Raw genomic sequence first — 115,343 nt, 5'->3', positions numbered from 1 at the left:
ATACTATCGAGGTTTCTAGCCACAATGCAGGAACGGCCTATGTCGCCATTAACAACTATAGAAATAACGATTTCAAAAACTATGTATACAAAACTGTTGACGGTGGTAAAAACTGGACTTCAATTACAGGAAATCTACCAGCAGATCGTGTAGCGAGAACTTTAAGAGAGGATCCTAAAAACCCAAGCTTACTTTATTTGGGAACTGAATTAGGCCTTTTCATTAGTAACAATGGTGGTAAAAACTGGATTGAGCTGAAGAACAATATGCCAACTTTACCTTTCAATGATTTAGTTATTCACCCAAGAGACAATGATTTGGTTTTGGCTACGCACGGGCGTGGCGTTTGGATTTTAGATAACCTTAACTCAATTCAAGAACTCACTACTTCTGTAGCCAACCAAGATGCTGCCCTTTTCAGCATTGATAAAGGTGTAATGATTAATTATACAAGCGAAGGTGCTCATGTGGGTGATATGTTCTTTAGAGGTGAGAACCCAGTTCGAGGAGCAATCATTGACTACTACTTAAAAACTCCAGTAAAGGAGAGCGAAATTTCATTGACGATTCACGATACGCATGGCAATTTGATCAAAACTTTGGATCCTGACACTGTTGCAGGTATTCAGCGCGAAGTATGGGACATGAATTATGAAAGCTTTGCCCCTGCTTCTACCGCAAATACAGGCGGAGGAGGCCGTAGAGGATTCGGCTTAAATGGACCAAAAGTAATTCCTGGTAATTATGTGGCTAAGCTAACCGTAAAAGGAAAATCCTACACTCAAACTTTTGTAGTGGAAGATGACCCAAGGTTGAATATCGATATTGCTGATAGAAAAGCGTGGACAGCCAAGTTGATGGAAATTGGTGAGTTTTCTTTGAAAGCGACAGAAGCCATGGGCGAACTTGCTGGATTGCAAAGACACCTAAGTCAGTTAGACAGAAAAAAGGTGAAGTATGATGAAGCAGCTGCTAAAGAAATCAGAAATGTAGCCGGCTTATATACTGAATTGATGAGCCGTGTGAGAGGCGTTTACTTTGGCGCTTCGGGCTGGATTGGCCAGATCACTGGCGATCAGCAAGCACAATTCGATTACCTGCAGGAAATGCTTATTAAGTTAGAACCGAAGAAAAAAGCAGTATTGAATGATACTGTTAAAAAGCTCAATAAGAGTTTAAGTAAGGAAAATAGATATACAGGTCAATAATTTTATTGCATATGAAAATCAAAGCTTTAATAGCGTTCTTGGCCATTACCACATCGGTAATGGCGCAGGATCGAAAAATTGATGTAGAATCCAAAGTGGTTACCAACCATGAGGTGACCATTAAAGGAAAACGTGTACCCTACTCGGCCACTGTGGGTACCCAGCCCGTTTGGGATAATAACGGTGACCCAATTGCGACCTTATTTTACACTTATTACGAAAGAACAGATGTAAAAGACAAAGACAGTCGTCCGTTGGTAATTTCATTCAATGGTGGCCCTGGCTCTGCCTCGGTATGGATGCACTTGGCTTATACGGGGCCGCGTATTCTTAAAATTGATGATGAAGGTTACCCTATTCAGCCTTACGGAGTTAAGGACAATCCTAATTCCATTTTAGATGTAGCGGATATCGTTTTTGTAAACCCTGTGAACACGGGCTACTCCAGAATCACAGACCCGAAAGCCAATAGATCGACTTTCTTCGGTGTAAGACAAGATATAGCCTATTTATCTGAATGGGTAAACACTTTTGTAACACGTGCCAACCGCTGGAGTTCACCCAAGTATTTGATTGGGGAAAGTTACGGAACTACTCGTGTTGGCGGAATGGCCTATGAACTACAAAACAATCAATGGATGTACCTAAATGGTGTTATTTTGGTTTCTCCAACCGATATGGGAATCGACCGAAGTGGCCCAGTAGAAGCTGCCAATCGCTTGCCTTACTTTGCCGCTACCGCTTGGTACCATAAGCAACTTCCTTCTGATTTACAGAGCAAGGATTTGCTGGAAGTATTGGATGAAGTTGAAAGCTATGCCATAAACAAGTTTATTCCTGTATTGGCCAAGGGGGCTTGGGCTACGGAATCAGAAAAGAACGATGCCATTAAAATGTTTGCTCGTTATTCTGGTTTAGATGAAGAAATCATAAGACAGCATAATCTTGATGTTCCTTATAACTTCTTTTGGAAGGACTTACTCCGTCATGAAGGACATACCGTTGGTCGTTTGGATTCGCGCTACAAAGGAATTGATAGAATGGACGCAGGTATGGGGCCCGATTTCAATGCTGAACTTACATCTTGGTTGCATTCATTTACACCTGCCATTAACCAATATTTCATGAATGAGTTGGGTTACAAAACTGACATCAAATACAACATGTTCGGGCCTGTTAACCCTTGGGATCGCTCAGGTGATAATTCTGCAGAAAGCTTACGCAAGGCAATGGCTATGAATCCTTACTTAAAAGTAATGACACAAAGTGGCTACTACGATGGCGCTACAACTTACTTTAATGCCAAATACAACATGTGGCAGACCGACCCAAGTGGTAAACTAAAAGACAGAATGAGCTTTAAAGGTTACCGCAGTGGTCATATGATGTATTTGAGGGCTGAAGATTTAGCTCAATCGAACGAAGACATTAGAGAGTTTATTAAGAATTCAATACCACCAGCAGGTACTCCTGCAAAATATTAATAGTGCTTTAACTAAAAATATAAAACAGGCCAATCTAAAAATGGCCTGTTTTTTTATACCCGTAAGTACCGGTTTTCTAAACTTCTATCTTGTGACAAACCACAGCTAAGAATAGCCTTCACCTCTTAAAAACTATTGAAATTTAATAACCTAGCCCAAACATCTCTAAGATTAATAATCTCACTATATTCAAAATTATATTAATATAGTATTAATAGTGACCCAAAACACATGCAACACCATAAGATAAACCTCTCTTATGCAAATAAGATGAAGGTCATTGCACTAGTGATTATCTCAATTGCACTACTGGTTATCCTAGGCTGGTACATTGAGAATCCTACGCTATTAAAAGTAGTTGACTTTGGGCCGACCATGAAGTTCAATACAGCATTATCATTCGTATTGTGTGGATTAATAATTCTATCTCTCTCATCGCCTACTACCAATAGAAAGGCCCTTTTGCCATACTCACTGGTCATTTTGATTATTAGTGGAATAACACTTGTTGAATACATTTTTAACGACTTAGATATTATCGACAACCTGATTATTCAAGATCAATTATCGATAAAATCTCCTGGAAGGATGTCAATTGCCACCTGCATAAACTTTATTCTTTTCAGCATTTCCAGTTGGTTAATCACTTCAACCAAGTCAAGAACCAAAAAGCTAGGTACCTCATTAATTGTTTTCACTCTTTTTCTCGCTCTTCTTTCGATCATCTCATTTTTACTATATATCCCAATTACAAACAGGTTCTATTTTATAGACACCATGGCGATTCACACATCTATTCTATTTTTATTGTTAGGGATTGCCTGCTCGCTAAAAAATCCAAACACTGGTTTTATTGCGTTTAGAAATAGTGACAAAATTGGTGATAAGATGATCAAAATGATTCTGCCATTTGTCCTTACCGTACCTGTGGTATTAAGCCTCATTTTTTCATTGCTGAACAATGAGCGTATTATCAGCATTGACCTTGGTTTAGCTGTATTCTCTGTAATCTTGATTTTTATTGGCTCTGTACTGATTACTGTTTATGGTAAGAACCTTAACCGTATTGAAGAACAGAAACGGCTTTTACAAAAATCTTTCGATGAAGTGAATAAAGAGTTACTAGATTATAAATATGCCATTGACCAAGTAATGTCTGTGACAATTGCATCTCCTACACAAAAAATTCTTTATGTAAACGACATGTTCTGTGAAACCTCTGGTTATTCTAGAACTGAAATTCTTGAAGAGGGCTACCGATTGGTTCAAACAGATCATCATCCGCCTGAATTTTATGAAGGTATGGGAAAGACTGCTTCCAAGGGGCAAGTTTGGAAGGGTGAGTTATTGAACAAATCCAAATCAGGTAAAACACGATGGTCTCACTTAACCATTGTTCCTTTTAGAAATTCAGAAGGTGAAATTTACCAACACCTTACTTTTGAGAAAGACATAACTTTAGAAAAGAAAGCTGAAGAACTTAATCGACAGTATGTCAATGAATTGAAAAACAGAAACAAAGAGCTACAGGAATTTTCTTACATCGCATCGCACGATTTGCAAGAACCATTAAGAACAATTACGAACTACTCAGGCCTATTCTCTAAAATGTATAAAAGCACTTTAGATAAGCAGGGAGTTGAGATTCTTCAGTTTATTGAATCTGCTGCCACACGAATGCAGGCACTTATTCATGATATTCTTGATTACAGTAGAATTGGGAAAGAAAAGACAAAAACCGAATTAAATACTAAAACCATAGTAACGCATGTAATTGAGGATTTATCGACCTTAATTAATGAAGCAAATGCTCAGATAAAAGTTGGAAATCTTCCAACAGTATATGGTGCTGAAACTGAAATAAGAATTGTCTTTCAAAACTTAATCAATAATGCTATTAAATTTAAAAAGATAGATGAAACTCCTTATATTCAAATTGGGTATCAAGAAGAAGAACTTAACCATAAGTTCTTTGTTACTGATAACGGAATAGGCATCGCCCCCCATTACAAAGACAAAATTTTTCAAATTTTTCAAAGACTACATAAGCAGTCAGAATATACAGGAACAGGTATTGGATTGGCCCATTGTAAAAAGATAATTGAAAGACATAAAGGGGAAATATGGTTTGAGCCTAATGACCAGCAGGGTACTACATTTTATTTCACTATTAAGAAAAAGCAGGTATGAAAAAGAAATTAAGGGCTATACTACTAATTGATGACAACCCTGCTGATAATTTGTATCATAGAATGGTAATCGAAGCAGAGAATGTTACTGATTCGATAATTATTGTAGAAGACGGAATTGAGGCGCTAGAGTATCTTACCAACTGCTCTAAAGAAAATCAACCTGATTTGATTTTTCTTGATATCAATATGCCCAGAATGAACGGTTGGGAATTTTTGGATGAATACGAAAAGCTAGAGCCACAACATAAAGGTCACTGTATTATGATGATGCTGAGCACTTCAGATGCTGTAGAAGACAAACTAAAAGCTACTAAGTATAAATACATTAGAGGTTATAGTTCTAAACCATTAACAGCTAAAATGCTACGAGAAGTTATCGAGGATAACTTTGCGGATTATCTGTAATTATTGACCTCTTTTTAATTCCAATGCACTATGATACCTGCCGGCACATCTACTAAAAATCTAAAACAGGCTCCGTTTTCAGGCATAACTTGCGCTAATTGCCAAAGTGAGAACAATATCATATCTGTATCTGCTTCATACCTTCACATAATTTGGATCCCCCTCTTTCCATACAGAAAAACAATGGGTATTGTGTGTTCTAACTGTAAACACGTAGTAAGAATTTATGAAACTTCAGAGGAAGTAAGAGAAATGGCAAAGCAGCTTAAAGCTACAGTTAAACCGCCTTGGTATCTGTTTTTAGGTTCAATTATACTCACTCTAATAATCGGACTCCTTGTTGTTCAGAGTACATCAAGGAAAAATAAATATAGTGCATACCTAGAAAACCCTCAGGTGAATGATATTTATGCCTTACGTAATGCTTACGAGACTCCTGAAAATAAATATGAATTATGGAAGGTGATAAATGTAAAAGAAGACTCAATAGACATGTCGGTTTCGATTTTCAAATACCGGTATATTCCTAACCAACTAAAACCAGAAGATCTATTTTTTGACAATTACATTACATATCATAAAAACACTATGCTTGAGTTTCTGAAAAATGGCACAATTGCAAAAGTATCACGAGGAATGACCATAGTTAAAGGTAACAGTACAGAGTCCATCCCTGATTCTACCAATATAGATGGCGATTATTCTAAATAATCTTTAATCAATTATTGACCACCCCATTCATAAAATCGACTTTGGGATTGATTGGGTTGCCCGCCATTCGCCTGAGCGTAACCACCTGACCAATGTGCCACAGAGCATCTTCCAATGGACCATTCAGTCCATTCCAAAAAGGCATTTTTTGCCCACTCCCATTTACAGATTGAGACACCAAGTTGTAACGTTCAAAATCTTCATCGTTACTCATTTTTAATAAGGCGCTACTGGTTTGGATAAAGGAAAGCACTTTAGCTCTCTTCTCTTCGAAACTAAGCTCATTATTTTCAATTGGAAAAGTAGTGGGCTGCTCCATTACCGCATTGGTAAACATTAACACCAAGGTGTAAATATGGTCAATTGTTTCACCAATTGTTCTGGACTCCTCTCCTGCTCCAAACTCTAAATTTTCCTCAGTAAGCCCTTGTGTAGCCCAATAAAACCGAAAACCCAATCCATCGGACATACGTCCCATTAATGTACCTGAAGTATAAACCTTTGCGGCAGGAGGTATTTCTCTAAAGGGAAGAATATCTTGGGCATTCGCTAAGCCTGCAAACGATATTAGAAAAAGGATGAAGAAAATACTTTTACGATTGGCCATGATTCAAAATTATTCAATAATACGGCTAAGATAAGAAGAATGAATAACCATTACTTTTCCTCAAAGGATAAGTAAATATTCAACCCAACTTTTTACCTTTCATTAGTCATATGCAAGTCATCCAAACCCAACAGTTATCAATACCGCAAAAAGAAAGTATAATGGCCTTATGGAATGCTGAATATCCGGCCTCATTAAGCTACACTACCATAGCTGAATTTGACGAGTTCCTTAACAAAATAGAGCAACTGAAGCATTACATTCTTTGCGACCTTTATCAAGAGATCATAGGTTGGCTTTGTGTTTTTATTCGGAATGAAGAGACATGGTTTTCAGTTATTTTGGATAGTGATTTTCAAAAACAAGGGTTAGGAAAACAGCTCCTCAACTTAGCCAAACACGACTTTAAAACACTTAATGGTTGGGTTATAGACAATAACACCAGTAAAAAATTAGATGGATCATTGTACCCCACCCCACTGCTCTTCTATCTAAAAAATGACTTTAATGTACTCAGTGAGGTTCGCTTAGAAACCGAAAAAATTTCAGCAGTAAAGATTCGATGGGAACGTATACCGTAGATTAGAAAAAATAAAGTCTAGGCTTACCTTTCGGGGCGCCTAGACTTTCAAACTAAAGTGTTGAGTTTTTTATCTTACTTTTTTAAAAGCTCGCCTAAAATATCTTCGACCTTATAATATTGAAAAGTGCGATTATCCGACATAGCAACAAAGATTCCATGTTTAAAGGTATCGTTAAAGGCTACATTGCTAATTTCAGATCCATCACTTTCGTTTGTTGAAACCTTGATGGTTTTCAATAGCTCATGCTGATGTGGGTTGTCGGCAGTTCCTTCTCTCGAAAAGATTTGAAACTGATTAGCCTGCTGATCTGACACCAGAATAAATCCTTTACCATTACCAGCGTCAAAAATGGAAATACCTTCGTTATCATCTAAAAAAGTCGATTTTCCGAACAAGGCCAATTCCTTATTTCCCATTTCAGGATCTGCGTAATACTTCTTCACCCCTACGTTTTCATCTGAATAGTACACAAAACCTAATTCGTTATCTACGGCAATAGCTTCGATTTCTTTAACACCACTAAAATACCCGAATTTTCTCACCAAAGTTGCTTTTACCGTACCTTCAGCAGTTCCTTCTAATAAATATTGCCATAAATAAGTGCCATCTACAGGGCCCGTTTTTCTACCCATAATCGCAAAAATTGCTCCATCCGATGGTCTTTTGTAAAGCGCTACCCCCATTAAATCACGGAATTCAGCACCTTCTTCACCTTCAAAAACTGGAATTCCTCCATTATCAATAGGTTTCATTTCTGGTAACGCAAATACACGCATATTATGGGTAAATCTTTCACCAGTTACAGCTATATCAACCGTGTCGTTACCTATAACCAAACCATATTCGATATCGACATTATTAGGTCTTTTTAAACCTCTTACAGTTCTTTCTTCAATCACCTTTCCGTTTAAATCGAAGGCATATAATGCGCCATCAACATCCTTATCCGTACCAATAATCATACTTTGAGCAGGATCATTTGGGTTAACCCAAATAGCAGGGTCATCGGTATCGTGAAGTGTCGCTTCTGTGGTTACAACTGGCTTGATAATATCTGTATCTAAAGCCGTTTTCTCTTTTGCACCTCCGCAAGCCACCATAGTCAGGCTAACTGCAAGCGCAATATTTAGGGTTATTTTCTTCATAAATAAAGTTTGAAAAGGAGTAGTCATTTTGTACTAGTCGAAAAATCAGCAAACCCTGACCTCGATGCATCGAGATCAGGGTCACAGGTTTATCTCAAATACTTTTACTTAATTATTAAACAAATCGAATTTTACACCAGCGTTAAACCTAACATTGTAATATTCAGCTTGCATGGTTCTAGAGCTAATGCCTTGGTAATAGCGCAATGGCTGATTAGTTAAGTTCTTTACTTCAAAGAAGAATCTCCAATTATTACTGAAGGCATAAGAACCATTTACATCTACAAATGTCTGCTTGTCGTAGTATCTGTCATCGAAACTCTCGCCACCAAGTTCATCAATATAGTCGCTGGCATAGTTTAGAGAAGCTCTTAACACCATTTTCTCAGTTTCGTAAGAAAGAGACGCATTGAACATGTTATTGGCAGTACCCGGAAGTTCTAAATCATCGGCTTCCCTACCTTGAATACCAGTAGTATTAGAGCCAGTGTAAGTATAGTTCAAATACAGCCCTAGACCTTTCCATATTTGTCTTTGGAAAGAAACTTCAAGACCATAAATTTCTGCTGTACCTCCATTTTTTGAAGTAGTAAACTGCAAATCATTTCCATATACGGGATCGTTGTAACCCTCTACCCTTTGAGGATAAATGAAGTTATCGAGGTTTTTGTAAAACACCCCACCTGAAACAATTCCAATATTATCGAAATAGTTTTCGTACATCAGGTCAAAGTTCATTGAAGTAGTAGCTTTCAATTCTGGGTTACCTTTTTCTAGTTCCTCGTCTTCGGCACTGAACTGCACATAAGGAACAAGATCATAATAGTTTGGTCTAGCAATGGTATTGGTAAAGGCAAATCTTAGGATTGAAAAATCAGAAAAATTGTAATTGAAGTGAACGCCAGGCATAAGGTTGGTGTAGCTCTGAGAATCCTCTACTTCACCAAGTCCTTCTTCCTCATCAATATCATATACATACCCCTTATAGTCGATGCTGGTAGACTCTAGCCTTAAACCAAAAATGGCAGAAAACTCATTTGTAAACTGAATATCCGACATGGCATAAGCCGCATAAATGTTCTCAGTAGCACTGTAATTACCCGCTAAATACTCTTCCAAAATATCTTCAGAATCGAATTGACCAGAATTTAGATTTAGGCCACCCAAAAATTTTGGCGTTGCGAATACACCTGCTGTAAACTGACTTCCTGGCAAGAAACCAGAGTCAGAATAATCATTGTTTGGTATATCGCCAATTGTTGCACCAAAAGCATTTTCATCTGTTGGTTCGTAAGCAAAGAAATTATTATCTCTTTCCTTTTTCTTGATTCTGGCTCTACCTCCAAATTTTAAAATTCCATTTTCAGATATTGGAAGGGCAAAGTCTAACTTACCATTTATGTCTCTATCGAAAGTGTATCCGTTCTGTTCTGAAAGCTCATTAAAGCCAATCCCTGCATTATCAGCTGGGTTTGCTAATATGGCAAGTGGAAATTCTGGATTGCTTAAATCTACATTTACACTTTGATTTTTAGACCTGTAACTTAAGTATCTTTCGTTTGGTCTTTCTTCAGAAGCTTTTGCATAGGTAGCAGACCAAGTCATTTTCAGTCTGTCAAGTTGGTGCTCTCCTTTCAAGGATAGGTTTCTATTTCTTTGGTCTTCAAGTCTACGGTTATCTACCCTATCGTTTCCAATTCCACCTTTGGTTTGGAACTCTACTCGGGCAGCAGAAACATTATATTTATTATTACCAAGGCTAGTAAAATCACCATCATTGAACGCATCTTCCAATTCACTTACACGCATTCTAAAACGGTTTTCCCAGTCATCTCTCCAATTGTAGGTTCCTGAAAGGAAAATCTTGTTATTCTTATTGATTTGGTAATCCAAAGCAAGGTTGGCACTTCTTCTAACCCTTTGTACTCTGTATTCTCTAATGTCGAATTCATCAATATATGCATTACCATCATCTCCGGTTACCCAAACCGCTTCAATATCATCTGATCCAAAGTTGTGATTATTATAAGAAGCTGAAAAAACCGCTCCTAATTTCCCATTTGCAAAACGATCTGCTGCAATCAACGAGCCTGTCCAAATGGCTTTATCAGAAAGAAAATTGTAGCCTGAAGCTAAAGTTCCTGAAAGTCTTTGTCCGGTAGGTTCAGAACGAGTAACTAAATTTACAGAGCCTCCAATGGCATCAGCATCCATATTTGGTAACACTGCTTTGTTTACCTGAATGGTTTGAATCATATCTGAAGGAATTAAATCTAACTGAACGTTTCGGTTATCACCTTCGGCAGAGGGAATTCTTTCACCATTAAGTGTTACCGAGTTCAACTGTGGTGCAAGGCCTCTAATAATAATGTTCCTAGCTTCACCTTGGTCATTTTGAATAGTTATACCTGGGATTCTCTTTAATGCATCACCAATATTAGCATCAGGAAATCGACCTACTTGATCGGCAGAGACTACATTAGTGATGTTGGCATTTGTACGCTGCTGATTCAATGCTTTGGCCTGACCTTTTAATCTATCGCCTACTACCATTACTTCTCCGGTTTGAGTGTAACCTGGCTCCATAGTAATATTACCCAAAGTAGTTTGGCCAGCCACCACGGTAATCGATTGTTCTACTTTTTTATAACCTACATAAGAAACCGTTATGTTATGATCTCCCGCAGGTATTTCAATTATAGTATAGTTACCGTTAACATCTGTAACGCTTCCTTTATTTATAGTTGGAATAAAAACTGTGGCTCCAGGTAACCCTAAGCCAATTTCGTCAGTCACTTTACCACTAATGATTCCGTTTTGCGCAATGGCAACACTGGAAAACAAAAATGCTAATAGTAATGTGTGTAAAAGTTTTTTCATAGATAGATTAGGTTAAAAATTTGCTGTGCCAAATCTGATCAATGAAGAAAAACTAGTCGTTTCGTAAAGGTTAAGAAAAAGGCAAGAGCCGCCCTTCTAATGTTAAGAATATAAGAGCAGTGTACGGTGGAAAGCACAAATAAAACCCGAAACGGGCTCAATATTAAGTTTGTATAAGGCCTTATTTAATGGAAAATTATGCCAACATTAACACTTTGTTAGTAGATTAATTTTCAGGCTTTTCAGTGACAGTACCTCATTCCTGCCGAAGCGCTTCGACAGGATTAATTTTACTAGCCTTTATTCCTGGATAAATCAATGCCAATGCGGCAAGTGAGGCCATCAAAATTACAGTAATGACTATGTGTTCTACACCAAGTGATATTCTGTATTGATAACCCGCTAGCCATTCGTCTGAAAGATAAAATGATAAGGGTACGGAAACCAAAATGGATGCAAGGCAAACCCAAGCAATTGGCTTTCCTATTTGTGCTAAAATTTGTTTCATGCCAGCTCCAATCGCCTTTCTTATGCCTATTTCTTTACGCTTCTGATCAGCATAAAAATAAGTCAAGCCAAAAATGCCCATGGCTGAAACAAAGACCAAAAGTAAAGTAGCCCATTGATAGAATGCTCCTTTCTGATAATCCTGTCGGTAAGCATTGTCTATGGAGTTTTCTAATAAGTTATAAGTTAGTAGATAGCCAGGAAAAAACTCATCCCATTTAGCCTCAAGCTCATTAGTTAGACGATCGTCATTCGATTCGGTTCTTAAAGTGAGGTTAAAGTAACCACCAAGTTCATTGGTCAAAAGCACCATAGGCTCTATCACTTGATGCATGGTTGCAAAATGGTAGTCGGCTACCACTCCGCCAATGGTATACTCCATCGTGGTATCGCGCATGGAATACATCATTTTTTGTCCCAACACTTCATCATTGGATGAAAAACCTAGTGCCTTAACAGCCTTTTCGTTTAGTAATAGTTTTCTTCCCTTTTCATCAACATTCTGCCCTACCAAAACGAGTATTTGATTGGTTTCTACAAAATCTGCATCTATGAGATTTACATTGAGCAAATGATTCTCAACTGCTGTATCCTTTCTAATTGAGAAGTTGGCCTTACTTTGCCACCCAAAAACTGGAGCGGTTGAAAGACTCGTTTTCTTCACTCCTGCAATTCCTTCAAAAGCTGTTTTAATTGTTCTTGCCTGATCGTAACCAGAAACTTGGTTTAGTGAAATCGTCATCAGGTCATCTTGCTCATAACCCAAATCCAATGTTTCCATATAGGTCAGTTGATTCGATATTACGATAGCACTGAAAATAAAGAAACCAGCCAAAGTAAACTGAAGGCCAATAAGAAACGTACGAATGTTGCTTTGCCCCTTGGTTTTATAATTTGAAACAACAGAATAACTGTTCCAACGACTCATTAACAATGAAGCAGCCACGGTAATCATCCAGAAAATCGAAAATAGCCCCGCCATCAACCACCAAAGATTATCAGCCGAGAACCAACCATTGGCCAAGGTTAGGTTTGTGTATTGCTCTAACTCACTTAAAGCCAGCGAAATCATTATCCCACTCAATGCAAAGGCAGGTAAAAGCACAATCATCGATTCAAATGCCTGCTGCTTAATTTTCGAAGCCCAAGTAATTCCCAATACTTGCTTGATAGAAAGCTCTTTTGACCTTTGAATAACCAAGGCCGTTTGCATATTAAAGAAATTAATAAGCGTTGAAATGATGATAAATACAGCCAAAATTGCCATAATCCAAAGTGTATTCTTGTCATGCTTTTCGCCTATATCAAACTCCAACCCTCGATGGTAATGCATACCAGAATAGACTTCGGCCTCATGTACTACAATATCAAGCAGGTCTCCTATGTTTTCCTTATAGAATTCATTTAGTTTTTCATTCAACTCTTCAGTACCAATACTTCCGTCTGTCACCAGAAAAGTATTCAGCCCAGGCACAATAGAACCATAATTCCTATTGCTAAAAGGTTCAATAATCGTAAAATTGGCCAAGATGTTAGGTCGGAATGATACATTAGTAGGATAATCTTTAAAAATCCCCACAACTGTCAGACCCTTTGTTCCATAATTCCCTTGGGAAGAAATTACTTTATTGATTGGATCTGTTCCACCAAATAACCTTTCGCGGGTGCTCTCATTGATCAAAATGTCGCTTTGTTCTTTAGGATATTGCCCAGCAACCAACTCGGTAGTAAAAGAAGTATAATATCCACTGTCCACAAAAGCGGTATTTTCATTGCTGAAAATCTTATCGCCTAAAGTCAATGTTAAGGTCTGATAGCGCAGTCTCACACGGTCTGTGATTTCAGGAATTACCTCTGACAGATTATCCCCACTCATTATAGAAGTCGAAGCAAAATGTCGATTTCCATCTCGCATGTTCAAACCTGTCGATAATCTGTAAATTTCATCCCCTCGCTGATGATAACCATCATAGGAAACATCATGAAGCAAAATTGAAGAAAGCAAAATGGCTCCAGTAAGGCCTACGGCAAAGCCCAAAAAGTTGATTAAACTGGGAATTTTGAATCGAGATACGGAACGAAGGGCAAAACGAAAGTGAGTAGACATCATAGCAATCAGATTTAAAACTAAAGTATTAGGTTTAAATCAGAAAACCAACTATCAAATTAGTTTTAAATGAAGTTTCATCTTGAACACTCTTAGAAGCTATTAAAATAGTCGACAATTTGGCTTGCGCTAATTCGCTTTAATACAATGCGTTTATCCTTATCGAGCAAATAAAGCGTTGGGTATGACTGAATATTATAATCTCGTACAATATTCAAGGCACCATCGACATTCATTAAGTTTACCCAGTTATCTTTGGTTTTAGTCATAAGTACACCTTTCCAAGCGGTTTGATCACCTTCCCTAAAAACGGTGACTACTTTAAAGGAGGGTAATACGGCTTGATCCATTTTAGAAAGCTCTTCCAATACTTTTTCGCACGGAATACAATCGGTTTGCATAAAGGCAAGTATGGTATACTCAGCCGACTGAGCATAAAGTGATTGTTTTGTACCGTTTACATCTGGCAACTCAAAATTGACCGCTAGTTTTCCGCAAAGGTTATTTCTTAAGTTATCTGCACTGGTTTTTAACTTGGTCAGGCTCTCTTCATCCATCCAAACAGCCTTCCCTGCCAAATAGTAATTATCTACCAAATGCAAATAGACTTCATCTTGACAAATCACTTTTGTCTTTGCGTATTTATTTAAAAGCGTGATTAATGTGTATTTAAAATATTCATCGTTAGCACTCGCCTTTTCCAACAAATAATCAGTAGCTGCAATTAGTGAGTCTGGTTGCTGCAAGGTAAGTTGGTCTGTATAGGCCATCAATTTGGGATGAAAGACAGGCGAATACAACAAATCACTTTGCGAAAAATCAATATTATCGAAGTAATGCTTTCTGTATTCGTAAAATTTAAAGGCATTGATTTCATCATCCGATAGACCTTCAGGCGCTTCTTTAGGCACATAATCTATAGATGCACTTATCAGTTTGGCCATGAAACTACCAGAGTATTTTTCTACAAACTCCTTTTGTCTTACTTGCCCTTTTTGGTTCATATCCTTGCGCATAGTGGCTTTTTGCTCATCGTTTAATTGAGCATTGTCCTCTATTTTCTGCAAATCCATTTGCCTTTGGTTATTGTATTTTAGGTACTCATAAAGTTTGGCATTTTCCTCAGATGCAATCACTTCCATCGCGCCAATTACATCATCCTTATTAGTTTTCATTATTACCCTAGGCTCTTTGGCAACGAACTCAAAGTAATTGTTATCGGGGAAAACCAACATGCACAAACCCACATGAAGCGTATCGATTTTAAAGTTCACCAAACCGCCTTCTTGAGAAAGTGACTCCTGCTTGATGTATTGTTTATCGCCTAAATAATACGCCAAACGCATATTTTCACCAGCAGGCAAACCCTCGATGGTAAAAGTATAATCTGCATTGTAAATTTCTTGGGCTGAAGTTTTAGAAGTAATTCCAAATACAAAGACTAGAATAAGGAGTTTTAAAATACGCATGCCGAAAGATAATTGATTTTAGGTTTTGAAGGGAATTGAACTGGAGATAATATGGGTCGCTCCTACGGAGCTTGCTGGTTAATTTATGTTTATAAGTCTACAAACGGGTCGTCCCACTGGGACTTGTTAGCCACCTCGTCCACGAACCCCAGCGGGGTGCACTGATTGTAAAAACTTGTTCCCAAGATTAATCAAGCCCCAACGGGGCGACCATACTGTCACCCTCCCCTTCCCCTTTTGCACAACTGCTGAAATTCACAATATTCACAACGGTTTAGGTCATCGGTTTGGGCGAATGGAACTGATGGATTGTAAATTTCACGCACTAGGTTTTGAAGCTTTTCTTCAAACATAGCAATGGCATCAGCAGGAATAGCTTGGCCATCTCGGAGCCACTGTGTGCCTTCGCTCAACTTACGCATACTCGTAATGCCGACTTTTACAGGGAGGTCAAAATGACCTTTGGTGAGCACCGCATAGAGGTAGCCTTGGAAACCAGATTTGTATTTTGGATCATCGAAGTACTTATCGATATAAGACTGAGGATCTTTATACATCAGCGTTTTGCTTACAAACTCTACCTTACCCGTTTTATAATCTGTAATGCGTAGCTCTTTGGCCTTTTCATCCATTCGGTCTATCGTACCGCTGACCCTGGCTTTGCCAATTCCATCAATAGCGACAAGGGTTTCAAATTCTTCTGCTTCCAAACCAATCACTTTGAAAGGAGCTTCTTGGGCATCTAAATCCAGTACTTTTTGAATCATCTGCTCCATCACCTGTTTGGTAACCAAATCTCTACCCGACAGTTGTTGATTTTCTTGAATGATCTTGTTTCGTTCTAAAGAGTCAATCAGCTGCTTTTCGACCAAGCCCTTGAGCAAACGAATTTGCTCCGCGCCAATTTCTCTGTTTAGCCAAGGTTTGTATAAAAACTCCAATACCTCATGCACTACAATTCCAAGATTTCGTGCATCAATGTCTTCATCCAAATCATCCAATTCTCTAAAACTGGCTACGTTTTTTAGGTAGAACTTTAGCGGACAGGTAATGTAATTGGTAAGCGAGGTGGGCGACAAGAACTTACCCTCCTCTGTGCCCTGCAAAAAGCGACTCAGTAGTTTATTTACTTCTGGCCCTTTTGGAATTGAAATCTCATTCGAATTGATGGCTTTCGGAACAAGCCCTTCATATGATTTCTCTAGAATCGTATAATGTTCAAGCTTCTTGTAGCGCTTTAGCTGCTGTAGAATAAAGCGGCTCCTCTCTCCTGTCGAATCGCCTTGCGTAGTATTATCATAAACAAAATGCACCTCTTCTGCCCGCTGTAACAATCGCTTGAAGTGATAAGCATAAATGGCATCTTGCTCTTCGAAAGTGGGCAACTGAAACACCTTTCTCAAGCCGTAGGGAATGTAAGAATTGGAATTTCTGGCGGTCGGAAGTTTTCCTTCGTTAGCCGAAACCACAATAATATGTTTGAAGTCCAAGGTTCTGGTTTCCAGGAAACCCATCACCTGAACACCTTGCACTGGCTCACCCTCAAAAGGTATTTTAACCGCTCTAAAATGCTCTTGAATAATTTTCTTGATCAACCTTAAGGAAAAGGTCTCTTTCTGCCTTAGGTAGTCGTTCAGCTGATTGAGCGACTTCAGGAAAAAATAGATAAACTCACGATCTGTCAGTCCGCTGTCTTTCTCTTTAAAATCATAGAATGCGACTGTAAGGTAAGTCTTTAAGGCATTCGCAATGTTCTCCCATTCTTTCCCCGCTTTGAGCAAGGCTTGCAACTGACTCGACTTCACTTTGTCCAGCAATTCGTTCAAGCCAATTTTAGTTTTCTTTTCCCGAACAAACCATTCGCTCAATTGCTGATAAATACCTTCGTGAAAAAGCGCGGTGTAGGCGTTGGAAAGAAAAGGTCGAAGGTCATAAGTATGAAAAACCAAACCCTGGTCGGTGGTTTGTGCCTTTCGCATCAATTCCAAATAGCACAGCACAAAATCGAAAACGATGGTTGACTTCATTGGATAGCCCATCGTCACGTTGACCTTATGGTCGTGCAATGGCATGGCGTAAAGGAAGGGCACCAACAGCTTTTCATCGGCCAACACAATAGCAGTTTCTTCTGGTTTCGCGCCTTGATGAATGAGTTCTCCAGCCAACTTTGCGGCCAAATGCGCCTGCGCCATATTTTGAGGCACAGCATGCACATGCACAGTTTTCGGCTCGCTTAAAGAATCAGCATCGAACCAAATGCTGTCAGGCCATTTGATTCTATATTCCCGCATAAAATCACCTGCCTCTTCTTTCTTCTCTAACATAAAGTAGTTATCGGTATCCCAATAGAGTTGGGCACGCTTGGCTTTTACCAAGGCATCAAAAATCACTTCTTCGGACTTTGAAAGGGCATTGAAACCGCAAAAATGATAATAATCGAAAGGATGCTCAAAGTGGTCTTGACTGAGTACCGAAGCTAAATTTCGGTACAGCATCCCACCATAAGCTTTTTCTTCTTTCAGTAATTCACCTTGAAAATCTTCATACACCGCACCAACCTCTTTCCAGATTTTCAAAAACTCAGTGAGCAGTTTCGTCTTATCTTGCTTTTCCGTCAGGGTTCTAAAACGGGCAATGATCTCTCTGAATTCGTCATTATAGCCGAAAACATGGTCAATTTCTTTAATGTTCTGTAAGTCCGAATATATCTGTTTGGCGTTGGCCAAGTAGCGATCTATCTCGTCATAATCTTTCAGAATCACCTTTCCCCATGCATAGAAAGCATCGAATTCTAAATCCTGATCTCGCTTTTGGTAAATTTTAAAAAGGTGAAAAAGCAGCGTGAGTTCGTCCGTAATGGACAAGCCTGTCATACGTTGCACGAAATCTTCAATACTGAAAATTGTAGGCAGCATAAAGTCATGATGACCGTATTTTTGAAGTAAAGCGCGCTTAAAGAAAACGCCTCCACGTTTGGTAGGAAAAACAAAGCAATGGCCTTTCAACTGTTGCAAGTCGCTTTCCTGAATTTGCTCTACTATAAGGTGGTGGAAGGTTTTCATATGTTGATCGACTTCGTACTAAGGTTATTTATAGTAGGTGATTTTTCTTTTGAACACACTATCCTTTATCATAAAAATATATTTATCGCCCCTCTTCTCAGCCAAATAAACGGTAATGGTAGTCCAGTTTCCATTATCATCATACTTATATTTTCTTAAGGTATACATTTGGTCTGAGCCTTTAACGTTTCTAGGGAAAGCAACCACATTGTCATGATCATCATAGGTAAACTCTGGATTCTTTAATCTTTGATCAACTGTATAATCAACCTCTGAAATGACATCTCCAAACTCATTTAATGCCTTAATATAAACTCTGTTGTTGCTGTAATCATAGCGAGCCTCTTCAATACCAATTAACTCTTCGCCCCGATACTTTTTTAATTGTATTGGATGCCCATTCTCGTTATTGTTCAAAGTAATTTGTCTAGTTACAACTGAATCAGAGTCATAATAAACCATTGCGATTAAATGGCCTTCTTTGGAATAGCGATACGAATTAAACTCAGTTGAGAAACCGTCATCTGATTTCGCAGTGCTTTTTCTGTAAGCCTTCTGCCCATTTTCATATCCAAACATGACCTCTAAGTATTTCCCTTCTTTCTTGGAATACCTTTTCTCAACCAACAACTGTTGATTTTCATTATACTCCAACACCCTCGACTGTTTTATGATCCTTGAAATACGATAAAAAGTCCTACTCTCATCTATTAATTTGACTTTACCCTTATTGGGCGTTTCATCAGCAAAACGTAAAACTGAATATATACTTTGTTGAGCTTCAGCATAAAACTGTAAAAGCAAAAATGACAAACATATAATCCACCTCATGTTATCACCTCCTTCACTATTACTGGTTCAACATAGATTAAATGACCGGAGACCTGCTCAAAACCAAGGGCTTTCATGGCGTTCATATAACGTTTCACTTGTTCATGATGGGCTGGGCTTTCCTTTTCCTTTTTATAGTCGATAATCACTGCCTCTTTTCCTTTAATCAGTAGCCGGTCTGGTTTATGGGCTTTGCCTTCGAACCAAATTTCTCTTTCATTGAAAACCTCATAGTCATCAGAAAACCAGACACTGATTTTTGGATCCTCAAAAAGCTTGAGGATTCGATCTTTCACTAGCGCTATTGCATTATGGTCTAATTCTCCAGCTTGTAAAAACTGCCTTAAAACCATTTCTAAATCTTCCTTTACCCGAATGGCAGAAAGTACTTCGTGCACCTGATTTCCTAAACTTATGTTCTGCGCTTCTTCGGTTTCTTGCAGCATAAAAAAGCGTTCTGAATCATTGCGGATGGTCAGTTGATTGAGGAAGGAAACTTGAGGATAAATGCCAATCGCTACGGATGCATCTATTTCTTCTCCGCTCCCGATGTTTTGACCATCAGTACCCAAACTGAACTGCGTGTAAGTAGATTCTTCTTGAGAAAGCAATCCAATTTCAGGAAGTAAATCCAGTAGAAACTCATGGATTCTAGTACTACCAGCCTTCTTTGGCATTGGTGCTGCTAAATAAAGTTTCTCTCTGGGCCGAGTAAAAGCCACATAGGTTTTATTGAGAATATCAAGCGCACTTTCTGTTGCTTCGGTATAATAATCTTCTTGAAAATGAGATTTAAGCAATGTGCTTTTACTGAAATCTAGCGGAATGTACTGAAGCGATTGGTACTGCTCAGGTATATTCTTCGTCCAAAACTGATGTGTGTTAGCATTGGGCAAAATATCCCAATTGGTAAAGGGAATAAACACAATAGGCGATTCCAGTCCCTTAGATTTATGAATCGTCAGAATTCTTATGGCATTGGTTTTCTCACTTGTGGCTACCGTTTGATTATCTCCTTCCTTATCCCACCATTCTAAAAAAGTATTGATGGAATTGGCGCCTCGCTGTGACTGCTCAAGAATAACATCCAAAAGCTGTTGCAAGTACACATCTGCCTTCTTTTCGATGTCGAACATGAGCAATAACTCACTCACCAAGTCAAAAAGTGCATACTGCTTTATTTCGTATTGTCTGTTCAGAAATTCTTGAGGAAAACCTGCTTCTTCCAAAGTCATTCGTTCTCCTTTTCCGCGCAGCATTACAGCTTGCTCTGGAATATCGTTCAACCTGAAGAAAAGACTGATGAGGTTGAGCATGAGCACTTCATCCTTACCCGATTGTAAATAGCGGAGTAATTCCAGCACAAATAAAACCGATTCGCTCTGTTGAAGCTTGAGCGATTCACCATTGATAAAGGGAATTTTCTCGCTTAGAAAAGCAGTGGCAATATCTGAAATTTCCTTGTTACGATTCACCAAAATAAGCATATCGCTCAGTGAAAAGCCCTTTTCTTTGTTCTCTCTAATTTGAATTAGAAGGTCCTTAACAGATTGTGTCTGCCATTTTTCATCTTCTTCATCGGAAGAAGAATAATAACGCATTTGCACGTAGCCGCCTTCTCCTCCTTGAATTTGTTGCTCGTGGTTTTCATAGGCTTGGGTAAACAAAGATGTGTCATGCAGTACTTCGTTTTTACCGAAAGCTTCTGGCAGTTTTCCAAACAAGTTATTATTGAAGTTGACAATACTACTCAAACTTCGCCAGTTGTCATTCAGCACCTGATCGGCTTCTTTAGGATAAAAAGCACCTAGCTCTTCCTTCACTTGTGAAAGTAACAAACGCATATTCCCGCCTCTGAAACGATAAATGGACTGCTTTACATCCCCTACAATCAGCACTTCATTATCTTCTGAAAGGGCGTTGATGATCAAAGGTTTTAGGTTGCTCCACTGAAAATTGGAAGTATCCTGAAACTCATCGATCATAATATGCTTGTAAAAACTACCGAGCTTTTCGAAAATGAAAGGCGCATCGGCTTGCTCCAGAATATCTTTGAGAATGATATTCGTATCCGAAATAAGCATTACGTTGTGCTCATCGCGGTATTCTTTTAAATACTTATTCAACTCTTCTAGTAAACCAAAAGCATACACATTTTTTAGAATAGCTTTCGCGGAGTTATAATCACTTTCGTTGTCTTCAATAAAATCAACAATACCTTGACAAATCTCTCCAAACCTACCCGACACCAATTGATCTATTTCTGCTTTCTTATCTGACTTTTGAGCGTACCAATTGCTATCACCATTTACGGTTTTAATAAAAGTAGAAGTGAGTTTGTAATCCTTATTGGTAAGCTTCACAAATGTATTGGCCACACTTCGTGCTTGGCCGCCACTAAAATCTGCTGCTTGTAACCCATACTGAGAAATTAAATCTAAAGCTTCATTTCCATACTTTTTTAGTTGTACTTCAAAAGACTTAATATCTGACCTAAGTGATTCAATGATCTTTTTCAGTTCATCGAAACTAAGGTTTAGCCCGCTGAAACCATCTTGGAAAGATTCTCTGAAAAGGTTACCGCCAAGCTTTTCAATCTGCTGATCTACGTTCCATGATTTATCGCTTTCAATTTGCTCTTTGGCATATTGAGTAAGCCATTGGCGCACTTCCTTATTGTCGTCCAAGCTTTTGAAAAGCTCATTCATGGCTTCTTGCAAGGCCATGGAGGTATTCATTTCTACTTCATAACTGAGAGGCAAATCCAATTCTCTTGCAAAAGACTTGAGTACCCTAGAAAAGAAGCTGTCGATGGTGGACACTTCAAAACGACCGTAATTATGAATGATGAGGTCATAGGCTTCTTCGGCCCTTTGTTGAATGTTAAGCGGGGTTAATTCTGCAGCAAGCTCGGTGGCTAATATTTTGAACAGCTGCGTTTCCTTGCCCGCTCCCATTTCTTCCAAAGCCTTGAGAATACGGGTTTTCATTTCTTCCGTAGCCTTGTTGGTGAAGGTGATGGCCAAGATATGTTTAAAGTCTTGTGGCCTTTTAATCAGCAACTTGACATATTCCTTTACGAGTGTAAAGGTTTTACCCGAACCTGCGGAAGATTTATAAACCGTTAATGCCAAAATAATAAGTTTTCAGTCCAATGCTGAAATTAAAGAAAGGCATTGATTTGTGAAGGAAGTCTAGCGAAAAACTTTCAGTGTACCTATTACGAGATTTATTGAACGTGAATGCTTTTTGTTTTTTCATAAATGAATTTACACTTGGTCAAAGACAATTTAATAAACTAACAAGGTCAAAACTTCTACAACCGTAACGTCAATTTTTCCACAGAAAGCTACTTATACATGTCAAAAGATGAGCTTATAAAGACATTTCCGCTTATGCATGCTATTTGCAAGGTCACAGAACAAATCAAACCTATATATTATGACACTACTACAAGTTATACTCGCTATCATTTTACCCCCCGTTGCCGTGGCATTCGACAGAGGGATTTCAAGTGCCTTTTGGATTAACCTCATTCTGACGATTTTAGGTATAGTGCCAGGAATTCTTCATGCATTTTACGTTTTATCAAGACCTAAATAAGCAAGGTTGAATACATTAGAAAAATTGGCCCGATTCGGAATAGCTTCAAAGGGCTTTGTATACCTATTGATTGGTGGGTTAACTGCCATGACTGCTTTTGGAATTGGAGGAGTTAAAGCAGGAAGTACCGAAGCTTTTCAATACATTTCAAGTAATGTTATTGGTAAAGTAATATTGAGTCTGACAGCAATAGGCTTGTTCATTTACCTTATTTGGACGAGCACAGTTGCAATTAAAAATCCAGAAGAAATAGACAAAGATGCTCAAGGTTGGTCAACTCGATTTAGCTATCTATCCAGTGGTGTATTCTACGGAATGCTAGGATTTACAGCCGCAAAACTGGTTATTTTTCCATTAAGCGATTCAGGAGACAGTCAATTATTTACGCCCTTATTGAATAGTAAATTCGGTGTGATTTTTCTCTATTTTATGTCCGTTGTTTTTCTAATCAAGACTATATTTCAAATCTACTTAGTTGCATCAGGAATCTACAAGAAAAAAATCAATACATCTGATATTGAAAGTAAGAGGCAAAAAACCGTTTTAATAAAAGCAGGAATCATTGGTTTTGCAGCTAGGGCTCTCGTATTCGCAGTAATCACCTTTCTTACATTAAAAGGAGCTATCTCCGCTAACCCCGATGAAGTAGACGGTACTAACGAAGCTTTCCACTTTTTGGAAGAGACCTTCGGTACCATTATACTTGCTGTAATTGCCTTTGGAATGATTGCTTTCGGGTTTTTTGTATTATTAAAAGCAAAGTACAGAAGAATTACGCTTGATTAATTTCATTCCACTTGAACTTCAATAAAAAACTTTTACAGTTCCCCTTCTGGTTTCTTCAAAACTGACCCCATTCACTGATCCAGCATAGAAAATCAAATAGCTATACTGCCCATCTTGAACCTTACTACCCTTAAAGGTACCATCCCAGCCTATGGCAATATCTTCTGTAGAAAAAATAATCTCGCCCCATTTATTGAAAATCTGCATAGTGTACTGAAGATTGCAGTCGTTAATTGGCTTAAAAACTCGATTAACTGCTTGCACACTATTTGGCGAAAAAGCATTTGGCAAGAAGATTTTAGGAAAGCGCTCCTGCACGTCAAAATCCATTTCTGTCTCACAACCACTGGCATCTACAATGGTCAAAGAATAAGCCCCTTGTGAGAAGTCGCTTCCCTCTTGCGAATCAATATTTGGTTTGTTGCTCCAGAAGAACTGGTAATCTGGCGTTCCTCCTTTGGCTTCAATATAAGTCTTCCCATTTGAAGCCTGAGGGCATATTTCCTCATTTAGGAATGACTCCAAGAAAGGCTCTAAGGCGGGAGGTTCGACAATCGTATAAGTTCTTGAAACCTGACAGCCGTTGGCATCGGTAACCGTAACGGCATAACCACCTGCTGGTAAATTCGTGATTACAGGATCACTGTAGGTTTTATCAAAATTCACTCCGACTACTTTTATCGAGTATTTTCCTTGTGCATTCGGTGTTCCACCTGTAATGTTTAAAGCGATACTTCCATTGGTTTCCGAAAAGCACCTTACCGGTAAAACAGACTCATCGGTAACCGTTAAAGGAGTCGGTTCTGTAATGGTATATGTTTGAGTAATTTCACAACCCACAGCATCAGTAATGGTGGCTTCATAATTACCAGCAGCAAGTCCAGAAATCGAAAGGCCTGTCATTCCATTATCCCAAGTAGCGGTATAGTTACCTGGCTTTCCGCCAGTTACCGTGAGGTCAATCGCTCCATTTTTTAATCCAAAGCAGGAAATGTTAGTGATATTGGCTACGGGCTTAATTTCTGAATACACAATAACCGGTAAATAATCAGAGTAACCATCGCAATCGGCAACCAAAGGGTTGGATTCTAAAAACCTGACCTTACCATTTCCAACTCCATTCCATTTGATCTTTACTTCATTCCCCGTGTTAATACCATTAATAAAAGTTCCTCCGACTACTTCCCAAGTATATACAGAACCATTGGTTTGCGGTGTAGAATAAGTAACCTCTTGAAATTCTGTAAAACAAACTTCTGATTTGCCTGTAGGTAATGGTGGAGCAAGTTCCTTATTAATTTTCACAGGAATTTCCAGCGTATCACCTATACAGCCTAAAGCATTTTTCGGTACTACTTTCAAGAAGGCATTATCATTAGGAGCTCCCCATGACACTTGAATTTGATCCGTTCCTTGGCCACTAGTGATTTGACCATCGGCCGAAATAATCCATTCGTAGGTATTTTCATCTGCACCTACCACAGAATAATCAATCAAATCAACATCCGGGCAAACCGATTGTGGCCCTACGATTTCAGTGGCCTCCACTTCCAATATGGTGACCTGTTTTGTAAAAACTTCTGAATTACCACAGCTGCCTTCACCGTTGGAAGCAATTACTCTGATTACATAATCGCCAGGAGTGGTATAAGTATGGTTTACTTCTTCACCAGTAGCCATTGCGCCATCATCAAAATGCCAATCGAAAACTGTATAAAGAGGATCTTCTCCCGGTATGGTTTCAAACTGAATTTTAAAATCAATATCTGAATTTAAACAGCCTTCATTTGAAATAATGTTAAGGTTGGCATCGGCCAATAAAAGTTGAGCATTGAGGTTTTCAAGGCTGGCGCCAGCCGAATAGCCGAATGACTCTGCATTTCCATAACCATACACATAGGCAATTACACCTTCAGGGGCTGTAAGTCTATGATTTCCTTGAGCAATATTCAACGATGCATAAGCCGCATCACCTTCGGTTTTAAACTGGCTTGTAATGTCCACACCATCCAAAAACACATCTTTCACGGCATCGCTCGCTGTAATTAAGGTCAGGTAATATTTAGCAATATTCTGAACAACAAAGGCATTAAAAGTAACGGATTTAATCCTTTGCTCTAATGGACTCACAATGATCATAAACGGGTCGGAAGGCACTCCATCACAATCTTGACTACGGCTAAACTGAGCCACAGTAATGGGCTTATCTGCCGAAATGGTTCTCACCCCCTCAAGTGCCTTATAAATCTTCACTTCCCCCGCATTTAAAATCAAAGTTTGTGACATTTTTGAGATTGAAATTCTCGTATCATTCTCAGCAGCAATAATTTTTACATAATCTCCTCCCTGACGCGTTTCATACGGAACAAAAAGAAAGTTCTTTCCCCAGGTGGAAACAGGAAACATTTGTTCTAGCAAGTGATCTCTAGCAGGCCCGCAACCTCCAACATTAGTAAACACATTACCCCCAAAAACGGCTATATTCTTACAATCAGAGCTATTTTGGCTCACCGTACGTACATAAGAGCCACTTAAATCCTCATCTGATTTCACCAAATAGGTTTCGCCAGCATTTAATTCAATCGTTTGGGGAATTCCTTTTAACCAACCATTGTAAGTAGTGCCAGTTGGGGTAATTTCAATTTGCGTTCCATCTTCCGAGGCCACCACAAGAAACTCTGATTCTCTCGAGCTTTCTACTATATCCCCAGGAGGTTCCATATGCGCCACCACATAATATTCATTCCCTAAAGCAGGTGTAGGCAATATAACAGCAGCATCCGCACTGAACTGCCTCTTATTTAATGCATATAGCGAAATGGGACTATCGGAAGTAACATGAATGCCAAAACCGTGCTTACCCTCATCTGTTGGCATAAGATTTAATGGAAGTACTACTTTCTTTGATACTCCAGGATCAACAGTTACTGTGACATTAAAGACATCGAGTGGTGTTTGTATTGTTACTGAAGTAGATTTTTCTGCACTGATATAAATCTCTATTGACTCCGCATTCGCGTTATCCATAAACCCAAACCAGAAATCTCTACCCTCAGTAGTAACTTGAGCATTTACCGATAGGGCAATACATAGCAGTCCAAAAAAAGATAGAATTAGCCTCCTCAACGTAGTCTTGTCAATATATAGTAGTTAGTCAAACTTGTCTCAATATGAGTATTTTCATCAACTAAAAGAAGTTTTAGATCAACCGATTGTCCGCTCATTTGACTTATGTTTTGAAAAAAGGTTTTAAGCTAAATCAAATTATAGTTACGATTTGAATTTGCATCTTGACTATTTAATCAATTGTTTTGAGCAAAATTTAGAAAATGGAACTCAAAGCTAAACTCCTCGAAATATTCCCAACCCAACAAGTATCTGCCTCTTTCAGAAAAAGAGAGTTTGTTGTAGAATATGCTGAAAACCCACAATACCCTGAGTATGTGAAGTTTGAAGCCATTCAAGATAAATGTGATCTTTTAGACAGTTTCAAACCCAACCAAACGGTGAACGTAAGTTTCAACCTCAAAGGAAGAAAATGGACAGATGCTCAAGGTCAGGTAAAATATTTCAATTCTTTACAAGCTTGGAGAATTACTCCTGAATCTGCTGGGCAAAGTGCAGCGCCTCAAGCCAACGGAAATACACCTCCTCCACCATCTGCAAGCGATGAGCCAGATTGGTTAAACAGCGATAGTTCAGACGACTTACCATTCTAAGATGAAATACGATGTGATTGTTATTGGTGGTGGCATTGTAGGTTTAGCAACAGCCTATCAAACCTTAAAGAAAAAGCCTAACCTTAAGCTCCTTCTTCTTGAAAAAGAAGGTACCTTAGCAGCACATCAAACTGGAAATAACAGCGGTGTAATTCACTCTGGCTTGTACTACAAGCCCGGAAGTTTAAAAGCCACAAACTGCATTAATGGCTACCATATGCTGATTGATTTTTGCGATCAAGAAGGCATTCCTTACGAACTATGTGGGAAAATTGTGGTAGCCACTGATGACTTTCAAAAACCACTATTAGAAAACCTATATCAGCGAGGTTTACAAAACGGCTTAGACAAAATTTCGAAAATTTCTATCGAAGAAATGAATGAAATTGAACCGCATGTAAAAGGAATCGCAGCCCTCAATGTTCCCTATACGGGCATTGTAGATTACAAACTGGTAGCCGAAAAGTACGGAGAGAAAATCAAGGAACTGGGCGGTGAAATCAGATTAAACACCAAGGTAACTGGCATTTCTGATCAAGGTCAATATTCGAATGTATCTACCGATGACAGCTCATTTGAGGCCAAGCTTGTAATCAACTGTTGCGGTCTGTATTCTGATAAAATCGCGAGAAAAACTTCTGAAGATGTAGACTTGAAAATCATTCCTTTTAGGGGTGAGTATTTCAAACTGAAACCAGAAAAAGAGTATTTGGTAAAGCATTTGATTTACCCCGTTCCCGATCCCAACTTCCCTTTCTTAGGCGTTCATTTCACAAGAATGATGAAAGGCGGAATTGAAGCGGGGCCGAATGCCGTGTTGGCTTTCAGACGCGAAGGCTACAAAAAATCGCAAATTCATTTGGGCGAATTGGCCGAGTCATTAATGTGGCCAGGCTTCCAAAAAGTAGCCATGAAGTACTGGAAAACGGGTTTTGGCGAAATGTACCGCTCTTTCAGTAAAGCCGCATTCACCAAGGCTCTGCAGAAGCTAATTCCAGAAATTCAGTCTGATGATTTGATTGATGGCGGTGCGGGTGTTCGTGCTCAGGCTTGCGACAGGACTGGAGGTTTATTAGATGACTTCTCCATTATCGAAACCAAACAGGCCATCAATGTATGTAATGCCCCTTCGCCTGCGGCAACTTCGTCTTTATCTATTGGTAATTCCATTTCAGACTTGGCTTTAAAGCGTTTTGATTGAGTAGATTGAAGACTAAAAATGAACTGGTTCACCGATAATCAAATCTTTGGCTGAACTACACCAACTAAACTCAATTCGCATTACTTTTGTGTCAAAGCAAAAAATCCGATATGAGTACTCCTGCTGTTAAATTCAATACCCAAGACAGACCCGAATTTGTTACTGAACTTAGAAAAAACGTAAACGGATATTTTAAAGAAAACAACATTTCTAAGCAGGCCAACACTACCATGAAAGTAAAAACGGCTTTCATGATTTGCTTATACTTCATTCCACTAGCTATACTTTTATCAGGCACAGTAAACACTTTTTGGCCAATGATGGGCATTTGGTTTTTAATGAGTATGGGCATGTCGGGCATTGGCTTATCGGTAATGCACGATGCCAATCACGGAGCCTATTCCAACAAAAAAACCGTAAATCAATTTTTCGGTTTCTTGGTCAACTTTTTAGGTGCGTACCATATCAACTGGAAAATTCAACACAACGTACTCCACCATTCTTTCACTAATGTAGAAGGTTATGATGAAGACTTTGAGAATCCGGTCATGCGTTTATCACCGAGCCAACCGCGCAAAAAAGGCTATAAATTTCAGGCATTTTACGCTCCCTTTGTTTACGGATTGCTGACATTGAATTGGCTTTTCAGTAAAGATTTTAAACAACTCATTGATTATAACAAAAAGAACTTATTAGTAGGTCAAGGCCTTACGCTGAGAAAAGCAATTTGGCGCTTGAGCTTCTACAAAGTGGGATACATTTTACTTACGGTAGTTTTGCCCATCCTCATTGTCGATTTGCCTTGGTGGCAAGTGTTGCTCGGTTTCTTAATGATGCAGTTTATCTCTGGCCTTATTCTAGCACTTATTTTCCAGCCTGCCCATGTGATTGAAGAGACAGATTTCTTTACCCCAAATGCAGAAGGCAGCATGGAAAACAACTGGGCGATTCACCAGTTGAGAACTACCGCTAATTTTGCCAATGGCAGCCGTTGGTTTTCTTGGTATGTAGGCGGATTGAATTATCAAATCGAACATCACCTTTTCCCAAATATCTGTCACGTTCATTACCGAAACATTTCCAAAATTGTAAAGCAAACAGCCGAGAAATACGACATTCCTTACTATCAACACAAAACTTTTTATCATGCCTTAAAAAGCCACTTTAGCTTGCTGCATGATTTAGGTACAGGAAAGTATGATCAGAAGTTAGCGAAGGCGTAATTCTTAAAGTTTTTAACTACCTTTTCTTAAAATCAAGATGATTTAAATGGAGTAGTTAATATGAAAAAAGCAATCCTACTTATTTTGCTATTTGTATCCACGGGGCTTTCGGCACAAGAGCAAATTCTACAAGGGAAGATCGTTGATGAAAACCAGTCAGCCCTAGCCTATGTAAACATTGGGTTAATCGGTACCACAGTAGGAACGGTATCAAACAGCGAAGGGCTTTTTAAACTTACAATTAAAGACCTTAGTCAATTGATAAATTCAACGCTTCGAGTATCTAGCATTGGTTATGAAACTCAGGAATTTGCCTTGAATAGTGTTGTAAAAGATGGCGAATTGATGATCGTAATGAAAGCCTCAACGCAACAGTTGAACGATGTAATAATCACCCCGTCAGATACAAAAGTATACACCGAAGGAAGGGATAAAACCAATACGGCTAGACAAGTAAATTTCTCTATTTCGACAGCACAAAATCAAAATCTAGGTTCCGAAATTGGTAGAAAGTTTGAGCTATCGAACCGAAAAGATAACTACCTAAAAAATTTCAAATTCTACATCAAATACAATGATTTTGACCAAGTTAAATTCAGAATCAACATTTATACTCTTGAAGATGGTGTACCTAGCGAGTACCTTAACAGCCAAAATCTGATTATTGAAATTACGGACAAGAAAACCGGCTGGATTGAAGTAGACTTATCGGAGCTTAACCTAGTAGTGAGGGGTGATATTGCCATTGGCGCAGAATGGATTGAGCATTCTAAAAACGGGAGACGACTTTCTCTACCGATGATCGTTCCTTCAATTGGTTCAACTCATTTCTATAAATACGGAAGCCAAAGCGACTGGAAGAAGTTTTCAAGCTTGTCTTCGGCCATGCTACTGACTTACGAGAAATAATTTCACCGACAATCCATGCCGATTATCACAATCAAAACCATAATTAACGCTCCCGCACAACGTTGTTTTGATTTATCAAGAAGTATTGATCTTCATCAAATTTCTACGATTGAAACTAAGGAAAGAGCAATAGCAGGCAAAACTTCAGGCTTGATTGGCTTGAATGAAACGGTAACTTGGCAGGCAAAACACTTTGGCATTACACAAAAGTTAACTTCAAAAATAACGGCTTTCGATAGCCCATCTTATTTTGTAGATGAAATGGTTAGCGGAGCATTTAAAGCCTTTAGACATGAGCATTTTTTTGAAATGATCCATGATCAAACTGAAATGACAGATCGATTTGATTACACTTCTCCGCTGGGGATTATCGGAAAGCTCTTCGACAATATTGTTTTAGAGAAGTATATGTTCAGCCTTCTTTATAAAAGAAATCAAGTGATCAAGGAATTTGCAGAATCTAATAAATGGAAAAAGGTTCTTTCTGTTTAGCCCTTCTCTTCATTCAAAAACTCAAGAGCCCTAAGTTCTGAATAAGTAAACTCACTCTTAGCGAGAATAAAGCCTACATGCCCTCCCCTTTTTGGGGTTTCTAGATACAGGTTTGGCATTTCTTCTGCCAACTGGTATGGGTAGCAATCTCCTTCTAATAATGGGTCGTTAAGGGCATTGATAAGTAAAATAGGCACTTCAATATTTTTAATGAACGGATAAGGATCGCAAAATTCATAAAACTCTTTCGCGTCCTTAAAACCATGAATGGGGCCAGAATAAAGGTTATCAAACTCCTTAAGCGTTTTTACAGTATCCATTCGGCTTACATCAATTTCAGGAAATTGTATGGCCTTCTTCTTTATCTTCTCTCTAAGCTTTACCAGGAATTTCTGTTCATACACCTTATTCACCCTAAGGTTTAAAGTAGCCGCACTTTCAATAAGAGAACATGGTGCACTAATGGCCACCGCCCCTTTCACGTTTTTCGGCAATGGAAAATCTGACTCCCCCAAATAACGGAGTGTTTGGCCACCTCCCATACTGATACCAACAAGGCCGATTTGATCGTAGTCGTACTTTTGATTGGCATGCTCAATTACGCTGCGTAAATCATAGCTGGCAGCATGGTGATAAAGGATTTTCTGGCGGTTCATTTCACCACTACAGGTTCTGTTGTTCCAAGCCAGAATGTCCCATCCATTCTGACCAAAAAGTTTCGCCAATCCAGTTACGTAATGTCTTCCAGAATCTCCTTCTAGTCCGTGGCTCACCACCAACAAACGATTATTCCCTTTTCGAATCCAGTCGATATCTAAAAAATCATCGTCTGGGGTTTCAATCCGTTCTCTTTCGTAAGTCACTCCTGTCACCTTTCTTCTTATGCTTGGAATAATGGTTTCAAAATGGCCATTAAGGTAAAAGAATGGTGGGCCTTGGTATTTCGAAGGAAGTATGGGCATGTGGTTTTTCTGATTATTTATAATCGATCGTGCAGATAACTCAGGAGACAAATATCTGCATTCCTAAACAAAAAGCCTTAACGCACTGATTCTAATTATATATAAAAACTAATGCGTTAAGAAGTAACATATTGTTAATCTTGAATTTACCACCAGGATACAGTCAAACTTTACCTTTAGACCAATAAATAATCTCATCATATTTATTGGGTGTTTGTAAAAAAGGTCTGGTTTTCCACAGACTTTTTTTATGCAAAAAAGCCTGTTCAAAAGATGGCTAAGTCCTAACTTGCAGCCATTAATTAGAACATATGCACGTAGCGATAGCAGGAAATATAGGGTCGGGTAAAACCACTTTAGCCCAGAAATTAGGAAAGGATTACAATTGGAATGTTGAACTGGAGTCGGTTGAAGACAATCCCTATCTCAAGGATTTTTATGAAGACATGAGCCGTTGGTCTTTTCACCTTCAGGTTTACTTTTTAAACAGTCGTTTTAAGCAAATTGCTGCCATTCAAGAATCTGTAAAAGGCACGATTCAAGACAGAACCATTTACGAAGACGCGCATATTTTCGCTGCCAACCTAAAACAGTCGGGCTTTATTAGCGACAGAGATTACCAAAATTATTTGGAACTGTTTAAGTCAATGATCAAGTATGTGCAACCGCCAGATTTATTGATTTACCTCAAAGCAGACATCCCAAAACTTGTGGGCAATATTCAGAAGCGAGGAAGAGATTACGAAGAGTTGATTAGAATTGAGTATTTAAAAAACCTCAATTCGCACTATGAAAACTGGATTGGCAACTATGATATGGGTAAACTCCTGATTATTGATGTGAACAATCTTGACTTCGTTAACAAAGTAGAAGATTACTCTCTGATTGTAGAAAAAGTAAATCTGGAGATCAATGGATTATTTAGTTAAAACACAGTAGCACAGGTTATTAAAAAAATCACTACATTAGTCGAGTATTCGCTATTGAAACTCTACTTTTTAATTGAAACTTATACAGTCCTGGTATTCTACTGGGACATTTTTTTTGTTCTAACCCCAATACAACAAGATTAAACCAAATAGCCCACTGCTAAAATAGCCATACCAATAACGGCCATCATTAACATTGGTCGCCACACAAATTTGAGCCACACGTTATAGGGCACATTCACCATGCTCAATGAGGGAAGAATAATTCCAGCCGGTGTAATGAACATCATAAGCCCAAAACCAAACACATAAGCATTTACGATTTCTTCCGTAGGAACGCCCACCACATTGGCCAAAGCGCCCATAATGGGCATACTCACCAAGGCCAAGCCAGAAGATGAAGAAATGAAAAAGGCCAAGACAAAGAACACCAACATCAGCACAGGCAAAAACACCAAGCCATCTACCCCACTCACCATGTTGGAAGCATAATTCAGGATGGTTCCCGAAATCTGGCCATCATTCATTACAATAGTAATACCGCGTGCTACACCAATGATCAACGCTACTCCCAATAAGTCTTTCGCACCAGCAATAAAGGCATTCACAAAAGCATTTTCACCCAAACGGATGATGAGACCTAAGAACAAGGCACTGACCAAAAACAGAGCTGTCATCTCTTCGAACCACCAACCCAAGCTAGAAACACCATACACCATTATCACGAAGGTTAGGCCAAAAAGCACTAAGAGCAATTGAGTTTTCAAGTTGAGTTTTTCTGTCTGTTCGGTTTTCTTCAATGCCGAAAATGGCTGTTTGATATCCATGTTATATAGGAGCGACTGTTTCGGGTCTTTCTTCACTTTTTCAGCATATCGCAACACATAAGTAATCACCACAATGCCTCCTAAAATAAACATCGTCAATCGGCTGTAAATACCCAATGTCCAACTTACGCCTGCGGCATCGGAAGCTATTATCGTTTCAAAAGGATTGATCATTGCGCCCATAAGGCCAATACAAGAACCTCCGTATAATGCTCCAACAGGTACAATTAGGTCATAACCAGCAGCCAGAAAAATGGGGACTAGAATAGGATAAAAAGCGATGGTTTCTTCCTGCATTCCAAAGGTGGTTCCGCCTATGGCGACTAAAATCATAACCGCTACAATCAGCCACTTTTCTCGGCCTTTCATTTTTTCTGAAAGCGAAGCCAAACCTCGATCGAAAGCACCAGAAGCAGTAAAAACACCAATAAACCCTCCGATAATCAATACAAACAGAATAATATCAATCGACTCGTAAATACCTTTGATTGGAGCATATACAATGGCCATTAACCCTTGTGGGCTCGATTCCATTTCAGCGTAAGTATTTGGAATAGAAACAGGTTTTCTGATTTTTCCTTCCTCAAATTTAGAAAGCTCCATTTTCAGGTTTAAGCTATCTAAAACCGATTGACTTGCCTTTAAAGAAACGGTGTTCTCTTTGCCTTCAATAAGAAAATTGCCTGCATCATAACTTAAGGTGGAAAAGCTTCCGGCCGGCATTAAAAAAGTGGCTATAGCACTTAATATGATAATGATATACAGTACCGTAAACGGATTGGGGAACTTGAATTTCTTCATAAGACAAGATTAAAAGCTTTAAGTTAAGGAATTTGAAGGATTCATCTCAGCCTAAATAATCGAGTTCTATTCAAGTTAAAATCTTGGCAAAGGCAAGCGTTTCATTATTTCGCTTTCGTTACATTTGCAAAATGGACGGAACCAACAGAGCGAACATAAAGCCGGGTATTGAGGTAAACATTGTGCTTAAACAAGACCAAAGGAGTGGAAAATTAACCCAAGGTGTTGTGAAAGATATTTTGACAAAATCTCCGAAACATACCCACGGTATTAAAGTGCGTTTAGAAGACGGCCAAGTAGGGCGCGTTAAAGAAATACTCGAATGAAAACTGGGTCTGCAATTATTAGAAAGTGTGAAGCACAAGACTTAACACAACTGACCCAGTTTGCACTCAAAACCTTTAAAGACACTTTTGAAAAAGACAACGACCCCAAAGATTTCAATGCCTACATTGAAAAGGCCATAACAGAAGAAAAACTAGGTCAAGAAATGGCCAATGAAGGCTCTAGCTTCTACTTTTTAGAACTTGATAGTCGAGTGATTGGCTATATAAAACTGAACTTCGCTCCTTTCCAGTCAGACATTAATGACCCCAAAAGTTTAGAGTTAGAACGAGCTTATGTGGATATGAAATTCCATGGCCAAGGTTACGGTAAAATGCTTTTCGACTTTATCGTTCAACAGGCTAAGTCACATCAAATTGAATACATCTGGTTAGGTGTTTGGGAGAGAAACGCAAAAGCCATTGCTTTTTATGAACAACTGGGATTTTACAAATTTGCAGAGCATCCCTTTAAATTGGGTACAGCCAAGCAAAAGGATCATTTAATGCGCTGCGACTTGCCTTTGTCTTAAATCTTGGTTAATCTGTACGAGCAAGTCTAAACCTAGAATTTAAATGATGAAAGCCCTACTCTGCCACGAATTTGGTTCTACAGAAAACCTAAAGCTCACCACTACCGAAAGCCCAAAACCACAAAAAGGTCAGTTGGTCATTTCTGTAAAGGCATGTGGTGTTAACTTCCCCGACAGCCTCATTATACAAAATAAATATCAGTTTAAACCTGAATTACCTTTTGCTCCTGGAGGCGAAGTAGCGGGCATTGTAAAAGAGATTGGTGAAGGAATTGACCATTTGAAAGTGGGCGACCGTGTTTTCTCGCTTACAGGTTGGGGAGGTTTTGCGGAAGAAGTTTTGGCAGATGGCTATAAAACCCTGCCCATTCCCGAAGGAATGGACTTTATCACTGCAGCAACAACCATGTACACCTGTGGCACTTCACTTCACGCCTTAAAACAAAGGGCTCAATTAAAAGAAGGCGAAACACTTTTGGTTTTGGGGGCAGCAGGCGGTGTAGGTTTGGCAGCCGTCCAAATCGGGAAGTTGATGGGCGCTAAAGTGATTGCCGCAGCTTCAACAGACGAAAAGCTGGCCTTATGTAAAGAAAAGGGAGCAGATGAAGTCATCAATTACAGCACTGAAGACCTTCGAGAAAGAATAAAGGCACTGACCGACAACCGAGGTGTAGATGTAGTTTACGACCCCGTAGGCGATCGTTTTTCAGAGCCTTCAGTACGTTCATTGGCATGGCAAGGTCGTTATTTAGTTGTAGGTTTTGCAGGAGGTGCACCGGCTTCTATTCCTTTGAATTTACCTCTGCTAAAAGGCGCATCTATTGTAGGCGTATTTTGGGGAGCCTTTGCTCAGAAACAGCCAAAAGACAGCATGACCAATTTTCAACAGATTCTCGCTTGGATCAAAAGTGGCCAGCTCAATCAGCATATTCACCACCAATATCCACTGAGTGAAGGCACTCAAGCCATTCAAGACTTGATGGAAAGAAAAGTAATGGGTAAGAATGTGGTTGTGATTGATTAAAATACTTTGCTAGAAGATTTTCGGCCTTACTAATTGCTAATTAAGATATCCCTATTTTTGCAAAAATATTTTCTTCATGGATAACTTTGAATCGCTTAACCTTTCTACTCCGCTTCGGAACGCCATTGATGATCTAAATTTTGAAAAGCCTACCCCTATTCAGGCAGAAGCCTTTCCTGTAGTACTATCTGGAAAAGACTTGGTGGGAATTGCGCAAACAGGCACGGGAAAAACCTTTGCTTACATGCTTCCTTCCCTGCGCGACCTGAAGTTTTCTAAACAAACTACACCGCGCATTTTGGTGGTTGTTCCAACTCGTGAATTGGTGTTACAGGTAGTGGAACAAACCAAGTTATTGGCCAAATACATGAATGTTCGTGTTTTGGGAGTTTATGGTGGAGTGAATATCAAAACGCATATGGCTGAAGCGCTCGAAGGATGCGATATCCTAGTAGCCACGCCTGGCCGACTGTATGATTTGGTGTTAAGCAAAGCACTTTCCTTAAAAAGTATTAACAAATTAATTATAGATGAGGTGGATGTAATGCTCGATTTGGGCTTTAGATTTCAGCTTCAGAATATTTTCGATTTACTTCCAGAAAGAAGGCAGAACATTATGTTTTCGGCCACTATGACGGACGAAGTAGATGCGTTAATTAATGATTATTTCATTACCCCCGCTAAAATCTCAATAGCTGTAAGCGGAACCCCACTCGATAATATAGCCCAACAATGTTATCCCGTACTTAACTTTTATACCAAAGCCAACCTTCTGAAATATCTGTTAGAAGATACAGCTGAGTTTAAAAAAGTATTGGTTTTTGTGGCGAATAAAAAGGAAGCCGACAGGCTTTATGAGTTATTAGAAGAAACTTTCATGTCGAAAGTTGGGGTAATCCACTCTAACAAATCACAGAACTACCGAATCAGATCTATCGAAGATTTTGATCAGGGTAACACCCGGATTTTAGTAGCTACGGATGTAATTGCCCGTGGGTTAGATTTAGAGCAGATCACCCATGTCATCAACTTCGACACCCCTAATTTTCCTGAAAACTACATGCACAGAATTGGTAGAACCGGTCGTGCCGAACACCAGGGAAAGAGTATTCTTTTTTATACTGAAAAAGAAGAAGCCGACAAAGAGGCTATTGAATTGTTAATGGGTTATGAAATTCCTACGCTTCCTTTTCCAGAAGAAGTGCCAATAACCAGAAAGTTAACTCCTGAAGAACAGCCGGTGGTAATTGAAGTCCATAAAAACCACAAGCAATCTAAGCATGTACCAGGCCCTGCTTTCCACGAAAAAAAGGAAAAGAACCAAAAGGAAAATCAAGGCGGATCTTATAAAAGAAAAATTGAGGCGAAATATAAAAAGCCTAGAACCCGAGGCGATAAAAATCAAATCAAAAAGAATAAGAGAAGGTAGGCCCTGCTAACTGTATTCTTAACTGTTGCAAATTCCTGACATTAAAACAGTACATTGAAGAAAATTCAGAAACTATGGCCAAATCTCAGGACGCAAAAAAGTCTACAAAAAAGGAGGCATTGAAAACGCCAAAAGAAAAGAAAGAAGCAAAAAGAGAAAAGAAGGGGAAAAAGAGCTACGATTAAATTCGAATCAATTTTTATTACGTTAGCAACAACATCGTTTTCATTTCTAGTTATTAGGCATAAAAAAAACCGGAGTCTCCTCCGGTTTTTTTATTTATGTAATGTCAGTAGAAATGGCCTAGTTGGTTATAATGCCACCTTTAGCACTGTCTACTGTAATTTTCGGAGTACCTTTTCCAGATACAATCCAACGCAAGGTAACAGTACTGTTGCCAGGGATGTTTTCCAACACCATTTTAGCTGGATCGACTTTTTGTTCTGTACTAAGCCCTAAATCTAAGTCTTGAACAATCATACCTACTTGAACATCAACACCTGAAATGGTTACATAATCAGGTCTTTCAATTTTATACTTCAAATCCTGCGAAGCATGAGTCGGCATCATTCTATCGTTTTTGATTACAGCGGTGATCTCTCTCAATCCTCCACCTAAATCTTTTTCAGTCACTTTATCTATGCTCAATAGTGGCATATGATGCGCATGATATAAAGCAAAAGACATGTTTCTATGAAGTTCTTCTTCTAACAAGAATCCAGGGGTAGCTCTACCAAAGTTTTTCTTGAAGCCACCAATCTCTACCTCGCCATAAGTTGGATGGTTATAAGGAGCCCAAGGAGTAAAAGCATCACCTGCTAATAATTCTTTATCAAAATCATAGCCCTCATCTCTTCCGCCACGCTCATTTTTATAGTAAGCAAAGCTAGTGAAGATCTCATTAGTGAAAGTATAAATACCTCTGCTTCCGTAGAACCAATCTAACTCTCCACCAAATACAGAGTATAAATCTTTGTAAACAGTTAAGTAACGGTAGCCCGGCAGCATTTTCTGTCCTTTCATACCAATAGCATCGTAAATTCTAAGGTCAGCACGGTTGTACGTAGCAAGGTCTTCTTCAGCACCAGGGCCTCTTAAAATCATACCTCCCGAATTGTGGAAACTTTGCGCACCAGCAATATTAGGATGAGCCATTACGAAATCAGCTACGGCACGGTTTTCTGGAGCACTGAATGGGTATTTTAAGGCACCACGCTGAATATAATCAGGTTGCCATTTCCAAGCCCAGTCTCTGTTTGGATCATAAACCCCAGGACGATCTTCGTTCACTCTGCCGTCACCATCATTGTCGATTCCTTCAGAACCTAACATTTCATAACGCTGAGCAGTAGTAATGTCATCTGGACCAATTTGGATCATTTTACGTGGATCAAGTGGGTCAACGATAAAATCGCCATACTCGCTTTTTCTACGCATGCTCGTAACAGAGCCATCACCGTCCAGATCATCGAGACCATCTTCGTCCACTAAACCATCACGGTCATCATCCAAAGGCATCATACCCGAACGAGGAGAACTGCCGGTGTTCGCTTGTTGCATATAATGATTCCTTGCATCTGGGTTGATGGTAGGAACAATGTAAAAAATACGATTATCAAGCATGTCGGTAATGTAGTCTACATCACCATAGTTTTCCGTTAAGTACCAAGCAGTATAAATAGAAATTTCAGCTCCTTGAATTTCATTAGAGTGAATGTTTCCATCAATATAATATCCAGGCTTTCTGTCTGCGATTCCTTTTTTGAAGTTCGTAATCTGAAGCATCCAAAGATCACGTCCTTCATAAGATTTACCTATCGAAATACGCTTCACCAAATCTGGATGGGCTGCGGCAATCTTCTTCGAAATTTCAGCTAGTCCTTCGGCTGTATAATAGCGATTAAAGGCAATGTCAACTTTAGGGTTGTGAGGTGAACCTGCAGCCCTAAAAATTTGATCATCATTCTGTGCAAAACTGGTTACTGGTAGCGTTAAACCTACCATGATTAAACCAGCGAATAAGTTTGATATATATCTTTTCATCGGTTTTATTATTTAAGGTTTACACTTACGTTGTCAGTACCTGCATGAGGAGCGCCAGCTTCGATTTGAACTGATCCTTTTCCTTTTACAAGCCAAGTAAATTGTTGCGATCCATCACCATCAAGGTTATTAATGGTCATAATTCTACGGCCAGAAATCACTTCTTGATCTTTACCTAATTTCACTTCAACTCTTATTGGCATTAACCAACGAGAGCGGGTTCCCATTTGTGTATGGGTTGGTAAGGTACCTGCATTATAAACATCTACCGTTATTCTTGTCATTCCTTTACCAACGGCTTCAGACTTAAGGTTCACCAACTTAACATCGGCCTGCATTCCTACTAATTCAACAATAAAATCATTGTTCTTTTTAGAAGCATCTGCCACCATTGACATTGGAGGGTTGTTCATTTTAAATGGCGCAATCCCCCCTACTTCTACTTTTTGATTTGGAAAATCAGGATGACTGATTTCTTTCCAATCAACAAAATAGTTGTTTAGATTTTCTTGTGCTGCCCATCTCAAGAAATTCACCTCTTGATTTTTGTCTTTATTAGCAACTGCTCCTTCTTCATCTTTGGCTGCAGACGCCCACCATCCCGGTGTTCCTAAACTCAATCTTCCGAAGTGGAAATAAGCCCACTGTAAGAAATCACCGCCTTGCTCTCCAGAAGCAGGTGCGTTTTTCATACCTGTAGTTTTATTATAAGCATCTGAAATGAATTTATTCAAATCAGCATCTTCGCTTAAGATACTGGTAACGACTCTTTTAGATGCTCCAGCACGGTTAAACCTCCAAGGGCTTGAAAGGTTATTACCAGGACCAAATGTGAAAACACCATAAAGATTCCACTTAGTGTAAAGTAAGTCTAACAAGGCTCTGTTTTCTTTTTCAGATACAGAGTGTTCTCCTGCACCCGCTACAAAATATGGATACTCATAAGTTAAATTTTTTCTGAAATGAATTCCGCCTTCGCCATCTTCATTAAAGCTACCGTCTTTGTCATTGTCCATCCCTTCGGTAAATATTTTGTACTTACCTTTTTCACCTTCGGCTTTGTTAGCCTTGATCATCACTCGGCTATCCGCAGGGTGAGTAACCCAGTCACCTGTTGCATCTTCAACACGCATCCAAGTAATAATACCGTCTCCGTTTAAATCTTCAAATGGATCTTCATTTAATTTCCCATCACGATCGTCATCGGTTTGCTTTGCGTTACCACTTCTTTCGTATTTCAAGCTTGCGAAATACTGTTCGGTAGCATCAGGACTCATGTTTGGAAAAACATAAAAAGTAGTGTGATCAAGCACACTCGAATGGTCTTTCACAATACCTTCAGCAAAGCGAACGGCCATTTCTACTCCAAGAATATGAGCGCCTTCTACCCCACCAACAACGGCCATAGCTGGTTTGCTATCTACATCGCCTTTGCCTAGGGTCAGCATCCAAATATCTTTGCCTCCATCGGTTTTTGTGATTGATTCTAATTTTACATCGGGTGAAGACCCGGCCAACTGCTTCAGTCTTTGTGCAAGCTGATTAGCGTTGTTGTAGTCTTGGGCTTGTAGCGAAACACTAAATAAAAATAGTGCCCCCAATACCCATTTTTTGACTTTCTGGTTCATAGGCTAATTAATAGTTTGTTCAATTAAACCATGAGTTTACGGAAAAAATAGGGTTCAAAAAATCGTGGATTACTAAAGACATTCAATTCCTCTGTTGAATGGTATTTGATCGGGTTAGGTGGGAAATGCTAAAGTGGGAGAGTTAAAGTGAATTATAAAGCCCAATTCGTTAACACCACATTAGTTAACACCACATTAGTTAAAAACAGAAAACCGAAGTCTCCCCCGGTTTTCTGTTTCTGGCAATTTGGTTCAAAAACCTTCTATCTGAAAATCATTAGTTTCTTTCTTACCACACCAACCTCAGACTTTATCAAAACAATATAAATGCCCTGAACATAATCACTAACCTCAACATTGTGAGTCAAATGTCTAATATTCGACCTATTATAGAGACCAAGACCAGATTCATTAAATATTGAAACCTCTACAGGTCTTCCATTGTACTGAGCCAAATCTATTGTTATGCGATCATTCGCAGGGTTTGGATAGATACTTACTGCTGTCTCGTCAATAAATCCATTATCAATTGAGGCTACAATTTCGGCTACGGCAACTACTGATTTAATACCAGAACCTCCATTATAGTTAATTACAATATCACCAGAATAAGTCTTCGCTTCTGTAGGCGCAAAACTTACTGCTATCGATTTACTTGTAGATGGAGCTATTGCGTCAATCGTTGTTGGGCCTGTAAAACCATCTGGATAGGTAATTGAAGTCACTTCCATTACACCATCACCATCGTTGAATATTGAAATTTCTAGTGCAGAGGTTTCCCCTACATTGGTGGTTTCAGCACTTTGACCGCCTTCAATCCTTAAAATTGCCTCTGCTTGATTTGTGATTGCGATAATAAAGTTGTCTTCGAACGACAAGCCTCCAGCATCAGTAGCTTTGATTCTTACTGAATAAGATGCTTTAGCTTCAAAATCAAATGATGTTTTGGCAGCCAACTTATTACCAACGATTTCAAAGGATGCATTATCTGCGCCTCCTGTACCCGAAACCAAAGTATAGCTATGCGTATCTCCAGCATCTTGATCAGTAGCCGAAATTCCTCCAATGATTCCCCCGACTTGATTATTCTCCATGATCTGAGCATTATCAAGTACTATAGCCGTAGCTGCTTCATTTACATCATTGACATTAATGGTTAAAGCTTGCTCAAAACTACCTTCATAACCATCAGTAGTTCTGAGTCTTATAGAATAACTTGACTTTGTCTCATAATCAACGGAAGTAGCTAAAACCAGCTTGCCATTATTCAAAGTAAATTTATCGTTGTCTGTACTTCCGACTCCATTTACTAACTGATAGGTAAACACATTATCTCCTGCATCAATATCAATACTAGATAGGGCTGTAACATCAGCTCCAATGGCAGTATTTTCATCAAGTGTATTATTAACCAAATTTATTGCTGTTGGAGCATCATTTACATTATTTACAATGATTTTGAATACATCATTGGCCTTCGCTCCTGATGGATCGGTTGCCGTTAAGGTTACTGTTACCTCCCCTACATTATCATTATTTGGTATGCCTGAGAATGTCCTTGTTATAGCATCAAAACTTAACCAACTAGCTGAATAAGTAGCTGAGTAGATCAGCGCATCATTATCAACATCTGTAAAACTTGAAGGTGATACCGTTTTACTAAATGCCACATCCTCCAAAATGGACTGATCTCCAGTTCTTGAAACTAAAGTAGGTGCATCGTTTATAGCATCCACCTTAATATTGAAGCTCATTAATGTAGACTTACCATCTACCGTAGCTGTTACATACAGCTTATCTACTCCATTAAAATCCTGAACAGAACTTAACTCTATCTTATTTCCGTTGACAGATGCATTTAGGTTTTGATTACCTGCCAAACTATAGGCAAATGTAGCCGTTGGGTTAGTCGCGTAAGAAAACACATTACTCAAGTCGATTTCCCTTGTCCCAAAATCCTCGTCAAGCGTAATATCAGTTATAGGATTAGTTATTGTTACATCTTGACTATTGATGGCCGTCAAGAAATTTAAACCTTGAAGAATAGACAACTCTCCATCACTCACTGTTAGCTGCGCTGTTTGCAAACCAACACTACCATTTGCAGAAGTAACTGTAAGTATACTTCCGTTCACCGACAAAGCCACATTTGTAATATTACTAACCGTATAAGTCAAATCCTTGGCTGCTGTTTCTTTGTCTTCAAAGAAATTAGCTAGGTCTAATGTATAGGTTGGGAAGCCTTGCACTAATGTCTGAGTACCAATTGCTTTGCTCAATATTGGTGAATCATTTACTGCGGCAACAGTTACCTTGAAGGTTTTACCCAAGGACAAGGCAGTTGTTGTGCCCGTCCCATCATCAGCCCTAACGGTAAACTCAACCTCACCAAAGAAATCAGCTTTTGGTGTTACCACCAATGATCCGTTTTCAATTTTGTAAGTTACATTATCATCTGCATTAGAAGTTGCCAAATAATTAAAGACGCTCACATTTCCATCCACATCAGTTGCTGAAAGAGGAATTGTTAATTGGCTATCTTCATTTACAGTCTGGTTTTGAATATCCGTCATTATTGGGGCGTCATTCACTGGTGCAATCACCAAGCTGAAATCATCCGTCACTACTTGTGGATTAGAACTACCCACCTCAGTGACCAACAGTTGAATATTCACTTTGCCATTAAAATCATTGCTGGCTTTCAACTGTATCTTACCGTCTACAACTGTTCCTCTCACATTTGAATCGGAGGAAATCACTTGATAAGACAACTCACTATCTGGGTCGGTTACGGTAAAGCCTACTGTTATCGTTTGGTCTTCGTTCATCGATTGATCTTTAATATCAACCAATTGTGGTGCGTCAGGAACTTCAATTACATTCACTCTAGCATAAGCCAATAGGGTTTCATTTCTGCCTTTATGAGTAACACTAAATTGTATCGAATCCTTTAGCCCTATTTCAGAAGTAGAAGTATATTCCAATGTCCATTCTGCAAAACCATCTTTATTAGAAACAAGCTTAGGAGTACCTACTGTTCCGCTCAGTGGGCCTTTTACGATGGTAACTTCTGCCTCAGAAAGATCAAAATCTCCAAACTCAATAGCTGAGAGTTTTAGGTTGATACTTTCGTTTTCGGGAACCGAAGCATCTACAGCAAACACTGCGAAGTTTCCATCTTTAGAAGAATCATCATTAATTCCGCTTCCCCCTAAATTACCGCTGCTGTTTCTAGTGAAGATTTGAGCCTTTGAATCGTGAAATCCATTAGCAGTAGCAATGCTTACTCCCATCAAAACTTTAGTGTTAGTGAACAAGGCTGGATAATCATTTTTACTTAATGACACTTTGTAAGTCAGCGTGGTACCATCAATCGTAAATGCAGATTTAGGTATCGATATGTTTTCTCTGAATACTTTGTTCAGTTTTTCTTCCTTGCCTCGATAAAAACCACTGATAAAATACTCATTGTTGATGGCTTGATCTTCAAGTTTCACCACTAATTCAATGTTGTTTTCATCCTTTGGCTCAAGTGTTATTGGGTAAAGTATATGTTTTGAATCTGGTATACCAAATCTAAATCGCACCGTAGCTTCTTGCGAGGATAAACCTCCACCCTGTTCAACCACCTTAAATGTTACTTGATCTTCATAAATTGTTTCAGGTGAGAGACTATTTGGAACGAAGGTATACTCACCCGCTTGAGTTCTTGCCGTTAAAGTACCTAAACTCGGCCCTTCAGTTATAACAAAGTCAATTGGTTCACCTTCTGGGTCGAAACCAATCAACTTAAATAAGTTACCCGGTACATGAGCTATTCTTACCGATGGTGCAATTGCAATTGGTGCTTTATTCTGAACGCCTTTACCAACCACAAATAACTGCTGTACATCTGCATTGCTGACCAATTCAAGTCTTTTTAGTAAAAACTGATCATCTATTGGAGTGAAAGTGATATTGACGATTTTTTCTTCTCCAATAGCTAAGGTGAAGTTTGATTCACTTGCAGAAAAGCCCGCTGGCAATTTAACATCACTTACTTGCAAACTCGCATCAGGGCTAGTGTTCTTGACTTTAACCTGACGAGTTTTACTCGCTCCAATTTTCACCAAGTCAAATATAATGCTGTTGCCTCCTAACTCAATGTTAGACGCATCAACAATAGTTAAAGCTACGGCAGGCTCTGCTATATTAGAAACCGAGATGGTTTTGGCCACTTCATAGGTTCCTCCTCTTAAATCAACTACTTGAACTCTTACCGATAAAGATGTTAAAGCCTCATAATCAAAAGATAATCCAGCCTTTTTGAAGAGTTTGTTTCCTACAATATCAAACTTATCATTGTCCGTACTTCCCGCTCCACTTACAAGCTTGTAAGAATGAAGGTCTCCTACATCGGAATCTTTTGTGGTTAGAGTACCAATCTCTGTACGGCCAATTACGTTTTCTGCAATTACTGATGAACTCAAGTTAATTTCGGTAGGAAGTTCATTTCGAGCTTCGAAGCTCTGAATGAAAATAGCCGAAGCTAAGTTGCCATTATTATTCCCATCCGTGACGGAATTTTCCTTTAGCCCCACCGATGCGTTTCCGTCCAAAATAGAATTTAGGGTCAAACTATAAGTATCACCTGATCCTTCTAAATTAGTGACAGAGGCATTACTCAATATAAAATCTGAGACTTCAAGCCCAGTAACAATCTCACTGAATTTAAGTGAAATTTTCACTGAAGGCGTAAAGGCTAATCCATTCACATCTGCGGTTAAGGTAACCACTGGTTTTATTTCATCTACATCGGTAATGGTAATGGTTACAGTTTGAGCAGCCTCGTTCAGTCCATCATTTGCTTTTACTTGAATAGTATAACTGCTCTTCGTCTCAAAGTCTGGTGATGTCTTGAAGGTTACTACACCTTCTGAAATATTGAAGAAATCTTCATCATTTCCCGTGCCTAAGCTATAAGTAATATCATTCGCATCTGTGGCAACAATGGTGTAGGCCGTACCTGTTTCATTTTCAGCATAATTTACCGCAGTTGCTGAAGTAAATACTGGAGGAATTTCATCTACATCAATGATTGTAATTGTTACAGTTTGAGCAGATTCGTTTGAGCCATCATTCGCTTTTACTTGAATAGTATAACTGCTCTTCGTCTCAAAGTCTGGTGATGTCTTAAAGGTTACTACACCTTCTGAAATATTGAAGAATGCTTCATCGTTTCCTGTACCTAGGCTATAAGTAATAGCATTGGCATCGGTAGCAGATATGGTATAAGCTGTGCCTGTTCCATTTTCAGCATAGTTAATAGCTGTGGCTGAAGTGAATACAGGAACTGTGACATCGTTTACAATAATTGTAAAACTTTGTTGTGCAGTCCCCTCATTGCCATCATTTACCTCTAACACTACATTATGAGCACCTCTATTACCTGTGCTATTACCTGACAAAACAATTTGAGGCGCAGAAACCTTACGAATCGTATGATTACGTACATCAGTTACATATATATTACCAAGAGCATCTGAGACAATCCCATTAGGATTACTGGTAGGAGTCTCACCATATCCAGAGCCCCCAAAATCATTATTTACTGAATTTTCAGAGCCTAACAACGTAGTTACATCTCCGGCCGGAGTAATTTTACGAATTTTGCTATTCCCATAGTCAACTACATAAATATTACCAGCCCCACCTACGAAAATTCCGGATGGACTACTGAAGCTTGCCGATGTTCCATTACCATCGTTTCCTCCTTGAATCCCTGAGCCTGCAAAGGTTGTTACATTACCTGAAGGGGTGATTTTTCGAATTTTATGATTATCTAAGTCCGCTACATAGACATTCCCTGAACCGTCTACTGCTATCCCATGAGGTCTATTGAACCTAGCATCTAAACCAATAGCGTCAATGCTTCCAGAGTAGCCAGAGCCTGCCAAAGTACTTACTTCACCATTTGGCGTGATTTTACGAATTTTGTGTGACCCATAATCTGCTACATACAAATTATCCAAACCATCTACCGCTATTGCAACTGGCCTGTCAAAGCTTGCCTCTTCTCCCCTTCCGTCTGTGCTGCCGCGACTGTTCGACCCTGCAAAGGTTGTTACATCACCATTTGGTGTGATTTTACGTATTCTATAGTTATCTAAATCTGCTACATACAGGTTGCCTGAACGATCTATAGCCACACCAGTAGGTTTTCTAAACTTTGCCGATTTACCATTGGCATCTGTAAGACCCGCCACTGGTGCGCCTGCTATGGTAGACACATCACCAGATGGCGTGATTTTACGAATTAGATCATTGTATGCATCAGCTACATAAATATTGCCTGTTTTATCAATTGCCAAACCAGTGGGCCAATTGAAACTGGCTGATGTGCCGTTAGCATTAGTTCTTCCAGAGGTTATTCTACCAGCAAAAGCTGTTAAATCACCCCCTGTAATGTTGGTGATATTCAGCCAACTTGGTTTCGTGGGAATGGATATAGTAGTATTGTCCCCATCTACATCACTAACTAAAACTGAATAGCTGTAAGTATCACCTTCATTTATACTTGTAATGGGTGTTGAAGTAAAAACAGGCGCTTCGTTATCGGCATTTGTTACTGAAATCGTCACCGTTTGGCTAGCTGAGTTATCTAATGCATCGGTAGCAAATACTTCCACTACATATGAATTATTAGTATCGCTGTCTTGAGGACTTTCAAAATCGGGAGATACTTTGAAAGTTATTTCACCAGAAGTTTCATTCACATCAAAAAGTCCTTCATCGTTACTTGTACCCAATGAATAAGCAATTGAACTGGCGTCCGTTGCGGCAATGGTATAGGCTGTGCCTGTTCCATTTTCTGTAAATGTAGCTGTAGAGGCTGAAGTGAATACAGGAGGCGAAGCATCAACAACTGTTATACTGAAGCTTTGATTTATTGAAGTTCCAATCCCATCAGTAGCCGTTAAAGAAACTTGATTACTTCCTGTTTGACCAGCTGGATCGCCATTTAGGATAGCACCTCTTTCTACTTTTTTAATTTGAAAATTCTGAACATCGCAAACGAATAAATTCCCCTCACGATCAAAAGCAAGACCGTAAGGATTATGAAATCTAGCGTCTGAGCCCTTCCCATTTACATTACCCGATTCGGAGCCATTAGAACCAGCAATGACTGAAACGTTACCGTTTATATCAATCTTTCTAATTTGCTGCTGTGCGTCAGCTACGTATAAATTACTTCGTTTATCTGACGTTATGGCTGCAAGTCCAAAAAATGCTGATCCCGGAATGGAAAGCGTAGTAACGACACCTGATTTTGTGATTTTCCTTACTTTATTACTTATACCACCTTCAGTGACATAGATATTCCCATCTGCTGCTACCGTAATATCAGTAAGGTTCGAAAAAAGAGCATCTCCACCAGTACCATCTGCATAGCCTTCAGAAGAACCAGCTAAAGTCGAGACCATCCCCTCTTGGCTGATCACTCTAATTCTATTATTACCTACATCAAGAATATAGATGTTACCCTCATTATCAATATCAATTTTGGAAGGCATATTAAATGTGGCGTTTACAGCTTCACCGTCATTTGCCCCTGCTGTTGTACTTCCTGCTATTGTCGTAACATTTCCATCTTTATCAATCTTCCTAATAGCATTATTTGATACATCTGGAACATAAACATTATTACTGTTATCAATTGCTATATCAAATGGGGCTCCAAATGATGCGCTTGTACCATTTCCATCGATTAGGTTATCTACTGGATCTGCATCTGGGTTACCCGCTATTGTGGTAACATTACCTTCTAAATCTATTTTCCTAATCGTTCTATTGAACCAGTCAGCTATATAAACATTACCCTGAGAATCGACTTCTAGGCCAGCTGTGAAACTAAACTCCGCTTGATTCGATACACCATCTGTTGTTCCATTTGAACCAGAACCAGCGTAAGTACTTACCATATATTCATTACTTAGACTTAACCAAGTTGGAAGTTGATCTGAAGAAATATCTATAATATCTCCATCAGGGTCAATTGCCTTAACGAAATATTCATATTGCTCATTATCATTAACTTCGGTAATGGGTGTTGAAGTAAAAATAGGTGCTTCATTATCTGCATTTGTTACTGAAATGGTAACCAATAGGCTAGCTGAATTATTTAAGGCATCCGTAGCCAATACTTCTACTACATATGAATTATTAGTATCCGTATCTTGAGGGTTTTCAAAATCTGGAGATACTTTGAAAGTTACTTCTCCAGTAGTTTCATTCACATCAAAAAGTCCTTCATCGTTACCTGTGCCCAATAAATAAGTAATTGAACTGGCGTCCGTTGCGGCAATGGTATAGGCTGTGCCTGTTCCATTTTCTGTAAATGTAGCTGTAGAGGCTGAGGTAAATAACGGAGGAGTAGCATCTAATACTTCAACTGAAAACGACTGCACATTTGTTTCGCCATTAGAATTTATTGACTTTAAGCTAACACTGTGAATTCCTACCCTATTTAGAGGATTACCAACCAGTGTGTAGTCTTTTAGTGATACTCTTCTGATAAGATTATTAGAACTTTCTGTGATAAATAAATCACCTTTTGAGTCAATAACAACACTATGAGGTTCATTGAATGATGCGCTTAACCCTTCTCCATCTGTATTTCCGTTTTGATCAGAACCAGCAATCGTAGTAACCTGTCCATCTGGAGTGATTCTTCTTACATATCGCTGGTCGGTAATGTAGATATTGAAGTTTTCGTCAACAGCCATTCCAGCGGGAGAATAAAATGCAGCCTCTGCACCAAGGCCGTCAATAACTGACCTAGTGGAAGATCCTGCTAATGTTGAGACCATTCCTTGTGGGCTAATCTTTCGAATACGGTGATTATCATAATCTGAAACATAAATGTCCCCGTTCAAATCAACTATAATCCCGGTGAGTTGTGAGAATTGAGCGATAGCCCCGTCTCCATCTACATAACCTGCCTCACCATTGCCTGCTATTGTAGACACGACTCCTTCAGGACTAATCTTTCTCACTCGGTAGTTACTTTGATCCGTAACGTAAATATTATCATTTGAATCAATGGCCAATTCTGTAGGACGGCTAAATTGAGCAGAAGTACCCTGCCCATCTACATATCCCCTCTGTCCATTACCAGCAAAGGTGCTTACCTCACCTGAAGGACTTATTTTTCTGACGGCATGATTCTCTCTATCAGCCACATAAAGATTACCTTCACTATCTCTTACAATACTGCTCGGTTCATTAAAAGTAGCTATTGAAGCATTACCATTAACATAGCCTATGGCACCAGTTCCAGCAATTGTACTTACTTGCCCTGAATTAGATACTTTTCTAATTACGTGATTGAATAGATCTGTCACATAAAGATTGTCGTCTTCATCTCTTGTTATACCTAGCGGAATATTAAAAGTAGCGTTCAGTAAAGTACCATCATCTTGACCAACTTCACTAGAACCTGCATATTTCGTTACAGCATTCTTACCAATAAGCGTCATCCAATCAGGTAATACCTCTGCTTCCAGCGTATAGCTGATATCACTCAGGTTTTCTATAGAAACTCCATAGACATACTGGCTTGATTCCTTAACTGAGGTAACAGGAGTCGATATGATAACTGGTGCTTCATCAACATTAGTCACTGTTATTGTCACTAATTGACTTACCTCATTCACTCCATCACTTGCCTTCACCCTGATGACGTAATCATTATCGGTATTCCCATCAGTTGGAGCTTCGAAGTCAGGGATAGTTTTAAAAGTAACGGCATCCCCTACTAAATCAAATAAATCTTCGTCATTACCCACACCTAAGCTATAGGTGACATCGTTGGCATCAGTTGCTGTAATGGTATAGGCTATACCAGTTCCATTTTCAACAAAAGTAGATGAAGTGGATGAAGTGAATACAGGTGGGATTATATCAATCACTGTAATAGTAAACGACTGAGTATTAGAACCATCATCTGGGTCAGATGCCTTTAATTCCACTTCAAAATCTCCCGTTATACCCAAAGGTGTACCCGATAAACTTGACGTTTGAGCTATTTTTCTAATTCTGTGGGTATTCCTATCCGCCACGTAAATGGCACCATCCGGTGCTACTGTTAAGCCCCCTGGTGAGCTGAAATTTGTATTGGTCCCAATACCGTCAAGGAATGTCCCATACTCTGACCCAGCTATTGTAGAAACCACACCCTCAGGTGATATTTGTCTTATACTATGCGCATCCGATATATAAATAATATCATTGGCATCAATTGTTATTCCATTAAGGTTTTTAAATGAAGCTTGATCTCCTGTTCCATCCTCGATTTTAGACTCCCCCGATCCAGCAAAGCTAGATACCACTCCCTCAGAAGTTATTTTTCTGATTCTATAATTATATTGGTCCAGAACGAATATGTTCCCATGACTGTCAATTGCAAGATCAATAGGCCCGTTAAAAGATGCTTCCGTACCAATGCCATTTAATAGACCATTCTGTCCAGAGCCAGCAAAAGTACTTACCTCACCGCTTGGAGTTATCTTCCTAATGCGATCATTATAAAAGTCTGTCACAAAAAGATTTCCAGTAGCATCAATAGCTATACCTGAAGGAAAATCAAATGAGGCAGAAGTACCATTGCCATCTGCGTATGAATTATTGCCAGATCCAGCAAAGGTACTTACCTCTCCACTTGGAGTAACTTTTCTAATTAAGCCATTATTTCCATCTGTGACAAAAAGATTACCTAAATCATCGATAACCAACCCAATAGGAGATTTAAATGAAGCTATTTCTCCATTACCATTGGTGCTACCAATCGCCCCAGATCCAGCAAGCGTTGTAACTTCCCCATTTATGCTGATTTTTCGAATAATACGACTATACTCATCCAGCACATAGAAATTACCACTTGCATCCATGGCTATATCATTAGGCATCTCAAATTCTGCCACTAACCTTTGACCTTCAATATATCCACCGTTGCCAGAACCTGCGAAAGTAGTTACCTGCAGTTTGTCATTCTTTAACTCAAGCCAATCTGGGCCGGACTCTAATGAAAGTTCAGCTTTGTCATTGTCTGGATCATCCGTAATAATAGAGTATTCATAAAATTGATCACTGTTAACCGAAAGAATAGGCTCTGATATAAAAACTGGTGCTTTACTTTCAAAAGCATCAGTTACATTAATCAAAATGGTTTGGCTATCGGTTCTATCCCCTTCTTGAGCAGTAATTGTGACCTCATAAACGTTGTCTTTATTACTGTCAACAGGGAATTCAAAATCTGGATTTAATCTAAAGGTTAATTCACCAGTGGTACTGTTAAGTAATATATAATAAGAGTCTGGGCCAGACTTGGTATAATAAATATCGAACCCCTCTTCTATTCCCCCTGTAACAACCGTTGTAATTAAAGTGGAGTTTTCTTCTACACTTACCGAAGCACTTTCTCCTCCACCGTCACTGGTAATAATAGGATCGTTTTCATTTAAGTTTTTGACTGTTAGATTAACTAAAAGGCTAGTGCTATTTTCAGCCTCATCTGTTGCTATAAGCTCAATCACGTATACATTGTCTCCATCAGAGTCATGCGGGTTTTCAAAGTCAGGGGATTGATTGAAATAAACTGCATTGGTATATTGTCCATTCATATTGAACAATGACTCATCATGTGCATTTCCTAATGAAAATGTTACCTGAGTTTCATCATTGGCTCCACCCGCGTAGGCATGTGAATTGATAGAAATATTCTCATTCAATTGATAATTGGCTGGTGAGTTAAATACTGGAGACGTAATATCCAGTTTAATCGAAAAAGCCTGTTTTTTCACCCCACTCTTAGTATCCTCGGCTTGTAATATTATATCCACAATGCCATCACTAGGGTTGGCCGTTCCACTCAGTAGGTAATCCTCTTCAAGTTTGATTTTTCTGATTCTATTTAGAGAAGTCGAAACATAAATATTATCGTTGGAGTCTATAGTCAATCCAATTGGTCCCCAGATACCTGCCTCAAGCGCATTGCCATCAGAATAGTCCCATTGTCCGTTGCCTGCAATGGTTGTAACGTCTCCAGAACTAGTGATTTTCCTTACTCTGTTATTACCCCAATCGGCAACAAAAAGATTATCCTGGGAATCGAAATCCACTGCCTTAGGTTCAAAAAACATTGCATTTTGACCATTCCCATCAAGAAAGCCTTCCACACCAGAACCTGCGAAAGTAGTCACCTCTCCATTAGGCTCGATTCTACGAATTCGATCATTTCCTTCGTCAGCAACAAAAACTATATCATTTGAATTAATGGCAATATCGAAGGGTCTATTAAAGGTTGCCGCTATCCCAGTCCCGTCTGCATAACCTTCTGTTCCCGACCCTGCCAAAGTGGTGACCAAACCTGCTGGAGTTACTTTTCGAATAGAATGATTCCCGAAATCGGCCACATAAAGATTCCCCTGTGTATCAATCGCTCCGCCCATAAGCGTTGTAAATCGAGCTTCTGTTCCCTGTCCATCTACATTTCCAAAAAAGCCAGAACCAACAAAATCACTCACATTCCCTTCAGTATCAATTTTTCTTATAATAGAGCCATCCAAAACATACTTAATTCCACTTGAGTAATCAATTAGAATCTTATTCGGCTCTCCAAAAGATGACTCTGATAGAGTACCATCAATTCGGGTACCATCAGACACAAGCGAAAGTGTGGCTACACTACCTTCAGGAGAAACCTTTCTTATGGTCTTTGAGCCAAGTTCTCCTAAATACAAATTCCCATTACCATCAATACTCAATCTAGTGATAGATGAAAAAGAAGCGTCTTGCCCAGTACCATCTATAGTACTGTTACTACCTGAGCCAGCCAAGGTAGAAACTACATAACTAGTTTGGGTTGACACGGTCATCCAACTGGGTTTTCCATCTACACTGAGACTTACTCTATCTCCATCAGGGTCACTTACCTCGACAAGGTATTCGTAGTAATTATTTTGGTCAACTACAGTAACTGGTACAGATTCAAATATGGGTATATTGTTAATCTCATTAAGATTAATCGTTACGGTGGCACTAGTTTCCTCCCCACAGGAATCAATTAATTTTATTTGGACATCCGCGCTTCCATTGGCTCCTTCTGCCCGATGAACGACTATATTGGGCTGCTCAGCACTCAAGTTGAGCACAACATTACCTGTATTCACCACCGACTCATTCGATGACGTTACTTCAAAAACAAGGTCTGAAATAGACTCATCACTAAATGAAATTGGTATAGCGATTTGATTACCATCTTGAGTGATGGACTGCTGATCAACGGTTAGTTCAGCTTTTTGGTTTGAGTATGATGCAATGAAATAATCATAACTACTATTCAAGTTTTGAATCTCACTTTCCAAGTTTTCATCGAAATCAAGATCTATAATTGCATTTTCATTTCCGTACCTCCCTAAAAATAGGAACGATTCACACGCCATTCCGAGATGAACCTTCATTTGATCTATAAATAAATTAGAAGACTGAGCATAAAATCTGTGGGATTGATATTTACCTTCTTTAGATATCTTTAAGTAGCCAAACGAATTGGTAGATGCGCCAGACTCTTTTTTAACTATTAACTCATTAGAGCCGTCTTGATCAATGAAATTCAATGAGCGAAGATTATTGCTTCCAATAGGTATATTAATATTATCATTGACATCAGCTTCAAATCCATAATCTTCGATTACTCCCTCAAAAAGGGTTTGATATTTATATACTCCATCCGATGTGAAAAATACCTGTCTTGTAGAATATTGAAGTTGGTTGGGTAAAAGCATATCTTCAATGTTATTACCCACCAGATTGGTTGGAAACCCATTATAAGAATACATCATTGAATTCAGTACAACATCGCCATTAGAAAGAATAACCATTCCTGTTGCATAAGGAGAAGTATTATACCCTTGAATCCCTCTAAACCATTCGAAATTAAGATTTTCATCTAACTTGATAACTGAACTTACCATCGCAGGATTATCAGTCACAATGTCTTCATCCAAATCACTTCCTTGTCCGTTTTGAATTACTCCTGAAAGGTAAACTTGCTCATTATCAAACACTTTGATTCCTGACATCATAAATTGCCTTCTAGGATCTCCAGATGAGCCAGTATTTCTCGACTTACCGCTGAACGTTTTACTCTTTATGGTGTTCCAGCTAAGGTCATAAACGGTTATATGATGAGTAAAAAGGTACTCATCTCCTCCTCCATTTACTTCAATTGCTGAGTCTATTAGAGCATACAGAACATAAAGATTACCATCATAAAAATCCATTGAAAAGAATCTATGATAATAATCTTTATTGACGTTAAACACTTTATAATCGAGTAGTGATCCAGAGTCACTAAATTTAAGAATCAACCCATACTTCCTTTCATTTAGATTTTGGGTTATAGGTATATTGACATCCCCCACACTAATTGTAGTAGAACTAGCTACATATCCACCTATATATACATTTCCATCATCATCTACCGTCAATCCTTGTGTGCTGAAATAACCGTTGTTCTCCGATCTCTCAACACCAATATTAACTTGAAAGACCATCTCTCCCGAAGCATCAAGCCTAACTATATTAGCTCCATTGCTATTAACTTCATCAAAAGCTAAGTTGACGGAAGCGCTAGGTGACACTAGTGTTGTTGGATATGCTGCTCCTGTCAAGAAGTAAACTCCCCCTGAGCCATCAGCAATAGACAGATTGATTCCGGAATAAGAGTCATCGGGAGTTTTTAATTCCGTTACCCAGTCTAATTTTTGAGCAAAAATACTTTGAGTAAATAGCAAAAAAATAAATAGAAGCACTGATTGCCTCAATAAGCGAAGTGATAGATTAGTCATATAAACAATAGACAGGAGTGTATAACTTTGATAATAAGGCTTAAAGATATATTTTTTTTTAAAACAACTACCCTTATAATTTTTCAATTCCAATCCTTATAAGCCATATTTTTCTACCAGTATAGACGAGATACTCCTTATACGTATAAAAAAACGAGTTTATCAAAACATACCTTTTCACTAGAAATTAAGCTTGAGTAAACACATAAAAGCAGATGAAAAACAGACTCTAAATTTACTGAAATAACTTTTTAGAGCATATTAAGATAACGGTAACTAGTCGTTCAAGCTGACCACCAACTTCCCAAAAGTTCCTCCTGCTTTCATTGCATCAAATGCAGAAATGATTTCTGAAAATGGGCGGACTAAATTTAAAATAGATTTAAACTCTTATTGGCTAATAGTTACATTATGTATTCAGGTTCTTAATGTTTAATTATAACCCCATTGTTTAGCGTGAAAATAATCCATAATTTCAAATGAATGAATCTATTACAAATTAGCTCATTTTATAAGCTATTTCAGCAAATCAAACTATGTTTCCGATTTAGCCTCTCTAATTCAATTCTTTTTCTACCATTCTGTTGGTTGCTTTTAATTGTCAGTTGCGCTGATAAAAGATCGTCTGACTTAACCGTCCATTTGGTTCTTGAAGGTGAAATTAAAATTCCTATGGACGCTACAACATCTGGTATATCAGAGTATGTAACTACTTATAACCATCTTAAACCATCTGATTCAATTTTCAACAATAACCAAACATATCTGTGCTACCTGAATAGAGGAAAAGAAATCCAATTCTATGACCTGGAATCGAAAGAAATTATTCACCGAATTAGTTTCCAAAGTGCTGGGCCAAATGCAATTATTGGAAGAATCACCGCTTTTAATGTGGTATCAGCAGACTCCATATTTGTATCCTCATTCCCGGTGCCATTTGTCTTTAGGGTTAATTTGCTCGGAGAGGTTAAAGAAAAAATTATGTTAGGTCCATTTGACAAAGCGGTTGAGCCAATATCAAACACTTCAAAACCTCTTTTGGTTACCAACAACCATATTTATAGTAGCTTCTATACTACATTGCCTCCAACCGACTTTCATAGTCCACTCAGCGGTGATGAACTTGATAATGTGATCATTGATATAGATTTAAAATCAAAGAAACAAAAGCTGCAATACCATCTTCCTTCCCCCTACACAAAAAATAAATTGCTCTCTCACTATTATTATAACCCTTCAATAGAAAAAGGGAAACGAAGTGGTGAAATTCTTATCAGTTTCGGAGCCCATGACAGCATTTCAGTAACTGACTTTAACAATTTCGATCGTAATTACTATGCAGGCTCAAGCCTTTTTGATGAAATTCCATCACTTGAAAAACAAGACGGGTGGGATCATTACAGGTTGAACTACATGTATGAAGGTATAATTTATGATGAATTCAGAAACTATTACTACAGATTCTTGACTCTACCTAAAAAGAAAGATGAATTGAAATCTGAAGACCTGAAGACTGGGAATGTGAAAGATATAGCGATCATCATTCTAAATGGGAATTTCGAGAAAATAGGAGAAACCATTATTGATCCATCCTACAGCAACATGACCTATTTCATCAATGAAGAAGGATTGAATTTATTCAATATTGAAAAGGGGCTCACAGATGAGGATAATCTTTACTTTGGCACCTTCAAAGTATCGAATCTGTAAAGAACAGAATATCATTACCTTCTATCATCCGTTTGATAGTTCGAATGGAAACCCAATAAAACTGAGGTAAACGAGAAAATAGATCTAAGGAAACTGTATCACCAACTTCCCAAAAGTCCCTCCTTCTTTCATGGCATCGAAAGCAGAAATAATTTCTGAAAATGGGCGCACTGAATCTAAAATAGGCTTGATTTTATGTTTGTTGATGAAAGCGACCATCTGCTCAAATTCTTGGTCGTTGCCCATGGTGGAACCTTGTAGGGTAATCTGATTCCAGAACATGCGGAACATGTCCAGTTTTTGTGGAGTGCCGTTGGTAGCACCATAAAAAACAATTCTTCCAGAAGGCTTCATCATTTTAATAAAGTCGTTGATCTGATCTCCGCCTGCGCTGTCGATGACAACATCGAAACCACCAGAAGCCTGAAGCGCTTCTTTCTGCCAATCTTCGGTTTTATAATTAAAGCCAGCCTTTGCGCCTAAATCTATGCAGGTATTAATCTTATCGGCACTTCCCGAAGTAACGTACACATTGGCTTGAGCCGCCAAAGCGTACAACATGGCAAATTGCGCTACGCCTCCTCCAGCTCCCGAAATCAATACATTTTGACCTGCGGCCACCTGACCTTGGGTAAATAAAGCCCTAAAAGCTGTAAGTCCGCCCAAAGGAATAGAAGCAGCTTCTGCCCAGCTTAAATGCACTGGTTTTTGATGAATCTTTGAAGCTTCTACTTCTACATATTCAGCCAAGGTGCCATTAGTCGGCATTCCTAATATGTGGTATGCTTTCGACTGTACCTTTGGGTTTTCTCCCCAATCTATATTTGGATTGATGATAACCTCATTGCCAATCAAATCTGATGAGACCCCAGCACCAACTTCTTCTACAATTCCAGCGCCATCAGAACCTAAAATCGTGTTCATCTGAATATTTGGGTATTTTCCTTCCCTTATCCATTGATCACGTCTGTTTAAAGCAGCTGCCTTTAGCTTAATCAAAACCTTTCCTTCGGCAGGCGTAGGTTTTTCCACTTCTAACAATTGAACTTTGTCTTCTGGATGATCTACTAATACAAGTGCTTTCATTAGTTTTTAGGCTTATGTATTTCTATTTTGGCTGACCCAATTCTGTAAGAATTATTTTTTTAAGACGCTCTAAAAAGGAGGTTCCTCTCCACTTGGAGGCAATTCAGGACTGTCATTGCCATTGGCTTTACTTTGGAAGGTCATAGCTCCGCCACCGCCAGATTCAAAGCTAGCCGCACCAGAACCTGGTAATGAAGTTCCGTAACCTCCACCAAAACCAGTCACGTCCAAGTCGGTAAATTTGGTGTACTTACCAATAAACTTGAGTTGTACGTTTTCTAAAGAACCGTTTCTGTGCTTAGAAATAATCACTTCACCCACACCTTGGGTTGGCATTCCGTTTTCGTCTTGCGTAATACCGTAGTATTCAGGTCGGTAAAGGAACATTACCATATCGGCATCCTGCTCAATAGAACCCGATTCCCTCAAATCTGAAAGTTGAGGACGCTTATCACCACCACGGGTTTCTACTGCCCTACTCAACTGTGAAAGTGCAATTACAGGCACATTCAGTTCTTTGGCTATATTTTTTAGAGCTCGCGAAATAGAAGCAATTTCTTGTTCACGGTTACCTCCTCCGCCTCCACTTTTAGATGAATCGCCAGACATCAGCTGGAGGTAATCAATTACCACCAGTTGAATGTCGTGCTGTTGTTTTAACCTCCTACACTTCGCCCTTAATTCAAGGATAGAAAGCGCAGGGGTGTCATCTATAAAAATGGGGGCTTTTGTTAGATTCGCTGTTTTATGAACGAGCTGTGCCCATTCGTGTTCGGCAAGGTTTCCCTTCTTAATCTTCTCACCTTCGAGTTCCGCTTCGCCAGAAATCAAACGATTGACCAACTGCACCGATGACATTTCCAGAGAGAAAATGGCCACTGCGTGTCCGTGGTCTACCGCTGCATTTCTCAGGGCAGAAACCACAAAAGCAGTTTTACCCATCGCGGGCCTTGCTGCAATAATTACTAAATCAGATTTCTGCCAGCCAGAGGTTACTCTGTCTAAACTCGTGAAACCAGAAGGAATTCCTGTGAGGCCATCTTTATGATTTCTACGGGCATGAATTTCTTCAAGAGCGGTAGTCATAATGTCCTTCATTTTCTGATATTCTTTACGAATATTGGTTTCAGAAACTTCGAACAGCGACTGCTCCATTTTATCGAGCAGCTTAAAAACATCGGTAGTATCTTCAAAAGCTTCGCGCTGAATTTCAGAGGAAATACGAATCAACTCTCGCTTAATGGATTGTTCAACTACAATTCTTGAATGGTATTCAATATTGGCCGCAGAACTTACACGGTTGGTAAGCTGGGTAATGTAATACGGCCCACCAATCATTTCAATTTTACCTTCTTTCCTTAACTGGCTGGTTACAGTAAGAATATCGATGGGTTCAGAAGCCTGAAAAAGGTCATAAATGGCCTGATAGATTACCTTATGGGCTTCTTTATAAAAAGATTCAGGCCTAAGAATATCAATTACGTTGGTCAAGGCATCCTTTTCCAACATTAAAGCACCTAAAATGGCCTCTTCAAGGTCGGTAGCTTGGGGGGGTAACTTTCCCAATTGGCTCAGTTCGTCACCTAGATTGTTTCTAGATTTGTAACCCAAACGCAGTGCTGCAGACTTTCCTTTTTCCATTCTTCAAACCTAGAGCAAATTCCTGTGTTCGGCAAAGATTACAACAGGTACTTACCCACATTTTTTACACCTTGTTATACACCTTAGATTCTAGATAATTTTACTTTATTTGTCGAGCGTCCTTTTTGTCTTAATTTTGAACATTCAACCCTTTTGATCTCATGACTAAAAACTCCCAGCGTATCCATTTCATTGCCATTGGCGGAAGCATCATGCACAGCCTAGCCATCTGTTTGGCCAAAGCCGGGCATCATGTAAGTGGATCTGACGATCATTTTCATGAGCCATCTAAATCGAAACTGAAAGAGTCTGGCTTATTACCCGAAAATGAAGGTTGGGATGCCAGCAAAATTAACAGCGATTTGGATTTTGTGATTTTAGGAATGCATGCCAAGGCAAACAACCCAGAGTTACTAAAAGCACAAGAACTCGGCCTTAAAGTGCTCTCTTTTCCTGAATACATTTACGAAGCTTCTAAGAACAAAAAGCGTTTGGTGATTGCAGGAAGCCACGGAAAAACCAGCATGACTGCCATGGTAATGCACGTTTTACAAGATGTTGAACGTGACTTCGACTATATGGTAGGCGCTCGAATCAATGGATTTGATGAACAGGTAAAGCTATCGGACGCTCCTATTATAGTTATTGAAGGCGATGAATACTTGACTTCGCCTTTAGACCCAAGACCTAAATTCTTTCATTATAAGCATGATATTGTTACCGTTTCGGGAATTGCCTGGGATCACTACAATGTTTTTCCAACGATAGAGAATTACATAAGCCAATTTGAATTACTGGCCGATTCTTCTGCAAAAGGTAGCACACTGATTTACTGTCAAGAAGATGATTTAGCCACTAAGGTTATTGGCGGAAAAGAAAGACCAGGCGTGACAGCGATTCCTTACAAAGCGCACGACCATGTGGTGAAAAATGGTGTTACCTATTTAAAATTGCCCAATGACGAAATCAAAATCGAAATTTTCGGCTACCACAACATGCAAAACCTTAGTGGAGCACAAGCCTTACTTAAGCAAATAGGTGTAACTGACGAGCAGTTTTATAAAGCCATCGCAACCTTTAGCGGTGCGGGTAAACGGATGGAGATTCTAGGAAAAAATGAAGCTTCTACAATTTATACCGATTTTGCCCACGCTCCTTCCAAACTTTTGGCTACAACCTCTGCCGTTAAACATCAGTTTCCTAACCGTTTCTTGGTGGCATGTTTAGAACTGCACACTTTTAGCAGCTTAAACAAAGACTTTATTGAACAGTATAAAAACACGTTTAACGACCCTGATGAAGCGATTATCTTCATTAATCCAGAAGCGGTAAAGCAAAAAGGACTCGAAGTATTAACCGAAGAAGATCTTAGAACGGCTTTCAACAGAAAAGACATTATTTTATTCAACGACAGTGCTAAATTGAATGAGCACTTAATGCAACACAACTGGACCAACAAAAACCTGATTCTTATGAGTTCTGGTAATTTTGGGGGACTTAACTTACAAGCACTTAAGCAACATATTCTTTAAAAGCACCTGCATAAACAGGAAATCATGGAATTAAACCTAAAAAACCCATTGGCGTTTTTCGATCTGGAAACGACAGGTATCAACATTGCCCAAGACAGAATCGTAGAATTGGCCATACTCAAAGTAATGCCCAATGGCGAGGTGGTAAAAATGCATCATTTGGTCAACCCTACCATTCCAATTCCTGAAGAGTCGGCCATGATTCACGGAATTCGCGATGAAGACGTGAAAGACAAACCCACTTTTAAAACCTTGGCCAAAAGCATTGCTAAATTTTTAGAAGGAGCCGATTTAGCGGGTTTTAATCATGTGCGATTTGATATTCCGCTTTTGGTAGAAGAATTTTTAAGGGCTGGGGTAGATTTTGAAGTAGGCAACAGAAAACTTGTTGATGCCCAAAAAATCTTCTTTATGATGGAAAAAAGGACGCTTTCGGCCGCTTATCAATTCTATTGTAATAAAGAATTAGAAGGTGCACATGGCGCTATGGCCGATACAGAAGCTACTTACGAAGTGCTTAAGGCTCAACTCGATAAGTACAATGGACAATCAGTGGAAGATATTGGCGGCAATGTTATTGCAAAAATTGAAAACGACATGGCTTCATTACACCAGTTGGTAGGCTCCAATATGGTTGATTTAGGTGGACGCTTTGTGTTCAACGACCAAGGCGTAGAGGTCTTCAACTTTGGGAAACACAAAGGCAAGCCTGTAACCGATGTGCTCGAAAAAGAGCGAGGCTACTACGACTGGATGATGCAAGGAGATTTCCCTCTCGACACCAAGCGTAAACTCACTCAAATTAAGCTCAAGGGCTTTAAAATGGGGTAAAATAGGGTTTAGTATTTAGTAGATAGTACCTAGATAGAAATCATTACCATTTTAGGTTTTGTATACAAAAGTTAATCAATGCTTTCTAACATCCTCTCTCTCCTATTGTCCATCACTTTAATTGCACTTGGCTTGATCCATTTCAATTGGGCGTTGGGTGGAAAGTGGGGGTTTGAGGCAGCCCTACCGACCAACGAAGCAGGTAAAAGAGTACTGAACCCTAAAAAATTCGATAGTCTGATTGTAGGTTTAGGCCTTTCTGCTTTTGGGGCTTTTTATTTATTTCAAGCAGTATTTACAGCGATAGAAATGCCTAATGGGCTTACCACTTATGGAGGCTGGATTATCCCCTCGATTTTTTTACCCAGGGCAATTGGTGATTTTAGATTCGTAGGTTTCTTTAAGAAAATCAAATCTACTCCTTTCGCTAAAATGGATACTAAGCTGTTTTCTCCCTTGTGTTTATGTATGGCTTTGGCGGGCTTTGCTATTCAGTTATTAGCGGAATAACATTCACTATTCGAAAGCCCTCCAAAAGTTGTTGGAAATTATATCCCCATTAGTAAATAACTTCATCAGAATTCCGTTTGAAAACTTTTGGAGGGTTGACACCATGTGAAACTCATGCTTTACACATAAAAAAACGGACTCACTTTAAGGCGAGTCCGTTTTAACTTTAGGTTTAAAATTGCTTAAGCAATCTCTACCAATTCTATATCAAAGATCAAGTCTTTGCCAGCCAAATCATGGTTGGCATCAATAACGACTACATCTTCTTTTACTTCTTTCACTTTTACTGGCACTTGTTGGCCATTAGGTTGCGACATTGCAAGTTGCTGCCCAACTTCAGGTTTTAAATCTTCAGGTAAGTTGGCTTTTGGCACATCGAAATATAAATCAGGATTAACTTCACCGTAAGCCTCTGCTGCAGGAATTTCAGCAGTTACTTTTTGTCCTTTTTCCATCCCATCTACGGCAGCGTCAAATCCTTTGATCATTTGACCCGCACCCACTTGAAAACCTAATGGCTCTCTTCCTTCAGATGAATCGAATACGGTTCCATCTTTCAATCTTCCAGTGTAATGCACTTTGACGTTATCGCCTTGCTTTGCTTTTGACATAATTCTTTCTTTTAAATTTTTCCTTGATTTTCAAGAAGTTGCAAAGTTATAAAACCTTAGCGCAATGCCCAGTAATTATGGGAAAAGCTGCCAACCTCTTGGTTTTTAAAGGTTCTTTAGGTAGAACAGTCTCTGCTGAATATTGTTACAAACCTCTGATTAAAGGAACAATATGTTCCAATCGCTATCTCAATAACTGTCAGAAAAGCCAAGTTAATTTTGTGCTAGAAAGCATTCAAAAGCAAAGTACATTGAGTAGATTAAGACGTTATTTGGAGTGTAAACCCAAAAAGCCAAGAACCACTTACAAACAATCGGAAATGAGCTTTCTAAAAGCCGAATGGCGAAAACTAGCAATTGCAAATTATTTTATTGATCCAAAGGTATTGGTCAAATACCTTCCTCCCAAAACTGAGTTAGACTTATGGAACGGCACCTGCTATGTTAGTCTTGTGGGCTTTATGTTTCTCAACACCAAATTATTGGGCTTACCTATCCCCTTTCATCGCAATTTTGAAGAAGTAAACCTTAGGTTCTATGTAAAGTATAAGGAGGCCGGTAAATGGAAAAGAGGTGTGGTTTTTATAAAGGAAATTGTACCCAAACCAGCTTTGACATTCGTTGCCAATACTATTTATAAAGAGCACTATCAAACCATGAAAATGTCGCATTCATGGCTAGAGTTTGAAAAAGAGAGGTTGGTGGAATACACTTGGTCACTCAATGGAAAGAAAAACACCTTTTCTTTAAAAGCTGATTTAGAGCCTACAGTTATTGACCGAGGCACCGTTGCTGAATTTATTACCGAGCATTACTGGGGCTATACCAAAGCTGGAGCAAACTCCACCTTTGAATACGAAGTAACTCACCCTCGATGGGATTGCTATAAAGTAACAGACTACAAGATTGACGTGGACTTTAATGCGGTTTACGGAAATGACTTCGCAATGCTTACCGACATTAAACCAGTATCCGTAATGCTGGCCGAAGGATCTGAAATCACAGTCGAAAACAAAAGGAAGGTATGAGGTACTAATTATTCATAACGATGAGCCAATCTCTTCCACAAATAAGAACCAAGAAAGGTTTAAAGGTTCGCGGTACTTATTTACCTTTGCAGCATGTTTGAAAATGCGAGTTTTGTAATAAGCAATACGGATCACAATTTGTGCCCTAAACCAGATAAGCCTGAGTTTGCATTTATTGGCCGTTCGAATGTGGGCAAATCGTCCCTCATTAATATGCTTACACAAAAGAAGAACTTGGCAAAAACTTCTGGTCGACCTGGCAAAACACAGCTAATCAATCATTTTATTGTGGACGATCAGTGGTATTTGGTCGATTTACCTGGCTATGGTTATGCCAAAACCAGTAAGTCAAATCGAGTGGCTTGGAGTATTATGATTGAGAAATATCTTTTGGAAAGAGAAAACCTCCAAATGGTGTTTGTGCTGATTGATAGCCGATTAGAGCCGCAAAAAATAGACATCGAGTTTGTAACATGGTTAGGAGAATCTGGAATCCCATTGGGTCTTATTTTTACCAAAGCCGATAAACAGTCGATAAATAAAACCCAACAGAGCATTGCCCGATTTAGAAAGGTAATGAAGCAAACTTGGGAAGAATTGCCTGTGATGTTCGTAAGTTCGGCCGAAACAGGTTTGGGTCGTGAAGAAATTGCCGAGTATATTCACGCAGTACTCACTACATAATTTTTATTTTAATCAAAGCCGATGGCGGATTAGCCCAAAGGCACTTAATGTATAAAACGTAAATATGAAGTTTGAAGAAATTGCCGCAGTAACTGGAAAAGGTGGTTTGTTTAGAATTGCAAAACCAGGAAGAACGGGGATAATTCTGGAGTCGTTAGACGCTCAGAAAAAGAAGGTAGTCGTAGGAGCCGATGCACAAGTATCCATTCTAAGTGAGATTTCTATTTACACTCATACCGAAGAAGGAGCTACTCCTTTGGCCGATGTAATGAGGAAAATCCACGCTGAATTTGATGGCGATACAGGCTTAAGCAAAACCTCTGATCCCGATGAATTGAAGGCCTTTTTACAGCACATTTTACCTGACTATGATGAAAGCAGGGTGTATGTATCTGACATCAAGAAACTGGTAACATGGTATAACCTTTTGGCCAAAGATCACCCTGAGGTTTTTGAGGTAGAACCAGAAACGGAAAAAGAAGAAGAAAAAGAAGAAAACTAAAAAGTAAATGCCGGCTCAACACCGGCATTTATTATTTTAAGACATTGCCTTTAATGATCATGATCATCACCAGCAAGACTCCCCGTTAAAGCTATTTTACCAGGCTTACCAGGTAAAATAATGTCGGTTACAAACTCTAAATTACTCTTTTTAAACATGCTGATTTTATTATTTGCAGCATCTGTTATGTAAATAAACTCTTCACTAGCAACAAAGGCTGGAGTGCCTGTTTCTGGTAAAGTGATGTTTAATGTCTTCGATGCCTTCACATCAAAATCATGCCCATCAAGTACTTTTACTGTTCCGTCAATATACAGTACAATCAAATCATGACCTTCCCAATCAAAGTTTACGCCTAATAAATTAGCGCTCTCTTCAATCACACTCATTTCGTTTGTAGTTACATCAAGTTTATATAAACCATACTTAGATTTAAACCCTACAAACTGATCACTTTCTACTCCATATAAAATAGAACCTATCCAATTAGAGCCAAATGAAGAAAGGTTGGGAATAAGCGCCTGACTTCCGTCTTGACTCACCTTTAATATTCCATCTGTTGAGCCAAACAAAACTAAACTTCCGTTACCTGCCTCACCGTGAATACCGCCAGTTTGAATTGTAGAAGCATGTAGCAAACCACCATTCATATCAACAATTTTCACTCGCTCAGGTAAAGTACCTGCAGCACTCCCATCCTTCTCGGTAACTGCTATAGTACCATTGTTGAATAAGGCAGGTGCACCATGATGTGCAACACCGACACTGAAAACCCTAGCACTCGCCTCTGTATGCAATGTGCTTTCTTTAAAATTTGAGATAGTCCCTTCTCCATCATTGAATACTAACATATTATCACCACGGCCATAGTAGTGTACTGGTCTAACCCCGGTTGCTTTGCTCAATGCCCATTTTGGTGTGCCCTTAATATGCGCATGGTCATCATGTCCTTCGATACCGCTATCAAAAAAGGTAGCCAGATTATCTGCTGTATTAATAACCGAGACGAACCTTCCACTCGGGCTACTATAAAGACTGCCATTAGCAAACTGTCCAGAATAGGTTTCAACTGTGGATTTACTAGGGTTTACAAAATAGTAATCAGGATTATCTTGATCCGATACCATTAACCTAACAAGTTGCCCCTCCTCTGCTTGTTCTGGAAGGTTTTCATCATCACTCTCACAAGCACTAAGTGCGAAAGCAAGTAAAACAGAATACAAAAATACATTTCTCATCATTTGTTTAAATTGATATAAATGCAACAATGATGCAAAACTAACAGGTCATTCATAAAATGCAACGTTGTTGCATTTGATATTTATAAATGGTTAAAATTTAATTTGAAATTGATTTGAGTTATAAATCAGATGCCCTTTACTTTAAGTCATATTTAAACTTTATGGCTCTAATTAATCAAGAAGATATACAAACTGGCCTTGCCCTCATCAGCAAAGACTTTCAAGTAGACCCGAAAAATTGGGAGTTGCAGCAAGGTGAAGAAATGACTCAAGAAAGAGCTTTTGACTTTCTATTAAAACTCGTAGAGCACCTAATGGCGCACGATTTCAACCGCCTCCTTAATAGCCTTTATAGAATTGATGTTTCGGAAGAGAAACTAAAACTGGCCTTGGCCGAATCTAACCACCCCGCTCAAACGGTTGCTCAAATGATTTGGGATAGGGAATTACAAAAGGTGGAAACAAGGAAAAAGTACTCGGGGAGGTAGTTATCAGGTATCAGTTATGAGTTATGAGAAAATAAAAATTTGAGATTAGACAGCCAAAATTAATATGAACCTATTTTCTTTCCCTAAACATGCCGTAGCCCCTTTCTTTTCCTGAGGTACGAAGGATCTAAGACAATACCAGCAATGATCTTTTAAGCAGAAATTCCAAATTTAAGTCATGCTGTAAGCATCCTTTTCAGCAACACAAATCATTGATTTGAAGTCTACCCCCAAACCCTTTTTCTTTTCCTGAGGCACGAGGAATCTAAAAAACAGATACTGATTAGTCAAACAAGAAGATCACAACTACCCCTCAGAAGCTTCTTTCACCATATTCTTACTACCAACAAAAAATGGTGCTCTTTGGTGAAGCGATGTTGGTTGTATTTCCATAATGCGCTGTTTGCCATCAGTGGCTAAACCTCCAGCTTGTTCTGCAATCATGGCCAAACAGTTACACTCATACATTAAACGTAATTTACCATTTGGGGCTTTAGCAGTAGAAGGATAAATATAAATTCCACCTTTCAATAAATTTCTGTGAAAATCGGCAACTAAAGATCCTATGTAGCGAGCAGAGTACCCTCTGTCCTTACAGGTATCTATATAATCAATAACCGCCTGCGGGAAACCTTTAGAACCACCTTCATTCACCGAATAAACCGTTCCATCTTTTGGCATTTTCATGTCTTGATGCGACAATAAATATTCACCCAAAGAAGGCTCATATGTAAAACCGTTTACTCCCTTGCCTGTAGTGTACACAAACATGGTAGACGAACCGTAAAGAATGTATCCTGCTGCAACCTGAGCCGTACCCGGCTGCAAAACATCTTCCATAGTTACGGGGCTTCCTACTGGCGAAACTCTTCTGTAAATGGAAAAAATAGTACCCACAGAAACGTTTACATCAATGTTTGAAGAACCATCCAACGGATCCATGGCAATAATATACTTTGCGTTTGGGGTCTTCAGGTCAATAATATCTTCATTTTCTTCCGAAATAATGGCCGCTACTTCCCCACCCTTTTGCAAAGCTCGGGTAAAACGAATATTTGCCGCCACATCTAAATTTTGTTGTGCTTCGCCTTGAACATTCTCTGCACCATAAGCCCCAGTGATATCGGCCAAACCAGCACGATTAATTTCTCTGTTCACCACCTTACCTGCATAAGCCAAATCTCTGATCAATTGAGATAATTCTCCTGAAGCAAACGGAAATGCTTCTTGGTTTTTCATGATAAACCGATCCAAATTTGAACCTATTGGAAGTGCGATACGTGAATTTTCAGCTTTAGACATGTGCAACTATAATTTTAATCTCAGAAAACGTTGATAACTTGCAGCGCGAAATTAACAAAAATAACTCACGAGCATTGAAAGTATTTAAGTTTGGAGGTGCATCTGTGAAAGATGCCGATTCGGTGAAAAATATGACCTCCATAATTGAGGCGAATATTTCCGATCAATTAGTGGTTATCGTCTCTGCCATGGGCAAAATGACTAACGCCTTCGAGAATATTCTCCAAAAATTAATCGATGAAGAAGACTATAAGGAAGCGCTTCAGTACGTAAAAGATTTTCACTTCGGGATTATTTCTGACCTCGGTTTGGCCGGAAACCAACAACTGAATCAAGAAATAAATACTGACTTCGAATCAATTCATCACGAATTGGATAGATTCAGCTCTTCAATGGGCTACGATTTTATTTATGATCAAACCGTGTCTTTCGGTGAGATTTTGTCTACTCGAATTGTAGCGGCATATTTAAATACCCGCCAAATTAAAACCGTTTGGCTAGATGCCCGAAAAATGGTGAAAACCGACAACATTCACCGACAAGCCCTTGTAGACTGGGGCGCCACGCAGAACATCATTCGTTCGCAAGTGTCGCAACACGCAGACAAAAGCGTAGTGCTTACACAAGGCTTTATTGGTTCGAATGCTAAGTTTAACACCACCACCCTAGGAAGAGAAGGCAGTGATTTCAGTGCTGCTATTTTCGCTACATCTTTGAATTCCGAATCGGTAACAATTTGGAAAGATGTGCCAGGTGTACTCAATGCAGACCCGAAAAAATTTGATGATACAGTGCTATTCGATCAGTTGCCTTATAAAGAAGCTGCCGAAATGACTTATTATGGTGCTTCGGTAATTCACCCTAAAACCATAAAACCCTTGGCTCAAAAAGGCATTCCCTTGTATGTTAAATCGTTCGAGAATCCTTTAGCGAATGGCACGCTTATTAACGAATGCGTGATTCCGAATTTGGCTCCTGCCATTATTCACAAAGGAAAACAGACCGTTATTTCGTTTAAAATAAGTGACTTCTCTTTCATCAACGAGCAGCATATTCATTTGATTTTTGAACACATCAACAGAAATCATCTTACGATTAATTTGATGCAAAATTCAGCTATATCGTTTACCATTTGTATGGACGATAACCCTGTAAAAAGAGAGCAGTTAAGAATGGCCTTAAAAGACGATTTCTTGATTTATTATAATGAGGGTCTAGAAATGATTACAGTAAAAAACTACAACCAGTCCACTATTGATAATCTTATTAAAGGCAAACAAATTATTATAGAACAACGCAGTAGGAACAACTTTCAAGTAGTCTATAAATAGTGACCCACTAAATGAACTTGTGTTTTCAGCTTTAACATTTATCGATTGGACAGTAGTTTTGGCCGCTGCTTTTGTTTTGGGTTTATCCAAATCGGGTATCAAAGGCATTAGTGTCATTATTGTAGCTTTATTGGTCTTTGTTTTTGATGCCAAATCTTCAACAGGCGTTCTCATTCCAATGCTCCTTGTAGGCGACATCTGCGCTGTGATTTATTACAATAGTCACGTACAGTGGAAATACCTGATTAGGCTTCTACCCTTCATGATGCTTGGTGTAATTCTCGGTACTTATGTAGGCAAGGGAATGGATGAAGAATCGTTTAGAAAAAGCATGGCCATTGTTATTTTTATTTCAGTGGTTGTAATGTTTTGGTGGGACAGACGAAAGTCAAAATCAGTTCCTCAGCATATTGGTTTTGCTGGTTTAATGGGCTTAACAGCAGGCTTTACTTCAATGGTTGGCAATTTAGCTGGTTCATTCTCCAATATTTTTTTCTTAGCCATGCGCTTGCCTAAAGACGCCTTTATTGGCACCACTGCATGGTTATTTTTGATCATCAACCTGTTTAAAATACCCTTTCATGTTTTTAGTTGGGGTACTATTACCTGGGAAACCCTCAAGATAAATCTAGTAGTTATACCCGCCATTCTTTTAGGTCTTTTTATCGGGGTAAGGCTTCTCAAAAAAGTCAACGATAAACTTTTTAGGCAGTTTATTATGGTAATGACAGCTGTTGGGGCTATCATGATTTATTTTAGTTAATGATCAGGGAGTAACTCCAGCACCACCAAAACGGGTCTATGGTCGGAAGCTACACGTTCATCAATGACACGTTTCTCTAAAACTCTCCACCTGTGGGCAGGTCGAAAAAGCACATAATCAATTTTTTTGATGGGTTCGTCTGAAGGGAAAGTGAATGCATTATCGTCAAATGACCGCTCCCAATCTTTAAAAAGCAATTGCATGGCCCTGTTTTCAGGAGTTTCATTTAAGTCGCCCACCAATATGGTTGGCAAATCATCCCTTTTCAATACCCTATTCACTTCTTCGGCTTGAATATATCGGTTATGACCATCCGCTTCATGGTCTAAGTGCGTGCCCACAAAACGAATGGTATCACCACTTTTGATCACCACATTAACTTCGGCTGCGGCTCTTGGTTCCTTTCCTTCAGTATAAGGCAAGGGATGATTCTTTGTTGTTAGAAAAGTATAATTTGAAAGAATACCTTCTCCATACTCTCCTCCGTCATAATACATGGCGCGGGCAAATAGTGGCGACATGTTGGTTCGAATGCCTAATTCGGTCACCAAATCGTATTTTTTAGAGCGATTGGTTTTGTAATCGACTTCTTGAAGAGCCACCAAATCAGGTTTTTCTTTACTAATCACCGAAGCGATTAAATCTAAATCGAAGTCGCCTTTCAGTGTTTTTCCATGCAGAATATTGTAGGTCAATACCCTTACAATTCTAGAAGAATCTGGGGCTTGGGCCGAAAGCTGACTTCCTAAAAAAAGCGTGACGAATAGAAAACTGAGGCTTCGAAAGTAGTTCATAGTGAATTCTGATTGATGATTTGAAACATGGCTTTCCGCTAACTATTCTTCCGTAGCAGGTTCGCTCGTAGCCAAATAAACCTCTAAATTACTAATGGTCGGGCTTCCCTTGGCATCGGTAAAAGTAATCTTCAATTGACTGGTGGTTACTTGCGGTAAGCGAAGGATGCGTTTGTAGCCTATGGTGGTTTCATTGGCGATTTCTTTATAGCCGCCTTCTTCCTTCACTTCCACTTTAAAAGCTTTAATACGTTGCCCTAGCGGAATGTATTCCTGAAGCACCAAACGATTAAAAGTAGTTTCTTTATTAAAGTTGATCATCAGCTCGCTTTCAATCACATCGTCATCTGTCGCCCAATAGGTATCGTTATACTCATCCAAAATATTGGAAGACAGATAGTCATTTCCTCTGGTGTTCGAGGCCACTGCTTTTGCGTCTTTGGCCAAGTTCAGAGCAAAAGTTTCGTCTAAGGTCTTGCGTAATTCCATCAAGGCTTTCACATCATTCTCATGTACCAAACCTCTCCGATCGACAGGTAGGTTGAGCAGCAGGTTGCCATTTCTCCCAACGGATTTATAATAGATATCCAGCAGTTCCGACAAGGATTTCACTTTATCATCCTGACTTTCATGGTAATACCATCCCGGTCGGATGGACACATCACATTCGGCAGGCACCCAATGCGTTCCATCTTCATGGCCAGAGGTGAGTTGTTGATATGGACCGATCCCCGGAGCAAACTCATCGCGCCTCAGCGGTGCCCAGTTGGTAGCATCAGCAAAACCGTTTTCATTCCCTACCCAACGCACATCTGGGCCGCCATCGCTAAAGACTACGATATCGGGCTGAAGTTCTTTGGCCAACGCAAAAGTGTTCTCCCAATCGTAATAGGTTTTTCGGTCTACATTTCTGGTTTCGTTGGCGCCTCCATAATAGCCGTCACCACCATTGGCCCCGTCTACCCAAAGCTCAAACACCTCCCCATAGTTCGTCAGCAATTCCCTCAACTGGTTACGGTAATAAGTAATGTATTCAGGATTTCCGTAGTCAGCATGGTTCCTGTCCCAAGGCGAAAGGTAAAGCCCCATTTTAAGGCCATATTCTTGACAAGCTGCCGCCAATTCTTTAATCACATCGCCCTCTCCGTTCTTCCAAGGACTATTTTTCACGGAATGTTCGGTATAAGCTGAAGGCCACAGAGAGAAGCCATCGTGGTGCTTTGCAGTCAGGATAATACCTTTCATTCCAGCTTCTTTGGCCACTCTTGCCCATTGGCGTGTGTCCAATTCCGTAGGATTGAAAAGGCTTGGAGACTCTCCTCCAAGTCCCCATTCCATATCAGTAAAAGTGTTCATATTGAAATGAACGAAAGCGTAGTACTCTAACTCGTGCCAATTCAATTGTTGGGTACTCGGCAGTGGCCCAATGGGCGCTGGTGGTGGAACTTCTTTAGCGCAAGAAAAGCAGAAAAAGGAAGCAAGAAGGAATACTTGTAGCTGATGTAATTTCATAAGAATTTAAAAAAGTCAGCAACAAGATAAGGAAGAAAGACTAGACTGAACAACCGCTTAGGGTCGAACTCAAAACTACATGACCAGTTTCGAATCAAAGTTTTTTACTTTTAGTCTATAATTAGCATTTTGCATTTACTTGCTGGAGGCCATCAATCCATATGGTATTTCGGTTGATTATATTTTTTAGCACAATCATTGCTAAAACTGAAGTTTCAAACAATACAAGCCTTGAATCAACGAATTAAGAATCACCTGCCCCCTTCCTTATCAAAGCTTATCGGGTTTAGTTTTGTAGCAGCGCTCTCCCTTCTTTCTATAAAAATTAATGCTCAAACCAAAATCACAAAAAACAGCGAAAACAGGTTTATTGGGATGATCAAAAGTGATTTCTATAGTGACCCCAATGGTTTATTGAAAGACGCTTCAATTGGTATAGAATGGTGGACGCTATTGGGTGAACCTGTAGAACTTTACTCTGTTAAATGGAATAGTACAGGTGTTTTTAAGGTAAACATTGAAGGTAAGCAAATAAGCATTTCTAAGAATTCTTTAAATAAATACCCCGATCTACAAAAGCGTTTTGACAACATAAAGCCTTATAAAATAGACTTTGCTATCTACGGCACGGCCGATGGTGGGTCTTCTTCTGTAAAACGAGGTAGCAGTTTCCAGTATTCTTCATTTTATAATCAGGGTAGCGCCTATAAAAAAGATGGTCAGTCTTACGACCCCTATAAACTTTCTGCGAGGGTGCTTTATCAAATTCCCGATGCAAAGTTATTGGTTGGTAAAAGCGGTCAAACAAGCAGAAGTATCGTACCTGAAAGCCCAATGACTTGGAATGAATTCATTGCTTGGAAGCAAAACACAAGTAATTATTCCGAACCCAATATCAAGTACGATTATTTAGTCTTGAATAAAAGTGAATCAGAATACCGCAAACTAGATGAAGGAGCAAAAAAACAGCTCATTTCCACACTCAAACACCTTTATTCCAACACCAATTCTTTCACCTTAAAAGCTCAAATCACCAACCTAGAATGGCCTAAATACGAGCTCGAGAGTTTAGCCAGAGAATTTCTAAAAAGAGAAGAAAAGAAAGAAACGGAAGAAGAACAAAAAGAAGACGACTTCTGGAGTGGCGAAGAAGAAAAAACAGACAAAACAAAAGAGGCTAAGGAAGACGATTTCTGGAATGGAAAATCGGAAAACACCCAAGAAAACACCGATGATTTTTGGAGTGGAAAGGATAAATCAAAAAATACTGAAGATGACTTTTGGGGCGGAAAAGGAAGTGTGGAAGAGGAAGTGGAGCTTGAGCGTAAACTAGCAGAAGCCTCTGGAGACCAGTATTTGGGGCATAAAACCGTAACCACAAAATACATAAGAGTACGCTGCCGTGATCATGGCGATATTGATGGCGACCGTGTTGAAATACTTCACAATGGAAAAGTAATAGAATCGAATTACACGCTTTCAGCGTCATTTTCCACTTTCAATGTAGAACTTACCGAAGGTATTAACAGAATATCATTTAGGGCACTCAACCAAGGTTCGTTGGGTAATAATACTGCTCAATTTAGAATAGAAGACCAGAATGACAACCTTCTTTACAATAACGAATGGAACATCACCACGGGCTATAAAGGCACCCTTCTTATTATCAAAAACTAGTATTTAATGAAGCATTTAGTCTTATCACTTTTCATCCTATTCTCCTTATCGCACGCTGGCTATTCACAAACTGCTAACGACAAGGCAAAGGCCTATTACTTAGAAGCTGTAAAGGCTTATGACAATTCCAATTACAGTAGAGCCATTTCTAATTTAGTAGAGGTAGAAAAAACATTGGGCAGTACAAACGCCCGTGTGCTTCATTTAAAAATTAAGGCTTACTATGCCAAAGGAGAATATTCTAATGCTAAGGCAAGTCTTGATCAATTTTCCAATTATAGCGACAGCGCTGCCGAAAACATAAAAAGTGAGGTCTATAGCTACATTGTAAAAGTAGACACCAAACTAAAAGAACAGCGAGCTGCCATTAGACTTCAGAATCAAAAAGACAGTATTGATGATGTTAATAGAAAAGAAAAAGCGAGACAAGCCAGGCTAGCGGCACAAAATAAAGCAGAAAGAGAGTTAATGGAAGCCATCGAAGAAAAGCTGGAATGGGCTCATTTTGATAGTGACAATGAATTCTTGTACCCATTTTACTATCAATCAAAGGGTGGATATATTGATGAATACGGGAACATTTCAATTCCACTTACTTATGAACGGGTGGGGCATTTCAGCCAAAGTTTAGCCTGGGTGAGTAAAAACGGGCAAACAGCAGCCATTAACAAAAACGAACAAATAGTTATTCCATTCAAATCCTATATCTCAGTTCGAGATTTTAATGAAAACGGATGGGCACTTGCCGAATTAGAAAACAACAAGTACCAATACATTGATAAAACTGGAAAAACTGCCCTTAAGATAGATTACCCTAAGGTTGGTTGGTTGAGCGAGGGACTTATAGCCGTAGGTAAACCATTAAATTTTGCTACTGACATATACGGATACATTGACACTACTGGAGAAATGGTGATTCCGATGATCTATTCCTCTGCTTCAAAGTTTCAGGAAGGCCTTGCCGCTGTTACCTTAGACAAAAATCGAAATGCTGGCTTTATCAATAAGAAGGGCGAAACCGTTATTCCCTTCAAATACGATTATACAGGAAGCTTTTCAGAAGGTCTTGCTGCAGTGAAATATCAAGGAAAATATGGCTTCATTAATAAACAAGGTGAGACCGTGATCCCTTTCAATTATGAAGATGCTTATTTTTTTGCTGATGGATTAGCGGCAGTAAAGAAACCTAACGGTTGGTGGGGTTTTATCAATAAAGAAGGTGAACTGGTAATTCCTTATCAATTTAAATATGGCGCCAATTTTGTAAACGGAACGTCCATTGTCACTAATCTTAACGATTGGATTGGAGAAATTGATACCACAGGAAAAATCATAAAGCCATTCACAGACCCTTATGCTAACCGCTAAAATTCTATTCAGAAGAATCAGGCTCAGAAGTTAACACCTCCCAAGTATGGTCGGCCAGTAGTTTTACGCTGGAGATAAATTGTTTGAAGGGTTTAGACCTCCCCCATTCCGTTGGGCCTATTAATGAAAGTAAATCCGTTCCGTCTTCACGCTCGTAGAGGTGATAGGTTTTTCCGATCAAAGGCTCAAAACTCATTTTGGCCATATAAATTCGTTCAGAAACTTCTACCCTTTCTTGAATGGCTTTGGCTTGTTCGGCCAACAGTTGCATTTGCTTATAAATCTGTTTGACCTGCATTTCGGTTTGCTCATGCATGGCCGCCACCGCCCTGCCTTTAATCCTTCCCTTGTCTTCCGGCTTAATCATGGCGCCACCTACCGTATGCGGAAAGCTAATGAGCCCGGGATTCTCGGTCGTCATTTCGCTCATTTTTTCTAAATCAATCTGATCTAGGTCTATCTTTTTTCCCGTTTTTGTCATGCTGAAAGGTTAACTCAAGTTTAATAAAACTGTTTTACTTTTCTTTAAGACTATCGATTTTAAGCGAATCTTGGGTATCGGGTTCCGAAGGCGCAATCGATTCCTTCAACAGTTTTTTGGAGCCCGGAAAACTCGTCCTGGTAGTAATATCATACCCCACAAGAATGGTGGCCAGAATGAACAAAATGGCTACAATGACGAATATCTTTTTTTGACGGTTCATAAATGAAATGACAATCTTTTGAAGAATAAAAGCTGAAATCGACTTTAAACGCAAGCCCTCCAAAAGTTGATTTCTTTGACTTTGGAAGATCACTATAACTCCAACTGAACTATCGTTGAGAACTTTTGGAGGCTTAGTTCACTTAATCTCGTTTTATTAATCGAACTCAGATCGTAAAGTTCATAAAATCGTTGCTTAATTTCGAACCAATGAAGAAAAAGCTGCCCAATACCGATCGCAAAATCATTCATATCGATATGGATGCCTTTTTTGCTTCGGTAGAACAGCTGGATAACCCCGAGTTTAGAGGCAAACCTGTGGCGGTGGGCGGAAGTAAAGAACGAGGCGTTGTGGCTGCGGCCAGCTATGAGGCCCGTAAATACGGAGTGCGCTCGGCCATGCCTTCCAAAACGGCCTATCAAAAATGTCCGCATATCATTTTCACCCCACCACGGTTTGAAAGGTACAAGGAAGTTTCAAACGTTATTCGCAGTATTTTTCTGGAATACACCGATTTAGTAGAGCCGCTCTCTTTAGATGAAGCCTTTTTAGACGTAACCGAAAACAAAATGGGGATTCCATCGGCTACCCTGATTGCCAAAGCCATTCGGAAACAGATTTTTGAGAAAACGGGCTTAACAGCTTCAGCAGGTATTTCCATCAATAAGTTTCTAGCCAAAATTGCCAGCGACTACCAAAAGCCCAACGGTATTACCCTCATTGGTCCTGAAAAAGCGATTTCATTTTTAGAAAAACTGGAAGTAGATAAGTTTTTTGGGGTAGGAAAAGTAACGGCCAAAAAGATGCACGCTTTGGGTATTCACACCGGCTACGATTTAAAACAATGGACGAAAGAAGCGCTAAAGGTGAAATTTGGCAAGGCCGGATCGTTCTATTATGATATTGTGAGAGGGCATGATTACCGCCCCGTAAACCCCAATAGAATCCGTAAATCATTGGGAGCGGAAAACACTTTTGACCAAGACTTGGTGGAGATTGAAGATATGAAAATGGCGCTCGACCCAATCCTTCAAACCGTTCATAAAAGATTAGAAAAGGCCGACACATTTGGCAAAACCCTTACCCTCAAAATAAAATTCAAAGACTTTAGCCAGATTACCCGAAGCGTTACTCAAACCGAAAACATAGTGAGCAGCGAAACACTTAAACAGCTGACTTTCAATTTACTTGAGCAGGTGAACTGGGAAGATTTTCCGGAAGGTGTGCGCCTATTGGGCGTTACTTGTTCTAATTTTGAGCAAGACGAAGCAGAGGAAAATGTCAAAAAAACAGGATACCAGTTGACAATTGACTTTTAGAATTGTTAAAATAGAACAAATTTTAATCGCTAAATCGAGTAAATTTGAGCAATATTGAAGCACAATATGGAAAAGTTAGTTATAGCAAGCCACGCAGAATTTGCAGAACACATTGGTAAGGAATTAGGTGTTTCAGATTACCTTAAAATCGACCAAGAAAGAATTAATGTTTTTGCCGATGCCACACTAGACCACCAATGGATTCATACCGACCCTGAAAGAGCCAAATCTGAAGGCGGTTTTGGAAACACCATTGCCCATGGTTATTTAACTTTATCTATTCTGCCGCATTTATGGGAGCAAATTGCCGATATCCGTAACATCAAAATGATGATTAATTACGGCATCGAAAAGCTTAAATTTAACCAGCCCGTAGTGGCCGATTCTGAAGTAAGGCTGAGGGTAAAACTCACTTCGTTGGCCGATTTACGAGGCATTACTAAATGCCAGCTGAATGTAAAACTTGAAATCAAAGACAACCCAAAACCTGCCTTTACAGGTGAAATGATCTTCTTATACCATTTTGAATAAGCCTCATTTTAAAACGACATAAAATACGCATAGCCTAACCCGAAAGAGTTGGGCTTTTTTGTTTGTTGGGGGAATTAGATCATTCCTTCTCAAAAGCATCTTCATTACCGCTAGACAAAGAATTACACAACCTCATCCATACATTATCACAAATCAGTAGGTTATTATTTTGTTTTTAGGCAACTTCCGAATAGAAAGGTATTGTACTAATATCTATATGAACCATATGGAATTCCAGCAACATTATCCGACATATAATTATAAAGAAAGAGACGTTGTTCTAGCAGAATTTGAGGAAGCACAAAAAATTGCCAATACCCAAAGTCAACTTTATGGACAGCTAGCTAATTTACTAATAGCATTTGTAACTATTGGAATTACGTTGCTTCTCAAAACTTCTGATGAAGACTTTTCAATAGTTAAGGATAATATTTTGTTCTTAGATTTATTTCTAAGTTTAATAGCCATAGTCATCCTTAGGTATTTTATAGAGTTACAAAGGACAATAGTTATAAATAGTCGTAAAGTTATTACTCTTAGAAGAATGCTCGGACTTGACTATGGGCATTTACAACTAACTATCCCGAACTGGAGAGTTGAAGGTGCAACGAACCCATTTGTTGTTAGACTTTTCCCTGGTTGGTTTAAATTTGGTAGCAGCCCATTTTGGATTATTGCCTTGACTCTAAATGTTTTCTGGTATTTCTCCATACCTTCCCTAGACCTAGTATGGGTTAAATCTTACTGGTTTGTTGTTAACGTCTTAATTTCCGTTTTCTATGCATTGATATTTAGAGTTCAGTTAAACGAGACTCATGAAACATTTTATTTATCTGTTATTAAAAGTATTTCCAGAGTTCTTAGAATTAATGTCACAAAAGATTTTGAGTACATTTTATATAGAGCCAAGCTTTCTGTTAACGAAAAGAATAGGTTGAAATATGAGACAACGAATATTGAAAAGGTTCTGATAGAAATTGAAGACTCTAGGTTTTATGAGCATCGTGGAGTTGACTTTAGATCAATAGTACGTTCAATACTTAGCCTATCAAACAACTACAGAAAGAAAAAAGGTATACTAAGAAGTGGAGGTTCGACAATTACAATGCAGGTATGTAGAACACTTTTCATTCCGTCAAATCAACACAAATTGAAAAGAAAAATAATAGAAATGCTCTTATCCTTTTGGTTTGAAAAGCAATTCAGTAAAAAAGAGATCTTAAACTTTTATTTAACCTCCGTTAGATTTGAGACAAGTGTAAATGGAATAATTTCAGCCTCAAAACATTTCTTTTCTGACATAGACAAAAGGACTTTTTCAAATGAAGAAGCTTTCTTTTTGATTGAAAGATTATCCAACATTTCATCAACATATCGAATTGAAAGAATAAAATCCATTCAGGAAAGGATTTCAAAATCAATAAAATTAAACAGTAATAAGCTATTAAAAATATACGAACAGCAAGGTAGAATAGGGAAAATAAAACTATTGGATTAAAGCCACTTTGACTCCTCCTCGATTGCATCGAGGAGTTACTGCAAATCGGTTTATAACCGATAATTATTGTTCAATTACCAACAGGCCGACTAACAACTTGTGTTTCGGGAAAAGATCCCTACGGGGTGACTGTTCTGAGCAGTGTGTAAAAATGTGGTCTCTTTTGTAAAGCAGAGTTCGGTAGCAATCCCCCACCTACCGCCCTTGTTGGTATGCAATAATCCAGAAAGTCTTCTTAACTTTTCCACTCTTTAGTATTGAGTTTTTTAAGCTGAAAACCACATTCATTTATGCAGTATTCAATCAAAGCCAGTTCATTTTCAAAAAAAGAAGCGTCTGTACAGGCTAAACAATCGGAAATTTCTTTTGGCATTACTCCCGAATCGGCCGATAGTTTACCCAACCCAGCAGAATTATTTTTAAGCTCCTTTTCCGCCTGTATTCTTAAAAATGTAGAGCGTTTTTCTGTTCTCATGAAGTTTGAATATAGCCGTGCAGAGATAACGGTGAATGCCATTCGTTTAGAAAAACCTCCAAGAATGGACGAGATCAATTATGAATTGAAAGTGTATAGTAATGACGAAAGTTTGAACATTGATTTACTCAAAAGGAATATCGAAAAGTTTGGAACGATCTATAATACGGTCAAAGCGGTGTGCGCTATTACAGGAGAGATTAAAAAAGTATAGGAGTAGATAATTCTTCAAACTAAGGCTGGTTCTGCAGTAAAGCCACTTTATTGTATTTCAATTTATTTTTACGGATTTTGTGTTTAAATCGAATTATATGAAACCCATTTTTTTCAGCTTGTTTTTTGTGTTAGGTATAGCACAGGCTTCTGCGCAATTTTTTGTTCAAAAACTCAATCAAAATGAAATATCAAAGGCTGACGAGGCTTATGCTGTTCTTACGAGCGGAGATACAGTTCGTGGTACGATAGGTACAGTGTCGATGTACGACAATTCTCTAGATAAAATCAATATCCGTGAAAATGGAGAACGCTTCACTATCAAAATGGAAGACATTGTTAGACTAGCAGTTTTACCCAGCGAACGCAACCGATTTGATGATATGGCCTTATTGCCAATCCTGAAAAACCTCAAAAACAAAGAATTTATCGAAGTACTTCCAGAAGGAGGCTGGGTATTTTTTGACAAAATTCAACTACCTGGAAAACAAGAGCGATATCAATTAGCCCAACTTATGAATCCAGGATTTGATTCCAAAGTAAAGATATACGCACACCCAGACGCAGAGAGTACGGGGAGCACCTCAGTGAGTTCTATCACACTGGAAGGTTTGAGGGACAACACTTACTTTATTTCGGTAAATGGTGAAAGGGTATTTCAGTTTTATGATTTTCAGTACAGAAAAAGGGGTTTTGAAAAAATCTTTAACTCTTGCCCCACACTAAAAGGTAAAAAACTGAAGTGGAAAGAATTTGCAGAAGATGTATTCTTACATGATCAAAAATGTCTTTAGTAAAAATCAAACAATGAAACCCTTGTCGCAGGTTCTCCGATTTATCTGTCCTTTGGCAGAACCTGTCACGATTATAAACTAGGACTCCAGTCCTTGTGTGCTTGAGTACAAACTCCCTACCTCCCACTTGCTTTGCTGAAGCTTCGCGAAGGCAAGAAGGGCGGACATCCGTGCGAGTTTTAAGCCTCACCGCCCTTGTTGGTGTTCTTCACCAACAAGCCACCTAACAACTTGTGTTTCTGAAAAAGCCCCCTACGGGGTGACTGTTCTGAGCAGTGTATGAAAATGTGGTCTCTTTTGTAAAGCAGAGTTCGGTAGTAATCCCCCACCTACCGACTCTTATTTATAAATAAATTCTAGGCCATTCTATCGGCATTCCACCTAGCTTACAACACTTTGTAGGTATCAGTAATACTCACCCTTAGGGGGTAACTTACCTCATTTTCTAACTATCATATTTGAGTTATCCTTTAATGAGCTAATTAATCATTAAGGATGCTCATCTCTTTCTTTAAGTTATTTCTGAATGGAAGAACTGTGGGCCAATTGACTTAATTTTTTAACTAAAACCCCAACCCAATGCAAGATTCACAAAATCCAAAAAATGCAAGCTCAGAAATCCCAATGGGTGAGTTGCTAAGCTACCACCAAAAAATGGCAGAAAAGTATAAGGATACCGATCCTCTTCAAGTAACCACCAGCCCTGACTTACTTGCTCTAATGATTTTCAATGGCTATTACTCAATGGATAATACGCCTGGAGCTTTCTTTACAGTAGACACTAACATTCATATTCAAAATGGATCTTCCACCCCTATTTATGATCTAGCACTCATCATATGTATGGATGGTAAAACTTCCTATCGTGTTCCGTTTACCGGAACCTTTGATGGTACACACCTGATACAAACCGGAACAGCCGCGAATACCTTCGGTATTTCTCTAAGTTTTACTCATAGTGGCCAGCAAAATGGCACAACAGCCTCTTTCTCTGGTTCCATTACTCCTTTTGGCGGAACGCCTGTAACGGTCACTGGTACAACCTACAATAACCCAATTCCTTATGCTCAATATATTGGCGAGTATTACGAAACCGTTCCACTTCACCTCAGCCCTAGCAAGACGACTAAAACAATGTTACCTGTAATGAAAATTGAAGACAACTATCAAATTTCATATGACATCACGGGGAATGGAACACTAAGTACGGTTGGTTCATTTTCATACAATTTAAACATGTACTTCTTTTCATTTACAGAAGGAAATAACTCCATTAGCCTAATCATGGGCACGGCTGCCGCTGGTGGTTTTGCCTGCAACAATATGACCGTAAATAACACAAGCCATACTGTTGTTTCAAGATCGTTGCAAACCATTCCATTTCCAGTCATGGCATCGAATGAAATACCAAGCCTTACACCAGGTGCAGCCAAGGATTTAGCTCAATTCAGTGGCTATTACTCACTTCCGTCTATTGCTCCTCTTGCCTTTATATCAATAGAAGCGCAATATATAAATGGACTAGGAGATGATTATGTGGTAATGATTGGTGTATCATTAGACGGTGTCACCTCTAAAGGTTTCTACTTCGACACCTCAATGAGTTTCGTTGAAAACAAGCTGACCATGCCTAATCAAGCCATCACGCTCACTTTCAGTAAAGCCTATGATCCAGCCAATAGGTCACTTGCATCGGTTACGGGAACAGTGATGGGGCATAATAACGTAACAGGTTATACCCTGTTTAACCCAGTGCCACTATCTGCTTTTGGAGGTGTACCAATGACCAACAAACAGGGTGTTAAATTGACTGTAGTAAATGATAACGAAGTGATTTATGCTGGCACTCAAATTACTACCCCAATGAAAAGTATTCTTTATGTACCTATCATGTACATATTGGCTTATCCATCTACAAACCCAACTACGGTAATGTCGTTTGGAACAGATGGAAAAAGAGGGAATACCTGTATTATCACCGACAATAATGGCATTTACGTAACCTATGCCATACCTAATGAATCAGCAAATTAGAAAGTAGTGTATTCAAATTGAAATGGTCTCTAGGTAAATCTGGAGACCTTTTTTTCCCACATCTCTTATCGGAATTGCCTCCATCAATCCGATGCATTCTAGCAACTACTGTCGCAGGTGCTCCCAACCTGTGACTATCTATGAATTCGAGGACTCTGTCCGTGCTTAATCGCTAGACGCACATTAAGTACATTTTTATTCTCTTATTTAAGTCCTTAGACACTTCGTTACCCTGCCTGCGGCTGGCAGGTTCAGGGAAGGAAAATAGGCAGTTTCGCTTTAAAGAATGATTTATGATGAAGTAAACATGACCTATATCAGCCACAATTCTCTGTATTCTCACACATTTCAGTTTCGATATTCTTATCGTGAAAATGGTTAAAACCATTGCCTATTGAAGCTCATAATATAGCCCACGGTTTAAACCGTGGGCTATGTCATATAATACAAACATTAACCGTTTCAATGGTTTTATACCATCCAAAACAAAAAAGCATCAACCATTTCTGATTGATGCTTTCAATTTAACTTGAGGCGTTGAGCGGATTCGAACCGCTGTACGAGCTTTTGCAGAGCTCTGCCTAGCCACTCGGCCACAACGCCCTTTCGAGAGCGCAAAGATATCAATTAATGATTATGTGCCCAATGTTTGTTTAAATTTTAAACCTTAAAAAACAAAAAAAGACACCTTATTGCTAAGGTGCCTTTTGTATATGTATTTGAATAAGCTTTTGCCTTATTTCTCCTCTTCAGAAGAAGCTTCGTCAGTTGCAGGTGCTTCTTCGGCACTTGCTTCTTTCTTAGCTTTTGGGGCTGCTTTTTCTTTCTTTACCTCTGCTGCTTTTTTAGCTGCGTTAGCCTTTTTCGTGTTATCTTCCATTTCGGCTTTCAATGCAGAAAGTGCATCAAGATCACCTAAAGTAGAAACATCCTCGTTGTTAGACTTGTTCGCTGCTTTAGCTTTAGCTGGTTTGCTTGCTTTAGCTGGTTTTTCAGAAGGAGCTGGTTTAGTATGAGTGTTTGTATGTGACAATACAATTCTCTTATCATCTTTAGAGAATTCAACCACAACAAAATCAATGGTTTCACCTACTTCAACTTCAGAACCATCTTCTTTCTTCAAATGCTTGTGAGTAGCAAGACCTTCTAAACCGTAAGGTAATTCAAGGGTTGCTCCTTTATCATTTTTAGAAATTACAGTACACTTGTGAGTAGATCCTTGCTGGAATACAGATTGGAAAGTATCCCAAGGGTTTTCTTCCAATTGCTTATGACCTAGGGCCAATCTTCTATTTTCGATATCAAGTTCTAATACTTGTACTTCAAGTTCTTCACCTACTTTAACAAATTCAGATGGGTGCTTGATTTTCTTAGTCCAAGAAAGATCAGAAACGTGTACCAAACCATCGATACCTTCTTCTAGCTCGATAAACAAGCCGAAGTTAGTTAGGTTACGAACAATACCTTTGTGGTTTGTACCCACACCGTATTTCGTTAATACATCACTCTTAGTCCATGGATCTTCAGTCAATTGCTTGATACCCAATGACATTTTTCTTTCTTCTCTGTCAAGTGTCAACACAACCGCATCAAGTTTATCACCAATGTTGATGAAGTCTTGTGGGTTTCTTAAGTGCTGCGACCAAGACATTTCTGAAACGTGAATTAAACCTTCAACGCCAGGGAATAACTCAAGGAATGCACCGTAATCGGCAACATTTACGATTGAGCCAGATACTTTAGAACCGATTTCGATTCCAGCATCCAATTTATCCCAAGGGTGCTCAGTCAATTGCTTCATGCCAAGAGAGATTCTCTTCTTGTCATCGTCAAAATCAAGAACAACCACGTTTACTTTTTCGTCAAGGCTCAACACCTCAGCTGGATCGTTGATACGTCCCCAAGAAATATCTGTGATATGCAATAGACCATCAACACCACCTAGATCGATAAATACACCGAAGTTAGTCATGTTCTTGATCACACCTTCGAGTACTTGACCTTTCTCAAGGTTTTCAAGAATCTTAGCTTTTTGCTTCTCAAGATCTTTCTCGATAAGTATTTTGTGAGATACTACTACGTTATCGTTAGTGTAGTTGATTTTCACAACTTTCACTTCCATTTTCTTACCTACAAAAACATCAAAGTCTCTGATTGGCTTCACATCGATTTGAGAACCTGGTAAGAAAGACTCGATTCCGAATACGTCTACGATCAAACCACCTTTGGTTCTTCTCTTCACCATACCCTCGATCACTTTGTCGTTCTCGTAACCATCTTGGATCAATTCCCAAGCCTTTACGATCTTAGCTTTTCTTCTAGAAAGTACTAATTGACCTAAAGCGTTTTCTTGCTCTTCGATGTATACCTCTACTTGGTCACCTACTTTTAATCCTGGAGTGTCTCTGAATTCAGAAGCACCAACTAAACCATCAGATTTGAAACCAATGTTCAAAACCAAATCTCTATCGTTGATAGAAACGATGGTAGCCGATACAACCTTCTTCTCTTCTACAGTAGTAAGGGTGTCTTCGTAAATTGAAGCTAGTTCTTCTCTTTTCTTGCGAGAGTAACCTTCTCCAAAACCTTTTTTCTCGAATTCTTCCCAATCGAAAGCATCGTCACCTTCAGCTACTTTTGCAGCAGGGGCTTCTTTGATCGACTTTTCTTTTTTGGGAGCTTTCTCAGTAGAAGGGGCTTCTACTTCAGCAGCAGCAGTTTTCACTTCTTCTACTTCGTTTGTCTTATTTTCTTCTGACATAAAAAAACTCTGTGTAATACTCCATCCGGAAACCAGAGCAAAAACCGGTGGATTTTATTTAGATTAACCTTTCGTAAATTACGAAAAGCCCGCCTTACTCAAAACGGACTGCAAAGGTATGAAAATCCATTAAAAATCAAGAATAGAAATAGAGAATTAATTAAGACTCAAGTATTTGAGCCACTGTTCAGAAGTTAAACCACTGAAGTTTCTTACAAACATGATATAAGATGGTTTAAAAGGCCGGTTTTTAAGCAGCATACCTGCTTCTTCTGGGGTTTTATCGCCTTTCATTGAATTGCATTTATGGCAGGCGGCTACTAGGTTTTGCCAAGACGACTTGCCTCCTCTTGATTTAGGCAGTACGTGGTCTAAAGTCAAACTTTTAGTACTTCCGCAGTACTGACATTCTTGACCATCTCTTTTGAATATATTCTGGCGAGAAAGCACCACACTTTTAAACGGAGAGTAAATATATTTCTGAAGTCGAATTACAGAAGGCATTGGATATTGAGCGCTAACGGTTCTCATTACCTTACCCGGTGCATCATGAACCATATCGGCTTTGCTTAGAAATAAGAGCAGAAAAGCCCTTTCAACAGTGCAAACTGTTAACGGGCTATAATCCTGATTTAAAACTAAGACGCGTTTCATGTCATGTGTAATCTCTCAATATTCGCTTGATTTTAAATAAGTGGTGAGAGTAATTATTTTGTTCTACAGAGAAAATGCCCTGATCATCTAACTTATCAATCCTAACTTTTCCCGAAGCGTGAATGATTTCGGTTGGACTTAACACCAATCCTACATGATTCATTTTACCTTCCTTATTGGTAAAAAAGGCTAAATCGCCTGGCATCACATCGGTAAACTTCACTTCCTTTCCTTTGGTAATTTGATCTTTGGAATCGCGTGGCATTCGGTAGCCTGCAACCCTAAGCACCATTTGGGTAAAACCTGAGCAATCAATTCCGAATGGGGTTGTTCCACCCCATAAATAGGGCGCGTTTAAATATTTCTTAGCCAATTCTAGAGTCAAATCAACACTCCATTTTTGGTGTATACTCTTTGCCTCTCCATTAAAAGCAAAGCGTTCCTGATCCATAAATAGTGAATTATTCAAAATAGGTAAAACCGCACCTAAAGTGATATGAATCACGCTTTTACCATAAAGAATTTGTGAAGTAAGATCGGTACATATTTTATATTCCGAATTATCAATTTGCTCGAAATATTCTTGAGAAATACGATAATGCTGCTTGGCATCTATCCAGCCTTCATAGCCATCAAAAGCATTCTTAATAAGCAGCCACTGCTTATTCTTAGATGCCTCCAACACAGTATAATGTTCGCCAAACAACAATTGAGAGATCATTTCAGAAGCATCTGATCCCTTTGCCCTAATTGGCACAATACTCAAACGTGAGATTCCGTAATCAATAGGCTCCATTAGTATTTTACACGTTCTAAGTCCCTCTTAATATCTTTGTCTTTTATTGAATCGCGCTTATCGAAAAGTTTTTTACCCTTGCCCAAGGCTATTTCTGTTTTGGCAAAACCCCTATCGGTTATAAATAACCTTAGCGGTACAATAGACAATCCTTTTTCGTCAAGCTTCGACTCTAGTTTAGACAACTCCCTTTTATTTAAAAGTAGTTTTCGCTCTCTGTCGGTTACATGGTTATTATAGCTTCCTTCAGAAAACTGGGCAATATGCAATTGTTTAATATACAATTCGCCATTTTTAAAATAGCAATAGGCATCTTGTAATTGAACCTTACCTTCTCTGATAGACTTAATTTCTGTGCCTTGCAATTGCATACCCGCCACATATTTGTCTATGAATTCAAACTCATAGCTTGCCCTTCTATTCTTTATATTAATGTTGTTCGAAAACCTATTTTTATCCTTCGCCATCTATCTTTCTAAACTAGTAAAAATTTGGTTCAACTTATCTTTCTTTAAAATTTTCTGTCCGGTACGACCAGTAGCAACCAATCTCTCTCCATCTAAAACTCCGATTTCACAGATCAATTCGTTTTTATCAACTGCTAGCAGTTTGGCTTTAAAATTCAGCTCCGTATTAAAAAGTGCAGGAGAAACATGCTTAATCTCTAACATAGTACCAATTCCTTCTTCGTCTGCCTCTTTCATTTCTAAAGCAAACAAACGCGAAGACCACTCCATTTCTCTAGCTATGGCAAAAGTACTCATTACTTGATGTACTTCGCCAGCATCAAAAGTTGCGGCATCGGTATTTTTAACTATATACCGGTGGATTTTAACAGTACCAATTTCAACCTTATTTACCATTGGCCAAACCCAATTTAGTCTTAATCAATTCAGCCTGAAGTTGTTTAGTCAGCTTTCTGCAGTCGCGCAGTTTATTGGTGCATGATTCCAAACTTTCCTTTTGCTGCCTTACATAAAGATCAGCTTTAATCTGAATTTTCTCTTTAGGAGTCATCTTCTCTTTCAGCTCCTTTTCTGCTTTTAGTGCTGCTTCCAGTTTTTTTCGCATTTTAAACTGGTTTTCCACTTCTGCTTTTAGTGCCTCATTTTCTTTTTGAAGCACAGCTATATAATTCTTAGCAACAATCAGTTGTTCGAAATCTGATTTCATATTTCTTCTAAAATTTCATTCGTGGCAAAGCACTTACCTCTTGGGTGGTGAATTCTCCTGCTAAATATTTATAATGCGCAGCCATTCCAATCATAGCCGCATTATCGGTACAATATTCAAAAGCAGGCACAAAAACTTTCCAGTCTTCTTTTTCCGCCATCTGGTTCAACCCATTTCTTAAACCACTATTGGCCGATACGCCACCAGCCAACGCAATGTTTTTAATATTAAACTGACGAGCCGCTTTTCTCAGTTTCTGTAAAAGCATTTCAACAAGTGTATGTTGAATGCTCGCACAGATGTCGTTAAGGTTTTCATCAATAAAATTCTCATTCTTTTTAAGCTCATCTCTCAAGAAATAAAGGATTCCTGTTTTAATTCCGCTAAAAGAATATTCTAAACCAGGCATTTCAGTTTGTGGAAGGGCAAAACGATGCGGGTCGCCCAACTGTGCATATTTATCAATTAGCGGTCCACCAGGGTAACTTAAGCCTAAAAGTTTAGCCGATTTATCAAAAGCCTCTCCTACTGCGTCATCGCGAGTTTCTCCCACAATTTCCATATCTAAATAGCTTTTCACCAATACAATTTGAGTATGGCCTCCACTTACAGTTAAGCACAGGAAAGGAAATTCTGGCTTCGGATCGTCAATAAAGTGCGCCAAAATGTGGGCTTGCATGTGGTTCACTTCAATCAAAGGAATATTCAAGGCCAAGGCCATTGATTTGGCAAACGAAGTGCCTACCAATAGCGCTCCTAAAAGCCCTGGTCCACGGGTAAAAGCAATTGCCGACAAACTCGTTTTATCTATGGCTGCATTTTTGAGTGCTTGGTCTACTACAGGCACAATATTCTGCTGATGAGCGCGTGATGCTAATTCGGGCACAACTCCACCATAATTTCCATGGACAGATTGTGTAGCGATTATATTATTAAGTACTTTGCCGTTATCTACAATAGCTGCAGAAGTTTCATCGCAAGAAGATTCAAGGGCCAGTATTTTGATATCGGAGGTGGGCATTGACAGAGAAAATTAAAAGATCGCAAGTTATTAAAAAACGGATAGTCAAATCAATAATATGGTTGTGCCTTTCGCCAATCATTCTATTATTTATTGTTATTGGGTTAATCCACCTTCCACCGGTTCAGAATTACTTGGCAGATAAGGCCGCAGACTACTTAACCGAAAACACAGGTTATCGTTCCGAAATTGGTTATACAAATATTCGATGGTTCAATTCTGTTACAATTGATGACTTAACGGTTTACGATCAGCATAACGAGAAAATGATAGATGTGCGTGAGGTCGTTATCTCTTTTAAGCTGAAAGAACTGATTGGCGGAAAGGATATTTTAATCAATGAAGCATGGTTGAACAAGGCTTCGGTAAACTTAAGAAACGAGGGAAACAGCGGATTGAACATTGACAATTGGGTGGCAAAAATCACCGATCTGACTTCATCTTCTAATCTTGACACGACAAACCTCAGTGTATTTTCTATTGATAAGGTTACCCTCCTCAATTCGGAATTTAGCCTTTCTGACTCTAGAAAGGATTCTATCGCTGATGGCTTTGACTACAACCATTTCACCCTAAAAAACTTAAGAACCGATATTCGCAACTTAGAATCCGTTGGTGGCGATTTTGAAATTAATGTCCAGTTTTTAACTGCCGAAGACCAAGCTTCGGGCTTAAAAATAGATAAGCTAGAAACCATTTTTCAGACCTCTCAAAAGAAAATGGCTTTTATTAATCTTGATCTTCTGATGGGAAAAAGTCATATCAAAGACTCGATTGTTTTCAACTTTGAAGATCCTTCGGCCATGAGTGAATTTGTAACCGAGGTAGATATTAATGCCAATTTCGAAAATTCAGTTTTGCATTCTGATGAACTCAGTTTTTTTGTGCCCGAATTCAAGCAATATGATCAAGAGATAGAAATTAGTGGTCGTTTTCAGGGGAAAGTGAATTCATTCTACTCTGATGACTTCGCTATTTCTTTTGGAGAGTATTCTAAACTAAATGGCCGACTAGATATAGAGGGATTGCCCAATATTAATGAAACTATTTTCGACATCGATTTGGACGACTCATTCTTGAAAGCTACCGATCTAAGGCAGTTTATCAACGACCGTACTTTTAAAATCTCCAATAAGCTTGGGTTGGTCAAACTAAATGGTCAGTATGATGGCCTGATTAACGATTTTGTTGCAGATGGTGAGTTTAGAACGGCTCTAGGCTACGTTAAACCAAACGTTCAAATTACCTTACCAGAAAACAAACTTGCCTCATACAGCGGCCGACTAGAGTTACAAGATTTTAACGTTGGCATACTTACGGAAGACAGCGTTTTTCAGAAAGTAAATTTAAATGGAAGTGTTGAAGGTGAAGGCTTTACGCTTGAGCAAGCCAATTTCAAACTCGATGCAAAAGTGAGTAAAATTGGCATTTTGGGCTATGAATATGTGAACATTACCACCAACGGAACATTTGCACAGTCCTTTTTCTCTGGGGAAATCGCTGTTGACGATCCTAATATGATTTTCACAGCAACAGGTTCTGTAGATTTAAGAAATAACAAAAGACTATTCAAAATTAATGGGCGGTTGTCTCGTGCCGATTTGACCGCAATCAACCTAACTGAAGACGAACTCTTTGTTGCCTCCGATTTTAATCTCGATTTCGAAGGAGTTAAACTCGACAGCCTGTTGGGTAATTTCCATCTTACCGATACCTACCTCAAATATGGAAGTAAAGATATTTTGGTTGATTCTGTTTTCTTTTCATCACAGCGTAGCGCCAGAAATAGAAGTGTAAGGTTTAACTCTGATTATTTCAACATTAATATGGATGGCCAATTTGAGTTTTCAACTTTAATTACGGAGCTAAAAAACATCAACGGCCAATACAAACTCGTTTTCTCTAGCCGAAGCAATGAAATTCCTGAATACTTGAAAACAAATGGCCGAAGTCCACAAGCCTTTGATATTACTTACTCTGCACAATTGCCCAATATCAATCCAATTATTCAACTTTTCGATACTGCTATTTATGTGGGTAAAAATGCTTCGTTGAATGGCCGGTTCAACAATTCGAACACCGAAGATTTTCAGTTGAATGCGGAAATCGACTCGCTTATTTATTCAAACATCTCGTTTTTAAACAATGAAATCTATATTAATGCCAGCAGTTTACGTGACCCCGATAAAGTTATGGCCTTGGGTTATTTGTATTCTAAGAAGCAAATTTATGCCAACACTTCAGAAACAGACGCTCTTACTTTGGAGACCGTTTGGGATGGGAAAAGGATTGAATTACGACAAAACATTGAACAAACCTCTAGCGGCAATTATGCAGAAATAGGAGCTGGAATTGATTTCTTTGAAAACAGAACCGAACTCAGGTTTCAAGAATCAAACATTATTGCACTAGACCAAACTTGGAATATCACCGAAGACAACGTGGTTGTTTTTGGTAAAAACAATATTAGCATACAGAATTTAGACATCTATAACGACACTCAGTCGATCACTTTAGACGGCAATATTTCTGTATCTAAAGACAGTACCGAGAGTATGAAAATAGCCTTTGAGAATGTTGAAGTAGAAAACTTAAATACACTTACGCTTAAGTCATATTCAGGGAAAGTCAATGGTGCTATTAACATTCAAAACTTATTATATAACCCCTTGATATTTGGTGATGTCAGTATTAATGAGTTTAAAATTGATGAGTTTTTAGTGGGCGATATAAGCGGTGCTTTGCTTTGGAATGACTTCAATAGAAAATTTGACATCAATATGATTGTTGACCGACTGGGTAAAAAAATCATTCAACTTGAAGGTGATTTTTACCCGACAAGAACCACAAATCAACTGGATTTGGATCTAGTACTCAACGAAGCCAACCTCAATATTGGAGAACCTTATATTGAAGATTACTTCACTAAAATAGGAGGAACAATTAGTGGGAAACTAACCGTTGGCGGAACCGTTTCAGACCCCTTGATTAGAGGCAACGGCACCATTAAAAACGGTGGAATAAAAATCAATTATTTAAACACCCAATATATGTTTGGTGGTGGAGTGAAATTCGATAAAAATCTTATATCACTTTCCGAATTAGACTTCTTAGACATTAATGGAAACCCAGCTCAATTTGGTGGTGAAGTAAGGCATACCTCTTTCCGCGATTTCAGCCTTGACCTCTACGGAAACCTTGACAGGTTTCAAGTACTAAATACAACCATCGACAATGGCGATCTGTATTACGGTAACGCCTACGCTTCAGGAACAGTAAACCTTAGAGGGGCGGCCAGCAACCTTACTATTAATGCAGATGTTACCACAAGCCCGAACACCCAAATTTATATCCCAATAAGTGAAGGGGTTGATGACACCTCTGTTGATTACATCAACTTCATCAACTTAACTGACACCACTCAAACCTATAATTCGAGCGGTGACGAAGTGGATAAAATGAAAATCGAAGGCCTAAAGCTCGATTTGAATATTAATGTTACACCAGACGCTTACACGGAAATCATCATTGATCCGAAAACAGGAGATATTATTAGAGGTCGAGGTAATGGCCAACTTAGGCTGCAAATTGATACCCAAGGAGATTTTCAAATGACGGGTGGTCTAAATATTACCGAAGGAGCTTACAATTTCTCTTTGTACAATATTATCACCAAAGAGTTTGATATTGAACAACCAAGCAGAATTACTTGGTCTGGCGATCCTTATACCGGCATCATGGACATTAACGCCTCTTATTCGCAAAACACATCATTAGCCCCTATTTTAAAGCAAACCGGCTTTGACGATGAGAACTCTAATGTAGCCAACAGAAGGTACCCCACCAAGGTACTTTTGCGACTGAATGGCCCTTTACTCTCTCCTGAAATCGGTTTTGACATTGATTTCTCAGAAGTGAATGCACAAGATTTTGAATTACAGACTGCTCTAAACGCTTTTAAAAACCGACTGGCCAGTGATGAACAAGAACTGACCCGGCAAGTAGTAAATGTAATTGTACTCAATAATTTCTCTGACAGTAATACGCTGAATATTGGAGGGCAAACTGCCTCGCAAAATGTGAGTCAACTTCTTTCGAATCAATTAAGTCAGTTAGTAGCTCAGTTAGATGAAAACCTAGAAATAGATTTCGATTTGGCCTCGTTAGACCAAAATGCTTATAACACTTTCCAATTGCGATTATCATACACTTTTCTGAATGGCCGCTTGAGAGTAACGCGCGAAGGCGGACTCACAAACCAAGTTGACTCAGACAGCTATGCTACAGATATTAATAGCATTGCTGGCGACTGGACGGCAGAGTATTTACTAACTTCTGATGGACGTTACAAAGTAAAAGTATACTCTAGAAGTAATTACAACTTGGTAACCGCTGTTTCAGGCGGAACTACCCAAACCAGTGGCGCCAGCATTACTCAATCAAGCAGTTTTAATAGTTTAAGAGAGTTTTTCACTGGTGTAGATAGAAAGCGTAAAAAGAGACGAGAAGAAAATATAGCCAAAAAGGAAGAAGAAAATAATTCAGGCAACAGCTCGAACTAATCACCTTCTGCTCGGTTATTTTTCCAAACTCTAAGTTACTCATGCCGAAAATCAATGTATTCTGGTTCAGAAGAGACCTACGTTTTGAAGACAATACAGCACTTTATTACGCTCTCAAAGAAAACCTTCCTCTACTCCCCATCTTTATTTTTGACAAAAACATTCTCGATGAGCTAGAGAACAAGCGAGATGCGAGAGTAGAATTTATTCAGAATACCATTGCTGAAATGAATAACAAATTAGGTGCAAAAGGAGCAAGACTAAAAACATTCTACTCTACTCCTATTGATGCGTACAAGGCACTTACAGATGAGTATGAAATCGAGTCGGTTTATACAAATAGAGACTATGAGCCCTATGCTAAAGAAAGAGATAAAGAGATAGAATCCTTCTTAAAAGAAAAAGGAATCGGTTTTTTCACATTTAAAGACCATGTGATTTTTGAGAAAGAAGAAATTGTATCTGGAAGCGGTACATTCTACAAAGTTTTCACCCCTTACAGTAAGGCCTGGCTAGAAAAATACACAACGAACAAACCAACCATATTACCCAATGGCCTGAACTCCGAAAATTGGTTCTCTACTGAGCAAGCAGAAATCCATTCGTTAAAAGAAATAGGTTTTCAGAAAACAGAAATCAACATACCCTCAGACAGCCTGAAAGAAGAACTGATAAAAAAATATGATGAGTTAAGGGACTTCCCAGCCCAAGATGCCACTTCGCGTTTAGGTATTCATTTAAGATTTGGCACCATAAGTATTAGGCAATTGGCACAAAAAGCCGAAAGCATTAACAAAACCTTTCTTAACGAACTGATCTGGAGAGATTTTTATGCAATGATATTAGCCAATAACCCCCACGTGGTGAATAATGCATTTAAGACCCAATATGACCACATTCCTTGGTTGCAAGATGAAGAAGGTTACGAAAAATGGTGTACCGGAAACACTGGTTACCCCATCGTTGATGCTGGCATGAGACAACTAAATCAAACGGGGTTTATGCACAACAGGGTAAGAATGATTGTAGCGAGTTTTCTCACTAAACACCTACTGATAGATTGGCGCTGGGGCGAAGCCTACTTTGCCGAAAAATTGCTCGATTTTGATTTAGCCTCAAACAATGGCGGCTGGCAATGGGCAGCAGGAACAGGTACCGATGCCCAACCCTATTTCCGTATTTTCAACCCAGAATCACAAACCAAAAAATTCGACCCAGAATTAAAATACATTAAAAAATGGGTGCCCGAATTTGGCACTTCAAAGTATCCAAAACCAATGGTTGACCATAAGTTTGCCCGACAAAGAGCCCTTGATACCTACAAAGCTGCACTTGCATAAAATCAGTATTTACTAAACCTATCCTAGGTGCTTTTTTTAGGCCTATTTAATTAATATCTTCGCGATACTCGTCAGCCATACTTTTTAATGGAATATATACCAGAACCAGTAAAAATCTTTATTGTAGAAGATGACCCAGTCTATCAGAAGATGCTTAGGTACATCGCTGAGTTAAACCCAGACCATGTGGTTAAAGTATTTTCCAATGGAAAAGATTGCATTGCTCACCTAAATGAGGATCCTTCAGTAGTGACCCTTGATTACTCACTACCCGATATGACAGGAAACGAGGTTCTAAAAGCCATTAAAAGAAATAATTCAGAAACAAATGTGATTGTAGTGTCCTCTCAAGAGGATATTAATACGGCTGTTGGCTTGTTAAAAGTAGGCGCCTATGATTACATTACTAAAGACGAAGAAACCAAAGACAGGCTTCTCAATGCGATTAATAATGCTAAGAAAAACGCCTCATTAAAGGAAGAAATTATTCAGCTTCGCGAAGAAATTGGTGAAAAATACGAATTTGAAAAAAGTATTATTGGTGAAAGCAAGGCCATCCAAAGCGTATTTAAGCTTTTGGCCAAAGCCATAAAAACCAACATAACCGTTTCTATTACTGGTGAGACAGGAACTGGAAAAGAAGTAATTGCAAAAGCCATTCACTACAATTCTGCTCGAAAAGGAAAACCATTTGTAGCCGTAAACATTGCCGCTATTCCAGACAACCTTATTGAAAGCGAATTATTTGGCCATGAAAAAGGTGCTTTTACAGGTGCTATGGCACGCAGAAAAGGGAAATTTGAAGAGGCAGATGGCGGCACTATTTTCTTAGATGAAATTGGTGAAATGGACATTAACCTTCAGGCCAAACTACTGAGGGTTATACAAGAAAGAGAACTGAACCGTATTGGCGGAAATGAATCGGTGAAATTTGATGTTAGAATTTTAGTTGCCACCCATAAAAACCTAGCAGAAGAAGTTAAAAACGGCACTTTCAGAGAAGATTTGTATTATAGGTTATTAGGTATTCCAATCGAACTTCCACCGCTAAGAGACAGAGATAAAGACATCATACTCATTGCCAAACACCTACTAAATAACTTTGCCAAAGAAAACAGTTTAGGAAAAATTAGCCTAAGCCGAGGAGCTCAAACCAAACTTTTAAAATACGGTTATCCTGGCAATGTGAGGGAGCTAAAATCTATAATTGAATTGGCTGCCGTAATGTGCGAAAACAATCAAATTGAGGAAGAAGATATTACGTTTAATTCATTAGCGAAAGAAGGCCAATTCTTAATGGATGAAATGACCTTGAAGGACTATACCTTTAAAATTATTAGACACTTTTTGGACAAGCATGACAACAACGTGCTTTTAGTGGCCAGTAAGCTCGATATAGGTAAGTCTAGTATTTATAGGTATTTAAAAGAAATGGAAGAAGAGGGTATTTAGTTTGCCTTTACACCTCATTCAGCATTCTTGACACAAAACTTTTTAACGAAGAAAACTCAGCTGACTTTTGAAAGTAAGGGCAGTCGCATTTGATTTTTTTACGTGCCTGTGCCTCATCTAAACTTGAAGTAATTAGAATTGGTATATCACGAAACCTATCATCATTTCGAGTTCTGGCAATAAACTGAAAACCATCCATTTTAGGCATTTCTAAATCAGTTATAATCAAATCCGCATTATTGCCCTTTTCCAACCAAGCCAAGCCTTCTAGCCCATTTTCGTAAATCGACAAATCATATTCTGTTGAAAGATAATGCGTCAAGAGAAACCTTGTGGCTGAGTCATCTTCTAGAATTAATATACTTTTCTTCATAGCACTACTAACTTTCGTGCTGAATTCGTGCCTAAAAAGTACAAAGTGTTTAAAATAACAAAATGAATAGATTTAAATCGTATATCAAATTTCGTTAAGCTCTAAACGTTCCCAATTCGGGATTCTAATCCCCAATTACTGACTAAACTTCGATAATTACCTCTTATAAAAAGCTAAACCTCAAGTGTTTCTTTTTTAGTTATTTTTCCATGTTCAAACTAAGCAAAGTAAAACACTATGCTTAGCTTACATTGCCTTTGAAAAAATGAAAGTCGACAATCAAATATCAATTACCATGAAGAAATTTTTACTAACGATTAGCTTTTTAATCGTATCAGGCTTCTTAGGTTTTGCCCAACAAAAGCCACTTTCTCAACTTACTGTTGAAGAGTTAATGCAAGAGCCCGACCAGTTTGTGGGTATTTTACCCTCAAGACCTCAATGGTCGAAAGACAGCAAAACCCTCTTTTTTATGTGGAACCCTAGCGGAGAGGGCTTCCCTAGTTATCATAAAGTAGGCTTAGACGGCAACAACCCACAAGAAGCGGAAGATATCAGCGAAGGATTTCCTTCAAACTACCGGTACAATAAAGACCGTTCTAAAATAGTTTTTGAGCGCTCTGGCGACATCTACACAATGGATGTAAAAACCATGACTGAAACGAAGATCATCTCTACAGTAGCCAGAGAATCAAACCCTTCTTTCCATAGTGATGAATCTGTAATCACCTTTATCTCAGATAATAATTTATTTTCGATTGACGCCAAAACAGGCTTAATCAAACAATTAACAAATATTAAAATAGCAGAAGATGATGAAGATAGACCTAACCGTCCTTCTACCACTAGAGATGGAAATAGAGACCAAGACAAATGGATTTCTGATGACCAACAAACTACTTCTGAAATTTTAAGAGAGCAAAGAAATAGACCAAGACGTTTTTCCGCTGCGGGGCAAAGGTTCTTCCAACAAAGCCAAGGCGAAGGAAGAATGTCACAAATTGAGCTAGACAATGTAAGTGGATTACAACTTTCTCCTGATGGAAAATATGTAAGTTTCAGTGTATGGGTTGCAGCTGAAAACCCTGCAAAAAACACAATTGTACCTAACTATGTAACTAGCAGCGGATACACTACTGATATTAATGCAAGACCTAAAGTTGGCGGAGACCAATCTTACAGAGAAATTGGTATTTACAATATCGAGGCTGACAGTTTTTACATTTTAGATACTAAGCAATTACCAGGTATTTCAGATCTGCCAGATTATGTAAAAGACTACCCCGACAAAAGTTTTTCTAAAGAACCTAGAAAAGTATCGGCTAGCAATATTGTATGGTCAAATGACGGTAAATATACTGTTGTACAATTCTCATCATTAGACAATAAAGACCTTTGGATCATGAGATTGCTTCCGTCTTCAGGTGATTTAATTCCTGTAGACCGTCAACGCGATGAAGCTTGGATTGCAGGCCCTGGAATTGGAAGAGGAATGAACTTCTTGCCGGATAACAAAACCATTTATTATCAATCAGAGAAATCAGGTTATTCTCATCTCTATACACACGATCTGTCGACTGGTGTAGTAAAACAACTTACTTCCGGCAACTACGAAGTGTATGATCCTCAGCTTTCTAATGATGGAAAAACTTGGTATTTCACTGCAAACATGAAGCATCCAGGTATTCGCCATTTCTATTCAATGCCACTTAAAGGCGGAAAGCCAACTCAGATCACTTCGGAAGACGGACATAATGATGTAACGCTTTCTCCTGATGAGAAATATCTGGCCATTCTTTACTCTTATACTAACCGCCCTACCGAATTATTTATTCAACCTAACAAGCCAGGCGCAGCTAAAAAGAAAGTAACAGAGAGTTTGCAAGCGGGTTTCAAACAATACACCTGGTATCAACCAGAAGTAATCACCTTCAAAGCCCAAGATGGCGAAATGGTACACGCGAGAGTTTACAAGCCTGAAAATCCAAATGGAGCGGGTGTGATTTTCGTTCATGGAGCTGGTTATTTACAAAATGCACATTACGGATGGAGTAGCTATTTAAGAGAGTACATGTTCAACAACATGCTAATGGCAAAAGGTTATACTGTATTAGATATTGATTATCGCGGTAGTGCTGGTTACGGAAGAGATTGGAGAACTGGAATTTACCGACATATGGGCGGAAAAGACCTTTCAGACAATATTGATGGAGCCAAGCTATTGGTGAGTGAATATGGTGTTGATCCAGGTAAAATAGGAATGTATGGTGGCTCTTACGGTGGTTTCATTACGTTGTTTGCTATGTTCAATCACCCCGATGTTATTACCTCAGGCGCTGCACTAAGATCAGTTACCGACTGGGCTCATTATAACCACGGATATACGTCTAACATTTTGAATACTCCTATTGAAGACCCAATTGCCTACAAAAGAAGTTCACCTATATACTTTGCCGAAGGTTTACAAGGCAACTTGTTGATTGCTCATGGTATGGTAGATACCAATGTTCATTTCCAAGATGTAGTGAGACTGGCTCAAAGACTTATTGAATTAGGTAAAGACAACTGGGAAATGGCACTTTATCCTGTTGAAAATCACGGTTTCACTACCCCTAGTAGCTGGACAGACGAATACAAAAGGATTTTCAAGTTGTTTGAAACAACCATAGGCAAGAAATAACCTCAAATGAAAAAACTTATAACAGCGATTTTGGCACTGGCCCTTGTGGCCTGCCAAAATCAAGAACCAGTTGATGATCCAAACATAGCCAGAGGCCTTATTGCCACTAAAGCTATGGTAGTTTCTGCACATCCAATTGCTTCAAATGTTGGGAAGGAAATAATGCAAAAAGGCGGAAACGCAGTAGATGCAGCAGTAGCCGTTCAATTTGCTTTAGCCGTTGTATATCCTGGCGCTGGAAATATTGGAGGCGGTGGCTTTATGGTCACTCGTATGGCCGATGGTACAGCCAACACACTCGATTTTCGTGAAAAAGCACCAAATGCAGGCGGACGTGACATGTACCTTGACGACAACGGAGATGTTATTTCTAGTTTAAGTACACGCGGACATTTGGCCGCAGGCGTTCCCGGTTCTGTAGCTGGAATGGTGGAAGCCCATAAAAAATATGGAAAATTAGATTGGGCCGAACTGGTTCAACCTGCCATCGATATTGCCTCTAAAGGATGGGTACTTACCGCTAGGGAAGCTTCTGGCCTGAACAGCAACCGTAAGTCTTTTATGGAGTTCAATACGGTTATGCCTGATTTCTTTTTGGCTGAAGAAGGCAAAGAATGGAAAGAAGGCGACTTAGTGAGAATTCCAGAACTGGCAAAAACGCTAGAAAGAATTCGCGACAACGGTCGTGACGGGTTCTATAAAGGCGAAACAGCTGATTTAATTGTTGCCGAAATGAAAAGAGGCAACGGTATTATTTCACATGAAGATTTGGAACAATACCAAGCCGTTTGGCGCACTCCTATTCAAGGTATTTATGGTGAATACGAATTTATTTCAATGCCACCTCCCTCAAGTGGAGGAATTGCATTAGCCCAACTTTTCGGAACCATGGAAAACTATAAACTCAGTGATATGGATTTCCATAGCACCGAAGCGGTTCACTTGATCGTTGAAGCCGAAAGAAGGGTCTATGCCGATCGTGCCGCACATTTGGGTGATCCTGACTTCTATGATGTACCCTTAAAAGGTCTTCAAGACCAAAATTATATTAAGGACAGAATGAAGAGTTTTGACCCTAACAAAGCAACACCAAGTAGCGAAGTGAGTGCAGGTCAGCCTGCTCCTAATGAGAGTATGGAAACCACTCATTTTTCAATTGTAGATCCGCAAGGCAATGCTGTATCGATCACTACCACACTCAATGGTGGTATGGGCTCTAAAGTATTTGTGGGTGGCGCAGGCTTTCTGTTAAACAATGAAATGGATGATTTTAGTGTAAAACCAGGTGTTCCCAACATGTATGGTTTAGTAGGTGGCGAAGCAAATGCTATTGCTCCTGGTAAAAGAATGTTGAGTTCGATGACACCCACCATCGTTTCTAAAGACGGAAAACTCTTTATGGTGGTAGGAACACCAGGTGGGTCAACCATTATCACTTCAGTTTTTCAAACCATTATCAACGTAACTGATTTTGGAATGGGAATGCAAGAAGCGGTAACCGCACCTCGTTTTCACCACCAATGGTTACCAGACGAAATTAGGTATGAACGGGATGGTTTGAGTGCAGAAGTAATTCAAGCCTTAGAAACCAAAGGACATAAATTCAGAACTACGGGAGGAATTGGTCGTGTAGACGCTATTTTGGTAATGCCAAACGGTAAACTAGAAGCCGGAGCAGACCCACGTGGTGACGATGCCGCTTCGGGTTTTTAAGAGTAAAAAGAAAAGCAACAAGGATTTAACCTTTCTTAAATCCATTTAGCCTGTAATTGACTCCATTTATCAATCGATAATTTTTGGAGACCAATTACAGGCTATTTTTATTTTATAACTTTAAAATAAAAGCCATGAAGAAGCTGCTTTTCATCTCCCTCCTATTCAGTAGTATTATTCTTTCTGCCCAAGAATTTGACAAACAAAAGTTAGATACTTACATCAATTCACTTCAAGCAAACAACAAAGCAAGCTTGGCCGTTGCCATCTCCAAATCCAATAAACCCGTTTACGAAAATTATGCTGGATTTCTTTCAGATAAGAACCAACGAAAAATTGATTCCAACACAAAATTCAGGATTGGTTCTATTACTAAAACCTTTACCGCAGTAATTATTTTCCAACTGATTGAGGAAGGTAAAACTACGTTAGACACAAAAGTGAGTCAGTTTTTTCCAGAGATAAAAAACGCTGATAAAATCACCATAGCACACCTTTTAAGTCACCAAAGTGGTATTTTCAATTTTACTAATGCGCCCTCATTCAAGAGCATAATGACTCAAGAAAAATCTAAGGAAGAACTATTAGAAATCATTAAAAGTCAACCTTCTGATTTTGAACCGGGCACTCAAACTTCCTACTCCAATAGCGGCTATGTACTCTTAGGTTTAATCATAGAAAAACTCACAGGCGAAAGCTATGAAAGCCATTTAAACACAAGAATCATTGATAAATTAGGTTTAAAAACCACGGCCTATGGCCATAAAATTGAACTAGAGAAAAACGAAGCCAATTCAATGAATTTCCAAAACGGGAAATGGACTAACTTTCCATTAGAATCGAATATGAGCGTTCCATTTTCGGCAGGAGCAATCGTTTCTACCCCCAATGACTTGAATGAGTTTACCTATGCCCTATTCAACAATAAGCTTGTTTCAGCTAAATCATTAGCCAAAATGAAAGAGATCAAAAATGGTTTAGGTCATGGTTTATTCTCAGTTCCGTTTTACGAAAAAAGTGCTTTCGGCCACAACGGAAGAATAGACAATTTTGAGGCTAGCGCTTATCATTTTGAAGTGGACGATTTGAGCATTTCGGTTTTAACGAATGGACTTACGATCACCTTCAATGATATTCTTGTTGGAGTATTGAGCATTTATTACAACAAGGATTTTACCCTACCTAATTTTGATCAAAACCCCATCGAACTAAGTACAGAAAATCTGAAAAAATACTCAGGTCTGTTTTCATCCGAAGCCCTACCTATTCAAATCGTAATCAATGCCGAAGGTGGAAAAATAACCGCACAGGCCACAGGACAAGCTGCCTTTCCACTTACACCTTTTAGTCATAGAGAATTCGGGTATAAACAGGCAGCAATAGTAATTGTATTTGGAGGAACAGAAAATGAGGTGAATTACTCCACTTTCACACTCAAGCAAGGCGGTCAGCAATTTGTTTTCAAGAAACAGTAGGTAAAAGAAAACACTCAGACGAAATCATTATTCGTAGAATTTACCTAAAGCCTACTATATTAGTGGTTGGTTGTTAATAATGGTATTTCAGCTCCTATGCTGTCAATCAATGTTTTATACGCAATGATTTCTCTGTCAAGAATTCGATTTTGTATTGCTTCATTACTGTTCCTATGTGTTTTCTGCTATGCTAAGGCACAAGAGCAAAACATTGACTTTTTTCCGTCAGAATTATCTAAAACATTAATTACTCAGCCTACTGAAGGTAACCCTCGCTCGTACACTATTCAAACTCAGGAATATGCAGATAAGGCAACACATATCTCCTTATCAGAAATAATTCAAGAGTACCTGCTAGAGAACAACCGCATTTATCAGGTGAATCTGAATGCCAGAAAAACAACTTTGGCCAGCTATACCTTCGATTCACTATTTAGAATCAAAGCGATCAGATACTTTACAGACGATGCCCCAACACCTTGGATTTTCTACCAATACAACGACATTGAAAATACAAAAACAGAGCTACGATTAAGACGAGACTCAACTGTGTACACTAAAACCGTTCTAACCTTTAACGAAAACGATTTACTCATTTCTAGAAAGGAATTTTTTGGTGAATCTGATCTAAAAAGTGAACAAAGGTTTGTTTACAATGACTATGGAGATGTTGAAACTGAAGTTTCTTTGGGTAATCAGAATCAAAGCACTTATGTATATGAATACCAGTATAGTAGCGAGGGCAACAAATTAATGCGTAAGAAATTCAATAATGAAAAGCTTGAAAGTAGAGTTGAATATCAATACTTCCCTGATTCGTCCGTTCAAATTTCTACCGAATATGGCTTTAATAAAAGGCCGAAATCTCAAAACCTGACTGTTCTACAAGATTCATTAAGGGTGGAAATTACAGGCTATTTTTCTAGCATCGATACCACTGAATACCGGTCTAGCTTTAAAGAATTATATGTGGGTGAAGATTTGCTAGAATATGAGAGTAGAACCATCAATGGCGTTTTTGTAAACCGATTTAAGACTTTCTATGAATACGATTCGCATGGCAATTGGATCAAACGAATGACATACGAAAACAACAAATTGATCAAGGTGGAAAATCGTTTGTTTAGGTATTAATCATATTAACAGAGCGAGAACTTAAACTTGACTCGTCCTGAAAAAAGTCTACAGGTTTAACATTTAGTACTGTAATAGATTTACAGTTGTTTGATTGTCCTGATCTAGGTTTACAATATCAGGTTTTTTCTCGTAATAGTTCTTCCATACTTTCTTAGGTTTTAGGCTTTCTGCATGTACCAGTTCTGGAGTTAACATGCCTAAAATCATGTGCGGCCTTTCTTTATTGTATAGTTTCACTATTTCTTTGAGCAAAGCTCTGGCTTCTGTGAGGTTATCTACCTCATAGTCATTCATGTATTCATTTTTTATAATGCCATTGACTCTCTCTGTTATTGCATTTTCGGGCGGGTCTCCTATGCTCTGTCATGCTTATGTTGATCTGGTTGTCCTGTAATAGCTTTACACAAATAATTGCATGAATGAATAAAATAATAGGTATGAGACACTCATCATTTCTCAAACATCAATATAAATAATTAATTAAATTCAATAACAATTAAATTAAAAAAGCTATTAATCCTAATAATTTAAATAAATCATATTTTTTATTTAAATTACATATCATCAACAAAATTATTAATTATGAAAACCTTTATTTTAATAACTCTATTAGGACTAGGGATCATTCCCCTATCAGCTCCAAATTTACCCATTATTGATGAGTCTTACTCATGCTTGGGGTCAACTGACGATTATACTTTGTCTCTTTATAGAGGCGGAGTTCAGTACAATGTATTTAGCGCACCTTATGGACAAGAGTATGACATTGTTGTTGATATGTCATCTTCTGCAGGTTGTGGTAATAACACAGCATACCGAATTGTAGGGTCTTATAATGTGAGCTTTTCCACTAGCGAAGTTTCGTCTACATCATGTGGAGATGCTGTTTTTGAAGATATTCTGATTCTAGGCACAAACTGGTATGTCGATATTGCACCACTGCCGTTAGGAATTGGAGATATGTCTTATGCCTGTTTGGATGATCTTCAACATATTGGCACCATATTCTAAATTTTAAATATTTAATAAGGCAACATCTTATTAATATGTTGCCTTATTCTAATATAAAACAAAGAACATTACTTGATTACGAAAGCATAAACAAACAAAACAGTTCTAATTCAGAAGTAAACACCTATACATCATAAACCATTATTACAAAAAGCTGACTCACTCTTCAGTATAGCTGAAAAATTATCACCTGACTATAGTTATGGGCATTACCAAAGATCACTGGTAAAGTTTCAGCTTGGCGAATACATAAAAGCTTGGGAGGCTCTTGATAAAGCAAGAAGTTTGGGAGAAACTAATATTGAAGCTTATGTTCTAGAACGTTTTGAAGCTAAGCTCCCATACGCTGAGTATTTGAAGGGCAAATAATAAGGCTAACATTAACTATATGCATGTCGCTCAGTGCAATTTTTCATAGCAAAATCATTACTCAAGTGGCAAAACAGAGAAAAAGTATCCCTCAGTTAATCAAGAAAAGATCAATCCTTCAAAAGGAGATTGAATCTAGATGTCCAATTTGCAACTCCGATGATCCTGAGCATTTTCAAATTCATCACATTGATGAAGACCCATCTCACAATGCTATTGGTAACCTTATTTTGGTTTGCCCAACATGTCATTCTAAAATCACAAAAGGAGATTTGGAGCGATCGTATATAGAATTACTCAAGTCTCAATCATCGTGTCATAGGATGAAATTCGTTTCAGTTAATTTATCCAAAGTATGCTCTTGGAAAAAAGACTCCAGCCTTGACTCATCCTTTTGGTTTGATGGTATTGATGCAGAGAAAACGTTCAATCCTGTACTAATATTTACAATAAAGAATAACAGCAACTATTCAGAATTATTCGAAGGGCTAAATCTAAAGGTAGATCATCTTCCAAGTGGACTTTCTGGTATTCCTAGAACTTATGAACTAAAATCAATTGGCAAATACACTATCGAAATCCCAAGAGAAGGAGACATCACTTCATTGCTCTTTGAAAATCAAATTGTAATTCCAGCAAATGACTATTGTAAGGTTGAAGTAGAGATTATAGATAAATTTCAAGGTTATGTAAGCCCAATTAAAACAAGGAAAGTTTTACGACTTGTTTTTAGGTTCGCTGATTTCGAATTCCATATTCCAGTGATTTACTTAAACTGCAACTCAGAAAATACAGCTTACAAAATAGTCTTCTTAAGTTAAATCGTATTAAGTCTCCATCAAGGAGAATATATCCAATTCAGAGTATCATTGTTCCTTCGATGAACCCTTTGCCAGAAGCTACAGTCATCAGTGAAAGCTTCAGCGCAAGCAATGCAAGAAAACAAGTGATATTCAAGCATAAGCTTATGATGAAGAAATCTCTCTCAACTAAAACTCCTATTCCTACCTTAAAGTAATTCTTACTATTTTTAGCTTTAACCCAAAGCATTAATGACCAAAACACCATTCGAAAGAGGCCGGATTATCAGTTTTATAGACGCAGTATTTTCTATCGCCATGACCTTGTTGGTTTTAGAAGTCGCCATCCCCACTTATGAAGCCGTAGCCGAAAAAGGCACCTGGGGCATTTTGGCTGGTCTAATTCCAAACTTTATTGGTCTTTTGGTGAGCTTCTTAGTAACTGCGGTGTATTGGATTGCCCACTTGCGCATTATGAGTTATGTGGTGGATTTTGATAAAAAGCTCTTATGGCTCAATATTTTTCTACTGCTTTTTGTGGTACTTATGCCCTTCTCTACTTCATTTTACGTGAATGGATTTGATCTTCTAGGGCCATTTATTTTTTACAGCTTCAACCTAGCGGCAATTGGTCTCTTTAATTACCTAATTGTGCGTTACGTGGTGAAAAAAGAAATAACCACACAAGGCATGAACCCAATTACCGGACAATGGGAAAGTTGGCGTGCCTTCAACTCCTTTGGGGTATGGGCAGTTGCAGCCATTCTTGGTTTCTTCTTTCCTTGGATAGCTAGGTTCTTTTTTATCGCTATTTTTATCTTTCAAGCCTTTATTAATGCTCACTTTAAAAAGAAGATAAATAAAACTGTTTCGACATGAATAAGCAGAAGAACCGCAGGTTGGCGGCCATAATGTTTACCGACATAGTGGGTTATACTGCCCTCATGCAGAAGGATGAAAAATCAGCTGCTACAGTAAGGGCACGTCACCGCGAGGTTTTTCAAAATAAACATCAAGAACATCATGGCGAAATCATCCAATACTTTGGGGATGGAACCTTAAGTGCTTTTCAAAGCGGTGTAGAAGCCGTTGAGTGCGCCATTGCCATACAACTAATGTTAGGAACAGAAGATGGTATTCCCCTTCGGATTGGGCTCCATATTGGCGACATTGTTTTTGATGGTATCGAAATATATGGTGATGGGGTAAATTTTGCTTCCAGAATAGAAAGTATGGGTATTGCTGGAGCTATTCTGATTTCAGAACAACTCAACGAAGAGCTTAAGAATCACCTCCATATTTCAACCGTTTCGTTAGGCCGTTTCGAACTTAAAAACATCACAGAACCCGTTGAGGTGTTTGCAGTAAACAATGACGGTATTAAAACACCCTCTCCTTCTGAACTTAAAGGAAAACAGAAGAAGCATTTGAAAACGATTGCTGTTTTGCCCTTTGCCAACTTCAGTAGCGACCCAGAAAATGAATATTTTACCGATGGAATGACCGAGGAGATTATCAACGCCTTAGCGAAGGTCAAAGCCCTAAAAGTCACTTCCAGAACTTCCTCTTTCTATTTCAAAAACAAGAACATCCCCATTTCACAAATTGGGAAAGAGCTGAATGTAGGTATTATTCTAGAAGGCAGTATTCGTCTATCGGGCAAGGCCATTCGAATTACCGCGCAGCTTATTGATGTAGCTGAAGACTATCACTTTTGGTCGGAAACCTGGGATCGCCAGCTCGAAAACGTATTCGAAATTCAGGACGAAATAAGTCTTTTGATTGCAGATAAATTAAGAGAACAATTTGGTCATTTCGAGATTCAAGAACACTTGGTGACCAAGCAAACCGAGAGTCTTGATGCTTACGAATACTCCCTCAAAGCCCGATTCCATTTCAATAAATGGAACCCAGAGGACATGCATACGGCCATTTCCCTTTATGATAAGGCCCTTGAATTGGACGACAAGCATGTTGAATCTTATTTAGGCCTGGCCGACTGCTACGGCTTTTTGGCCACCACAAGTTTTATGGATCATGCCGAAGCATGGCAAAAGGCCGCTCAGCTTACCCATAAAGCGCATCAGCTCAACGATCGACATGCGGGGGTGTATTATCAATTGGCCAATCTCGCCTTTTTCACTGCAGTAAATTATAAAGAGGCGTTGAGGCTAACCATCAAAGCTTTAGAAATTCAACCCAATTATGTGGAAGCGCAGCAATTCATGTCTTTTCTATATTTAATTGCTGGCAAGAGAGATCGTGGATTTCTTCACCTAAATAAAGCGCTTGAAATAGACCCACTTTCACAGGAGACACTCTTTTACAAGGCTTATTATAATTATAAGACCGAGAATTATGAGCAGGCCATTGAGTTTCTAGATCGATGCCTTGAGCATAATCCAAAAAACATACCTGCAAACACGGTCAAAAGCTATTGCCTGATCAAACAAAACCGACTAGACGAGGCTATCAATTATTTCGACACCGTTCCATCGGACATTGTAATTGAAGCCGATAAAATTGGCGTACAAGCCATCGCATACGCGCTTAAAAATGATGCTGTTAATAGCGAAAAACTAAGAAACCGTTTATTGGAATTTGCGCAGAACATTGAGAATTACCATGCGCAATCCTATCTCTTTATGCTCTATGCCGCCACTGGCGAAAATGACAAAGCCTTTGAATGGATTAAAGAAGCGATGGAAAACAACTCACCATTACTTCATCTTCATTTTGTAGACCCTTTGGTGAACTCAATCAAGACGGACCCTCGATACCTAGAGTTTCAGAAAGTGATTTTTCAGGAAGTACCCGAAATTAAAAAAGTAAAAAAGAAGAAGGCACTTCTCGATAAAGAGACGGCTCTTAATTATACAAATCGACTACTGAAATACATTGAAGAAGAGAAGCCATTTCTGGATCCAAATCTAAGTTTAAGAACTCTGGCAGAGCAAATAAAGATCAACCCTAACCAGCTTTCTTGGCTGCTTAACGAAAGCTTGAATAAGAATTTCAGCGAATTCATCAATGGCTATCGGGTGCAACACTTCAAAGAAAAAGTAGCCGATACAAGTCAGCGGTACCTCACCCTCTTGGCCTTGGCTTACGATAGCGGTTTCAATTCCAAAACGGTTTTCAACACCTTTTTTAAGAAAGTAACCGGGCAGACTCCAAAGGAATATTGGAAGGAAGCAACCATGAAATAAGTTCTGATTTAAAAACCCGAACGATCAGGCTTTAAATTAGACCCAACTTTGATTCATGAAAACGATTGAATATCACAGTTACGGATCACCAGAAGTTCTACAAATCGTAGAAAGAGAAATACCTACACCAAAAGACAATGAGATTTTAGTAAAGGTTTTTGCCACTACGGTTACGGCCACTGAAACCACTTTTCGTCAAGGAAAACCCTATTTCTCAAGGCTTTTTACGGGTTTAACAAAACCGAAAATCAAAACCTTGGGCGAAGAACTCGCGGGAGAAATAGTGGAAACAGGAAAAGCAGTAACCCTTTTTAAAAAAGGTGATCGAATTTTCGGAACTGCTGGCCCTACTTTCGGAGCCAATGCCGAATACATCACCCTTCCAGAAGATGCGGTAATTGTGCCCTTGCCTTCTAATTTGAATTATGAAGAGTCAGCCTCGACATGCGATGGTTTTTTAACCGCCCTACCCTTTCTGCGTGATACAGGAAAAATTAAACAAGGCCAGAAAGTTCTGATTTATGGCGCTTCAGGCAGTGTGGGAAGTTCTGCAATTCAAGTAGCCAAATATTATGGTGCAGAAGTAACAGGGGTTTGCAGTACCACCAACCTTGAGCTAGTAAATTCATTGGGTGCCGACCATGTGATTGATTACAAAAACGAGGATTTCACGAAAAATGGTCAACAATATGACATCATCTTTGATGCCGTTGGTAAAATCAAATACTCAAAGGTTAAGAATTCCCTCACAAAAGAAGGACGATTTTTGGAAGCAGGTATTGGCCTCAATGTTCTTGGTCACGTACTCATTACTGCGCTATTTCGTAAAAAGAAAGCCTTGATTGCAACCACAGGTTTACGTCCGCCAGCAGAAAGAACCAAAGACCTACATCTCCTCAAATCTCTTTTAGAAGAGGGCCGCATCAAACCAGTGATCGATAAGACCTATACTTTTAGCAACATAGCCGAGGCACATCGTTATGTAGACCAAGGACATAAAAAAGGAAATGTGGTGATCAGAATGGTTTAATGAATACCCGAAACTCAGCAAATAGGCTTAATTGGGTTTCCGAAAACATCAGTTGCAGAACTAGAGTTGAGATAGAAATTGCAGTCTAGCATTCGCTCTTTTAAAATGATGGCCATGTCAAGAATACTTTCTTCATCGTGTTCTGAGTCCAAAAACACTTCTTTGAGGCTTTGATTGTTTAAATTCTCACATAAATCGGATAAAGTGATTTCTGTTTTTGTGATGTTTAGGCTTTGTAAAGAAACCATTTCATTGAAAAACGGAATACTTGCTTTGGTGATTTTACTATGGCTCCTTAAGTATAGGGTTTCCAAATCCTTAAGCTTAGCAATGTGCTTGACACCTTCATCCGTAACCAATGTGTCTTTCAAATAAATCTCCGATATGGATGAAACTCGTAAAGTGAAAAAATAGAAAAAGTCATCATCGTTTTCTGAATCTATCGACTTATAGCCGCTCCAAACTGGAGGAATAGCATCTAGCTTTTCGATTCGAAAATGGCGTTTCCAGAATTTCTTTTCTTCTTTTAAGAGATTCATATTAAATCATTTACAACCTTCAAGCACCTTAATGTTTTTCTCTTAATGACTAAACAGCCACCTCTACCTTGGCATATTTGTTTCGATACTCAATTGGTGTTAGCCCCGTGATTTTCTTAAACACATTGCGAAAAGCTTTGGTATCGGTATAGCCCACATCAAACATCACTTCATTGATGTTTTTTCGGCTGGATTCAAAACTGCGTTTAGCCGCTTCAATCTTGATCCGTTGAAGGTATTCCAATACCGTATTCCCAGTGGACTGTTTAAACCTACGCTCAAAACTTCTTCGGCTTACCGCTACATGATTGGCCACTTCATCTACCGATATTCTCTCTTGAAAATGCGCTTCTAAATATTGTTGCGCTAGCTTCACCGCTTCATCATTATGATCTTTCTGTCCATTGAAAATAGCAAAGGAAGATTGACTGCTTCTATCGATGTCTATCGCAAAATATTTGGAGGCTAGAATAGCAGTATCGCGGTCGGTGTACTTTTCCAGAATATAAAGCAGCAAATTCCAATAGGAATTGGCACCACCGCTAGAATAGATTCCTTTCTCTTCAGTAATAATGCTTCCGTCCATGATTTCCACATCGGGGAAAGTCTCACGAAACTCATTATAATAAGCCCAATGTGTAGAGCATTTTTTATCTTTTAGTAAACCTGTGGAAGCCAATAAAAATGCGCCAACACAAAGAGAAGCCACCTCTGCCCCTTTATTATGTTGTTCAATAATCCATGGAATTGCCTCTTGATTTACCTCCACGGCAGTTTTCATATCACCAAAAAGCGCAGGAATAATGATTAAATCCGTTTGCTTCACCTCACTGATTAGTTTATCGGCATGAACGGAAAAAACGCCTCCATGAAGCCTCACTTCTTTAGTTAATGCCACCAACTGCACATTGAAAAGGGGTGTTTTTCCTGCCGCTTGCAAAAACTGGTTGGCTGCAGTGAACATATAGCGAGGGTCGGCCACAGCCTCCATTACAGACGACTCCGGAACAAATATGGAAACGGTTTTCATACCTAAATGTAAATCAAAAGTTTGGCGGAATCAACCCCATAAAGTGTCGGTATCTCCCCGCTTGTATGTAAGAGCAAATTCAGACATTTGTAGAGTAACCTGTTGAAAACCTTAACATAAAAACATGGAGAAGATCACAATTAAAGCAACCGTAAATGCGCCTATTGCCAAAGTTTGGAATTTCTGGGGAGCACCAGAACACATTACGCAATGGTGCCAAGCATCTGACGATTGGCATGCACCTAGCGCTGAAAACGACCTAAGAACAGGAGGTAAATTCACCACCAGAATGGAAGCCAAAGACGGTAGTTTCGGTTTCGATTTTGGCGGAATTTATGGTGAAGTAATCGAGCATCAATTGATTGCTTATACCATGGAAGATGGCAGAACCGTGAAAATCACTTTCGAGGAAAAAGAAGGCGTTACTGAAATCATAGAAACCTTCGATCCGGAAAGCGAGAACCCAGTTGAGATGCAGCGCGATGGATGGCAGGCCATCTTAGATAACTTTAAGGCTTACACGGAGACAAATTGAAATTCTATTAATGACTATGCAGAATCAAATTTATCCATGCCTTTGGTTTGATGGACAAGCCAAGGAAGCAGCAGATTTTTACTGCACGATTTTCAAAGATTCAAAAATAACAACTGACACCCCTATGGTGGTAAACTTTGAAATCAACGGGAAAAAGTTCATGGGTTTAAATGGCGGGCCCAAATATAAATTTTCACCAGCAACATCATTTGTGATAGAATGCGAAACTCAAGAGGAAATTGATTTCTATTGGGAGAAGTTAGGAGAAGGTGGCACATACAATCAATGCGGGTGGCTTGATGATCAATTTGGAGTGTCTTGGCAAATTGTTCCTGTTATCCTTAACAAACTTATGAGCGATCCTGAAAAATCAGAAAGAGTTGTCCAAGCATTTTTAAAAATGTCAAAATTCGAAATACAAAAACTAATTGATGCCTAACCCTATAAAATGACTAGGATTAGCCCCTTTTTAACCTTCAATGGCAATTGTCGCAAGGCCATGACTTTTTATCATAATTGTTTTGGTGGCGAAATTCAATTCCAAACCATTGGCGACTCTCCACTGGGCAAGAAATTGAGTTTAAAAATGCAGGAATACATTCTACATGCTTCCATTTCAACAAAGTATTTCACGCTGATGGGAACAGACATGGTTGAAGAACAAGGTTTAGTGCAAAGTAATGCGGTTTCTATTTGGATAGAATGCATGAGCAAAAATGAGCTGTATACTTACTTTCATAAACTTGTTGAAAAAGGTGAAGCTCGTCAGCCCATTGAACAAACCTATTCGGGTGCATTATTAGGAGGGCTTACCGACCAATTCGGAAATCATTGGCTATTTCATTGGAGATCATAAACGCTAAAACATTATACATCTCTGTCGCAATCAGCCCTTTACAATGACGGATACACACCACCTTAAACTCATTTTATGTGAGCAAATTTGTAATAAATCAACAAAAACTAACCTCAATCAACCATATCATGAAAAG

The 115,343-nt window shown here is 38.9% G+C and carries 86 protein-coding genes and 1 tRNA gene (2 of these 87 only partly in view); 52 read left to right on the top strand and 35 right to left on the bottom strand.

Annotated elements, in window-relative coordinates:
• The 5 genes from MB14_RS15925 to MB14_RS15900 form a co-directional block, all read left to right on the top strand.
• Positions 1-1,208, top strand: partial view of a WD40/YVTN/BNR-like repeat-containing protein gene (locus MB14_RS15925; protein WP_084376113.1) — the end only. It extends 1,897 nt beyond the left edge of the window; the window shows 1,208 of its 3,105 coding nt (coding positions 1,898-3,105); its start codon lies off the left edge, out of view; it ends in the stop codon at positions 1,206-1,208.
• 11 nt (positions 1,209-1,219) lie between these two features.
• The gene (locus MB14_RS15920) at positions 1,220-2,692 is read left to right on the top strand and encodes a S10 family peptidase (RefSeq protein WP_062593326.1); all 1,473 of its coding nucleotides are present in this window, start codon (positions 1,220-1,222) and stop codon (positions 2,690-2,692) included.
• 231 nt (positions 2,693-2,923) lie between these two features.
• The gene (locus tag MB14_RS15910; RefSeq protein WP_084376112.1) at positions 2,924-4,882 is read left to right on the top strand and encodes a sensor histidine kinase; all 1,959 of its coding nucleotides are present in this window, start codon (positions 2,924-2,926) and stop codon (positions 4,880-4,882) included.
• Positions 4,879-5,289, top strand: a complete 411-nt coding sequence (locus MB14_RS15905; RefSeq protein ID WP_062593320.1) for a response regulator — start codon at positions 4,879-4,881, stop codon at positions 5,287-5,289. Before MB14_RS15910 ends, MB14_RS15905 begins: the two co-directional genes overlap by 4 nt.
• A gap of 183 nt (positions 5,290-5,472) precedes the next feature.
• Positions 5,473-6,000, top strand: coding sequence for a hypothetical protein (locus tag MB14_RS15900; RefSeq protein ID WP_165899454.1), 528 nt, complete (start codon positions 5,473-5,475; stop codon positions 5,998-6,000).
• A 7-nt stretch (positions 6,001-6,007) separates the two neighbouring features.
• Here MB14_RS15900 and MB14_RS15895 read toward each other — a convergent pair whose 3' ends face one another.
• Positions 6,008-6,607, bottom strand: coding sequence for a DinB family protein (locus MB14_RS15895; protein WP_062593316.1), 600 nt, complete (start codon positions 6,605-6,607; stop codon positions 6,008-6,010).
• Between the two features lie 110 nt (positions 6,608-6,717).
• Between MB14_RS15895 and MB14_RS15890 the strand changes: the two genes are divergently transcribed.
• Positions 6,718-7,188 (top strand): GNAT family N-acetyltransferase, encoded by a 471-nt coding sequence (locus MB14_RS15890; protein WP_062593314.1) that lies wholly within the window; start codon positions 6,718-6,720, stop codon positions 7,186-7,188.
• Between the two features lie 74 nt (positions 7,189-7,262).
• Here MB14_RS15890 and MB14_RS15885 read toward each other — a convergent pair whose 3' ends face one another.
• The 7 genes from MB14_RS15885 to MB14_RS15855 all read right to left on the bottom strand — a co-directional run bounded on the left by MB14_RS15885 (position 7,263) and on the right by MB14_RS15855 (position 22,326).
• Positions 7,263-8,336, bottom strand: coding sequence for a phytase (locus MB14_RS15885; RefSeq protein WP_062593465.1), 1,074 nt, complete (start codon positions 8,334-8,336; stop codon positions 7,263-7,265).
• A 108-nt stretch (positions 8,337-8,444) separates the two neighbouring features.
• Positions 8,445-11,216, bottom strand: a complete 2,772-nt coding sequence (locus tag MB14_RS15880) for a TonB-dependent receptor (protein WP_062593312.1) — start codon at positions 11,214-11,216, stop codon at positions 8,445-8,447.
• A 256-nt stretch (positions 11,217-11,472) separates the two neighbouring features.
• Positions 11,473-13,833 (bottom strand): ABC transporter permease, encoded by a 2,361-nt coding sequence (locus tag MB14_RS15875; protein WP_084376111.1) that lies wholly within the window; start codon positions 13,831-13,833, stop codon positions 11,473-11,475.
• A gap of 89 nt (positions 13,834-13,922) precedes the next feature.
• Positions 13,923-15,299 carry a DUF5106 domain-containing protein gene (locus MB14_RS15870; protein ID WP_062593308.1) on the bottom strand — a complete coding sequence of 459 codons (1,377 nt, stop codon included), beginning with the start codon at positions 15,297-15,299 and terminating at the stop codon, positions 13,923-13,925.
• 218 nt (positions 15,300-15,517) lie between these two features.
• Complete coding sequence (locus tag MB14_RS15865) at positions 15,518-18,361, bottom strand: PD-(D/E)XK nuclease family protein (protein ID WP_062593306.1); 2,844 nt, start codon at positions 18,359-18,361, stop codon at positions 15,518-15,520.
• A 24-nt stretch (positions 18,362-18,385) separates the two neighbouring features.
• Complete coding sequence (locus MB14_RS15860) at positions 18,386-19,192, bottom strand: hypothetical protein (RefSeq protein WP_132643968.1); 807 nt, start codon at positions 19,190-19,192, stop codon at positions 18,386-18,388.
• Positions 19,189-22,326, bottom strand: a complete 3,138-nt coding sequence (locus MB14_RS15855; protein ID WP_062593302.1) for a UvrD-helicase domain-containing protein — start codon at positions 22,324-22,326, stop codon at positions 19,189-19,191. The genes MB14_RS15860 and MB14_RS15855 overlap by 4 nt, the downstream gene beginning before the upstream one ends.
• 307 nt (positions 22,327-22,633) lie before the next feature.
• On the opposite strand from MB14_RS15855, the gene MB14_RS18860 reads away from it, so the two are divergent.
• Together MB14_RS18860 and MB14_RS15850 are read left to right on the top strand one after the other, a co-directional pair.
• Positions 22,634-22,795 carry a YqaE/Pmp3 family membrane protein gene (locus MB14_RS18860; protein ID WP_084376110.1) on the top strand — a complete coding sequence of 54 codons (162 nt, stop codon included), beginning with the start codon at positions 22,634-22,636 and terminating at the stop codon, positions 22,793-22,795.
• A gap of 6 nt (positions 22,796-22,801) precedes the next feature.
• Positions 22,802-23,581, top strand: a complete 780-nt coding sequence (locus MB14_RS15850; RefSeq protein ID WP_062593299.1) for a DUF1206 domain-containing protein — start codon at positions 22,802-22,804, stop codon at positions 23,579-23,581.
• An 18-nt stretch (positions 23,582-23,599) separates the two neighbouring features.
• Here the strand turns inward: MB14_RS15850 and MB14_RS15845 are convergent, their stop codons facing one another.
• Entirely contained in the window at positions 23,600-26,707 is a 3,108-nt protein-coding gene (locus MB14_RS15845) for a PKD-like domain-containing protein (protein ID WP_132643967.1), read from the bottom strand.
• A gap of 203 nt (positions 26,708-26,910) precedes the next feature.
• Here MB14_RS15845 and MB14_RS15840 point away from each other — a divergent pair, with 203 nt between their 5' ends.
• The 5 genes from MB14_RS15840 (at position 26,911) to MB14_RS15820 (ending at position 31,125) form a co-directional block, all read left to right on the top strand.
• Entirely contained in the window at positions 26,911-27,300 is a 390-nt protein-coding gene (locus MB14_RS15840) for a DUF3127 domain-containing protein (protein WP_053221924.1), read from the top strand.
• A gap of 1 nt (position 27,301) precedes the next feature.
• A complete protein-coding gene (lhgD, locus tag MB14_RS15835; RefSeq protein WP_062593294.1) occupies positions 27,302-28,501 on the top strand; it encodes an L-2-hydroxyglutarate dehydrogenase in 1,200 nt (399 codons plus the stop codon).
• 110 nt (positions 28,502-28,611) lie between these two features.
• Complete coding sequence (locus MB14_RS15830) at positions 28,612-29,724, top strand: fatty acid desaturase family protein (RefSeq protein WP_062593292.1); 1,113 nt, start codon at positions 28,612-28,614, stop codon at positions 29,722-29,724.
• Between the two features lie 60 nt (positions 29,725-29,784).
• Positions 29,785-30,633, top strand: coding sequence for a carboxypeptidase-like regulatory domain-containing protein (locus MB14_RS15825; protein WP_062593290.1), 849 nt, complete (start codon positions 29,785-29,787; stop codon positions 30,631-30,633).
• 15 nt (positions 30,634-30,648) lie between these two features.
• A complete protein-coding gene (locus MB14_RS15820; protein ID WP_062593288.1) occupies positions 30,649-31,125 on the top strand; it encodes an SRPBCC family protein in 477 nt (158 codons plus the stop codon).
• Here the strand turns inward: MB14_RS15820 and MB14_RS15815 are convergent.
• A complete protein-coding gene (locus MB14_RS15815) occupies positions 31,122-32,087 on the bottom strand; it encodes a YheT family hydrolase (protein WP_062593285.1) in 966 nt (321 codons plus the stop codon). The two genes, MB14_RS15820 and MB14_RS15815, sit on opposite strands and share 4 nt — an antisense overlap.
• Before the next feature lie 311 nt (positions 32,088-32,398).
• Here MB14_RS15815 and MB14_RS15810 point away from each other — a divergent pair, with 311 nt between their 5' ends.
• The gene (locus MB14_RS15810) at positions 32,399-33,016 is read left to right on the top strand and encodes a deoxynucleoside kinase (RefSeq protein WP_062593284.1); all 618 of its coding nucleotides are present in this window, start codon (positions 32,399-32,401) and stop codon (positions 33,014-33,016) included.
• A gap of 140 nt (positions 33,017-33,156) precedes the next feature.
• Here the strand turns inward: MB14_RS15810 and MB14_RS15805 are convergent, their stop codons facing one another.
• The gene (locus MB14_RS15805) at positions 33,157-34,644 is read right to left on the bottom strand and encodes a YfcC family protein (protein WP_062593281.1); all 1,488 of its coding nucleotides are present in this window, start codon (positions 34,642-34,644) and stop codon (positions 33,157-33,159) included.
• Positions 34,645-34,775: 131 nt separating this feature from the next.
• Between MB14_RS15805 and MB14_RS15800 the strand changes: the two genes are divergently transcribed.
• The 4 genes from MB14_RS15800 (at position 34,776) to MB14_RS15785 (ending at position 37,953) form a co-directional block, all read left to right on the top strand.
• On the top strand, positions 34,776-34,970 hold the full coding sequence (locus tag MB14_RS15800; RefSeq protein ID WP_062593279.1) for a YwbE family protein: 195 nt from the start codon (positions 34,776-34,778) through the stop codon (positions 34,968-34,970).
• Positions 34,967-35,500, top strand: a complete 534-nt coding sequence (locus MB14_RS15795) for a GNAT family N-acetyltransferase (RefSeq protein ID WP_062593277.1) — start codon at positions 34,967-34,969, stop codon at positions 35,498-35,500. Before MB14_RS15800 ends, MB14_RS15795 begins: the two co-directional genes overlap by 4 nt.
• Positions 35,501-35,543: 43 nt before the next feature.
• The gene (locus tag MB14_RS15790; protein WP_375596897.1) at positions 35,544-36,524 is read left to right on the top strand and encodes an NADPH:quinone oxidoreductase family protein; all 981 of its coding nucleotides are present in this window, start codon (positions 35,544-35,546) and stop codon (positions 36,522-36,524) included.
• 76 nt (positions 36,525-36,600) lie between these two features.
• A complete protein-coding gene (locus MB14_RS15785) occupies positions 36,601-37,953 on the top strand; it encodes a DEAD/DEAH box helicase (protein WP_062593273.1) in 1,353 nt (450 codons plus the stop codon).
• 303 nt (positions 37,954-38,256) lie between these two features.
• Here MB14_RS15785 and MB14_RS15780 read toward each other — a convergent pair whose 3' ends face one another.
• The 3 genes from MB14_RS15780 to MB14_RS15770 all read right to left on the bottom strand — a co-directional run bounded on the left by MB14_RS15780 (position 38,257) and on the right by MB14_RS15770 (position 56,458).
• Positions 38,257-39,996, bottom strand: a complete 1,740-nt coding sequence (locus MB14_RS15780; RefSeq protein WP_062593271.1) for a M14 family metallopeptidase — start codon at positions 39,994-39,996, stop codon at positions 38,257-38,259.
• A gap of 8 nt (positions 39,997-40,004) precedes the next feature.
• Positions 40,005-41,624, bottom strand: coding sequence for a M14 family metallopeptidase (locus MB14_RS15775; RefSeq protein WP_062593269.1), 1,620 nt, complete (start codon positions 41,622-41,624; stop codon positions 40,005-40,007).
• A 263-nt stretch (positions 41,625-41,887) separates the two neighbouring features.
• Positions 41,888-56,458: an NHL domain-containing protein gene (locus MB14_RS15770; RefSeq protein WP_165899453.1), complete on the bottom strand. Its 14,571-nt coding sequence runs from the start codon at positions 56,456-56,458 to the stop codon at positions 41,888-41,890.
• A 726-nt stretch (positions 56,459-57,184) separates the two neighbouring features.
• Here MB14_RS15770 and MB14_RS15765 point away from each other — a divergent pair.
• Positions 57,185-58,222: a DUF4221 family protein gene (locus MB14_RS15765; RefSeq protein ID WP_062593265.1), complete on the top strand. Its 1,038-nt coding sequence runs from the start codon at positions 57,185-57,187 to the stop codon at positions 58,220-58,222.
• An 84-nt stretch (positions 58,223-58,306) separates the two neighbouring features.
• Here the strand turns inward: MB14_RS15765 and MB14_RS15760 are convergent, their stop codons facing one another.
• Positions 58,307-59,308: a zinc-binding dehydrogenase gene (locus tag MB14_RS15760; protein WP_062593263.1), complete on the bottom strand. Its 1,002-nt coding sequence runs from the start codon at positions 59,306-59,308 to the stop codon at positions 58,307-58,309.
• 69 nt (positions 59,309-59,377) lie between these two features.
• Positions 59,378-60,949: a replicative DNA helicase gene (gene dnaB, locus MB14_RS15755; RefSeq protein WP_062593260.1), complete on the bottom strand. Its 1,572-nt coding sequence runs from the start codon at positions 60,947-60,949 to the stop codon at positions 59,378-59,380.
• A gap of 161 nt (positions 60,950-61,110) precedes the next feature.
• Between dnaB and MB14_RS15750 the strand changes: the two genes are divergently transcribed.
• The 3 genes from MB14_RS15750 to MB14_RS15740 all read left to right on the top strand — a co-directional run bounded on the left by MB14_RS15750 (position 61,111) and on the right by MB14_RS15740 (position 63,822).
• Positions 61,111-62,481 (top strand): UDP-N-acetylmuramate--L-alanine ligase, encoded by a 1,371-nt coding sequence (locus tag MB14_RS15750; protein WP_062593259.1) that lies wholly within the window; start codon positions 61,111-61,113, stop codon positions 62,479-62,481.
• 24 nt (positions 62,482-62,505) lie between these two features.
• On the top strand, positions 62,506-63,312 hold the full coding sequence (locus MB14_RS15745; protein WP_062593257.1) for a 3'-5' exonuclease: 807 nt from the start codon (positions 62,506-62,508) through the stop codon (positions 63,310-63,312).
• A gap of 78 nt (positions 63,313-63,390) precedes the next feature.
• Positions 63,391-63,822 (top strand): DUF3995 domain-containing protein, encoded by a 432-nt coding sequence (locus MB14_RS15740; RefSeq protein WP_062593255.1) that lies wholly within the window; start codon positions 63,391-63,393, stop codon positions 63,820-63,822.
• 182 nt (positions 63,823-64,004) lie between these two features.
• Here the strand turns inward: MB14_RS15740 and MB14_RS15735 are convergent, their stop codons facing one another.
• Complete coding sequence (locus MB14_RS15735; RefSeq protein WP_053224815.1) at positions 64,005-64,433, bottom strand: FKBP-type peptidyl-prolyl cis-trans isomerase; 429 nt, start codon at positions 64,431-64,433, stop codon at positions 64,005-64,007.
• Positions 64,434-64,684: 251 nt separating this feature from the next.
• On the opposite strand from MB14_RS15735, the gene MB14_RS15730 reads away from it, so the two are divergent.
• The 3 genes from MB14_RS15730 (at position 64,685) to MB14_RS15720 (ending at position 66,647) form a co-directional block, all read left to right on the top strand.
• Complete coding sequence (locus MB14_RS15730; protein ID WP_246032562.1) at positions 64,685-65,461, top strand: YqjF family protein; 777 nt, start codon at positions 64,685-64,687, stop codon at positions 65,459-65,461.
• 93 nt (positions 65,462-65,554) lie between these two features.
• A complete protein-coding gene (gene yihA / locus MB14_RS15725) occupies positions 65,555-66,145 on the top strand; it encodes a ribosome biogenesis GTP-binding protein YihA/YsxC (RefSeq protein ID WP_062593252.1) in 591 nt (196 codons plus the stop codon).
• A 64-nt stretch (positions 66,146-66,209) separates the two neighbouring features.
• On the top strand, positions 66,210-66,647 hold the full coding sequence (locus tag MB14_RS15720; RefSeq protein WP_062593250.1) for a DUF5606 family protein: 438 nt from the start codon (positions 66,210-66,212) through the stop codon (positions 66,645-66,647).
• Between the two features lie 50 nt (positions 66,648-66,697).
• Here the strand turns inward: MB14_RS15720 and MB14_RS15715 are convergent, their stop codons facing one another.
• The gene (locus MB14_RS15715) at positions 66,698-67,888 is read right to left on the bottom strand and encodes a hypothetical protein (RefSeq protein ID WP_132643966.1); all 1,191 of its coding nucleotides are present in this window, start codon (positions 67,886-67,888) and stop codon (positions 66,698-66,700) included.
• Between the two features lie 161 nt (positions 67,889-68,049).
• Between MB14_RS15715 and MB14_RS15710 the strand changes: the two genes are divergently transcribed.
• Positions 68,050-68,376 carry a hypothetical protein gene (locus tag MB14_RS15710; RefSeq protein WP_062593245.1) on the top strand — a complete coding sequence of 109 codons (327 nt, stop codon included), beginning with the start codon at positions 68,050-68,052 and terminating at the stop codon, positions 68,374-68,376.
• 306 nt (positions 68,377-68,682) lie between these two features.
• On the opposite strand, the gene fbp is transcribed toward MB14_RS15710, so the two are convergent.
• Entirely contained in the window at positions 68,683-69,678 is a 996-nt protein-coding gene (gene fbp, locus MB14_RS15705) for a class 1 fructose-bisphosphatase (protein WP_062593243.1), read from the bottom strand.
• A gap of 74 nt (positions 69,679-69,752) precedes the next feature.
• On the opposite strand from fbp, the gene MB14_RS15700 reads away from it, so the two are divergent.
• Positions 69,753-71,009, top strand: a complete 1,257-nt coding sequence (locus MB14_RS15700; RefSeq protein ID WP_062593461.1) for an aspartate kinase — start codon at positions 69,753-69,755, stop codon at positions 71,007-71,009.
• Positions 71,010-71,028: 19 nt separating this feature from the next.
• Positions 71,029-71,772 (top strand): sulfite exporter TauE/SafE family protein, encoded by a 744-nt coding sequence (locus MB14_RS15695; RefSeq protein ID WP_062593241.1) that lies wholly within the window; start codon positions 71,029-71,031, stop codon positions 71,770-71,772.
• Here MB14_RS15695 and MB14_RS15690 read toward each other — a convergent pair.
• Both MB14_RS15690 and MB14_RS15685 read right to left on the bottom strand, forming a co-directional pair.
• Entirely contained in the window at positions 71,769-72,566 is a 798-nt protein-coding gene (locus MB14_RS15690; RefSeq protein ID WP_062593238.1) for an endonuclease/exonuclease/phosphatase family protein, read from the bottom strand. The genes MB14_RS15695 and MB14_RS15690 overlap by 4 nt on opposite strands.
• A 42-nt stretch (positions 72,567-72,608) precedes the next feature.
• Positions 72,609-74,078, bottom strand: coding sequence for an alpha-L-fucosidase (locus tag MB14_RS15685; protein ID WP_062593236.1), 1,470 nt, complete (start codon positions 74,076-74,078; stop codon positions 72,609-72,611).
• 231 nt (positions 74,079-74,309) lie between these two features.
• On the opposite strand from MB14_RS15685, the gene MB14_RS15680 reads away from it, so the two are divergent.
• Together MB14_RS15680 and MB14_RS15675 are read left to right on the top strand one after the other, a co-directional pair.
• Entirely contained in the window at positions 74,310-75,755 is a 1,446-nt protein-coding gene (locus MB14_RS15680; protein ID WP_132643965.1) for a hypothetical protein, read from the top strand.
• 6 nt (positions 75,756-75,761) lie between these two features.
• The gene (locus MB14_RS15675) at positions 75,762-77,123 is read left to right on the top strand and encodes a WG repeat-containing protein (protein ID WP_062593232.1); all 1,362 of its coding nucleotides are present in this window, start codon (positions 75,762-75,764) and stop codon (positions 77,121-77,123) included.
• 4 nt (positions 77,124-77,127) lie between these two features.
• Here MB14_RS15675 and MB14_RS15670 read toward each other — a convergent pair whose 3' ends face one another.
• Positions 77,128-77,604 (bottom strand): DUF2452 domain-containing protein, encoded by a 477-nt coding sequence (locus MB14_RS15670; protein WP_062593230.1) that lies wholly within the window; start codon positions 77,602-77,604, stop codon positions 77,128-77,130.
• Positions 77,605-77,638: 34 nt separating this feature from the next.
• Entirely contained in the window at positions 77,639-77,827 is a 189-nt protein-coding gene (locus tag MB14_RS15665; protein ID WP_062593457.1) for a hypothetical protein, read from the bottom strand.
• Positions 77,828-78,036: 209 nt separating this feature from the next.
• On the opposite strand from MB14_RS15665, the gene dinB reads away from it, so the two are divergent.
• The 6 genes from dinB to MB14_RS15635 all read left to right on the top strand — a co-directional run bounded on the left by dinB (position 78,037) and on the right by MB14_RS15635 (position 84,691).
• Positions 78,037-79,146 carry a DNA polymerase IV gene (dinB, locus tag MB14_RS15660; protein WP_062593228.1) on the top strand — a complete coding sequence of 370 codons (1,110 nt, stop codon included), beginning with the start codon at positions 78,037-78,039 and terminating at the stop codon, positions 79,144-79,146.
• A 66-nt stretch (positions 79,147-79,212) separates the two neighbouring features.
• The gene (locus tag MB14_RS15655) at positions 79,213-79,677 is read left to right on the top strand and encodes a MaoC family dehydratase (protein ID WP_053224830.1); all 465 of its coding nucleotides are present in this window, start codon (positions 79,213-79,215) and stop codon (positions 79,675-79,677) included.
• Positions 79,678-79,903: 226 nt separating this feature from the next.
• Positions 79,904-81,175 (top strand): biosynthetic peptidoglycan transglycosylase, encoded by a 1,272-nt coding sequence (locus MB14_RS15650; RefSeq protein WP_062593226.1) that lies wholly within the window; start codon positions 79,904-79,906, stop codon positions 81,173-81,175.
• 290 nt (positions 81,176-81,465) lie between these two features.
• On the top strand, positions 81,466-81,864 hold the full coding sequence (locus MB14_RS15645) for an OsmC family protein (RefSeq protein ID WP_062593224.1): 399 nt from the start codon (positions 81,466-81,468) through the stop codon (positions 81,862-81,864).
• A 97-nt stretch (positions 81,865-81,961) separates the two neighbouring features.
• On the top strand, positions 81,962-82,657 hold the full coding sequence (locus MB14_RS15640; protein WP_062593222.1) for a hypothetical protein: 696 nt from the start codon (positions 81,962-81,964) through the stop codon (positions 82,655-82,657).
• A 579-nt stretch (positions 82,658-83,236) separates the two neighbouring features.
• Complete coding sequence (locus MB14_RS15635; protein ID WP_062593221.1) at positions 83,237-84,691, top strand: hypothetical protein; 1,455 nt, start codon at positions 83,237-83,239, stop codon at positions 84,689-84,691.
• A 532-nt stretch (positions 84,692-85,223) separates the two neighbouring features.
• On the opposite strand, the gene MB14_RS15630 is transcribed toward MB14_RS15635, so the two are convergent.
• From MB14_RS15630 to tsaD, 8 genes are all read right to left on the bottom strand, one after another.
• Positions 85,224-85,294, bottom strand: a tRNA-Cys gene (locus MB14_RS15630).
• Positions 85,295-85,427: 133 nt separating this feature from the next.
• Positions 85,428-87,452 carry a 30S ribosomal protein S1 gene (rpsA, locus tag MB14_RS15625; RefSeq protein ID WP_084376106.1) on the bottom strand — a complete coding sequence of 675 codons (2,025 nt, stop codon included), beginning with the start codon at positions 87,450-87,452 and terminating at the stop codon, positions 85,428-85,430.
• A 156-nt stretch (positions 87,453-87,608) separates the two neighbouring features.
• Complete coding sequence (locus MB14_RS15620; protein ID WP_062593218.1) at positions 87,609-88,106, bottom strand: HNH endonuclease; 498 nt, start codon at positions 88,104-88,106, stop codon at positions 87,609-87,611.
• Position 88,107: 1 nt separating this feature from the next.
• Positions 88,108-88,902: a C40 family peptidase gene (locus MB14_RS15615; RefSeq protein ID WP_053221809.1), complete on the bottom strand. Its 795-nt coding sequence runs from the start codon at positions 88,900-88,902 to the stop codon at positions 88,108-88,110.
• Positions 88,902-89,369, bottom strand: a complete 468-nt coding sequence (smpB, locus tag MB14_RS15610) for an SsrA-binding protein SmpB (protein ID WP_062593217.1) — start codon at positions 89,367-89,369, stop codon at positions 88,902-88,904. The genes MB14_RS15615 and smpB overlap by 1 nt, the downstream gene beginning before the upstream one ends.
• The gene (locus MB14_RS15605) at positions 89,370-89,765 is read right to left on the bottom strand and encodes a thioesterase family protein (protein WP_062593215.1); all 396 of its coding nucleotides are present in this window, start codon (positions 89,763-89,765) and stop codon (positions 89,370-89,372) included.
• The gene (locus MB14_RS15600) at positions 89,755-90,075 is read right to left on the bottom strand and encodes a hypothetical protein (protein ID WP_062593213.1); all 321 of its coding nucleotides are present in this window, start codon (positions 90,073-90,075) and stop codon (positions 89,755-89,757) included. Before MB14_RS15600 ends, MB14_RS15605 begins: the two co-directional genes overlap by 11 nt.
• 7 nt (positions 90,076-90,082) lie before the next feature.
• Positions 90,083-91,096 (bottom strand): tRNA (adenosine(37)-N6)-threonylcarbamoyltransferase complex transferase subunit TsaD, encoded by a 1,014-nt coding sequence (gene tsaD, locus MB14_RS15595; RefSeq protein ID WP_062593211.1) that lies wholly within the window; start codon positions 91,094-91,096, stop codon positions 90,083-90,085.
• Between the two features lie 134 nt (positions 91,097-91,230).
• Here tsaD and MB14_RS15590 point away from each other — a divergent pair, with 134 nt between their 5' ends.
• From MB14_RS15590 to MB14_RS15580, 3 genes are all read left to right on the top strand, one after another.
• Positions 91,231-95,658: a translocation/assembly module TamB domain-containing protein gene (locus MB14_RS15590; RefSeq protein ID WP_062593209.1), complete on the top strand. Its 4,428-nt coding sequence runs from the start codon at positions 91,231-91,233 to the stop codon at positions 95,656-95,658.
• Between the two features lie 41 nt (positions 95,659-95,699).
• Positions 95,700-96,998, top strand: coding sequence for a cryptochrome/photolyase family protein (locus tag MB14_RS15585; RefSeq protein ID WP_062593207.1), 1,299 nt, complete (start codon positions 95,700-95,702; stop codon positions 96,996-96,998).
• 87 nt (positions 96,999-97,085) lie between these two features.
• Positions 97,086-98,450 carry a sigma-54-dependent transcriptional regulator gene (locus MB14_RS15580; protein ID WP_062593205.1) on the top strand — a complete coding sequence of 455 codons (1,365 nt, stop codon included), beginning with the start codon at positions 97,086-97,088 and terminating at the stop codon, positions 98,448-98,450.
• A gap of 7 nt (positions 98,451-98,457) precedes the next feature.
• Here the strand turns inward: MB14_RS15580 and MB14_RS15575 are convergent, their stop codons facing one another.
• Positions 98,458-98,823 carry a response regulator gene (locus tag MB14_RS15575; protein WP_062593203.1) on the bottom strand — a complete coding sequence of 122 codons (366 nt, stop codon included), beginning with the start codon at positions 98,821-98,823 and terminating at the stop codon, positions 98,458-98,460.
• 295 nt (positions 98,824-99,118) lie between these two features.
• On the opposite strand from MB14_RS15575, the gene MB14_RS15570 reads away from it, so the two are divergent.
• The 4 genes from MB14_RS15570 to MB14_RS15555 all read left to right on the top strand — a co-directional run bounded on the left by MB14_RS15570 (position 99,119) and on the right by MB14_RS15555 (position 105,825).
• The gene (locus MB14_RS15570) at positions 99,119-101,503 is read left to right on the top strand and encodes a S9 family peptidase (protein ID WP_062593453.1); all 2,385 of its coding nucleotides are present in this window, start codon (positions 99,119-99,121) and stop codon (positions 101,501-101,503) included.
• Positions 101,504-101,509: 6 nt separating this feature from the next.
• Positions 101,510-103,216: a gamma-glutamyltransferase gene (gene ggt, locus MB14_RS15565; RefSeq protein ID WP_062593201.1), complete on the top strand. Its 1,707-nt coding sequence runs from the start codon at positions 101,510-101,512 to the stop codon at positions 103,214-103,216.
• Positions 103,217-103,350: 134 nt separating this feature from the next.
• Entirely contained in the window at positions 103,351-104,691 is a 1,341-nt protein-coding gene (locus tag MB14_RS15560; RefSeq protein WP_062593199.1) for a serine hydrolase domain-containing protein, read from the top strand.
• A 123-nt stretch (positions 104,692-104,814) separates the two neighbouring features.
• The gene (locus tag MB14_RS15555; protein ID WP_062593197.1) at positions 104,815-105,825 is read left to right on the top strand and encodes a hypothetical protein; all 1,011 of its coding nucleotides are present in this window, start codon (positions 104,815-104,817) and stop codon (positions 105,823-105,825) included.
• A gap of 63 nt (positions 105,826-105,888) precedes the next feature.
• Here MB14_RS15555 and MB14_RS15550 read toward each other — a convergent pair whose 3' ends face one another.
• Positions 105,889-106,185, bottom strand: coding sequence for an integrase core domain-containing protein (locus tag MB14_RS15550; RefSeq protein ID WP_084376105.1), 297 nt, complete (start codon positions 106,183-106,185; stop codon positions 105,889-105,891).
• Between the two features lie 225 nt (positions 106,186-106,410).
• Between MB14_RS15550 and MB14_RS15545 the strand changes: the two genes are divergently transcribed.
• From MB14_RS15545 to MB14_RS15520, 5 genes are all read left to right on the top strand, one after another.
• Positions 106,411-106,839, top strand: a complete 429-nt coding sequence (locus MB14_RS15545; protein ID WP_062593193.1) for a hypothetical protein — start codon at positions 106,411-106,413, stop codon at positions 106,837-106,839.
• Positions 106,840-107,231: 392 nt separating this feature from the next.
• Positions 107,232-108,029, top strand: coding sequence for an HNH endonuclease signature motif containing protein (locus MB14_RS15540; protein ID WP_062593191.1), 798 nt, complete (start codon positions 107,232-107,234; stop codon positions 108,027-108,029).
• Positions 108,030-108,260: 231 nt separating this feature from the next.
• Positions 108,261-108,887, top strand: coding sequence for a TMEM175 family protein (locus MB14_RS15530; protein ID WP_062593188.1), 627 nt, complete (start codon positions 108,261-108,263; stop codon positions 108,885-108,887).
• On the top strand, positions 108,884-111,217 hold the full coding sequence (locus MB14_RS15525) for a tetratricopeptide repeat protein (RefSeq protein WP_062593186.1): 2,334 nt from the start codon (positions 108,884-108,886) through the stop codon (positions 111,215-111,217). Before MB14_RS15530 ends, MB14_RS15525 begins: the two co-directional genes overlap by 4 nt.
• A 55-nt stretch (positions 111,218-111,272) precedes the next feature.
• Complete coding sequence (locus MB14_RS15520) at positions 111,273-112,247, top strand: NAD(P)-dependent alcohol dehydrogenase (protein ID WP_062593184.1); 975 nt, start codon at positions 111,273-111,275, stop codon at positions 112,245-112,247.
• A gap of 14 nt (positions 112,248-112,261) precedes the next feature.
• Here MB14_RS15520 and MB14_RS15515 read toward each other — a convergent pair whose 3' ends face one another.
• Positions 112,262-112,786, bottom strand: a complete 525-nt coding sequence (locus MB14_RS15515) for a hypothetical protein (RefSeq protein ID WP_062593183.1) — start codon at positions 112,784-112,786, stop codon at positions 112,262-112,264.
• Between the two features lie 49 nt (positions 112,787-112,835).
• On the bottom strand, positions 112,836-113,816 hold the full coding sequence (locus MB14_RS15510) for a GlxA family transcriptional regulator (protein ID WP_062593181.1): 981 nt from the start codon (positions 113,814-113,816) through the stop codon (positions 112,836-112,838).
• 124 nt (positions 113,817-113,940) lie between these two features.
• Here MB14_RS15510 and MB14_RS15505 point away from each other — a divergent pair, with 124 nt between their 5' ends.
• From MB14_RS15505 to MB14_RS15490, 4 genes are all read left to right on the top strand, one after another.
• Complete coding sequence (locus tag MB14_RS15505; RefSeq protein ID WP_062593179.1) at positions 113,941-114,351, top strand: SRPBCC family protein; 411 nt, start codon at positions 113,941-113,943, stop codon at positions 114,349-114,351.
• A gap of 16 nt (positions 114,352-114,367) precedes the next feature.
• The gene (locus tag MB14_RS15500; protein ID WP_062593451.1) at positions 114,368-114,790 is read left to right on the top strand and encodes a VOC family protein; all 423 of its coding nucleotides are present in this window, start codon (positions 114,368-114,370) and stop codon (positions 114,788-114,790) included.
• Between the two features lie 9 nt (positions 114,791-114,799).
• Positions 114,800-115,207: a VOC family protein gene (locus MB14_RS15495; RefSeq protein ID WP_062593178.1), complete on the top strand. Its 408-nt coding sequence runs from the start codon at positions 114,800-114,802 to the stop codon at positions 115,205-115,207.
• A gap of 128 nt (positions 115,208-115,335) precedes the next feature.
• A protein-coding gene (locus tag MB14_RS15490; RefSeq protein ID WP_062593449.1) for a DoxX family protein crosses the window boundary here: on the top strand, positions 115,336-115,343 show its 5' portion. It continues 367 nt past the right edge of the window; only the first 8 of its 375 coding nucleotides appear in the window; its start codon is at positions 115,336-115,338; its stop codon lies off the right edge, out of view.

The sequence above is a fragment of the Roseivirga ehrenbergii genome, assembly GCF_001593005.1.
GTDB lineage: Bacteria > Bacteroidota > Bacteroidia > Cytophagales > Cyclobacteriaceae > Roseivirga > Roseivirga ehrenbergii.
This window is presented reverse-complemented; position numbering and strand designations above follow the sequence as displayed.

Excerpts from the sequence above, each read along its gene's own strand:
- MB14_RS15640 (WP_062593222.1), top strand. The coding sequence starts at position 81,962 with ATGAAACCCATTTTTTTCAGCTTGTTTTTTGTGTTAGGTATAGCACAG.
- MB14_RS15720 (WP_062593250.1), top strand. The coding sequence starts at position 66,210 with ATGAAGTTTGAAGAAATTGCCGCAGTAACTGGAAAAGGTGGTTTGTTT.
- dinB (WP_062593228.1), top strand. The coding sequence starts at position 78,037 with ATGAAGAAAAAGCTGCCCAATACCGATCGCAAAATCATTCATATCGAT.
- MB14_RS15840 (WP_053221924.1), top strand. The coding sequence starts at position 26,911 with ATGGAACTCAAAGCTAAACTCCTCGAAATATTCCCAACCCAACAAGTA.
- MB14_RS15865 (WP_062593306.1), bottom strand. The coding sequence starts at position 18,361 with ATGAAAACCTTCCACCACCTTATAGTAGAGCAAATTCAGGAAAGCGAC.
- MB14_RS15830 (WP_062593292.1), top strand. The coding sequence starts at position 28,612 with ATGAGTACTCCTGCTGTTAAATTCAATACCCAAGACAGACCCGAATTT.
- MB14_RS15760 (WP_062593263.1), bottom strand. The coding sequence starts at position 59,308 with ATGAAAGCACTTGTATTAGTAGATCATCCAGAAGACAAAGTTCAATTG.
- MB14_RS15795 (WP_062593277.1), top strand. The coding sequence starts at position 34,967 with ATGAAAACTGGGTCTGCAATTATTAGAAAGTGTGAAGCACAAGACTTA.
- MB14_RS15650 (WP_062593226.1), top strand. The coding sequence starts at position 79,904 with ATGGAATTCCAGCAACATTATCCGACATATAATTATAAAGAAAGAGAC.
- MB14_RS15740 (WP_062593255.1), top strand. The coding sequence starts at position 63,391 with ATGCTTTCTAACATCCTCTCTCTCCTATTGTCCATCACTTTAATTGCA.
- MB14_RS15510 (WP_062593181.1), bottom strand. The coding sequence starts at position 113,816 with ATGAAAACCGTTTCCATATTTGTTCCGGAGTCGTCTGTAATGGAGGCT.
- MB14_RS15525 (WP_062593186.1), top strand. The coding sequence starts at position 108,884 with ATGAATAAGCAGAAGAACCGCAGGTTGGCGGCCATAATGTTTACCGAC.
- MB14_RS15750 (WP_062593259.1), top strand. The coding sequence starts at position 61,111 with ATGACTAAAAACTCCCAGCGTATCCATTTCATTGCCATTGGCGGAAGC.
- MB14_RS15905 (WP_062593320.1), top strand. The coding sequence starts at position 4,879 with ATGAAAAAGAAATTAAGGGCTATACTACTAATTGATGACAACCCTGCT.
- dnaB (WP_062593260.1), bottom strand. The coding sequence starts at position 60,949 with ATGGAAAAAGGAAAGTCTGCAGCACTGCGTTTGGGTTACAAATCTAGA.
- fbp (WP_062593243.1), bottom strand. The coding sequence starts at position 69,678 with ATGTCTAAAGCTGAAAATTCACGTATCGCACTTCCAATAGGTTCAAAT.
- MB14_RS15900 (WP_165899454.1), top strand. The coding sequence starts at position 5,473 with ATGGGTATTGTGTGTTCTAACTGTAAACACGTAGTAAGAATTTATGAA.
- MB14_RS15665 (WP_062593457.1), bottom strand. The coding sequence starts at position 77,827 with ATGAACCGTCAAAAAAAGATATTCGTCATTGTAGCCATTTTGTTCATT.
- MB14_RS15540 (WP_062593191.1), top strand. The coding sequence starts at position 107,232 with ATGTCGCTCAGTGCAATTTTTCATAGCAAAATCATTACTCAAGTGGCA.
- MB14_RS15615 (WP_053221809.1), bottom strand. The coding sequence starts at position 88,902 with ATGGAGCCTATTGATTACGGAATCTCACGTTTGAGTATTGTGCCAATT.
- MB14_RS18860 (WP_084376110.1), top strand. The coding sequence starts at position 22,634 with ATGACACTACTACAAGTTATACTCGCTATCATTTTACCCCCCGTTGCC.
- MB14_RS15820 (WP_062593288.1), top strand. The coding sequence starts at position 30,649 with ATGCCGATTATCACAATCAAAACCATAATTAACGCTCCCGCACAACGT.
- rpsA (WP_084376106.1), bottom strand. The coding sequence starts at position 87,452 with ATGTCAGAAGAAAATAAGACAAACGAAGTAGAAGAAGTGAAAACTGCT.
- MB14_RS15495 (WP_062593178.1), top strand. The coding sequence starts at position 114,800 with ATGACTAGGATTAGCCCCTTTTTAACCTTCAATGGCAATTGTCGCAAG.
- MB14_RS15885 (WP_062593465.1), bottom strand. The coding sequence starts at position 8,336 with ATGAAGAAAATAACCCTAAATATTGCGCTTGCAGTTAGCCTGACTATG.
- MB14_RS15920 (WP_062593326.1), top strand. The coding sequence starts at position 1,220 with ATGAAAATCAAAGCTTTAATAGCGTTCTTGGCCATTACCACATCGGTA.
- MB14_RS15670 (WP_062593230.1), bottom strand. The coding sequence starts at position 77,604 with ATGACAAAAACGGGAAAAAAGATAGACCTAGATCAGATTGATTTAGAA.
- MB14_RS15605 (WP_062593215.1), bottom strand. The coding sequence starts at position 89,765 with ATGGTAAATAAGGTTGAAATTGGTACTGTTAAAATCCACCGGTATATA.
- MB14_RS15710 (WP_062593245.1), top strand. The coding sequence starts at position 68,050 with ATGGCTCTAATTAATCAAGAAGATATACAAACTGGCCTTGCCCTCATC.
- yihA (WP_062593252.1), top strand. The coding sequence starts at position 65,555 with ATGTTTGAAAATGCGAGTTTTGTAATAAGCAATACGGATCACAATTTG.
- MB14_RS15515 (WP_062593183.1), bottom strand. The coding sequence starts at position 112,786 with ATGAATCTCTTAAAAGAAGAAAAGAAATTCTGGAAACGCCATTTTCGA.
- MB14_RS15910 (WP_084376112.1), top strand. The coding sequence starts at position 2,924 with ATGCAACACCATAAGATAAACCTCTCTTATGCAAATAAGATGAAGGTC.
- MB14_RS15545 (WP_062593193.1), top strand. The coding sequence starts at position 106,411 with ATGAAAACCTTTATTTTAATAACTCTATTAGGACTAGGGATCATTCCC.
- MB14_RS15895 (WP_062593316.1), bottom strand. The coding sequence starts at position 6,607 with ATGGCCAATCGTAAAAGTATTTTCTTCATCCTTTTTCTAATATCGTTT.
- MB14_RS15875 (WP_084376111.1), bottom strand. The coding sequence starts at position 13,833 with ATGATGTCTACTCACTTTCGTTTTGCCCTTCGTTCCGTATCTCGATTC.
- MB14_RS15860 (WP_132643968.1), bottom strand. The coding sequence starts at position 19,192 with ATGAGGTGGATTATATGTTTGTCATTTTTGCTTTTACAGTTTTATGCT.
- MB14_RS15780 (WP_062593271.1), bottom strand. The coding sequence starts at position 39,996 with ATGAAAAGATATATATCAAACTTATTCGCTGGTTTAATCATGGTAGGT.
- MB14_RS15530 (WP_062593188.1), top strand. The coding sequence starts at position 108,261 with ATGACCAAAACACCATTCGAAAGAGGCCGGATTATCAGTTTTATAGAC.
- MB14_RS15805 (WP_062593281.1), bottom strand. The coding sequence starts at position 34,644 with ATGAAGAAATTCAAGTTCCCCAATCCGTTTACGGTACTGTATATCATT.
- MB14_RS15775 (WP_062593269.1), bottom strand. The coding sequence starts at position 41,624 with ATGAACCAGAAAGTCAAAAAATGGGTATTGGGGGCACTATTTTTATTT.
- MB14_RS15810 (WP_062593284.1), top strand. The coding sequence starts at position 32,399 with ATGCACGTAGCGATAGCAGGAAATATAGGGTCGGGTAAAACCACTTTA.
- MB14_RS15520 (WP_062593184.1), top strand. The coding sequence starts at position 111,273 with ATGAAAACGATTGAATATCACAGTTACGGATCACCAGAAGTTCTACAA.
- MB14_RS15685 (WP_062593236.1), bottom strand. The coding sequence starts at position 74,078 with ATGAAATTACATCAGCTACAAGTATTCCTTCTTGCTTCCTTTTTCTGC.
- MB14_RS15870 (WP_062593308.1), bottom strand. The coding sequence starts at position 15,299 with ATGCGTATTTTAAAACTCCTTATTCTAGTCTTTGTATTTGGAATTACT.
- MB14_RS15825 (WP_062593290.1), top strand. The coding sequence starts at position 29,785 with ATGAAAAAAGCAATCCTACTTATTTTGCTATTTGTATCCACGGGGCTT.
- MB14_RS15745 (WP_062593257.1), top strand. The coding sequence starts at position 62,506 with ATGGAATTAAACCTAAAAAACCCATTGGCGTTTTTCGATCTGGAAACG.
- MB14_RS15500 (WP_062593451.1), top strand. The coding sequence starts at position 114,368 with ATGCAGAATCAAATTTATCCATGCCTTTGGTTTGATGGACAAGCCAAG.
- MB14_RS15790 (WP_375596897.1), top strand. The coding sequence starts at position 35,544 with ATGATGAAAGCCCTACTCTGCCACGAATTTGGTTCTACAGAAAACCTA.
- MB14_RS15635 (WP_062593221.1), top strand. The coding sequence starts at position 83,237 with ATGCAAGATTCACAAAATCCAAAAAATGCAAGCTCAGAAATCCCAATG.
- ggt (WP_062593201.1), top strand. The coding sequence starts at position 101,510 with ATGAAAAAACTTATAACAGCGATTTTGGCACTGGCCCTTGTGGCCTGC.
- MB14_RS15880 (WP_062593312.1), bottom strand. The coding sequence starts at position 11,216 with ATGAAAAAACTTTTACACACATTACTATTAGCATTTTTGTTTTCCAGT.
- MB14_RS15890 (WP_062593314.1), top strand. The coding sequence starts at position 6,718 with ATGCAAGTCATCCAAACCCAACAGTTATCAATACCGCAAAAAGAAAGT.
- MB14_RS15555 (WP_062593197.1), top strand. The coding sequence starts at position 104,815 with ATGATTTCTCTGTCAAGAATTCGATTTTGTATTGCTTCATTACTGTTC.
- MB14_RS15800 (WP_062593279.1), top strand. The coding sequence starts at position 34,776 with ATGGACGGAACCAACAGAGCGAACATAAAGCCGGGTATTGAGGTAAAC.
- MB14_RS15675 (WP_062593232.1), top strand. The coding sequence starts at position 75,762 with ATGAAGCATTTAGTCTTATCACTTTTCATCCTATTCTCCTTATCGCAC.
- tsaD (WP_062593211.1), bottom strand. The coding sequence starts at position 91,096 with ATGCCCACCTCCGATATCAAAATACTGGCCCTTGAATCTTCTTGCGAT.
- MB14_RS15585 (WP_062593207.1), top strand. The coding sequence starts at position 95,700 with ATGCCGAAAATCAATGTATTCTGGTTCAGAAGAGACCTACGTTTTGAA.
- MB14_RS15505 (WP_062593179.1), top strand. The coding sequence starts at position 113,941 with ATGGAGAAGATCACAATTAAAGCAACCGTAAATGCGCCTATTGCCAAA.
- MB14_RS15735 (WP_053224815.1), bottom strand. The coding sequence starts at position 64,433 with ATGTCAAAAGCAAAGCAAGGCGATAACGTCAAAGTGCATTACACTGGA.
- MB14_RS15580 (WP_062593205.1), top strand. The coding sequence starts at position 97,086 with ATGGAATATATACCAGAACCAGTAAAAATCTTTATTGTAGAAGATGAC.
- MB14_RS15575 (WP_062593203.1), bottom strand. The coding sequence starts at position 98,823 with ATGAAGAAAAGTATATTAATTCTAGAAGATGACTCAGCCACAAGGTTT.
- MB14_RS15645 (WP_062593224.1), top strand. The coding sequence starts at position 81,466 with ATGCAGTATTCAATCAAAGCCAGTTCATTTTCAAAAAAAGAAGCGTCT.
- MB14_RS15655 (WP_053224830.1), top strand. The coding sequence starts at position 79,213 with ATGGAAAAGTTAGTTATAGCAAGCCACGCAGAATTTGCAGAACACATT.
- MB14_RS15765 (WP_062593265.1), top strand. The coding sequence starts at position 57,185 with ATGGACGCTACAACATCTGGTATATCAGAGTATGTAACTACTTATAAC.
- MB14_RS15815 (WP_062593285.1), bottom strand. The coding sequence starts at position 32,087 with ATGCCCATACTTCCTTCGAAATACCAAGGCCCACCATTCTTTTACCTT.
- MB14_RS15690 (WP_062593238.1), bottom strand. The coding sequence starts at position 72,566 with ATGAACTACTTTCGAAGCCTCAGTTTTCTATTCGTCACGCTTTTTTTA.
- MB14_RS15570 (WP_062593453.1), top strand. The coding sequence starts at position 99,119 with ATGAAGAAATTTTTACTAACGATTAGCTTTTTAATCGTATCAGGCTTC.
- MB14_RS15715 (WP_132643966.1), bottom strand. The coding sequence starts at position 67,888 with ATGATGAGAAATGTATTTTTGTATTCTGTTTTACTTGCTTTCGCACTT.
- lhgD (WP_062593294.1), top strand. The coding sequence starts at position 27,302 with ATGAAATACGATGTGATTGTTATTGGTGGTGGCATTGTAGGTTTAGCA.
- smpB (WP_062593217.1), bottom strand. The coding sequence starts at position 89,369 with ATGGCGAAGGATAAAAATAGGTTTTCGAACAACATTAATATAAAGAAT.
- MB14_RS15600 (WP_062593213.1), bottom strand. The coding sequence starts at position 90,075 with ATGAAATCAGATTTCGAACAACTGATTGTTGCTAAGAATTATATAGCT.
- MB14_RS15785 (WP_062593273.1), top strand. The coding sequence starts at position 36,601 with ATGGATAACTTTGAATCGCTTAACCTTTCTACTCCGCTTCGGAACGCC.
- MB14_RS15620 (WP_062593218.1), bottom strand. The coding sequence starts at position 88,106 with ATGAAACGCGTCTTAGTTTTAAATCAGGATTATAGCCCGTTAACAGTT.
- MB14_RS15560 (WP_062593199.1), top strand. The coding sequence starts at position 103,351 with ATGAAGAAGCTGCTTTTCATCTCCCTCCTATTCAGTAGTATTATTCTT.